At 48.8% G+C, this 115,343-nt stretch carries 103 protein-coding genes, 1 tRNA gene, 1 other RNA gene and 1 pseudogene (2 of these 106 running past the window's edge); 62 read left to right on the top strand and 44 right to left on the bottom strand.

Annotated features, from left to right (window positions below):
* Positions 1–127, bottom strand: partial view of a PPC domain-containing DNA-binding protein gene (locus tag RGV86_RS08510; protein WP_085461145.1) — the 5' end (the start) only. It extends 305 nt beyond the left edge of the window; the window shows 127 of its 432 coding nt (coding positions 1–127); it begins with the start codon at positions 125–127; its stop codon lies beyond the left edge, outside the window.
* Positions 128–498: 371 nt separating this feature from the next.
* Between RGV86_RS08510 and epd the strand changes: the two genes are divergently transcribed.
* The 7 genes from epd (at position 499) to srsR (ending at position 7,748) form a co-directional block, all read left to right on the top strand.
* Positions 499–1,518, top strand: a complete 1,020-nt coding sequence (epd, locus tag RGV86_RS08505; RefSeq protein WP_000218481.1) for an erythrose-4-phosphate dehydrogenase — start codon at positions 499–501, stop codon at positions 1,516–1,518.
* A gap of 49 nt (positions 1,519–1,567) precedes the next feature.
* Entirely contained in the window at positions 1,568–2,731 is a 1,164-nt protein-coding gene (gene pgk, locus RGV86_RS08500; RefSeq protein WP_000111269.1) for a phosphoglycerate kinase, read from the top strand.
* 214 nt (positions 2,732–2,945) lie between these two features.
* Positions 2,946–4,025, top strand: coding sequence for a class II fructose-bisphosphate aldolase (gene fbaA / locus RGV86_RS08495; protein ID WP_000034374.1), 1,080 nt, complete (start codon positions 2,946–2,948; stop codon positions 4,023–4,025).
* Between the two features lie 191 nt (positions 4,026–4,216).
* Entirely contained in the window at positions 4,217–5,077 is an 861-nt protein-coding gene (gene mscS, locus RGV86_RS08490; protein ID WP_000389806.1) for a small-conductance mechanosensitive channel MscS, read from the top strand.
* A 137-nt stretch (positions 5,078–5,214) separates the two neighbouring features.
* Positions 5,215–5,850, top strand: coding sequence for an arginine exporter ArgO (gene argO / locus RGV86_RS08485; protein ID WP_000493354.1), 636 nt, complete (start codon positions 5,215–5,217; stop codon positions 5,848–5,850).
* A gap of 92 nt (positions 5,851–5,942) precedes the next feature.
* Positions 5,943–6,683: an oxidative stress defense protein gene (locus RGV86_RS08480; protein ID WP_000669825.1), complete on the top strand. Its 741-nt coding sequence runs from the start codon at positions 5,943–5,945 to the stop codon at positions 6,681–6,683.
* Between the two features lie 168 nt (positions 6,684–6,851).
* A complete protein-coding gene (srsR, locus tag RGV86_RS08475; RefSeq protein WP_000350788.1) occupies positions 6,852–7,748 on the top strand; it encodes a LysR family transcriptional regulator SrsR in 897 nt (298 codons plus the stop codon).
* Here the strand turns inward: srsR and scpC are convergent.
* From scpC to argP, 5 genes are all read right to left on the bottom strand, one after another.
* Positions 7,745–9,223: a propionyl-CoA:succinate CoA transferase gene (gene scpC / locus RGV86_RS08470; RefSeq protein ID WP_001056014.1), complete on the bottom strand. Its 1,479-nt coding sequence runs from the start codon at positions 9,221–9,223 to the stop codon at positions 7,745–7,747. The two genes, srsR and scpC, sit on opposite strands and share 4 nt — an antisense overlap.
* Before the next feature lie 25 nt (positions 9,224–9,248).
* A complete protein-coding gene (gene scpB / locus RGV86_RS08465; RefSeq protein ID WP_000122066.1) occupies positions 9,249–10,034 on the bottom strand; it encodes a methylmalonyl-CoA decarboxylase in 786 nt (261 codons plus the stop codon).
* A gap of 10 nt (positions 10,035–10,044) precedes the next feature.
* Positions 10,045–11,040, bottom strand: a complete 996-nt coding sequence (gene meaB / locus RGV86_RS08460; protein ID WP_000606488.1) for a methylmalonyl Co-A mutase-associated GTPase MeaB — start codon at positions 11,038–11,040, stop codon at positions 10,045–10,047.
* Entirely contained in the window at positions 11,033–13,177 is a 2,145-nt protein-coding gene (gene scpA, locus RGV86_RS08455) for a methylmalonyl-CoA mutase (RefSeq protein WP_085461144.1), read from the bottom strand. Before scpA ends, meaB begins: the two co-directional genes overlap by 8 nt.
* A gap of 201 nt (positions 13,178–13,378) precedes the next feature.
* Positions 13,379–14,272 (bottom strand): DNA-binding transcriptional regulator ArgP, encoded by an 894-nt coding sequence (gene argP / locus RGV86_RS08450; protein WP_000828352.1) that lies wholly within the window; start codon positions 14,270–14,272, stop codon positions 13,379–13,381.
* A gap of 439 nt (positions 14,273–14,711) precedes the next feature.
* Between argP and rpiA the strand changes: the two genes are divergently transcribed.
* The 4 genes from rpiA to ibsC (RGV86_RS08430) all read left to right on the top strand — a co-directional run bounded on the left by rpiA (position 14,712) and on the right by ibsC (RGV86_RS08430) (position 17,553).
* The gene (rpiA, locus tag RGV86_RS08445; protein ID WP_024191163.1) at positions 14,712–15,371 is read left to right on the top strand and encodes a ribose-5-phosphate isomerase RpiA; all 660 of its coding nucleotides are present in this window, start codon (positions 14,712–14,714) and stop codon (positions 15,369–15,371) included.
* Between the two features lie 257 nt (positions 15,372–15,628).
* Positions 15,629–16,861: a phosphoglycerate dehydrogenase gene (gene serA, locus RGV86_RS08440; RefSeq protein ID WP_001151617.1), complete on the top strand. Its 1,233-nt coding sequence runs from the start codon at positions 15,629–15,631 to the stop codon at positions 16,859–16,861.
* Positions 16,862–17,100: 239 nt separating this feature from the next.
* Complete coding sequence (gene ibsC, locus RGV86_RS08435; protein WP_071525914.1) at positions 17,101–17,160, top strand: type I toxin-antitoxin system toxin IbsC; 60 nt, start codon at positions 17,101–17,103, stop codon at positions 17,158–17,160.
* A gap of 333 nt (positions 17,161–17,493) precedes the next feature.
* Complete coding sequence (gene ibsC / locus RGV86_RS08430; protein ID WP_071524576.1) at positions 17,494–17,553, top strand: type I toxin-antitoxin system toxin IbsC; 60 nt, start codon at positions 17,494–17,496, stop codon at positions 17,551–17,553.
* Positions 17,554–17,652: 99 nt separating this feature from the next.
* Here the strand turns inward: ibsC (RGV86_RS08430) and RGV86_RS08425 are convergent, their stop codons facing one another.
* The 3 genes from RGV86_RS08425 to zapA form a co-directional block, all read right to left on the bottom strand.
* Positions 17,653–18,255, bottom strand: a complete 603-nt coding sequence (locus RGV86_RS08425) for a 5-formyltetrahydrofolate cyclo-ligase (RefSeq protein WP_000192749.1) — start codon at positions 18,253–18,255, stop codon at positions 17,653–17,655.
* Between the two features lie 20 nt (positions 18,256–18,275).
* Positions 18,276–18,459: non-coding RNA, 6S RNA (ssrS, locus tag RGV86_RS08420), on the bottom strand.
* A 41-nt stretch (positions 18,460–18,500) separates the two neighbouring features.
* Positions 18,501–18,830, bottom strand: a complete 330-nt coding sequence (gene zapA, locus RGV86_RS08415; protein WP_001276008.1) for a cell division protein ZapA — start codon at positions 18,828–18,830, stop codon at positions 18,501–18,503.
* Positions 18,831–18,996: 166 nt separating this feature from the next.
* Here zapA and ygfB point away from each other — a divergent pair, with 166 nt between their 5' ends.
* The 4 genes from ygfB to ubiI are packed head-to-tail and all read left to right on the top strand — an operon-like array spanning position 18,997 to position 23,326.
* Entirely contained in the window at positions 18,997–19,575 is a 579-nt protein-coding gene (gene ygfB / locus RGV86_RS08410) for a UPF0149 family protein YgfB (RefSeq protein ID WP_001295378.1), read from the top strand.
* Positions 19,576–19,600: 25 nt separating this feature from the next.
* Positions 19,601–20,926 carry a Xaa-Pro aminopeptidase gene (gene pepP, locus RGV86_RS08405; RefSeq protein ID WP_085461142.1) on the top strand — a complete coding sequence of 442 codons (1,326 nt, stop codon included), beginning with the start codon at positions 19,601–19,603 and terminating at the stop codon, positions 20,924–20,926.
* A complete protein-coding gene (ubiH, locus tag RGV86_RS08400; protein ID WP_085461141.1) occupies positions 20,923–22,101 on the top strand; it encodes a 2-octaprenyl-6-methoxyphenyl hydroxylase in 1,179 nt (392 codons plus the stop codon). Before pepP ends, ubiH begins: the two co-directional genes overlap by 4 nt.
* A 22-nt stretch (positions 22,102–22,123) precedes the next feature.
* On the top strand, positions 22,124–23,326 hold the full coding sequence (ubiI, locus tag RGV86_RS08395) for an FAD-dependent 2-octaprenylphenol hydroxylase (protein ID WP_085461140.1): 1,203 nt from the start codon (positions 22,124–22,126) through the stop codon (positions 23,324–23,326).
* 74 nt (positions 23,327–23,400) lie between these two features.
* Here ubiI and RGV86_RS22445 read toward each other — a convergent pair.
* Positions 23,401–23,460 (bottom strand): annotated as a pseudogene (locus RGV86_RS22445) (hypothetical protein); the annotation flags it as partial.
* A 313-nt stretch (positions 23,461–23,773) separates the two neighbouring features.
* Here RGV86_RS22445 and gcvT point away from each other — a divergent pair.
* From gcvT to RGV86_RS08375, 4 genes are all read left to right on the top strand, one after another.
* Positions 23,774–24,868, top strand: a complete 1,095-nt coding sequence (gene gcvT, locus RGV86_RS08390; RefSeq protein ID WP_085461139.1) for a glycine cleavage system aminomethyltransferase GcvT — start codon at positions 23,774–23,776, stop codon at positions 24,866–24,868.
* Positions 24,869–24,891: 23 nt separating this feature from the next.
* A complete protein-coding gene (gene gcvH, locus RGV86_RS08385) occupies positions 24,892–25,281 on the top strand; it encodes a glycine cleavage system protein GcvH (RefSeq protein ID WP_002461349.1) in 390 nt (129 codons plus the stop codon).
* 117 nt (positions 25,282–25,398) lie between these two features.
* Positions 25,399–28,272: an aminomethyl-transferring glycine dehydrogenase gene (gene gcvP, locus RGV86_RS08380; protein WP_085461138.1), complete on the top strand. Its 2,874-nt coding sequence runs from the start codon at positions 25,399–25,401 to the stop codon at positions 28,270–28,272.
* A gap of 59 nt (positions 28,273–28,331) precedes the next feature.
* Positions 28,332–29,075, top strand: coding sequence for an SDR family oxidoreductase (locus RGV86_RS08375; protein ID WP_085461137.1), 744 nt, complete (start codon positions 28,332–28,334; stop codon positions 29,073–29,075).
* Between the two features lie 61 nt (positions 29,076–29,136).
* Here RGV86_RS08375 and bglA read toward each other — a convergent pair whose 3' ends face one another.
* Complete coding sequence (gene bglA / locus RGV86_RS08370; RefSeq protein ID WP_024165226.1) at positions 29,137–30,570, bottom strand: 6-phospho-beta-glucosidase BglA; 1,434 nt, start codon at positions 30,568–30,570, stop codon at positions 29,137–29,139.
* A gap of 44 nt (positions 30,571–30,614) precedes the next feature.
* Between bglA and yqfB the strand changes: the two genes are divergently transcribed.
* Both yqfB and trhA read left to right on the top strand, forming a co-directional pair.
* Positions 30,615–30,926: a N(4)-acetylcytidine aminohydrolase gene (gene yqfB, locus RGV86_RS08365; protein WP_001182940.1), complete on the top strand. Its 312-nt coding sequence runs from the start codon at positions 30,615–30,617 to the stop codon at positions 30,924–30,926.
* A 163-nt stretch (positions 30,927–31,089) separates the two neighbouring features.
* Complete coding sequence (gene trhA, locus RGV86_RS08360) at positions 31,090–31,749, top strand: PAQR family membrane homeostasis protein TrhA (RefSeq protein ID WP_000250277.1); 660 nt, start codon at positions 31,090–31,092, stop codon at positions 31,747–31,749.
* A 195-nt stretch (positions 31,750–31,944) separates the two neighbouring features.
* Here trhA and ygfZ read toward each other — a convergent pair whose 3' ends face one another.
* Positions 31,945–32,925 carry a tRNA-modifying protein YgfZ gene (gene ygfZ, locus RGV86_RS08355; RefSeq protein ID WP_085461136.1) on the bottom strand — a complete coding sequence of 327 codons (981 nt, stop codon included), beginning with the start codon at positions 32,923–32,925 and terminating at the stop codon, positions 31,945–31,947.
* A 32-nt stretch (positions 32,926–32,957) separates the two neighbouring features.
* Here ygfZ and RGV86_RS08350 point away from each other — a divergent pair, with 32 nt between their 5' ends.
* The 3 genes from RGV86_RS08350 to RGV86_RS08340 are packed head-to-tail and all read left to right on the top strand — an operon-like array spanning position 32,958 to position 33,832.
* On the top strand, positions 32,958–33,188 hold the full coding sequence (locus RGV86_RS08350; RefSeq protein ID WP_000181265.1) for a hypothetical protein: 231 nt from the start codon (positions 32,958–32,960) through the stop codon (positions 33,186–33,188).
* Positions 33,178–33,444 carry an FAD assembly factor SdhE gene (gene sdhE, locus RGV86_RS08345; protein WP_000354046.1) on the top strand — a complete coding sequence of 89 codons (267 nt, stop codon included), beginning with the start codon at positions 33,178–33,180 and terminating at the stop codon, positions 33,442–33,444. The genes RGV86_RS08350 and sdhE overlap by 11 nt, the downstream gene beginning before the upstream one ends.
* A complete protein-coding gene (locus RGV86_RS08340) occupies positions 33,425–33,832 on the top strand; it encodes a protein YgfX (RefSeq protein WP_085461134.1) in 408 nt (135 codons plus the stop codon). Before sdhE ends, RGV86_RS08340 begins: the two co-directional genes overlap by 20 nt.
* Positions 33,833–33,871: 39 nt before the next feature.
* On the opposite strand, the gene fldB is transcribed toward RGV86_RS08340, so the two are convergent.
* Positions 33,872–34,393 carry a flavodoxin FldB gene (gene fldB, locus RGV86_RS08335; protein WP_001055878.1) on the bottom strand — a complete coding sequence of 174 codons (522 nt, stop codon included), beginning with the start codon at positions 34,391–34,393 and terminating at the stop codon, positions 33,872–33,874.
* A 111-nt stretch (positions 34,394–34,504) separates the two neighbouring features.
* Between fldB and xerD the strand changes: the two genes are divergently transcribed.
* The 5 genes from xerD (at position 34,505) to lysS (ending at position 40,591) form a co-directional block, all read left to right on the top strand.
* Positions 34,505–35,401: a site-specific tyrosine recombinase XerD gene (gene xerD / locus RGV86_RS08330; protein WP_000806626.1), complete on the top strand. Its 897-nt coding sequence runs from the start codon at positions 34,505–34,507 to the stop codon at positions 35,399–35,401.
* A 24-nt stretch (positions 35,402–35,425) separates the two neighbouring features.
* A complete protein-coding gene (dsbC, locus tag RGV86_RS08325) occupies positions 35,426–36,136 on the top strand; it encodes a bifunctional protein-disulfide isomerase/oxidoreductase DsbC (protein WP_000715233.1) in 711 nt (236 codons plus the stop codon).
* Between the two features lie 5 nt (positions 36,137–36,141).
* Entirely contained in the window at positions 36,142–37,875 is a 1,734-nt protein-coding gene (recJ, locus tag RGV86_RS08320; protein WP_000813172.1) for a single-stranded-DNA-specific exonuclease RecJ, read from the top strand.
* A 90-nt stretch (positions 37,876–37,965) separates the two neighbouring features.
* Positions 37,966–39,064 (top strand): peptide chain release factor 2 gene (gene prfB, locus RGV86_RS08315; protein ID WP_001701073.1). Its coding sequence is split into 2 segments (ribosomal slippage): positions 37,966–38,040 and positions 38,042–39,064, totalling 1,098 coding nucleotides; the frame shifts between segments, so codons are not numbered across the junction.
* 9 nt (positions 39,065–39,073) lie between these two features.
* The gene (gene lysS / locus RGV86_RS08310; RefSeq protein ID WP_000003093.1) at positions 39,074–40,591 is read left to right on the top strand and encodes a lysine--tRNA ligase; all 1,518 of its coding nucleotides are present in this window, start codon (positions 39,074–39,076) and stop codon (positions 40,589–40,591) included.
* 43 nt (positions 40,592–40,634) lie between these two features.
* On the opposite strand, the gene idi is transcribed toward lysS, so the two are convergent.
* Positions 40,635–41,183, bottom strand: a complete 549-nt coding sequence (gene idi, locus RGV86_RS08305; protein ID WP_001192779.1) for an isopentenyl-diphosphate Delta-isomerase — start codon at positions 41,181–41,183, stop codon at positions 40,635–40,637.
* Positions 41,184–41,237: 54 nt separating this feature from the next.
* On the opposite strand from idi, the gene RGV86_RS08300 reads away from it, so the two are divergent.
* Positions 41,238–41,309: a hypothetical protein gene (locus tag RGV86_RS08300; RefSeq protein WP_123056740.1), complete on the top strand. Its 72-nt coding sequence runs from the start codon at positions 41,238–41,240 to the stop codon at positions 41,307–41,309.
* Here the strand turns inward: RGV86_RS08300 and yqfG are convergent.
* Both yqfG and uacT read right to left on the bottom strand, forming a co-directional pair.
* Positions 41,306–41,431, bottom strand: a complete 126-nt coding sequence (yqfG, locus tag RGV86_RS08295; RefSeq protein WP_016159664.1) for a protein YqfG — start codon at positions 41,429–41,431, stop codon at positions 41,306–41,308. The genes RGV86_RS08300 and yqfG overlap by 4 nt on opposite strands.
* A 1-nt stretch (position 41,432) precedes the next feature.
* On the bottom strand, positions 41,433–42,881 hold the full coding sequence (gene uacT / locus RGV86_RS08290) for a urate/proton symporter UacT (RefSeq protein WP_010347966.1): 1,449 nt from the start codon (positions 42,879–42,881) through the stop codon (positions 41,433–41,435).
* Between the two features lie 434 nt (positions 42,882–43,315).
* Here uacT and ygfT point away from each other — a divergent pair, with 434 nt between their 5' ends.
* On the top strand, positions 43,316–45,238 hold the full coding sequence (ygfT, locus tag RGV86_RS08285) for a formate-dependent uric acid utilization protein YgfT (RefSeq protein WP_085461133.1): 1,923 nt from the start codon (positions 43,316–43,318) through the stop codon (positions 45,236–45,238).
* Positions 45,235–45,723, top strand: coding sequence for a 4Fe-4S dicluster domain-containing protein (locus tag RGV86_RS08280; RefSeq protein ID WP_085461132.1), 489 nt, complete (start codon positions 45,235–45,237; stop codon positions 45,721–45,723). Before ygfT ends, RGV86_RS08280 begins: the two co-directional genes overlap by 4 nt.
* 35 nt (positions 45,724–45,758) lie before the next feature.
* On the opposite strand, the gene ghxQ is transcribed toward RGV86_RS08280, so the two are convergent.
* The 8 genes from ghxQ to mocA all read right to left on the bottom strand — a co-directional run bounded on the left by ghxQ (position 45,759) and on the right by mocA (position 59,246).
* A complete protein-coding gene (gene ghxQ / locus RGV86_RS08275; protein WP_085461131.1) occupies positions 45,759–47,126 on the bottom strand; it encodes a guanine/hypoxanthine transporter GhxQ in 1,368 nt (455 codons plus the stop codon).
* 25 nt (positions 47,127–47,151) lie between these two features.
* Entirely contained in the window at positions 47,152–48,468 is a 1,317-nt protein-coding gene (gene guaD / locus RGV86_RS08270; RefSeq protein ID WP_010347969.1) for a guanine deaminase, read from the bottom strand.
* A 17-nt stretch (positions 48,469–48,485) separates the two neighbouring features.
* Positions 48,486–49,886 (bottom strand): xanthine/proton symporter XanQ, encoded by a 1,401-nt coding sequence (xanQ, locus tag RGV86_RS08265; protein WP_001280173.1) that lies wholly within the window; start codon positions 49,884–49,886, stop codon positions 48,486–48,488.
* A gap of 332 nt (positions 49,887–50,218) precedes the next feature.
* Positions 50,219–53,089: a molybdopterin-dependent oxidoreductase Mo/Fe-S-binding subunit gene (locus tag RGV86_RS08260; protein WP_085461129.1), complete on the bottom strand. Its 2,871-nt coding sequence runs from the start codon at positions 53,087–53,089 to the stop codon at positions 50,219–50,221.
* Positions 53,086–53,865 (bottom strand): molybdopterin-dependent oxidoreductase FAD-binding subunit, encoded by a 780-nt coding sequence (gene ygfM / locus RGV86_RS08255; protein WP_000572432.1) that lies wholly within the window; start codon positions 53,863–53,865, stop codon positions 53,086–53,088. Before ygfM ends, RGV86_RS08260 begins: the two co-directional genes overlap by 4 nt.
* Before the next feature lie 50 nt (positions 53,866–53,915).
* Positions 53,916–55,244 carry a putative aminohydrolase SsnA gene (gene ssnA, locus RGV86_RS08250; RefSeq protein ID WP_085461128.1) on the bottom strand — a complete coding sequence of 443 codons (1,329 nt, stop codon included), beginning with the start codon at positions 55,242–55,244 and terminating at the stop codon, positions 53,916–53,918.
* 2 nt (positions 55,245–55,246) lie between these two features.
* Complete coding sequence (ygfK, locus tag RGV86_RS08245; RefSeq protein ID WP_085461127.1) at positions 55,247–58,345, bottom strand: putative selenate reductase subunit YgfK; 3,099 nt, start codon at positions 58,343–58,345, stop codon at positions 55,247–55,249.
* Between the two features lie 322 nt (positions 58,346–58,667).
* A complete protein-coding gene (gene mocA / locus RGV86_RS08240; protein WP_000094817.1) occupies positions 58,668–59,246 on the bottom strand; it encodes a molybdenum cofactor cytidylyltransferase in 579 nt (192 codons plus the stop codon).
* Between the two features lie 104 nt (positions 59,247–59,350).
* Here mocA and yqeC point away from each other — a divergent pair, with 104 nt between their 5' ends.
* Together yqeC and yqeB are read left to right on the top strand one after the other, a co-directional pair.
* Entirely contained in the window at positions 59,351–60,121 is a 771-nt protein-coding gene (gene yqeC / locus RGV86_RS08235) for a selenium cofactor biosynthesis protein YqeC (RefSeq protein ID WP_000835701.1), read from the top strand.
* 47 nt (positions 60,122–60,168) lie between these two features.
* Complete coding sequence (gene yqeB / locus RGV86_RS08230) at positions 60,169–61,794, top strand: selenium-dependent molybdenum cofactor biosynthesis protein YqeB (RefSeq protein ID WP_001020404.1); 1,626 nt, start codon at positions 60,169–60,171, stop codon at positions 61,792–61,794.
* A 176-nt stretch (positions 61,795–61,970) separates the two neighbouring features.
* On the opposite strand, the gene arcC is transcribed toward yqeB, so the two are convergent.
* From arcC to ygeW, 5 genes are read right to left on the bottom strand one after another with little or no spacing between them, the layout of a single operon-like run.
* Positions 61,971–62,903 carry a carbamate kinase gene (gene arcC / locus RGV86_RS08225; RefSeq protein WP_000037990.1) on the bottom strand — a complete coding sequence of 311 codons (933 nt, stop codon included), beginning with the start codon at positions 62,901–62,903 and terminating at the stop codon, positions 61,971–61,973.
* A gap of 47 nt (positions 62,904–62,950) precedes the next feature.
* Positions 62,951–64,336, bottom strand: a complete 1,386-nt coding sequence (hyuA, locus tag RGV86_RS08220) for a D-phenylhydantoinase (RefSeq protein ID WP_032226517.1) — start codon at positions 64,334–64,336, stop codon at positions 62,951–62,953.
* 52 nt (positions 64,337–64,388) lie between these two features.
* Entirely contained in the window at positions 64,389–65,600 is a 1,212-nt protein-coding gene (locus tag RGV86_RS08215) for a YgeY family selenium metabolism-linked hydrolase (protein ID WP_001107129.1), read from the bottom strand.
* A 56-nt stretch (positions 65,601–65,656) separates the two neighbouring features.
* Positions 65,657–66,853, bottom strand: coding sequence for a diaminopropionate ammonia-lyase (gene dpaL / locus RGV86_RS08210; RefSeq protein ID WP_000110494.1), 1,197 nt, complete (start codon positions 66,851–66,853; stop codon positions 65,657–65,659).
* A gap of 57 nt (positions 66,854–66,910) precedes the next feature.
* Positions 66,911–68,098 (bottom strand): knotted carbamoyltransferase YgeW, encoded by a 1,188-nt coding sequence (gene ygeW / locus RGV86_RS08205; protein WP_000859787.1) that lies wholly within the window; start codon positions 68,096–68,098, stop codon positions 66,911–66,913.
* 479 nt (positions 68,099–68,577) lie between these two features.
* On the opposite strand from ygeW, the gene RGV86_RS08200 reads away from it, so the two are divergent.
* Positions 68,578–70,356, top strand: coding sequence for a sigma-54 interaction domain-containing protein (locus RGV86_RS08200; protein WP_032226135.1), 1,779 nt, complete (start codon positions 68,578–68,580; stop codon positions 70,354–70,356).
* A 39-nt stretch (positions 70,357–70,395) separates the two neighbouring features.
* On the opposite strand, the gene xdhC is transcribed toward RGV86_RS08200, so the two are convergent.
* The 3 genes from xdhC to xdhA are packed head-to-tail and all read right to left on the bottom strand — an operon-like array spanning position 70,396 to position 74,058.
* Positions 70,396–70,875, bottom strand: a complete 480-nt coding sequence (xdhC, locus tag RGV86_RS08195) for a xanthine dehydrogenase iron sulfur-binding subunit XdhC (protein WP_001016617.1) — start codon at positions 70,873–70,875, stop codon at positions 70,396–70,398.
* Entirely contained in the window at positions 70,872–71,750 is an 879-nt protein-coding gene (gene xdhB / locus RGV86_RS08190) for a xanthine dehydrogenase FAD-binding subunit XdhB (RefSeq protein WP_000459212.1), read from the bottom strand. Before xdhB ends, xdhC begins: the two co-directional genes overlap by 4 nt.
* Positions 71,751–71,760: 10 nt before the next feature.
* Positions 71,761–74,058, bottom strand: coding sequence for a xanthine dehydrogenase molybdenum-binding subunit XdhA (xdhA, locus tag RGV86_RS08185; RefSeq protein WP_085461126.1), 2,298 nt, complete (start codon positions 74,056–74,058; stop codon positions 71,761–71,763).
* A 389-nt stretch (positions 74,059–74,447) separates the two neighbouring features.
* On the opposite strand from xdhA, the gene actS reads away from it, so the two are divergent.
* The 14 genes from actS to RGV86_RS08115 all read left to right on the top strand — a co-directional run bounded on the left by actS (position 74,448) and on the right by RGV86_RS08115 (position 86,320).
* On the top strand, positions 74,448–75,203 hold the full coding sequence (actS, locus tag RGV86_RS08180; protein WP_085461125.1) for an amidase activator ActS: 756 nt from the start codon (positions 74,448–74,450) through the stop codon (positions 75,201–75,203).
* Between the two features lie 78 nt (positions 75,204–75,281).
* Positions 75,282–75,355, top strand: a tRNA-Gly gene (locus RGV86_RS08175).
* Between the two features lie 542 nt (positions 75,356–75,897).
* Positions 75,898–76,197, top strand: coding sequence for a hypothetical protein (locus RGV86_RS08170; protein WP_001007918.1), 300 nt, complete (start codon positions 75,898–75,900; stop codon positions 76,195–76,197).
* Between the two features lie 2,985 nt (positions 76,198–79,182).
* Positions 79,183–79,371, top strand: coding sequence for a hypothetical protein (locus tag RGV86_RS08165; RefSeq protein WP_053888552.1), 189 nt, complete (start codon positions 79,183–79,185; stop codon positions 79,369–79,371).
* 19 nt (positions 79,372–79,390) lie between these two features.
* The gene (locus RGV86_RS08160; protein ID WP_000005056.1) at positions 79,391–79,558 is read left to right on the top strand and encodes a hypothetical protein; all 168 of its coding nucleotides are present in this window, start codon (positions 79,391–79,393) and stop codon (positions 79,556–79,558) included.
* A gap of 51 nt (positions 79,559–79,609) precedes the next feature.
* Entirely contained in the window at positions 79,610–80,302 is a 693-nt protein-coding gene (locus RGV86_RS08155) for a helix-turn-helix domain-containing protein (RefSeq protein WP_134872398.1), read from the top strand.
* Between the two features lie 427 nt (positions 80,303–80,729).
* Complete coding sequence (locus RGV86_RS08150; RefSeq protein WP_142438143.1) at positions 80,730–81,137, top strand: hypothetical protein; 408 nt, start codon at positions 80,730–80,732, stop codon at positions 81,135–81,137.
* A 1-nt stretch (position 81,138) separates the two neighbouring features.
* Positions 81,139–81,477 (top strand): hypothetical protein, encoded by a 339-nt coding sequence (locus tag RGV86_RS08145; RefSeq protein WP_001039295.1) that lies wholly within the window; start codon positions 81,139–81,141, stop codon positions 81,475–81,477.
* Positions 81,478–81,820: 343 nt separating this feature from the next.
* Positions 81,821–82,033, top strand: a complete 213-nt coding sequence (locus RGV86_RS08140) for a hypothetical protein (protein WP_000898166.1) — start codon at positions 81,821–81,823, stop codon at positions 82,031–82,033.
* Complete coding sequence (locus tag RGV86_RS08135) at positions 82,030–82,392, top strand: hypothetical protein (RefSeq protein ID WP_001570993.1); 363 nt, start codon at positions 82,030–82,032, stop codon at positions 82,390–82,392. The genes RGV86_RS08140 and RGV86_RS08135 overlap by 4 nt, the downstream gene beginning before the upstream one ends.
* An 18-nt stretch (positions 82,393–82,410) precedes the next feature.
* Positions 82,411–83,439, top strand: coding sequence for a major capsid protein (locus tag RGV86_RS08130; protein ID WP_309508387.1), 1,029 nt, complete (start codon positions 82,411–82,413; stop codon positions 83,437–83,439).
* An 85-nt stretch (positions 83,440–83,524) separates the two neighbouring features.
* Entirely contained in the window at positions 83,525–83,728 is a 204-nt protein-coding gene (locus tag RGV86_RS08125) for a hypothetical protein (protein ID WP_000452041.1), read from the top strand.
* A 14-nt stretch (positions 83,729–83,742) separates the two neighbouring features.
* Positions 83,743–85,572: a hypothetical protein gene (locus RGV86_RS08120; RefSeq protein WP_000890067.1), complete on the top strand. Its 1,830-nt coding sequence runs from the start codon at positions 83,743–83,745 to the stop codon at positions 85,570–85,572.
* 34 nt (positions 85,573–85,606) lie between these two features.
* Positions 85,607–86,320 (top strand): phage baseplate protein, encoded by a 714-nt coding sequence (locus tag RGV86_RS08115; RefSeq protein WP_000179445.1) that lies wholly within the window; start codon positions 85,607–85,609, stop codon positions 86,318–86,320.
* Between the two features lie 94 nt (positions 86,321–86,414).
* Here the strand turns inward: RGV86_RS08115 and RGV86_RS08110 are convergent, their stop codons facing one another.
* From RGV86_RS08110 to RGV86_RS08085, 6 genes are all read right to left on the bottom strand, one after another.
* Positions 86,415–87,635 (bottom strand): tyrosine-type recombinase/integrase, encoded by a 1,221-nt coding sequence (locus tag RGV86_RS08110; RefSeq protein WP_000023114.1) that lies wholly within the window; start codon positions 87,633–87,635, stop codon positions 86,415–86,417.
* A 288-nt stretch (positions 87,636–87,923) separates the two neighbouring features.
* On the bottom strand, positions 87,924–89,330 hold the full coding sequence (locus tag RGV86_RS08105; protein ID WP_085461118.1) for a winged helix-turn-helix domain-containing protein: 1,407 nt from the start codon (positions 89,328–89,330) through the stop codon (positions 87,924–87,926).
* 611 nt (positions 89,331–89,941) lie between these two features.
* Positions 89,942–90,424, bottom strand: a complete 483-nt coding sequence (locus tag RGV86_RS08100) for a YqeJ family protein (RefSeq protein ID WP_085461117.1) — start codon at positions 90,422–90,424, stop codon at positions 89,942–89,944.
* Positions 90,411–91,226, bottom strand: a complete 816-nt coding sequence (locus tag RGV86_RS08095; protein ID WP_085461116.1) for a winged helix-turn-helix domain-containing protein — start codon at positions 91,224–91,226, stop codon at positions 90,411–90,413. The genes RGV86_RS08100 and RGV86_RS08095 overlap by 14 nt, the downstream gene beginning before the upstream one ends.
* Positions 91,227–91,558: 332 nt before the next feature.
* Positions 91,559–92,191: a helix-turn-helix transcriptional regulator gene (locus tag RGV86_RS08090; RefSeq protein ID WP_010354900.1), complete on the bottom strand. Its 633-nt coding sequence runs from the start codon at positions 92,189–92,191 to the stop codon at positions 91,559–91,561.
* Positions 92,192–92,649: 458 nt separating this feature from the next.
* Entirely contained in the window at positions 92,650–93,879 is a 1,230-nt protein-coding gene (locus RGV86_RS08085; RefSeq protein ID WP_085461115.1) for an amino acid permease, read from the bottom strand.
* Positions 93,880–94,135: 256 nt separating this feature from the next.
* Here RGV86_RS08085 and RGV86_RS08080 point away from each other — a divergent pair, with 256 nt between their 5' ends.
* The 5 genes from RGV86_RS08080 to RGV86_RS08060 all read left to right on the top strand — a co-directional run bounded on the left by RGV86_RS08080 (position 94,136) and on the right by RGV86_RS08060 (position 99,784).
* Positions 94,136–95,317, top strand: coding sequence for an acetyl-CoA C-acetyltransferase (locus tag RGV86_RS08080; RefSeq protein ID WP_085461114.1), 1,182 nt, complete (start codon positions 94,136–94,138; stop codon positions 95,315–95,317).
* A 284-nt stretch (positions 95,318–95,601) separates the two neighbouring features.
* A complete protein-coding gene (gene kduI, locus RGV86_RS08075) occupies positions 95,602–96,438 on the top strand; it encodes a 5-dehydro-4-deoxy-D-glucuronate isomerase (protein ID WP_085461113.1) in 837 nt (278 codons plus the stop codon).
* A gap of 29 nt (positions 96,439–96,467) precedes the next feature.
* Complete coding sequence (gene kduD / locus RGV86_RS08070; RefSeq protein ID WP_000602499.1) at positions 96,468–97,229, top strand: 2-dehydro-3-deoxy-D-gluconate 5-dehydrogenase KduD; 762 nt, start codon at positions 96,468–96,470, stop codon at positions 97,227–97,229.
* 315 nt (positions 97,230–97,544) lie between these two features.
* Positions 97,545–98,963 (top strand): arabinose-proton symporter AraE, encoded by a 1,419-nt coding sequence (gene araE, locus RGV86_RS08065; RefSeq protein WP_000256429.1) that lies wholly within the window; start codon positions 97,545–97,547, stop codon positions 98,961–98,963.
* 128 nt (positions 98,964–99,091) lie between these two features.
* Positions 99,092–99,784, top strand: a complete 693-nt coding sequence (locus RGV86_RS08060) for an aspartate/glutamate racemase (RefSeq protein WP_000848678.1) — start codon at positions 99,092–99,094, stop codon at positions 99,782–99,784.
* A gap of 4 nt (positions 99,785–99,788) precedes the next feature.
* Here the strand turns inward: RGV86_RS08060 and lysR are convergent, their stop codons facing one another.
* A complete protein-coding gene (gene lysR / locus RGV86_RS08055; protein ID WP_000741845.1) occupies positions 99,789–100,706 on the bottom strand; it encodes a DNA-binding transcriptional regulator LysR in 918 nt (305 codons plus the stop codon).
* Positions 100,707–100,827: 121 nt separating this feature from the next.
* Here lysR and lysA point away from each other — a divergent pair, with 121 nt between their 5' ends.
* Positions 100,828–102,090: a diaminopimelate decarboxylase gene (lysA, locus tag RGV86_RS08050; protein ID WP_032226127.1), complete on the top strand. Its 1,263-nt coding sequence runs from the start codon at positions 100,828–100,830 to the stop codon at positions 102,088–102,090.
* Between the two features lie 6 nt (positions 102,091–102,096).
* On the opposite strand, the gene galR is transcribed toward lysA, so the two are convergent.
* A complete protein-coding gene (galR, locus tag RGV86_RS08045; RefSeq protein ID WP_000201036.1) occupies positions 102,097–103,128 on the bottom strand; it encodes an HTH-type transcriptional regulator GalR in 1,032 nt (343 codons plus the stop codon).
* 586 nt (positions 103,129–103,714) lie between these two features.
* Here galR and aas point away from each other — a divergent pair.
* Together aas and lplT are read left to right on the top strand one after the other, a co-directional pair.
* Positions 103,715–105,874, top strand: a complete 2,160-nt coding sequence (gene aas, locus RGV86_RS08040) for a bifunctional acyl-ACP--phospholipid O-acyltransferase/long-chain-fatty-acid--ACP ligase (protein WP_085461112.1) — start codon at positions 103,715–103,717, stop codon at positions 105,872–105,874.
* Complete coding sequence (gene lplT, locus RGV86_RS08035) at positions 105,867–107,060, top strand: lysophospholipid transporter LplT (protein WP_085461111.1); 1,194 nt, start codon at positions 105,867–105,869, stop codon at positions 107,058–107,060. The genes aas and lplT overlap by 8 nt, the downstream gene beginning before the upstream one ends.
* 32 nt (positions 107,061–107,092) lie before the next feature.
* Here lplT and RGV86_RS08030 read toward each other — a convergent pair whose 3' ends face one another.
* The 4 genes from RGV86_RS08030 to mutH all read right to left on the bottom strand — a co-directional run bounded on the left by RGV86_RS08030 (position 107,093) and on the right by mutH (position 110,068).
* Positions 107,093–108,133, bottom strand: a complete 1,041-nt coding sequence (locus RGV86_RS08030; RefSeq protein ID WP_309508388.1) for an NADP(H)-dependent aldo-keto reductase — start codon at positions 108,131–108,133, stop codon at positions 107,093–107,095.
* Positions 108,134–108,240: 107 nt separating this feature from the next.
* On the bottom strand, positions 108,241–108,459 hold the full coding sequence (gene ygdR / locus RGV86_RS08025; protein ID WP_000758660.1) for a lipoprotein YgdR: 219 nt from the start codon (positions 108,457–108,459) through the stop codon (positions 108,241–108,243).
* A 137-nt stretch (positions 108,460–108,596) separates the two neighbouring features.
* On the bottom strand, positions 108,597–109,310 hold the full coding sequence (locus RGV86_RS08020) for a TerC family protein (protein WP_000895631.1): 714 nt from the start codon (positions 109,308–109,310) through the stop codon (positions 108,597–108,599).
* A gap of 68 nt (positions 109,311–109,378) precedes the next feature.
* Complete coding sequence (gene mutH, locus RGV86_RS08015) at positions 109,379–110,068, bottom strand: DNA mismatch repair endonuclease MutH (RefSeq protein WP_000082203.1); 690 nt, start codon at positions 110,066–110,068, stop codon at positions 109,379–109,381.
* 185 nt (positions 110,069–110,253) lie between these two features.
* Here mutH and RGV86_RS08010 point away from each other — a divergent pair, with 185 nt between their 5' ends.
* The 5 genes from RGV86_RS08010 to thyA all read left to right on the top strand — a co-directional run.
* Positions 110,254–110,400: a hypothetical protein gene (locus tag RGV86_RS08010; RefSeq protein ID WP_286136532.1), complete on the top strand. Its 147-nt coding sequence runs from the start codon at positions 110,254–110,256 to the stop codon at positions 110,398–110,400.
* Between the two features lie 352 nt (positions 110,401–110,752).
* Complete coding sequence (gene rppH, locus RGV86_RS08005; protein ID WP_000564488.1) at positions 110,753–111,283, top strand: RNA pyrophosphohydrolase; 531 nt, start codon at positions 110,753–110,755, stop codon at positions 111,281–111,283.
* A gap of 12 nt (positions 111,284–111,295) precedes the next feature.
* Positions 111,296–113,542: a phosphoenolpyruvate--protein phosphotransferase gene (gene ptsP, locus RGV86_RS08000; RefSeq protein WP_000957932.1), complete on the top strand. Its 2,247-nt coding sequence runs from the start codon at positions 111,296–111,298 to the stop codon at positions 113,540–113,542.
* 150 nt (positions 113,543–113,692) lie between these two features.
* Positions 113,693–114,568: a prolipoprotein diacylglyceryl transferase gene (gene lgt, locus RGV86_RS07995; protein ID WP_000204651.1), complete on the top strand. Its 876-nt coding sequence runs from the start codon at positions 113,693–113,695 to the stop codon at positions 114,566–114,568.
* 6 nt (positions 114,569–114,574) lie between these two features.
* Positions 114,575–115,343, top strand: the 5' portion of a protein-coding gene (thyA, locus tag RGV86_RS07990) for a thymidylate synthase (RefSeq protein ID WP_000816232.1). It continues 26 nt past the right edge of the window; only the first 769 of its 795 coding nucleotides appear in the window; its start codon is at positions 114,575–114,577; its stop codon lies beyond the right edge, outside the window.

Here is a 115,343-nt window from a genome sequence, read left to right as displayed (position 1 = left end):
TCCACGCGGCGTGGAGTTGTTGTTGCTGCGCGAAGACGCGCAATTGGGAGAGAACTTCCTGCCCGGGGAGCAGGCGCAGCGCGTAAAAGCGTGCGGAGGAAGAATATGGGTAGGGCAATGTCATCATTGGAGTACTCCGAAACTCGGACGTATTGCGGATAATATCGACGCTGCATCAGTCATATTCTGATATAAGTCAGGGTTTGTGACGGCACAACGAAAAGATTTTGCTACGCTTATTCGTGATTCTGCAAAGTGGAATAAATTCCACAGGGGCGGGGCTGAAAACGTGACGTAAGTCAGATAATTGTCTTCTTTGACTGGACAATCATTCCTTTTATTCCACGTTTCGCTTATCCTAGCTGAAGCGTTTCAGTCGATTAAATGTTCGACAATTAACCAATCAGTCGCAGTTTGCGACAGGTAAGGTTTCCCCGGACGATTTGCTGGATTACTCTGTCTGGCAAATTTGCTCAGGGAAAACCTTGCAGGAGATCTATGACCGTACGCGTAGCGATAAATGGCTTCGGTCGCATCGGGCGTAATGTGGTTCGTGCTTTGTATGAATCCGGACGCCGGGCGGAAATTACCGTGGTGGCAATCAACGAACTGGCGGATGCTGCGGGCATGGCGCATTTGTTGAAATATGACACCAGTCATGGCCGTTTTGCATGGGAAGTACGTCAGGAACGCGATCAACTTTTTGTTGGTGATGACGCCATCCGCGTATTGCATGAACGTTCACTGCAATCGCTCCCCTGGCGTGAACTTGGCGTTGATGTAGTCCTCGACTGCACCGGCGTATATGGCTCCCGCGAGCATGGCGAAGCGCACATTGCCGCCGGGGCTAAAAAAGTGCTCTTTTCACATCCTGGCAGTAACGATCTCGACGCGACCGTTGTTTACGGCGTCAATCAGGATCAACTTCGTGCGGAACACCGCATCGTTTCTAACGCTTCCTGTACCACGAATTGCATAATTCCCGTCATCAAATTGTTAGATGATGCGTACGGTATTGAGTCCGGCACTGTGACCACAATTCACTCCGCCATGCACGATCAACAGGTTATTGATGCATACCATCCTGACCTGCGTCGCACCCGGGCAGCCAGCCAGTCGATCATTCCGGTCGATACTAAACTGGCCGCCGGTATCACACGATTTTTTCCGCAATTTAACGATCGCTTTGAAGCGATTGCGGTACGTGTGCCAACCATAAATGTGACGGCAATCGATTTAAGCGTGACGGTGAAGAAACCTGTAAAAGCCAATGAAGTCAACCTGTTGCTGCAAAAAGCAGCACAAGGTGCATTTCATGGTATAGTTGACTATACGGAATTGCCGTTGGTCTCTGTAGATTTTAACCACGATCCGCACAGTGCCATTGTCGATGGCACCCAAACCCGGGTCAGTGGTGCACACCTGATCAAAACGTTGGTCTGGTGCGATAACGAATGGGGCTTTGCTAACCGAATGCTCGACACGACGTTAGTTATGGCTACTGTTGCTTTCAGGTAAGACGCAAGCAGCGTCTGCAAAACTTTTAGAATCAACGAGAGGATTCACCATGTCTGTAATTAAGATGACCGATCTGGATCTTGCTGGGAAACGTGTATTTATCCGTGCGGATCTGAACGTACCAGTAAAAGACGGGAAAGTAACCAGCGACGCACGTATCCGTGCTTCTCTGCCGACCATCGAACTGGCTCTGAAACAAGGCGCTAAAGTGATGGTAACTTCCCACCTGGGTCGTCCTACCGAAGGCGAGTACAACGAAGAATTCTCTCTGCTGCCGGTTGTTAACTACCTGAAAGACAAACTGTCTAACCCGGTTCGTCTGGTTAAAGATTACCTCGACGGCGTTGATGTTGCTGAAGGTGAACTGGTTGTTCTGGAAAACGTTCGCTTCAACAAAGGCGAGAAGAAAGACGACGAAACCCTGTCCAAAAAATACGCTGCACTGTGCGACGTATTCGTAATGGACGCATTCGGTACTGCTCACCGCGCGCAAGCTTCTACTCACGGTATCGGTAAATTCGCTGACGTTGCGTGCGCAGGTCCGCTGCTGGCGGCTGAATTGGACGCGCTGGGTAAAGCACTGAAAGAACCAGCTCGCCCGATGGTGGCTATCGTTGGTGGTTCCAAAGTTTCTACCAAACTGACCGTTCTGGACTCCCTGTCTAAAATCGCTGACCAGCTGATCGTTGGTGGTGGTATCGCTAACACCTTTATCGCGGCACAAGGCCACGATGTGGGTAAATCCCTGTATGAAGCTGACCTGGTTGACGAAGCTAAACGTCTGCTGACCACCTGCAACATCCCGGTTCCGTCTGATGTTCGCGTAGCAACTGAGTTCTCTGAAACTGCTCCAGCTACTCTGAAATCTGTTAACGACGTGAAAGCTGACGAGCAGATCCTGGATATCGGCGACGCTTCTGCGCAAGAACTGGCTGAAATCCTGAAGAATGCGAAAACCATTCTTTGGAACGGCCCGGTTGGCGTGTTCGAATTCCCGAACTTCCGCAAAGGTACTGAAATCGTGGCTAACGCTATCGCAGACAGCGAAGCGTTCTCCATTGCTGGTGGCGGCGACACTCTGGCAGCAATCGACCTGTTCGGCATCGCTGACAAAATCTCCTACATCTCCACTGGCGGCGGCGCATTCCTCGAATTCGTGGAAGGTAAAGTACTGCCTGCAGTAGCGATGCTCGAAGAGCGCGCTAAGAAGTAAAAAATCACAGGGCAGGGAAACCTGCCCTTGTTTCAGCGCGCTTTTAGAGCACGCATTTTTTCATACTCTAAATAATTCGAGTTGCAGGAAGGCGACAAGAGAGTGAATCCCCAGGAGCTTACATAAGTAAGTGACTGGGGTGAGCGAACGCAGACGCAGCACATGCAACTTGAAGTATGACGAGTATAAGGCCCGACGATACAGGACAAGAGACATGTCTAAGATTTTTGATTTCGTAAAACCTGGCGTAATCACTGGTGATGACGTACAGAAAGTTTTCCAGGTAGCAAAAGAAAACAACTTCGCACTGCCAGCAGTAAACTGCGTCGGTACTGACTCCATCAACGCCGTACTGGAAACCGCTGCTAAAGTTAAAGCGCCGGTTATCGTTCAGTTCTCCAACGGTGGTGCTTCCTTTATCGCTGGTAAAGGCGTGAAATCTGACGTTCCGCAGGGTGCTGCTATCCTGGGCGCGATCTCTGGTGCGCATCACGTTCACCAGATGGCTGAACATTATGGTGTTCCGGTTATTCTGCATACCGACCACTGCGCGAAGAAACTGCTGCCGTGGATCGACGGTCTGCTGGACGCGGGTGAAAAACACTTCGCTGCTACCGGCAAGCCGCTGTTCTCTTCCCACATGATCGACCTGTCTGAAGAATCTCTGCAAGAGAACATCGAAATCTGCTCTAAATACCTGGAGCGCATGTCCAAAATCGGCATGACTCTGGAAATCGAACTGGGTTGCACCGGTGGTGAAGAAGATGGCGTGGACAACAGCCACATGGACGCTTCTGCACTGTACACCCAGCCAGAAGACGTTGATTACGCATACACCGAGCTGAGCAAAATCAGCCCGCGTTTCACCATCGCAGCGTCCTTTGGTAACGTACACGGCGTTTACAAGCCGGGTAACGTGGTTCTGACTCCGACTATCCTGCGCGACTCTCAGGAATATGTTTCTAAGAAACACAACCTGCCGCACAACAGCCTGAACTTCGTATTCCACGGCGGTTCCGGTTCTACTGCTCAGGAAATCAAAGACTCCGTAAGCTACGGCGTAGTGAAAATGAACATCGATACCGATACCCAATGGGCAACCTGGGAAGGTGTTCTGAACTACTACAAAGAAAACGAAGCTTACCTGCAGGGTCAGCTGGGCAACCCGAAAGGCGAAGATCAGCCGAACAAGAAATACTACGATCCGCGCGTATGGCTGCGTGCCGGTCAGACTTCGATGATCGCTCGTCTGGAAAAAGCATTCAAGGAACTGAACGCGATCGACGTTCTGTAAGATATTCCTTTCTGCTTATCTCAAGACCCGCTCTGCGGGTCTTTTTTTTCGCCAAAAGCAAGGTGATGGACAGGAGAAATCTGTGATCTATTTGGCAAAATTATGCTTTATTGTTTACCCTTGTCAGACTGCCCGTCATAAGGCAGCGGAGTGTATTTCTCCATTTTGAGTCAGTTAAAAAGGAATATTGAATGGAAGATTTGAATGTTGTCGATAGCATACACGGTGCAGGTTCGTGGTTGGTGAACAACCAGGCGCTGTTGCTGAGTTATGCTGTAAACATCGTGGCGGCTCTCGCGATCATCATCATTGGTTTGATTATCGCGCGGATGATCTCCAACGCGGTGAATCGCCTGATGATCTCCCGTAACATAGATGCCACCGTTGCTGATTTTATCTCTGCATTAGCCCGATATGCGATTATTGCTTTTACGCTGATCGCAGCGTTAGGTCGTGTGGGGGTACAAACTGCATCGGTTATCGCCGTGCTGGGTGCCGCAGGTTTAGCTGTAGGTTTGGCGTTGCAGGGTTCTCTGTCTAACCTGGCCGCTGGTGTGTTGCTGGTACTGTTCCGTCCGTTCCGTGCCGGTGAATATGTCGACCTCGGCGGTGTTGCCGGTACAGTGCAGAGTGTGCAGATTTTCTCTACGACTATGCGCACCGCAGACGGTAAAATTATCGTTATTCCGAACGGTAAAATTATTGCCGGTAATATTATTAACTTCTCTCGCGAGCCTGCGCGCCGTAACGAATTTATCATTGGTGTGGCGTATGATTCCGATATCGATCAGGTGAAGCAGATCCTGACCGATATTATCCAGTCTGACGATCGCATTTTAAAAGATCGCGAAATGACCGTGCGTCTGAACGAGCTTGGCGCATCCTCGATTAATTTCGTGGTCCGCGTCTGGAGTAACAGCGGCGATCTGCAAAACGTTTACTGGGATGTGCTGGAGCGTATTAAACGCGAGTTTGATGCCGCTGGTATCAGCTTCCCGTATCCGCAAATGGATGTGAATTTTAAGCGGGTGAAAGAGGACAAAGCTGCATAATCAACGCTGAGGCCAGATAATTTATCTGGCCTCTCTCTTATTAGTTATTCTGATTGCCAATTAATAATATCAATTTCCACTAATAACATTCCCGCGCTATAGTCTCTGCATCAGATACTTAATTCGGAATATCCAACGTGTTTTCTTATTACTTTCAAGGTCTTGCGCTTGGGGCGGCTATGATCCTGCCGCTCGGTCCACAAAATGCTTTTGTGATGAATCAGGGTATTCGCCGCCAGTACCACATTATGATTGCCTTACTTTGTGCAATCAGCGATTTGGTTCTGATTTGCGCCGGGATTTTTGGCGGTAGCGCGTTACTGATGCAGTCACCGTGGTTGCTGGCGCTGGTCACCTGGGGCGGCGTTGCCTTCTTGCTGTGGTATGGTTTTGGCGCTTTTAAAACGGCGATGAGCAGTAATATTGAGCTGGTTAGTGCTGAAGTCATGAAACAGGGACGCTGGAAAATTATTGCCACCATGCTGGCAGTGACCTGGCTGAATCCCCATGTTTATCTGGATACCTTTGTGGTATTGGGGAGCCTCGGCGGGCAGCTCGATGTTGAACCAAAACGCTGGTTTGCGCTTGGGACGATTAGCGCCTCTTTCTTGTGGTTCTTTGGTCTGGCTCTTCTCGCAGCCTGGTTGGCACCGCGTCTGCGTACCGCCAAAGCGCAGCGTATTATTAACATTATTGTTGGTGGCGTAATGTGGTTTATCGCCCTACAGCTGGCGAGAGATGGTATTGCCCATGCACAAGCCTTGTTCAGTTAGGCGCTATCTGATGGAAAATAAAAACAGAGACGCTAAGCTTGCCTACAGAGGTTTTGAATTTTGGGCAAGTAAATAAACACGGAGAGACTAACGTGAAGTTCAAAGTTATCGCCCTGGCGGCATTGATGGGTTTCAGCGGGATGGCAGTACAGGCCAATGAACTACCGGATGGTCCGCACATTGTCACTTCAGGAACGGCAAGCGTAGATGCGGTGCCAGACATTGCCACTCTTGCTATTGAAGTTAATGTGGCCGCGAAGGATGCTGCTACCGCCAAAAAACAAGCGGATGAGCGCGTGGCGCAATATATCTCTTTCCTTGAACTCAATCAGATCGCGAAAAAAGATATCAGTTCTGCGAATTTACGTACCCAGCCAGATTACGATTACCAGGATGGCAAAAGTATTCTGAAAGGCTACCGGGCAGTGAGAACGGTAGAGGTAACAGTTCGTCAGTTAGACAAGCTGAATTCTTTGCTGGATGGCGCGCTGAAGGCTGGTCTTAATGAAATTCGTTCTGTTTCGCTGGGAGTAGCGCAACCGGATGCCTATAAAGATAAAGCGCGTAAGGCCGCGATTGATAACGCGATTCATCAGGCGCAGGAGTTGGCGAATGGCTTTAATCGCAAACTGGGACCGGTGTATAGCGTGCGCTACCATGTTTCCAACTATCAGCCCAGCCCGATGGTTCGGATGATGAAAGCTGATGCCGCGCCGGTTTCTACTCAGGAAACTTACGAGCAGGCCGCTATTCAGTTTGATGACCAGGTGGATGTGGTCTTCCAGTTAGAACCCGTTGATCAGCAACCGGCAAAAACACCTACCGCACAATAATACATTTAGCCCGACTCATTTGTCGGGCTAATGTCTTCACCTTATATCGTCTCCTTTTTCTGTAATTTTCTGTAAAACCATGATGCAATTACCTATCTTTGCTCGCGATATCATCAAAGATTGAATAACTGAAACGGTTAAGCGGACAGTGATGTTTGGGGAGAGGGTATGGATATTTTTATTTCAAAAAAGATGCGCAATTTTATTTTATTAGCGCAAACCAATAATATTGCCAGGGCAGCAGAAAAAATACATATGACGGCTTCACCGTTTGGCAAAAGTATTGCCGCGCTGGAGGAACAAATTGGTTATACGCTGTTTACCCGTAAAGATAACAACATTAGTCTCAATAAAGCCGGACAGGAACTTTATCAAAAACTATTTCCGGTTTACCAACGACTTTCTGCTATTGATAATGAAATTCATAATTCCGGGCGTCATTCTCATGAAATTGTCATTGGCATCGATAATACTTATCCGACGATTATTTTTGATCAGCTAATCAGTCTTGGTGATAAATATGAAGGGGTGACTGCCCAGCCGGTTGAGTTTAGCGAAAATGGGGTTATCGATAATCTCTTCTACCGCCAGTTTGATTTTATTATCTCTCCGCAGCATGTATCCGCCCGTGTTAAGGGGCTGGAAAATCTAACTATCAGCGAGCTGTCGCCGCTGCGACTGGGGTTTCTTGTTTCCCGCCGTTTTGAAGAACGTCAGGAGCAGGAGTTATTACAGGAGTTACCGTGGTTACAGATGCGCTTTCAGAACCGCGCTAACTATGAAGCGATGATTGATGCGAACATGCGCCCTTGTGGGATCAATCCAACAATCATTTATCGCCCCTACAGTTTTATGGCCAAAATCAGCGCCGTTGAGCGCGGACATTTTCTGACAGTCATTCCACATTTTGCCTGGCGACTGGTGAATCCGGCAACGCTGAAATATTTCGATGCGCCGCATACGCCAATGTATATGCAGGAATACCTCTATTCACTGAAAAATCATCGCTATACCGCCACGATACTACAGCAAATTGCTGAAGATCGTGATGGTACGAGCAATTAACCCAACATTGAACCCGTTTCGATCAAGTTACGATGCAGATCGAAAACGTGGCTAAGATCGTGGTGAATATGCCCTCCTGGGGCATTTTCCAGATAGCGATGCAAATAGTCACGGTACATGGGATGGGCGCAATTATCGATGATAGCGCGTGCGCGTTGAAGTGGAGAGAGGCCGCGCAGGTCGGCGATCCCTTGTTCAGTGATGATCACTTTCACGCTGTGCTCGCTGTGATCAACATGACTACACATCGGCACGATGGTTGATATTTTTCCTTCTTTGGCGATCGACGGCGCCATAAAGATTGACAGATAAGCATTGCGTTCAAAATCACCGCTGCCGCCGATACCGTTCATTAAATTAACTCCGGCAACATGCGTTGAGTTGGCGTGCCCGTAAATATCAAACTCCAGGCCGACGTTCAGAGCGATAACACCAAGGCGGCGGATAATTTCCGGGTTATTGGAAATCTCCTGCGGACGTAACACAATCCGACAGGAGAAATAGTCCATATTGTCATAAATCTTGCGCAGTGAATCGGCGGAGATAGTCAGACTGGAGGCGCTGGCTCCGGTGATTTTTCCGGTTTCCAGAAGATGAACTACTGATTCCTGTAGCACTTCCGAATACATCATAAACGGTGGAATATCCGGGTTATCCCCGAGACGCGCCATTACCGCATTATTGATGTTGCCTACCCCACTTTGCAGTGGCAGAAATTCCGGCGGAATGCGCCCCTGTGCCATTTCACGTAATAAGAAGGTAACCACATTGTCGGCGATCTGTTGGCACATGGGATTTTGCTTATCCAGCAGCTTACCTGCATCAGGTAAGTTGGTTTCCACGACCGCAACAATCTTTTTCGGATCAATTTGCACATAACGAGTACCGACGCGATCCATCGCATGGAAGATCGAAACGCTATTGCGTCGCGGTGGTGCGCCAGGAATCACAATATCCGCCAGTTCCGCAACGCGCGGATCATGATAGTGATTGAGTTCAATGATTACTTTCTTGGCCCGCAGTAACCAGGTCGGAGCGTTACCGATCCCACTGGTTAACCAGACACGTCCATCCGGCTCGATGGCTGAGGCTTCAATTACCGCAACATCAATGTCGCCGAAGAAGCCGTAGTTAACCATTTGCGCGACTTCGCTCAAGTGTAGATCAACAAAACTGACTGCCCCCTGATTGATCTTTTGGCGTAACCCAGATGATGTTTGATACGGAGCGCGCCATGAAACGGCGTTAGCTTCAGAGAGCACGTCATCGGCGGCGGCGCTAATTGACGCGCCGGTTAGCAGGCGAATCTGGTACGGTTTTTTCGCCTCATGTTGTTCGTTGGCACGATGAGCAATAGCGACAGGTAGAGCTTTAGGTGAACCCGCAGGGGTAAAGCCGCTGAATGCTACCATATCATTGTGCTGGATAATTTCCGCCGCTTCATCGGCGGTCATCCTTGCCCAGATCATATTCATCTTTTACTCCTTCATTCGCTGAGCATTAATGACCGACGAAATTAGGTTTACGTTTTTCCAGGAAAGCATTCATACCTTCCTGATAATCCTCGCTGTCATAAACCGCTCGGCGCATCCCCTGAATACGTTCAAATTCGTCTGAATTCATCGTGTGCGCCTCGCCCAGTACGCGCAGTTCTTCCTTGATTACCGCGATCGCCAGCGGTGCTTTTTCGGAAATGTGGTGCGCCATTTGCAGGGTGAAATCTTCCAGCTCGCTGATGTCAACAACGTGGTTGAGAATGCCAACAGCCAGCGCGCGTTGGGCGGTGACTGGCGAAGCGGTAAAAATCAGTTCTTTGACGATGTGGAAGCCCGCGTCGCGGGTCAGGTTGTGGATGCCCACCAGGTTATACGGTACGCCAAGGTTAACTGGGGTCATTGAGAAGGTCGACGTGCTGGCAGCGATGATCAGATCGGAACTCATGATCATTTCAAAAGCACCTCCCCAGACGCTACCTTCGACCATCGAAATGATCGGTTTGGGGCATTTTTGGATCATACGGGTAATTTGCCGTAGCGGATCATCGTAAGAGAGAGGATCGCGACCGCCTGATGGCAGTTCATGGATGTCGTGGCCTGCGGAGAAGACTTTGGAACCACTCGGAGCACGCAGAATGATACAACGAATTTCCGGTCGGTTGAGATCGCTTAGTGCCTGGATCAGGTCGTCAATAAAGACTTTACTCAATGCATTGAGTTTGCGGCCATAGTTAAACTCAATGACCGCAACTTTGTTGATGATAATGACATTAACATACTGATAAGACATAAAAATTCCTTTATTCAAAATATTGAGTCTGGATAAATTCACTGAGCTGCCGCAAGCCAGTGCGCGGCGAGAGAGTATTGTTTTTGACTGCTAATAGCGTCTGGCGGTAATAACGATCGAAATCTTCATTCGCGAACAGGTGGTGCAGCACTTCTTCTTCGGTTTGTTTACGCAGCCATTCCACCGATTGTTGTTGCCGCATTTGTTGCAAACGACCGCTGGCGGTAAGTGCGGTTTTGAAATCGATAATTGCGCGCCAAATCTCATCGATACCGCATTTTTCCAGCGCGCTACAGGTGAGAACCTGCGGCTGCCATTCGTCATATTTGCGACGCAGAATATGCAGAGCGCCCTCGTACATGTGGCGGGCAATGGCGACATTCGCGTGGTTATCGCCATCGTCTTTGTTAATGACAATCAGATCTGCCATCTCCATCAGTCCCTTTTTAATGCCCTGGAGATCATCACCACCACCGGCGATTTGTAGTGAGATAAAACAGTCCACCATGCGGGCGACTTCGGTTTCCGACTGCCCGACGCCGACGGTTTCAACGATCACCACGTCATAACCTGCCGCCTCGCATAACAGCATTAACTCCCGCGCCCGCTGGCTGGCGCCGCCCAGATGACCGGATGACGGAACCGGGCGAATAAATGCCGCATCGGCACGCGCCAGTTCGGTCATCCGAGTCTTATCGCCAAGAATGCTGCCACCGGTCACTGGGCTGCTGGGATCGACGGCAATCACCGCGACTTTCAGCCCCTGGCGAATCAGCAACATACCGAAGGCTTCAAGAAAGGTACTTTTCCCCGCGCCAGGTGTACCGGTAACGCCCAGTCGCAGGGCATTACCACAAAACGGCATGATGGCGTCGAGCAACTGAGTGCTTAGTTCCAGATGACGTGGATGACGGCTTTCTACCAGCGTCATCGCCTGGGCGAGTGTGGCACGCTCACCCTGACGTAAGCGCCGAATGTTGTCTGCCAGCGTGGCTTCGTTAATCATGACGCTGGCTAATCCGATTCAGTACATCACGTACGCTGTCGAGCATGGGCGTACCCGGACCATAAATCGCCGCCACGCCGCGTTCTTGCAGGAAGGCATAATCCTGCGGTGGAATAACGCCGCCAGCAACTACGCAAATATCTTCGCGTCCCCATTTTTTGAGGGCTTCTACCAGTTCCGGGATCAGCGTTTTATGCCCGGCAGCGAGTGAGGACGCGCCCACCACATGAACGTCGTTTTCTACCGCCAGGCGGGAGATCTCTTCTGGTGTCGAGAACATCGGACTTAAATCAACGTCAAATCCAAGATCGGAATAGGCGCTGGCAATGACTTTGGCCCCGCGATCGTGCCCATCCTGCCCCATTTTGGCGATCAGGATGCGCGGGCGACGGCCGTTATCCGCGAGGAACTGTTCCGTTTGCGCAACAATGGCATCAAATTCGCAAGCTGATTTTTCCGACTGATGATAGCTTTGCGCAATCACGCCGGTAACACACTGGCTCGGCACCAGATAACGGTCAAAAGCGGCTTCCAGCGCATCGGAGATTTCACCCAATGTCGCGCGAACGCGTGCCGCATTAATAGCAGCAGCCAGCAGGTTTCCGTTTTGCAGTGCCGCATTAATCAGAGCATTCAGTGCGGCGGTTACGGCAGCATCATCGCGGGTGGCGCGAATGCGCTCCAGTGAAGCAATCTGCTCGTTACGTACCATCACGTTGTCTATCTCAAGGACATCGGTTTCGTCTTCGTGATCCAGCTTGTACTTGTTAACGCCAACAATCACGCGTTTGCCCTGATCGATCAGTGACTGCTCACGCGCAGACGCTTCTTCGATCATGCGTTTTGGCAAACCCGCTTCGATCGCTTTCGCCATACCCCCGGCTTCGTCGATCTGAGCGATGATGGATCGAGCCTGTTTGACGATCTGATCGGTCAACGACTCAACGTAATAAGAGCCGGCCAGCGGATCGACGGTGCGGCAGATTTCTGACTCTTCCTGAATGATTATCTGAGTATTACGGGCTATACGTGCCGAGAAGTCGGTTGGCAGTCCAAGTGCCTCATCAAAAGCGTTGGTATGCAGTGATTGTGTACCACCAAGTGTGGCGCCCAACGCTTCAATGGTGGTGCGGATAACGTTGTTATAGGGATCTTGCTCGGTGAGACTCCAGCCTGAGGTCTGACAGTGGGTGCGCAGTGCCAGTGATTTCGGATCTTTGGCTCCAAATCCACTTACCGCCTCACTCCAGAGATAACGTGCGGCGCGCAGCATGGCGACGTTCATGAAAAGATCCATACCGATGCCAAAGAAGAACGACAGGCGCGGGGCAAAGTCGTCAATTTTCAGGCCAGCAGAAAGTGCAGCTTTGATGTACTCAATTCCATCAGCGAGAGTAAACGCCACCTGCTGCACGCAGTTGGCTCCCGCTTCGCCCATGTGGTAACCGCTAATACTGATGGTATTAAAGCGCGGCATATTGCCGGAACACCAGGCGATGATGTCAGCGATAATACGCATCGACGGTTTTGGCGGATAAATGTAAGTATTGCGGCAGAGGTACTCTTTCAGAATGTCGTTCTGGATGGTGCCTGTGAGTTTATCGGGTGTAACGCCTTGCTCTTCAGCGGCCACAATATAAAACGCCAGTACTGGCAGGACTGCCCCGTTCATAGTCATCGAAACCGACATTTGATCCAGCGGGATCTGGTCGAATAGCACCTTCATATCTTCAACGGTGTCGATAGCGACGCCTGCTTTACCGACGTCGCCTGAAACGCGCGGATTGTCAGAGTCGTAACCACGGTGGGTGGCGAGGTCAAAAGCAACGGAAAGACCCTTTTGCCCGGCAGCGAGGTTACGGCGATAAAAGGCGTTAGATTCTTTTGCCGTGGAGAAACCGGCATACTGACGAATAGTCCACGGTTGAGCGGTATACATGGTGGCACGTGGACCACGAACGTAGGGCGGCAAGCCTGGAAGGGTGCCGGTTACTTCCAGATTGTCGAGATCGGCTTCGGTATACAGCGGCTTGATGGCTATCCCTTCCGCCGTTTGCCGTACCAGTGAGTCGACGTTTTCCTCCCGACGGCTCAATTCCTTGTTGGCAAGTTGTTGCCATTCCTGCACGTTAGACATTATTTGCTCCATAAAACGCAATCAAATTGGTGGGATGCGCTTACGGTGAGCTTTTTACACGGGGTTGTCGCCAGCAAAAAAAATGCATTGGGACGTCGTTTTTTGCCGCGTGAGATTTGTCTGTTTCGTGACGTTGTTCAAAGAAGATAAAAAGAAAAAAGGAAAATGCCTGATATGTGCTATCAGGCATTAAGTGATTGATTAATCCTGACGAAGTACTTTGTGACCATAGTCTAGTAAAGCATCAGTGACTTTACGCATCATGCGGCTTTCTGGGGCAAAGCGGTGCCAGTAGAGCATTCGCCGTTGAAACAGCCCTGGCGTAAGGTCGATCAGCTCGCCGCTCGCCAGTTCTTTCTCAATTTGCAGGTGTGGGATCATACAGCAGGTTGTTCCCTGGCGAGCGAGTTGAACGAAGGCTTCAGACGAGTTAACGATATGGCACGGTACGCTACCTGGCGGCAGATCGAAGTTTTGCTGCAAAAATGCCTGGTGCATATCGTCAAGATGGTCAAACGCCACCACCGGTGCCTTGAGCAGCGCGGAGCGGCTTACTCCGTTAGGGAAGTATTTCTCAGCAAATGGTCTGGAGCTGACGAACAGATAGTCAAGCGCGCCAAGTTTATCGACAAGACAACTGGGCAGCGCCTGATGTTGAATACTCACCGCGCCAACTACTTCACCGCGACGCAGGCGTTCCTGGGTGCGGGTTTCATCTTCCACCTGCAAGTTCAGACGAATAGGCGAATCAGCCAGCACCGGAGCCAGCGCCGGTAGCAGCCAGGTTGCCAGACTGTCAGCGTTGACCGCCAGTGAAAGCAGCAGCGGGGTTGAACCGGTTTGTTCATCCCCCAGCCACTCTTCTTCCAGCAATTCCACCTGGCGAAGCAGTGCCAGCAGTTTTTGCCCTTGTTCTGTAGGTCGCGGCGGGACAGTACGCACTAATAACGGCTGCCCGAACATATTTTCCAGCTGCTTAATGCGCTGTGAGACGGCTGATTGCGTAATGCACAATTTCTGTGCCGCGCGCTCAAATCCTCGTTCACGTATTACCGCATCCAGTGCCTGTAATGTTCTGTAGTCCGGGCGTTTCATTGCTTTAACCTGCTCCTCAAATTTTCTTATGCCGAACTATGACATAATTTTGCTTTGGGTACAGAGCATTTAACGTATACAAAAGCAGCCATAATGGAAATTTTGACTGACAATACCGTGTTTTTTTAGTCTTTGTAGAGCGTAAAGGCAACATTCTGTGGGCGAGTTACTGGCACTGGATGTGATTTTTATTGGTAATATTATCAATTAATTGTATTACAGAGCTTCACCTTTATCGGCGTAGTTTCAGATATGCAGACTGGGGGATAGAAGGGTAATCCTGATGCCTCCTGATACCCAGATTTGCCGGGGTGAAAGAGGATGCCCGCCATTGCCTGTTATTTCATGGATGAGTTATCCGCACGACTTGCTGACGGGGTCTGAATCGCTTTTTTTGTATATAATGCGTCTGAAATTTCATACCACAGGCGAAACGATCATGACGCAGGATGAATTGAAAAAAGCAGTAGGATGGGCGGCACTTCAGTATGTTCAGCCCGGAACCATTGTTGGTGTTGGTACAGGTTCCACCGCCGCACACTTTATTGATGCACTCGGCACGATGAAAGGTCAGATTGAAGGGGCAGTTTCCAGCTCGGATGCATCCACTGAAAAACTAAAAAGCCTTGGCATTCATGTGTTTGACCTCAATGAAGTTGACAGCCTCGGCATCTACGTTGACGGTGCAGATGAAATCAACGGCCATATGCAGATGATCAAAGGCGGCGGCGCGGCGCTGACGCGTGAAAAAATCATTGCCTCGGTTGCAGAGAAATTTATCTGCATCGCGGACGCCTCCAAGCAGGTCGATATTCTGGGCAAATTCCCGTTGCCGGTGGAAGTGATTCCGATGGCGCGTAGTGCAGTGGCTCGTCAACTGGTGAAACTTGGCGGTCGTCCGGAATATCGTCAGGGCGTGGTGACTGATAACGGCAACGTGATCCTCGACGTCCACGGTATGGAAATCCTTGATCCGGTGGCGATGGAAAATGCGATTAACGCGATTCCGGGTGTGGTTACTGTTGGTCTGTTTGCCAACCGTGGCGCGGACGTCGCGCTGATTGGCACGCCTGACGGCGTTAAAACCATTGTGAAATGATCTGACGGGGGAGTTCGTCCCCCGTTAAAAATTTTTTGCATTGTTAAATTTGGTGACATCTATCACGTTTTTAACTCACTTTTGCCTAACACGCTAAAGAACGTCTCATCTTCAGCATTTTCTTCTGTTAATCAACCTCTCGTGATATTTCCTCAACATCGCGACGCAAACGTTCATATTGCCGCAATATTATTTTTTGATATGTTGAAAGGCGGATGTAAATCCACACACAACATTTCAAAGACAGGATTGGGTAAATGGCAAAGGTATCGCTGGAGAAAGACAAGATTAAGTTTCTGCTGGTAGAAGGCGTGCACCAAAAGGCGCTGGAAAGTCTTCGCGCGGCAGGTTACACCAACATCGAATTTCATAAAGGCGCGCTGGATGATGAACAATTAAAAGAATCCATCCGCGATGCCCACTTCATCGGCCTGCGATCCCGAACCCATCTGACCGAAGAAGTGATCAATGCCGCAGAAAAGCTGGTCGCTATTGGCTGTTTTTGCATAGGCACAAACCAGGTTGATTTAAATGCTGCGGCAAAACGCGGGATTCCGGTATTTAACGCACCGTTTTCGAATACGCGTTCTGTCGCTGAGCTGGTGATTGGTGAACTTCTGCTGCTATTGCGCGGAGTGCCGGAAGCCAACGCCAAAGCGCACCGTGGCGTGTGGAACAAACTGGCGGCGGGGTCTTTTGAAGCGCGCGGCAAAAAGCTGGGTATCATTGGTTATGGTCATATCGGTACGCAGCTTGGCATTCTGGCGGAGTCGCTGGGGATGTATGTTTACTTCTATGATATTGAAAACAAACTGCCGCTGGGTAACGCGACGCAGGTGCAACATCTTTCCGACTTGCTGAATATGAGCGACGTGGTGAGCCTGCATGTGCCTGAAAACCCGTCTACCAAAAACATGATGGGCGCGAAAGAGATCTCACTGATGAAGCCCGGCTCGCTGCTGATTAACGCTTCGCGCGGTACTGTGGTCGATATTCCGGCGCTGTGTGACGCACTGGCGAGCAAACATCTGGCTGGCGCGGCAATCGATGTATTCCCAACAGAACCAGCGACCAACAGCGATCCGTTTACTTCTCCGCTGTGCGAATTCGACAACGTCCTGCTGACGCCGCACATTGGCGGTTCGACTCAGGAAGCGCAGGAGAATATCGGCCTGGAAGTTGCGGGTAAATTGATCAAGTACTCTGACAATGGCTCCACGCTCTCTGCGGTGAACTTCCCGGAAGTCTCGCTGCCGCTGCACGGTGGCCGCCGTCTGATGCACATCCACGAAAACCGTCCGGGCGTGCTGACTGCGCTGAACAAAATTTTTGCCGAGCAGGGCGTTAACATCGCCGCGCAGTATCTGCAAACGTCTGCTCAGATGGGCTACGTAGTTATTGATATTGAAGCAGATGAAGACGTTGCTGAAAAAGCATTACAGGCAATGAAAGCGATTCCGGGCACCATTCGCGCCCGTCTGCTGTACTGATTTCCCTTCTCTGACAAACAACGGGCAGGTCGCTGACTTGCCCGTTTTTTTATCCCTTTTCCCGCGCTTATCACTGCATTTGCAGTGTGCTGCAATCGCCTTTGCGAGTCTGCTCGAAGAAATAAATCAAAGCCAGATCAATGCGTTGCCTTTATTCGAAGAGGATTTACGATGGCGGGACAGCACAGGGCTGTAACGGTAAAGCCCTCACCGAAGCGAGGGCTTGAAGGAGAAGGGTTATGATGCGACTTGTCATCATACTGATTGTACTGTTACTCATAAGTTTCCCAGCTTATTAACAGTCAGTCTCAGGGGAGGAGCAATCCTCCCTTACCCTTACTCACTAAATTAGGTTAAAGAATCAACGATGTCAATCAGGGCGATGCGGGGTGCATCGCCCTGAACCGATCTTTTGGATAGCCACTTCATCGCCCGCGTTAACTGCCGTAATTAATCCCTTATCCCTGCAATGTATGTCTGCCTTACATGACGTTTTACGAGTGCGCTCGAAGAAAAGATTTAAAGCCAGATCAAAGCGTTGTGGTTATTTAAAGAGAGTTTACGATGGCAGGGCAGCATGGGGCTGTAACGGTAAAGCCCTCACCGAAGCGAGGGCTTAAAGGAGAAGGGTTATGATGCGACTTGTCATCATACTGATTGTACTGTTACTGATAAGTTTCGGAGCTTATTAACAGTCAGTCACAGGGAGGAGTAATCCTCCCTTACCCTTACTCACTAAATTAGGTCAAAGAATCAACGATGTCAATCAGGGCGATGCAGGTGTATCGCCCTCACCACTCCCAGACTTTCGACGGTGTAACCACCGCAGGCAGTGGGATATCCCACTCTTCAACCGGCAGTTTTTCTACTAACTGGCAATCATGCGCATAACCTACCGGCTGCATTTTGTAGTGCTGCCAGTTTTGCAATGTCCGATCATAAAAACCGCCGCCCATTCCCAGGCGTTGACCGTACTCATCAAAGGCTACCAGCGGCGTGACCAGCACATCTAACCGGGAAAGGGGAAGCACATCGCGCACGTCCAGTTTCGGCTCGTGGATCTTCAATCTGTTCATCACCAATTCGCTTTGCGGATGGTAATTCAGGAACAGTAAGTTACCAGCACTAAAAGGGTGTAAAACTGGAAGATACACGCGCTTACCGGCACGCCACAGTTGTTCTATGAGCGGTTGGGTGTCGAGCTCGCCATCAAAAGAGAGGAATACAGCGACCGTATGCGCCATCACCACCGGGGGATAAGTCATCATCCGGGTAGCGGCTTGTTGACCCATTTCTTGCTGTTGTTCCGGCGTTAACGCACGACGACGTTGCCGAATCATTTTACGGATTTCTTGTCGGGATAATGTCAGTGGGAGTTCTGGTAGTTGCGTCATGGCTGGTGCCAGGTAAGAAGGGAATCTCCGAGATGCCGCCGCAGGCTGTAACCCTTGAACCCTTGGTTCAAGGTGAATGTGTCGTCGCAGTTTTAAGGCTTCTCGGACGAACCGAGCATGCTCACCAACCACGGAGCGCCACATTCTTGTGGTATGAAATATCGGCTCAGGGGACTGGCCCGCTTGCGAACATCTCAGAGAAATTTTGTCTTCACGGTTACTCTACCACAGTAAACCGAAAAGTGTCATTCAAAGTTTTGGTTCGTTTTTTCGGTGATGCGACCTTGTTCAAGTAACGCTTGTTCTATGGTCTGTTGCAGCATCCGAATACGCTGTTCCATACTTGCCGCGTAGTCACGAGTCTTCGCTTTTTCTTGCGCTAACTCATAGCTGATATTCAATGCAGCAATGAAGACCAACTGTTCAGTATTTGTGACTCTAGTGCGTTCTTTCAGATCTTGCAACCGCTGATTCAGATCGTCTGCGGCCTGATTCAACGCATCCCTTTGGTCAGGCGGGCAGTTCACACGCAGTGAACGGCCAAAAATTTGGATATCGACGGGTTGTGCAGACATGCCACCTTCCTGCTGATTGACTGCGCTTCCTTCGTCTTCAGACTCATGGTCTGCGAAGGGGCGAACTATAGCTACCCTGATGAGAAGAGACAAGCCCTTTTCTGGTTCACCAGGGTCCAAAGTGGTAGCATATCATGAATCTTCCTCCCTTTGATGACGAATGCTTATGTCTATACAGAACGAAATGCCTGGTTACAACGAAATGAACCAGTATCTGAACCAACAAGGGACGGGTCTGACCCCTGCTGAGATGCACGGTTTAATCAGCGGGATGATTTGCGGTGGCAATGATGACAGTTCATGGTTGCCGCTGCTTCACGACCTGACGAACGAAGGCATGGCTTTCGGTCATGAGCTGGCACAGGCATTGCGCAAAATGCACTCAGCCACCAGCGATGCCCTGCAGGATGACGGCTTCCTTTTTCAGCTTTATCTGCCTGATGGCGATGATGTCAGCGTTTTCGATCGCGCTGATGCGCTGGCAGGCTGGGTAAATCACTTCCTGCTTGGTCTTGGCGTGACTCAGCCGAAGCTGGATAAAGTGACTGGCGAAACCGGTGAAGCCATCGACGATCTGCGTAACATCGCGCAACTGGGATATGACGAAGACGAAGATCAGGAAGAGCTGGAAATGTCGCTTGAAGAGATCATCGAGTACGTCCGTGTTGCCGCGCTGTTATGCCACGACACCTTTACTCATCCGCAACCGACCGCGCCAGAAGTACAAAAACCGACTCTACACTAAAAACAAAAAACGTAAGGAGAGTGTTATGAGTGATATATCCCCGCAAGAATTTCAGCGTCGCCGTCAGGCTCTGGTGGAGCAAATGCAACCCGGCAGCGCCGCGCTGATTTTTGCCGCCCCGGAAGTGACCCGTAGCGCCGACAGCGAATATCCGTATCGTCAAAACAGTGACTTCTGGTACTTCACCGGCTTTAACGAACCGGAAGCGGTGCTGGTGCTGATTAAAAGCGATGACACTCATAACCACAGCGTTCTGTTTAACCGTGTGCGCGATCTGACGGCGGAGATCTGGTTTGGTCGTCGCTTAGGTCAGGATGCCGCGCCAGAGAAACTGGGCGTTGACCGTGCACTGGCGTTCAGCGAAATCAATCAGCAACTTTATCAACTGCTTAATGGCCTGGATGTGGTTTATCACGCTCAGGGCGAATATACCTATGCTGATGAAATCGTGAACAGCGCGCTGGAAAAACTGCGTAAAGGCTCGCGGCAAAATCTCACCGCGCCAGCAACGATGATCGACTGGCGTCCCATTGTTCATGAAATGCGCCTGTTCAAATCGCCGGAAGAGATTGCCGTACTTCGCCGCGCGGGTGAAATCACCGCACTGGCGCATACACGGGCGATGGAAAAATGTCGTCCGGGAATGTTCGAGTACCATCTGGAAGGCGAAATTCACCACGAATTTAACCGCCACGGCGCGCGCTATCCTTCCTATAACACCATTGTCGGCAGCGGTGAAAACGGCTGCATTCTGCACTACACCGAAAACGAGTGTGAACTGCGTGACGGTGATCTGGTGTTGATTGACGCGGGCTGTGAATACAAAGGCTACGCTGGCGATATTACCCGCACCTTCCCGGTCAACGGCAAATTCACTCAGGCTCAGCGTGAAATCTACGACATTGTGCTGGAGTCTCTCGAAACCAGCTTGCGCTTGTATCGTCCGGGAACTTCCATTCAGGAAGTCACCGGGGAAGTGGTGCGTATCATGATTAGCGGCCTGGTAAAACTGGGCATCCTGAAAGGTGATGTTGATGAACTGATCGCTCAAAACGCACATCGTCCTTTCTTTATGCATGGCCTTAGCCATTGGTTAGGGCTGGATGTCCATGACGTAGGTGTTTATGGCCAGGATCGCTCGCGCATTCTTGAACCGGGCATGGTACTGACCGTAGAGCCAGGGCTGTATATCGCGCCGGATGCGGATGTGCCAGAACAATATCGCGGTATCGGCATTCGTATTGAAGACGACATTGTGATTACCGAAACTGGCAACGAAAACCTCACCGCCAGCGTGGTGAAAAAGCCGGAAGAAATCGAAGCGTTGATGGCAGCTGCGAGAAAGCAATGAGCGTAATCATCGTCGGTGGCGGCATGGCTGGCGCGACGCTGGCGCTGGCTATTTCCCGGTTAAGTCACGGGGCGCTGCCGGTACATTTGATTGAAGCGACTGCGCCAGAGTCACATGCCCATCCGGGCTTTGATGGCCGGGCTATTGCGCTGGCGGCGGGCACCTGCCAGCAACTGGCACGTATCGGCGTCTGGCAATCTTTGGCTGATTGCGCAACCGCCATCACTACCGTGCATGTCAGCGATCGCGGTCATGCCGGATTCGTCACCCTCGCCGCAGAAGATTATCAACTGGCGGCGCTGGGGCAGGTTGTCGAGTTGCACAATGTCGGACAACGACTGTTTGCGCTGTTGCGCAAAGCGCCTGGCGTAACGCTGCACTGTCCGGATCGCGTTGCTAACGTTGCTCGTACTCAGAGTAACGTTGAGGTGAAACTGAAGAGTGGTGAGACGCTGACGGGGCGTGTGCTGGTAGCCGCTGACGGCACCCATTCAGCGTTAGCCACCGCGTGCGGCGTTGACTGGCAGCAGGAGCCTTACGAGCAACTGGCGGTGATTGCCAACGTTGCGACCTCCGTTGCGCACGAAGGACGCGCTTTTGAACGCTTCACGAAACATGGCCCGTTGGCGATGTTGCCGATGTCTGACGGACGCTGTTCGCTGGTCTGGTGTCATCCACTGGAACGGCGCGAAGAGGTACTGGCGTGGAGTGATGATGAGTTCTGCCGTGAACTCCAGTCTGCGTTTGGCTGGCGACTGGGGCAAATTACTCATGCCGGAAAACGCAGTGCTTATCCGCTGGCGTTAACCCGCGCCGCCAAACCTATTACCCACCGCACCGTGCTGGTGGGCAATGCGGCGCAAACCCTGCACCCGATTGCCGGGCAAGGATTTAATCTCGGTATGCGTGATGTCATGAGCCTTGCTGAAACTCTGACTCAGGCGCAGGAACGCGGAGAGGATATCGGTGATTACGGCATTTTGTGCCGTTACCATCAGCGTCGGCAGAGCGATCGCGAAGCGACTATTGGTGTAACAGACAGCCTTGTTCATATTTTTGCCAACCGCTGGGCGCCGCTGGTTGTTGGGCGCAACATCGGGCTGATGGCAATGGAATTATTCACTCCGGCACGTGATGTGCTGGCGCAGCGCACCCTTGGTTGGGTCGCGCGTTGAAGGCGGTTTTAAGGAATAAACAATGCAAAGTGTTGATGTAGCCATTGTTGGCGGCGGCATGGTGGGGCTGGCGGTTGCCTGCGGCTTACAGGGTAGCGGCTTACGTGTTGCCGTACTGGAACAGCGCGTACCTGAACCTCTGGCGGCGGATGCACCACCACAATTGCGCGTTTCGGCTATCAATGCCGCCAGCGAAAAATTACTTACCCGTCTTGGCGTCTGGCAGGACATTCTCTCCCGTAGAGCCAGTTGCTATCACGGCATGGAAGTGTGGGACAAAGACAGCTTTGGTCACATCTCGTTTGACGATCAGAGCATGGGCTATAGCCATCTTGGGCATATTGTTGAAAATTCAGTTATTCACTATGCGCTGTGGAACAAAGTGCAGCAGTCGTCAGATATCACCCTGCTAGCCCCCGCAGAATTACAGCAGGTCGCCTGGGGAGAGAACGAAACCTTCCTGACGCTGAAAGATGGCAGCATGTTAACGGCGCGTCTGGTAATTGGTGCGGACGGCGCTAATTCCTGGTTGCGCAACAAAGCCGATATTCCGCTGACTTTCTGGGATTATCAGCATCACGCGCTGGTGGCGACCATTCGCACGGAAGAACCGCATGGTGCGGTGGCGCGGCAGGTTTTCCACGGCGAAGGGATTCTGGCCTTTTTACCGCTTAGCGATCCGCATCTTTGCTCGATTGTCTGGTCACTGTCGCCAGAGGAAGCGCAGAGGATGCAGCAGGCAGGGGAAGACGAATTTAATCGCGCGTTAAATATCGCTTTTGATAATCGCCTGGGCTTATGCAGGGTTGAGAGCGAGCGTCAGGTGTTCCCGCTGACGGGGCGTTATGCGCGCCAGTTTGCCGCGCACCGTCTGGCGCTGGTGGGCGACGCCGCGCATACCATTCATCCGCTGGCGGGGCAGGGCGTTAATCTCGGCTTTATGGATGCCGCAGAACTGATTGCTGAACTGAAACGGTTGCATCGCCAGGGCAAAGACATCGGACAGTATATTTACCTGCGTCGCTATGAGCGTAGCCGCAAGCACAGTGCGGCGCTGATGCTGGCTGGTATGCAAGGCTTTCGCGATCTGTTTTCCGGGGGCAATCCGGCGAAAAAACTGCTGCGTGATATTGGCCTGAAACTGGCCGATACGCTTCCTGGCGTTAAACCACAACTGATCCGTCAGGCTATGGGATTAAATGATTTGCCTGAATGGCTGCGTTAAAAAATTTCTCCTCAACTGTTTATTTGATACCCATCACACTTTCTTCTCCCGGTTTTTTCGCCGGGAGATTTTGCTCATTTGAAATAAACTAATTTCACCATCAATTTCGCATTATATTTTCTAATGTTACGATTTTTTTATTGAGTGATTTTTGGCATATTTTCAGTTCTTAATATTGGTTTATCCAAATCGCATTCCTGAAAGCATCATATTTGTATAAAAATAAAATAAATTTTTGGTTTTTTATTCTGTTGAGATTTTTGTGTTTTTTAACCATAAGCTAATGTGATGATCAATTTTACCTTATGGTTAACAGTCTGTTTCGGTGGTAAGTTCAGGCAAAAGAGAACGATTGCGTTGGGGACCGGGAGTGGCTCCGATGCTGGGTTTCGTGGTGATAATTTCACCATGAAAAGTTGTCAGCCCCGCTTATTCAATGAGGACAAGATGGCACAACAGACTCCTTTGTACGAACAACACACGCTTTGCGGCGCTCGCATGGTGGATTTCCACGGCTGGATGATGCCGCTGCATTACGGTTCGCAAATCGACGAACATCATGCGGTACGTACCGATGCCGGAATGTTTGATGTGTCGCATATGACCATCGTCGATCTTCGCGGCAGCCGCACCAGGGAGTTTCTGCGTTATCTATTGGCGAACGATGTGGCGAAACTCACCAAAAGCGGTAAAGCCCTCTACTCCGGGATGTTGAATGCCTCTGGTGGTGTGATAGATGATCTCATCGTCTACTACTTTACTGAAGATTTCTTCCGCCTCGTTGTTAACTCCGCTACCCGCGAAAAAGACCTCTCCTGGATTACCCAACACGCTGAACCTTTCGGCATCGACATTACCGTTCGTGATGACCTTTCCATGATCGCCGTACAAGGGCCTAATGCTCAGGCAAAAGCTGCCACACTGTTTAATGACGCCCAGCGTCAGGCGGTGGAAGGGATGAAACCGTTCTTTGGCGTGCAGGCGGGCGATCTGTTTATTGCCACCACCGGTTACACCGGTGAAGCGGGTTATGAAATTGCGCTGCCCAATGAAAAAGCGGCCGATTTCTGGCGCGCGCTAGTGGAAGCGGGTGTTAAACCCTGTGGCCTGGGCGCGCGTGACACACTGCGTCTGGAAGCGGGTATGAATCTTTATGGTCAGGAGATGGACGAAACTATTTCTCCTTTAGCCGCCAATATGGGCTGGACTATCGCCTGGGAACCGGCAGATCGTGACTTCATCGGTCGTGAAGCTCTGGAAGTGCAGCGTGAGCATGGCACAGAAAAACTGGTTGGTCTGGTGATGACCGAAAAAGGCGTGCTGCGTAATGAACTGCCGGTACGTTTTACTGACGCGCAGGGCAACCAGCATGAAGGCATTATCACCAGCGGTACTTTCTCCCCGACGCTGGGTTACAGCATTGCGCTGGCGCGCGTGCCGGAAGGTATTGGTGAAACAGCGATTGTGCAAATTCGCAACCGTGAAATGCCGGTTAAAGTGACGAAACCTGTTTTTGTGCGTAACGGCAAAGCCGTCGCGTGATTTACTTTTTTGGAGATTGATTGATGAGCAACGTACCAGCAGAACTGAAATACAGCAAAGAACACGAATGGCTGCGTAAAGAAGCCGACGGCACTTACACCGTTGGCATCACCGAACACGCTCAGGAGCTGTTAGGCGATATGGTGTTTGTTGACCTGCCGGAAGTGGGCGCAACGGTTAGCGCGGGCGATGACTGCGCGGTTGCCGAATCAGTAAAAGCGGCGTCAGACATTTATGCGCCAGTAAGCGGTGAAATCGTGGCGGTAAACGACGCACTGAGCGATTCCCCGGAACTGGTGAACAGCGAACCGTATGCAGGCGGTTGGATCTTTAAAATCAAAGCCAGCGATGAAAGCGAACTGGATTCACTGCTGGATGCGACCGCATACGAAGCATTGTTAGAAGACGAGTAACGGCTTTATTCCTCTTCTGCGGGAGAGGATCAGGGTGAGGAAATTTACGCCTCACCCTCACTCTCTTCGCAAGGAGAGAGGTTCACAATTCACTGCACGTTTCAGGAACCATCGCTCATGACACAGACGTTAAGCCAGCTTGAAAACAGCGGCGCTTTTATTGAACGCCATATCGGACCGGACGCCGCGCAACAGCAAGAAATGCTGAATGCCGTTGGTGCACAATCGTTAAACGCGCTGACCGGCCAGATTGTGCCGAAAGATATTCAGCTTGCGACTCCGCCGCAGGTTGGCGCACCGGCGACCGAATACGCCGCACTGGCAGAACTCAAGGCTATTGCCAGTCGCAATAAACGCTTCACGTCTTACATCGGCATGGGTTACACCGCCGTGCAGTTACCGCCGGTTATCCTGCGTAACATGCTGGAAAATCCGGGCTGGTATACCGCGTATACCCCGTATCAACCTGAAGTTTCTCAGGGGCGCCTTGAAGCACTACTCAACTTCCAGCAGGTAACGCTGGATCTGACCGGGCTGGATATGGCTTCGGCGTCTCTGCTGGACGAAGCTACCGCTGCCGCCGAAGCAATGGCGATGGCTAAACGCGTCAGCAAACTGAAAAATGCCAATCGCTTCTTCGTTGCTTCTGACGTTCATCCGCAAACGCTGGATGTGGTTCGCACCCGTGCAGCAACCTTTGGTTTTGAAATCATTGTCGATGACGCGCAAAAAGTGCTCGATCATCAGGAAGTCTTCGGCGTGCTGTTACAGCAGGTCGGTACTACTGGTGAAATTCACGACTACACTGCGCTCATCAGCGAACTGAAATCACGCAAAATTGTGGTCAGCGTTGCCGCCGATATTATGGCGCTGGTGCTGTTAACCGCGCCGGGTAAACAGGGCGCGGATATTGTCTTTGGTTCGGCGCAACGCTTTGGCGTACCGATGGGCTACGGTGGCCCACACGCAGCATTCTTTGCGGCGAAAGATGAATACAAACGCTCCATGCCGGGGCGCATTATCGGCGTATCGAAAGATGCGGCTGGTAATACTGCGCTACGCATGGCAATGCAGACTCGCGAACAACATATTCGTCGCGAGAAAGCGAACTCCAACATTTGTACTTCCCAGGTTCTGCTGGCAAACATCGCCAGTCTGTATGCCGTTTATCACGGTCCGGTTGGTCTGAAACGTATCGCTAACCGTATTCATCGTCTGACCGATATTCTGGCTGCGGGGCTGCAACAAAAAGGTCTGAAGCTGCGCCATGTGCACTATTTCGACACCCTTTGTGTGGAAGTGGCAGACAAAGCGGGTGTACTGACGCGTGCCGAAGCGGCTGAAATCAACCTGCGTAGCGATATCCTGAACGCGGTTGGGATCACCCTTGATGAAACCACCACGCGTGAAAACGTGATGCAGCTTTTCAGCGTGCTGCTGGGCGATAACCACGGACTGGACATCGACACGCTGGACAAAGACGTGGCTCACGACAGCCGCTCTATTCAGCCTGCGATGCTGCGCGACGACGAAATCCTCACCCATCCGGTGTTTAATCGCTACCACAGCGAAACCGAAATGATGCGCTATATGCACTCGCTGGAGCGTAAAGATCTGGCGCTGAATCAGGCGATGATCCCGCTGGGTTCCTGCACCATGAAACTGAACGCCGCCGCTGAGATGATCCCGATCACCTGGCCGGAATTTGCTGAACTGCACCCGTTCTGCCCGCCAGAACAGGCCGAAGGTTATCAGCAGATGATCGCACAACTGGCTGAGTGGCTGGTGAAACTGACCGACTACGACGCCGTCTGTATGCAGCCGAACTCTGGCGCACAGGGCGAATATGCGGGTCTGCTGGCGATTCGTCATTATCACGAAAGCCGCAACGAAGGGTATCGCGATATCTGCCTGATCCCGGCATCTGCCCACGGCACTAACCCCGCTTCCGCGCATATGGCGGGGATGCAAGTGGTGGTTGTGGCGTGTGATAAAAACGGCAATATCGATTTGGCTGACCTGCGCGCGAAAGCGGAACAGGCGGGCGATAATCTCTCCTGCATCATGGTGACCTATCCTTCCACTCACGGTGTGTATGAAGAAACGATCCGTGAAGTGTGTGAAGTTGTACACCAGTTCGGCGGTCAGGTTTACCTTGATGGCGCGAACATGAACGCCCAGGTTGGCATCACCTCGCCGGGGTTTATTGGCGCGGACGTTTCGCACCTCAACCTGCATAAAACCTTCTGCATTCCGCACGGCGGTGGCGGCCCAGGTATGGGACCGATCGGCGTGAAAGCGCATCTGGCGCCGTTTGTACCGGGTCATAGCGTGGTGCAAATCGAAGGCATGTTAACCCGTCAGGGCGCGGTTTCTGCGGCACCGTTCGGTAGCGCATCCATTCTGCCAATCAGCTGGATGTACATTCGCATGATGGGCGCAGAAGGGCTGAAAAAAGCAAGCCAGGTGGCAATCCTCAACGCTAACTATATTGCCAGCCGCCTGCAGGATGCTTTCCCGGTGCTGTATACCGGTCGCGACGGTCGCGTGGCGCACGAATGTATTCTCGATATTCGTCCGCTGAAAGAAGAAACCGGCATCAGCGAACTGGATATTGCCAAGCGCCTGATCGACTACGGTTTCCACGCGCCGACGATGTCGTTCCCGGTGGCGGGGACGCTGATGGTTGAACCGACCGAATCTGAAAGCAAAGTGGAACTGGATCGCTTTATCGACGCGATGCTGGCTATCCGCGCAGAAATTGACCAGGTGAAAGCCGGTGTCTGGCCGCTGGAAGATAACCCGCTGGTGAACGCGCCGCACATTCAGAGCGAACTGGTTGCCGAGTGGACGCATCCGTACAGCCGCGAAGTTGCGGTATTCCCGGCAGGCGTGGCAGACAAATACTGGCCGACGGTGAAACGTCTGGATGATGTTTACGGAGACCGTAACCTGTTCTGCTCCTGCGTACCGATTAGCGAATACCAGTAATTCACTGATTCGACTATCTTCTAAAGGCGCTTCGGCGCCTTTATTTTTGGGGAAAACAAATGGCTATAGCACTTGTGACCGGTGGTAGTCGCGGCATTGGGCGGGCAATTGCGCTGCTGCTGGCAAAAGAAGGGTATACGGTGGCGGTTAATTATCAGCAAAACCTCCACGCGGCGCAGGAAGTGGTGAACTTAATAACGCAAGCCGGTGGCAAGGCATTTGTGCTCCAGGCGGATATCAGCGACGAAAATCAGGTCATCGCAATGTTTACAGCAATCGATCAGCGTGATGAACCGTTAGCCGCGCTGGTCAATAACGCAGGAATATTGTTTACCCAATGCACAGTGGAAAATCTCACCGCAGAGCGAATCAACCAAGTACTTTCCACCAACGTGACGGGTTATTTTCTCTGCTGCCGCGAGGCGGTAAAACGCATGGCGCTGAAAAACGGCGGCAGTGGCGGCGCTATCGTCAATGTTTCTTCGGTAGCAGCCAGGCTGGGATCACCCGGAGAATACGTTGATTATGCGGCATCGAAAGGGGCGATTGATACGTTAACCACCGGATTATCGCTGGAAGTCGCCGCGCAGGGAATTCGCGTTAACGGCGTGCGGCCTGGGTTTATTTATACCGAAATGCACGCCAGCGGTGGCGAACCTGGACGCGTCGATCGCGTTAAGTCGAACATCCCCATGCAGCGCGGCGGACAGGCGGAAGAGGTCGCGCAGGCCATTGTCTGGCTGTTAAGCGATAAAGCCTCTTATGTCACGGGAAGTTTTATCGATTTGGCTGGTGGGAAATAAAGCAGGAGAGTTGTCTGACCGGATGCAACGCAACAAGCATTGCATCCGGTACTTCATCTACTTAAAGTTTCTCGCCGTTGCTGGCAATCACTTCTTTGTACCAGTTAAAGCTCTTCTTACGTGAACGCGACATATCACCAGTACCGTCGTCATGTTTATTCACATAGATAAAACCGTAGCGTTTGCTGTACTGCCCGGTGGTGAACGATACACAGTCGATGCAGCCCCACGGCGTGTAGCCCATCAGATCCACACCATCGTAAGTCACCGCTTTTTTCATCTCGTCAATATGGGCGCGCAGGTAGTCAATGCGGTAGTCGTCGTTGATGCTGCCATCTTCTTCCACTTTGTCGTAAGCGCCAAAACCGTTTTCGACAATAAACAGCGGCTTCTGGTAACGCTCATACAATTCGCAAAGCGCGTAACGCAGACCTACCGGATCAATCTGCCAGCCCCAGTCAGACGCTTTAACATACGGGTTCGGTACGCTGCCTTCGAAACCAGAAATTGCATCGCCGGTGCCGCCTTCGGCCTTCACCGCGTTGGTCATGTAATAGCTGAAGCCAAGATAATCGCAGGTGCCTTCGCGCAGCACATCCAGATCGCCGTCTTCCATTTTGATGTTAAATCCGCGACGTTCCCACTCGTTCAATACATAAGAAGGGTAATAGCCGCGTAGCTGGACATCGGTAAAGACGTAACGTTCGCGCATCGACTCCTGGGCAAACATTACATCGTCCGGGTTACAGGAGTAAGGATAGAGCGGCACCATCGCCAGCATACAGCCGACTTTCATCTCCGGGTTAATGCGACGCGCAGCTTTCACTGCCAGGGCGCTGGCGACAAACTGGTGATGCAGCACCTGATACATCGTCTCTTCCGGGTTTTCATGTTCGGTATACACCACGCCGGAGCAGCAGTAACCGAACAGCGGCGCACGCCAGTTACGCTGGTTGTTAATTTCGTTGAAGGTCATCCAGTATTTGACTTTGTGCTTATAGCGTTCAAATACCACTTCCGCGAAACGGACAAAGAAATCAACCACTTTACGGTTGGTCCAGCTACCGTATTGCTGCACCAGATGCAGCGGCATTTCAAAGTGGGATAGGGTGATCACCGGTTCGATATTGTATTTCAGCAGTTCATCGAACATATCGTCGTAAAACTTCAGCCCTTCTTCGTTTGGCTGAGCTTCATCGCCTTTGGGGAAAATGCGCGTCCAGGCGATGGAAGTACGAAAACATTTGAAGCCCATTTCTGCGAAGAGCTTGATGTCTTCCTTGTAGTGACCGTAAAAATCTACCGCTTCATGGTTCGGATAGTATTTACCCGGCAAGACTTCTTTGGTGATTTCGCGCGGCACGCCGTGTGCGCCACCGGTCAGTACGTCACAAATACTCGGCCCTTTGCCGCCTTTGTTCCAGCCGCCTTCGACCTGATGAGCGGCAACTGCGCCGCCCCATAAGAAATCTTTCGGTAAGGTGAGTTTTTTCACTATCATAGGCTCCAGATGAGTCAATTCTTACAGGAAATAGTACCATGCAGCCAAACGACATCACTTTTTTTCAACGATTCCAGGATGACATTCTGGCTGGGCGTAAAACCATCACAATCCGTGACGAGTCTGAATCGCACTTTAAAGCTGGCGATGTGCTTCGTGTCGGGCGCTTTGAAGATGACGGCTATTTTTGCACCATTGAAGTCACTGCAACCTCAACGGTGACGCTGGATACTCTCACAGAAAAACACGCACAACAGGAAAATATGACCCTGGCTGAATTGAAAAAGGTCATTGCCGACATCTATCCCGATCAGACACAGTTTTATGTGATTGAATTTAAATGTCTTTAAATTGAACTCACGCCTGTTAGTTGAAATTTTGCATTTAATTTCATGATTTTTCGGAGATTAATCTCAAATCAGAATTTATTTTAGCTAACAGGTGTTCACTGGAACTATTCTCAGTTACGCTGGAGATGTATACACGTGCGTGTACGTTTCTCCGGAGTAAGTTATGGTTCAGAAGCCTCTCATTAAGCAGGGATATTCGCTGGCAGAGGAAATTGCCAACAGCGTCAGTCACGGTATTGGACTGGTGTTTGGTATCGTCGGGTTGGTATTGCTACTGGTTCAGGCGGTGGATCTCAATGCCAGCGCCACGGCGATAACCAGTTACAGCCTCTATGGCGGCAGTATGATCCTGCTGTTCCTCGCTTCGACGCTTTATCATGCCATTCCTCATCAACGGGCAAAAATGTGGCTGAAGAAATTTGACCACTGCGCCATTTATCTGTTGATTGCCGGAACCTACACGCCGTTTTTGCTGGTGGGGCTGGATTCTCCGTTAGCGCGCGGGCTGATGATTGTTATCTGGAGCCTGGCATTGCTGGGGATTCTGTTCAAACTGACCATCGCGCACCGATTTAAAATCTTATCTCTGGTGACCTATCTGGCGATGGGCTGGCTGTCGCTGGTGGTGATTTATGAAATGGCAGTTAAGCTCGCGGCGGGCAGCGTTACCTTACTGGCGGTCGGTGGCGTGGTTTACTCGCTTGGCGTGGTTTTCTACGTCTGCAAACGCATTCCCTACAACCACGCCATCTGGCACGGCTTTGTGCTCGGCGGTAGCGTGTGCCATTTTCTGGCGATCTATTTGTATATTGGGCAGGCGTAATTGGTATGCCTTTGTAGGAATGAAAAGACACACCAGCGTCGCATCAGGCATCAGAGCGCAACTGCCGGATGCGGCGTGAACGCCTTATCCGGCCTACGGGCTACGTCCCTGTTGTGATAAAGGCACCAAATCCCAGGCCTGATAAGGCGCGGTAGCGTCGCATCAGGCAATAGATTCCCGAAGCGATACAGAAATTTACTCTTCCAGCGAATACGGCAGCGGCTCGATATGCAATGTATTCGCATCGTCACGAACGCGGAAAACGCTGTCCGGTTCCATGTCGTTATTCATGACGACCTGCACTACGACCTGCCCATCTTCCAGTTTGACCGCCGCCAGCACGGTTCCGGTACGACGCCAGTTTTCGCCCATTTTCAGTTCTAAATCTTCACCAGCTTCCGGCAGCCGGCTGGCGCTACCTGCCAGCAACCAGAGCGCGCGTTTGTTGGCACCACGGAATTTTGCTCGCGCTACCATCTCTTGCCCGGTATAGCAGCCTTTCTTAAAGCTGATGCCGCCCAGCGCCTGGAGGTTGGTCGCCTGGGGGATAAACTGCCCGCTGTTAGGCGCATCAATCACCGGGAAACCCGCTTCAATGTTTAATGCCAGCCACTGTTGGCTATTATTCAGTTCCGCTTCGCCGCGAAGCTTGTCGGTCAGCACACTGGCGGTAGTTTCATCGGTCACGATCAGAAAACGTTCTGCTGGGTGTTCAAACCAAAGCAGTGTCGTCACACCTTCTCTGACCGCCTGTTTTTCCTTCGAAGGCAGTTCGCTAAAGAGATTTGCCAGCGCGGCGCGAGCCTGAAAACCGGCAACACCGAGAAGCACACGCTCGTCGTCTGGCGCGATGGTCACTTTAGAAAATACCGCATATTTTTTCAGTTCAGTCAGTTGCGATTCACGCACGCTGCGCCGTTCAATCCATGCGAAACCGTCGCCATCGTGGAACAGACGCAAATTGCTCCACATCTTACCTTTAGCATCGCAATGTGCGGCGAGCAGGTGCTGATCTTCTGTCATCTGGCTGACATCTGCTGTCACCTGACCCTGCATATATTTTTCGCTGTCCGCGCCAGTAATGGTGGCCAGCGCCCAGTCATCAAGCGTCATCAGCGTCAACGGTAAACGGGCAGAAGCCGTAGGCTGACGGGGAGGAAAAGGTGTAAAAGCCATAATGGAGTCCTGTTTTACAAACGGCGTAATTAATGACTAATGGTAAAAGAGCTATGGGGCATTGCAAGTGCTTTCACTACGCGATCTGTGCCTTCAGTCAGGCTTTGCGAGGTGACTTCCAAAAAAATGAAGCCTTTGAATTGTTGTGGATTAATTTCGCGATCGTGATTGTGTTTACCGATATTCCCGCAAAAGAAGTCGAAAAACACGTTACAATAGCCAGGTACTGGATTTTCGTGAGACAGGAAGAAGATGGACATTAACAACAAAGCCCGCATTCATTGGGCATGCCGCCGTGGTATGCGCGAACTCGATATTTCAATCATGCCGTTTTTCGAACATGAGTACGACAGCTTAAGCGATGACGAAAAACGCATCTTTATTCGTCTGCTGGAATGTGACGATCCCGATTTGTTCAACTGGCTGATGAATCACGGTAAACCGGCCGATGCAGAACTGGAAATGATGGTCCGACTCATCCAGACACGGAACCGGGAACGTGGTCCTGTGGCAATCTGATTTGCGCGTCTCCTGGCGCGCGCAGTGGCTTTCCTTGCTGATTCATGGGCTGGTTGCCGCTGTTATTTTGCTCATGCCCTGGCCGCTTAGTTACACCCCGTTATGGCTGGTGTTGCTTTCGCTGGTGGTGTTTGATTGCGTCCGCAGCCAGCGGCGCATTAATGCTCGCCAGGGAGAGATTCGTCTGCTGATGGATGGGCGTTTGCGCTGGCAGGGGCAGGAGTGGAGCATCGTCAAAGCGCCGTGGATGATTAAAAGCGGCATGATGTTGCGTCTACGTTCTGATAGCGGCAAACGTCAGCATCTGTGGCTGGCAGCAGACAGCATGGATGAAGCCGAATGGCGGGATTTGCGGCGGATTTTGTTACAGCAGGAGACGCAAAGATAATGGCGACGGCAAAGCGAGTGCGCTATGCCGTCAGTAATCTCAGGCGTAATGCTCTGCCATTTCGTTGAGGATTTGCTCACACCAGCTCTGAATACGCTCGTCGCTAAGGTCATACTGGTTAGTTTCGTCCAGCGCCAGACCCACGAACAGTTGTCCGTCAGCAATCACCGGTTTCGGGCTGGTAAACTCATATCCTTCCGTTGGCCAGTAGCCGACGAACTTCACGCCTTTGGTCGAGAGTTTGTCATGCAGCATACCGAGTGCATCGAGGAACCACTCACCATATCCCAGTTGATCGCCTAATCCATATAGCGCAACAATTTTACCTTTGAGATTCAGGTCGTCGAGCTGATCCCAGACGGCTTCCCAGTCTTCCTGGATTTCGCCAAAATCCCAGGTCGGGATACCCAGAATGAGCACATCGTACTGCTCCATTAATTTCGGGGAGTCGTCCTTGAGGTTATGTAAGGTCACCAGTTCTGGGCCGATAATATCGCGGATTTTTTCTGCCGCCATTTCGGTGTAACAGGTGCTGGAACCGTAAAAAAGACCCATATTCATAACGTAAGCTTCTCGATTCTGCTGTGGCTTTTGCGGCTAGTGTATCAGAATCGCTTTAGTCACGGCACAATAAGGCATAATGGATCAAACGAGTAACGATAAGGGGCGCAAGTGAAACAGGATCTGGCATGCATCGAGCAGTTTCTTGATGCCCTGTGGCTGGAGAAAAATCTGGCAGAAAATACGTTGAACGCATATCGTCGCGATCTGTCAATGATGGTGGAGTGGTTGCATCATCGTGGATTGACGCTGGCAACGGCGCAAAGCGGCGACTTACAGGCATTACTGGCAGAACGGCTGGAAGGCGGGTATAAAGCCACCAGTTCCGCTCGTTTGCTGAGTGCGGTGCGCCGATTGTTCCAGTATCTTTATCGCGAAAAGTTTCGTGAAGACGATCCCAGTGCGCATCTTGCTTCGCCGAAATTACCCCAGCGTCTACCGAAAGATTTAAGTGAAGCGCAAGTCGAAAGGTTATTGCAGGCACCGTTGGTTGATCAGCCTCTGGAGCTACGCGACAAAGCGATGCTCGAAGTGCTGTATGCTACCGGATTGCGTGTCTCTGAACTTGTAGGGTTGACGATGAGCGATATCAGCTTGCGTCAGGGCGTGGTGCGGGTAATCGGTAAAGGCAATAAAGAACGCCTGGTGCCGTTAGGTGAAGAGGCAGTCTACTGGCTGGAAACCTATCTGGAACACGGGCGACCGTGGTTGCTAAACGGTGTGTCGATTGATGTACTGTTTCCCAGCCAGCGTGCGCAGCAGATGACGAGACAAACCTTCTGGCATCGCATTAAACATTATGCCGTGCTGGCGGGGATCGACAGCGAAAAGCTGTCACCGCATGTGTTGCGTCACGCTTTTGCCACTCATTTATTAAATCATGGTGCGGATTTACGCGTGGTACAGATGCTACTGGGCCACAGCGATCTTTCCACCACGCAAATTTATACGCATGTCGCTACTGAGCGTCTGCGGCAACTTCATCAACAGCATCACCCTCGGGCGTGATAGCTGAAAAGAACGGGATGACTTATGAAGAAAGGTTTTATGTTGTTTACTTTGTTGACGGCGTTTTCTGGCTTTGCTCAGGCTGATGACACGGCAATTCAACAAACGCTAGCCAAAATGGGCATTAAAAGCAGCGATATTCAGCCAGCACCCGTGGCAGGCATGAAGACAGTTCTGACTAACAGCGGTGTGTTGTACATCACCGATGATGGTAAACACATCATTCAGGGGCCAATGTATGACGTTAGCGGCGCGGCACCGATCAACGTCACCAACCAGATGCTGTTAAAGCAACTGAATGCGCTGGAAAAAGAGATGATTATCTACAAAGCGCCGCAAGAAAAGCACGTCATCACCGTGTTTACCGACATTACCTGCGGTTACTGCCACAAAATGCATGAGCAGATGGCTGACTACAACGCGCTGGGGATCACCGTGCGTTATCTCGCGTTCCCGCGCCAGGGGCTGGAGAGCCAGGCTGAACAACAAATGAAAGCCATCTGGTGTGCAAAAGATAAAAACAAAGCGTTTGATGATGTGATGGCAGGTAAAGCTGCCACTCCGGCAAGTTGCGATATTGATATTGCCGACCATTACGCACTTGGCGTACAGCTTGGCGTTAGCGGTACTCCGGCAGTTGTGCTGAGCAATGGCACACTTGTTCCGGGTTACCAGCCGCCGAAAGCGATGAAAGAATTCCTCGACGAACATCAAAAAATGACCAGCGGTAAATAATTCGCGTGAAACAACAGATACAACTTCGTCGTCGTGAAGTCGACGAAACGGCAGACTTGCCCGCTGACTTGCCCCCCTTGCTGCGGCGTTTATACGCCAGTCGGGGCGTGCGCAGCGCGCAGGAACTGGAGCGCAGCGTTAAAGGTATGCTGCCCTGGCAGCAACTGAGCGGTGTCGAAAAGGCCGTTGAGATCCTTTACAACGCTTTTCGCGAAGGAACGCGGATTATTGTGGTCGGGGATTTCGATGCCGACGGTGCCACCAGCACAGCTCTTAGCGTGCTGGCGATGCGTTCTCTCGGCTGTGACAACATCGACTACCTTGTACCGAACCGTTTCGAAGACGGTTACGGCTTAAGTCCTGAAGTGGTCGATCAAGCTCATGCGCGTGGTGCGCAGTTGATTGTAACGGTTGATAACGGCATTTCTTCTCACGCAGGAGTTGAACATGCTCGCTCGTTGGGCATTCCGGTTATTGTTACCGATCATCATTTGCCTGGCGAAACTTTACCTGCGGCGGAAGCCATTATTAATCCTAATCTGCGTGACTGCGAGTTCCCGTCGAAATCGCTGGCAGGCGTTGGCGTAGCGTTTTATCTGATGCTGGCGTTACGCACCTTTTTGCGCGATCGGGGGTGGTTCGATGAGCGTGGTATCGCAATACCGAATCTGGCGGAATTGCTGGATCTGGTGGCGCTGGGTACGGTGGCGGACGTAGTGCCGCTGGACGCCAATAATCGCATTCTGACCTGGCAGGGGATGAGTCGCATTCGTGCCGGGAAATGCCGCCCGGGGATTAAAGCCCTGCTGGAAGTGGCAAACCGCGATGCACAAAAACTCGCTGCCAGCGATTTAGGTTTTGCGCTGGGGCCGCGTCTCAATGCCGCCGGACGACTGGATGATATGTCCGTTGGCGTGGCACTGTTACTTTGCGACAACATCGGCGAAGCGCGCGTTCTGGCTAATGAGCTTGATGCACTAAACCAGACGCGAAAAGAGATTGAACAGGGAATGCAGGTCGAAGCACTGACCTTGTGCGAGCAACTGGAGCGTAGCCGCGATACGCTGCCTGGCGGGCTGGCAATGTATCACCCTGAATGGCATCAGGGCGTCGTTGGTATTCTGGCTTCGCGCATCAAAGAGCGTTTTCATCGTCCGGTTATCGCCTTTGCGCCTGCGGGCGACGGTACGCTGAAAGGTTCTGGTCGCTCCATCCAGGGATTGCATATGCGTGATGCGCTGGAGCGGTTAGACACGCTCTACCCTGGCATGATGCTCAAGTTTGGCGGTCATGCGATGGCGGCAGGATTGTCGCTGGAAGAGGACAAATTCGAACTCTTTCAGCAACGCTTTGGCGAACTGGTTACCGAGTGGCTGGATCCGGCATTATTACAGGGTGAAGTAGTTTCCGACGGCCCGTTAAGTGCAGCGGAGATGACCATGGAAGTTGCGCAACTGCTGCGTGATGCCGGTCCGTGGGGGCAGATGTTCCCGGAACCGCTGTTTGACGGTCATTTTCGCCTGCTGCAACAGCGGTTGGTGGGAGAGCGCCATCTGAAGGTTATGGTTGAACCGGTCGGCGGCGGCCCGCTGCTGGATGGTATTGCTTTTAATGTCGATACCGCCCTCTGGCCGGATAACGGCGTTCGTGAAGTACAACTGGCCTACAAGCTGGATATCAACGAGTTTCGCGGCAACCGCAGTCTACAGATTATCATCGATAATATCTGGCCACTTTAGCATCGTCCTCACTATAAAAAAGAGTGTGGATTGGGTACAATCCCGCTCTTATCACCGCATTTTGACTAGCTCAATAAAAGAAATCAGACCATGTTTGAAATTAATCCGGTAAATAATCGCATTCAGGACCTCACGGAACGCTCCGACGTTCTTAGGGGGTATCTTTGACTACGACGCCAAGAAAGAGCGTCTGGAAGAAGTAAACGCCGAGCTGGAACAGCCGGATGTCTGGAACGAACCCGAACGCGCACAGGCGCTGGGTAAAGAGCGTTCCTCCCTCGAGGCTGTTGTCGATACCCTCGACCAAATGAAACAAGGGCTGGAAGATGTTTCCGGTCTGCTGGAACTGGCTGTAGAAGCTGACGACGAAGAAACCTTTAACGAAGCCGTTGCTGAACTCGACGCACTGGAAGAAAAACTGGCGCAGCTTGAGTTCCGCCGCATGTTCTCCGGCGAATATGACAGCGCCGACTGCTACCTTGATATCCAGGCTGGTTCCGGCGGTACGGAAGCGCAGGACTGGGCAAGTATGCTTGAGCGTATGTATCTGCGCTGGGCAGAATCGCGCGGTTTCAAAACTGAAATTATCGAAGAGTCGGAAGGTGAAGTAGCGGGTATCAAATCCGTGACTATCAAGATCTCCGGCGATTACGCTTATGGTTGGCTGCGCACAGAAACCGGTGTTCACCGTCTGGTGCGTAAAAGCCCGTTTGACTCCGGCGGTCGTCGCCACACGTCGTTTAGTTCCGCGTTTGTTTACCCAGAAGTGGATGACGATATTGATATCGAAATCAACCCAGCGGATCTGCGCATTGATGTCTATCGCGCGTCCGGTGCGGGCGGTCAGCACGTTAACCGTACCGAATCTGCGGTGCGTATTACTCACATCCCGACCGGGATTGTGACCCAGTGCCAGAACGACCGTTCCCAGCACAAGAACAAAGACCAGGCCATGAAGCAGATGAAAGCAAAACTTTATGAGCTGGAGATGCAGAAGAAGAATGCTGAGAAACAGGCGATGGAAGACAATAAATCTGACATCGGCTGGGGCAGCCAGATTCGTTCTTATGTCCTTGATGACTCCCGCATTAAAGATCTGCGCACCGGGGTTGAAACCCGCAACACGCAGGCAGTGCTGGATGGCAGCCTGGATCAATTTATCGAAGCAAGTTTGAAAGCTGGGTTATAAGGAACCAACATGTCTGAACAACACGTACAAGGCACTGACGCGGTAACCGATCTTAACAATGAACTGAAAACTCGTCGCGAAAAGCTGGCGAACCTGCGCGAGCAGGGGATTGCCTTTCCGAATGATTTTCGTCGCGACCATACTTCTGACCAACTGCATACAGACTTCGACGGTAAAGAGAACGAAGAGCTGGAAGAGTTGAACATCGAAGTTGCTGTAGCTGGTCGCATGATGACTCGCCGAATTATGGGTAAAGCCTCTTTCGTTACCCTGCAGGACGTCGGTGGTCGCATTCAGCTGTATGTAGCTCGTGATGATCTGCCGGAAGGCGTTTATAACGATCAATTTAAGAAATGGGATCTTGGCGATATTATCGGCGCAAAAGGTAAGCTGTTTAAAACCAAAACCGGCGAGCTGTCTATCCACTGCACCGAGCTGCGTCTGCTGACCAAAGCACTGCGCCCGCTGCCAGACAAATTCCACGGCTTGCAAGATCAGGAAGCGCGTTATCGTCAGCGTTATCTGGATCTCATCTCTAACGATGATTCCCGCAACACCTTTAAAGTGCGTTCACAGATCCTCTCTGGCATTCGCCAGTTCATGGTGAATCGCGGCTTTATGGAAGTTGAAACCCCGATGATGCAGGTGATCCCGGGCGGTGCGGCAGCACGTCCGTTTATTACCCATCACAACGCGCTGGATCTCGACATGTACCTGCGTATTGCGCCGGAACTGTACCTCAAGCGTCTGGTGGTTGGCGGTTTTGAACGCGTGTTCGAAATCAACCGTAACTTCCGTAACGAAGGTATCTCCGTGCGCCATAACCCAGAGTTCACCATGATGGAACTCTATATGGCTTACGCGGATTACAAAGATCTGATCGAACTGACCGAATCGCTGTTCCGCACTCTGGCTCAGGATATTCTCGGTAAGACTGAAGTAACCTACGGTGATGTGGTACTGGACTTCGGTAAGCCGTTCGAAAAACTGACCATGCGTGAAGCGATTAAGAAATATCGCCCGGAAACCGACATGGCAGACCTGGATAACTTTGACTCTGCGAAAGCGATTGCTGAATCTCTCGGCATTCACGTTGAGAAGAGCTGGGGGCTGGGTCGTATTGTGACCGAGATCTTTGACGAAGTGGCAGAAGCGAATCTGATTCAGCCGACCTTCATTACTGAATACCCGGCTGAAGTTTCTCCGCTGGCGCGTCGTAACGACGTCAACCCGGAAATCACCGATCGCTTTGAATTCTTTATTGGCGGTCGTGAGATTGGTAACGGCTTTAGCGAACTGAACGATGCAGAAGATCAGGCGCAGCGTTTCCTGGATCAGGTTGCGGCGAAAGACGCAGGCGACGATGAAGCAATGTTCTACGATGAAGATTACGTTACTGCACTGGAACATGGTCTGCCGCCGACAGCAGGTCTGGGAATTGGTATCGACCGTATGGTTATGCTTTTCACCAACAGCCATACTATCCGCGACGTTATTCTGTTCCCGGCGATGCGTCCGGTAAAATAAGTATTACGCGTAAGCACATAACCCCGGCAACCGTCGGGGTTTTTTATTTAAGCTGTGTAAATGCAGACAATTGTTTTCTGGCTTCGCTATTGGCTGCCTGCATCACCATCCACGGGCTGAATGCCCACGGCGTGGCATCAATACCGCGTAATACATCTGCTAAATCACACCATTGATAATCCATCACTTCATCATTGTTGGGCTGTAACTCGCTGATCACGCGTGCGGCAAATACCGGGCACACTTCATTTTCGACAATGCCACTCGGATCGGTGACGCGGTAGTGAAAGTCAGGATAGACCGGTTCTGGTGATGTTATTTCCACACCCAGTTCAAAGCGGCAACGGCGGATCACCGCGTCTTCGTTGCTTTCTCCCAATTGTGGATGCCCACAAACCGAGTTTGTCCACACACCCGGCCATGCTTTTTTGCTCAGTGCGCGGCGGGTAACTAATAATTGCCCTTTGGCATTAAACAGCCAACTGGAGAACGCGAGATGTAAGGGGGTATTTGCCGTGTGTGCAGCATATTTTTCCAGTGTACCCGAAGGGACTCCCTGTGCATTCAGTAAAATGACGTGTTCCGTTTGCATAATTTCTCACATGTAATTCTAATCACTCGTCATTATAGATAACAGAAGTGTTAAATGATTAACCAAGTGAGCGTTTATCGACAACCGCCCGTTTTGAGCGGATGCCGACAGAGAAAGACCATTTAAAAAAGCAACATCATATATTTGAAGCGGCTTTCAATAGCCATTGCAACGCAGTCAGAAATGACAGGAATGGAGATCATTAAGAGTAATAACAGACTGAATATAGCGCGCATTAAAAGATTCATATTATTCTCCATGCTCATTTTTCTTCAGCTTGCGCATCAGAAGCCACATACGTACTGTCCTGACTTTTAGATCTTTATCAGAGACGGATTCCTTTACCAGGTCAGCATGATGCTGATAGCCATTAAAGAAGACGTTCAGCACAACGGCGCTAAGGGTTGCGAGCATAATGCCGCTATGCAGCAACGGTTGCAGTACGGCCGGTAATTTAGAAAAAAAATCGTGAGAAAGCGTCGGAGTCATGCCAACGCCGAGACTGATTGCCACAATATAGAGGTTGTAACGGTTGGTGGTGTAGTTACAGCGCGACAGAATCCGAATCCCTGTAGCCAGCACCATGCCGAACATCACCAGCCCCGCGCCGCCCAGCACAAATTGCGGAATGGAAGCCACCAGCACCGCCATTTTGGGCACCATGCCGAACAGAATTAAAATAATCCCCGAAGAAATACACACCCAGCGGCTATGAACGCGCGTCACGCTGACCAGACCGACGTTTTGTGAAAAAGATGTATGCGGAAAACTGTTAAACGTTCCGCCGATCATGGTTCCTACGCCATCCACGCGCAGCCCGCGAATAATGTCGTGCGAAGAGAGCTTACGACCGACTATTTCACCCAGTGCCAGGAACATCCCCATCGACTCAATAAATACGATGATGAGTACTGCGGTCATGGTCAAAATAGAAACGGGGTCGAAAATCGGCATACCAAACGACATCGGCGTAACAATCGCAAACCACGAAGCATCATGCAGCCCGGATAAATTGACTTCATTCATCATCCACGAAAGTAAAAAGCCAAATACAATCCCCAGTAATACGGCGACATTGGACATAAATCCTTTTGCATAGCGAGTAATAAGCAAGATGAAAATTAAGACTGCGAAGGAGATTCCTAAATAAACGGGATTACCATATTGCGGATTTCCTTTACCTCCCGCAGCCCAATCAATGCCCACCTGAATAATACTCAGCCCGATAGAGGTAATAACCACACCGGTAACCAGCGGTGGGAACAAAGGCATTAAGCGACCAATAAGCGGCGCTAATAATGTGGTGATAAATCCTGCTGCGATGGTTGCGCCAAAAATCCCCAGCAGGCCGATATCCGGGTTCATCCCGATAGCTATCATTGGCGTTACAGCAGCAAAGGTCACCGACATAATAACGGGCAGGCGAATCCCCATAAAACGACCGATGCCAATGCATTGCAAAAGTGTGACGATACCGCAGCAAAAGAGGTCGGAGCTAATAAGCATCGCGATCGCCTCTTTGGTAAGGCCGAGTCTGTCACCAATCATCAGTGGAACAGCGACTGCACCTGCATACATCACAAGTACGTGTTGCAGACCGAGTATGATCAACTTTCCTGGTGATAATATGCGGTCAACCTCATCGGTGGGGCGGTCTTGCCCTGAAGATGAGGGAAGTTGGGAATCTATGGCGCTCATCAGTCATTCTCCTTTCGCTCGCCAGAGTTAAAAGCAACCGTTTACGTTAATAAAACTGTTTAATTACATGCTCGTGGGATGCCAGTTTTAACGAGGAAGGGAAGTTAGAGACAGGAATTGCGGAGGCAATCACATAATCGTGGTTAAACCGAGAAAATGAGAAAAGAATCAGATAATGGAATTATCTTTAATTTTCTCATATTGATATGTCTTTAATCATTCTGGCATATCGCACTCTCGCATTTAATGTTTTTGAGTTGGATTACTCTGTTTTCAGCAACGATGTTTAATTAATGAAAGCGGCACAGATTGAGGGGTAATAATTTGACCTCAGTCGCAAAATATCATTAAAGCGGACACGTTTTATAATATATGCCCGTTTATTGCATTGCGACATTTGAGAAGACATAACTCATCAAATGAAAGGGATGCAAATGAATAAGTTTATCGCTGCTGAAGCTGCGGAATGTATAGGCTGTCATGCCTGTGAAATTGCCTGTGCGGCGGCACACAACCAAGAAAACTGGCCGCAGAGCCACAGTGACTTTAAACCCCGTATTCACGTTGTTGGGAAAGGCCTGCACGCGAATCCAGTGGCCTGTCATCATTGCAATAATGCCCCCTGCGTTACGGTTTGCCCGGTAAATGCTCTGACTTTCCAGCCTGATAGCGTACAACTGGACGAGCAAAAGTGTATTGGTTGTAAAAGATGCGCAATCGCTTGCCCCTTTGGCGTAATCGAGATGGTCGGTTCTATTGCGCAGAAATGCGACCTTTGTAACCAGCGCAGTTCCGGCGTTCAAGCCTGTATTGAGGTCTGCCCAACGCAGGCATTACGCCTGATGGATGATAAAGAGTTACAGCAGATAAAGATGACCCGCCAGCGCAAAACGGCAGAAGGAAAGGTGTCATCAGATGCTCAGTCATCTCGCCGTGCAGCGTTGCTCCCCGTTAACCCGCGTAAAGGTGCAGATAAAATTTCAGCGAGTGAGCGGAAAACCCACTTTGGCGAAATCTATTGTGGACTGGATCCGCAACAAGCGACTTATGAGAGTGACCGCTGTGTTTATTGTGCCGAAAAAGCCAACTGCAACTGGCATTGCCCGCTGCATAACGCCATTCCGGATTACATCCGTCTGGTACAGGAAGGGAAGATTATTGAAGCGGCAGAACTCTGCCACCAGACCAGCTCCTTACCAGAAATCTGCGGCAGGGTATGTCCACAGGACCGTCTTTGTGAAGGTGCATGTACTTTGAAAGATCACTCTGGCGCAGTCTCTATCGGTAATCTGGAACGCTACATCACCGATACCGCGCTGGCGATGGGCTGGCGTCCCGATGTCAGCCAGGTCGTTCCGCGTATGGAAAGAGTGGCGGTGATTGGCGCAGGGCCAGCAGGGCTGGGGTGTGCCGATATTCTGGTGCGCGCTGGCGTTCATGTTGATGTCTTTGATCGCCATCCAGAAATTGGCGGCATGTTGACCTTTGGTATTCCTCCTTTCAAGCTCGATAAAGCGGTGTTAAGCCAGCGGCGGGAGATATTCACCGCGATGGGGATCGACTTTCATCTCAACTGTGAAATTGGCCGTGATATCTCTTTCAACGAATTAACGGCGGAATATGATGCCGTTTTCCTCGGCGTGGGGACTTACGGGATGATGCGAGCGGATCTGCCGCATGAAGATGCGCCCGGTGTCATTCAGGCGCTACCGTTCCTGACCGCCCATACCCGCCAGTTGATGGGGCTGCCAGAGTCTGCAGAGTATCCGCTGACGGATGTAGAAGGTAAGCGAGTTGTCGTATTGGGGGGCGGCGATACAACAATGGATTGCCTGCGCACATCCATTCGCCTGAAGGCCGCCAGTGTGACCTGTGCTTATCGGCGTGATGAAGTCAGTATGCCCGGCTCGCGAAAAGAGGTGGTTAATGCGCGAGAAGAAGGCGTTGAGTTTCAGTTCAATGTTCAGCCGCAATATATCGCTCTTGATGATGACGGGCGCTTAAAAGCAGTGGGTTTGATTCGTACCGCAATGGGTGAGCCGGAACCTGATGGTCGCCGTCGTCCACGTCCGGTGGCGGGATCTGAGTTTGAACTGCCCGCCGATGTGCTGATTATGGCCTTTGGGTTCCAGGCACATGCCATGCCGTGGTTGCAGGGCAGTGGCGTTAAGCTCGATAAATGGGGGCTGATTCAAACCGGCGACGTCGGGTATTTACCCACCCAGACGCATCTGAGAAAAGTCTTTGCTGGTGGTGATGCTGTTCATGGCGCGGATCTGGTCGTCACTGCAATGGCCGCAGGAAGACAGGCAGCACACGATATGTTAGCCATGTTTAATACGAAGGCATCGCGATGAAATCGTTAATTATCGTTAATTCAACTGACTGTATTGGTTGTCGTACTTGCGAAGTGGCTTGCGTGGTCGCCCATCCGTTAGAACAGGAGTTGAATGCTAGTTTCTTTCTCCCACGTTTAAAAGTGCAGCGTCTGAACAACATTAGTGCGCCGGTGATGTGCCATCAATGCGAAAACGCCCCTTGTGTTGGTGCTTGCCCTGTGGGGGCGCTGACGATAGGCGAGCAGGTGGTGCAGGCCAATTCTGCCCGTTGTATTGGCTGTCAGAGTTGCGTCAGTGCGTGCCCGTTTGGGATGATCACTGTTCAGTCGTTGCCCGGTCATACTCGTCAACTCATCGTGAAATGTGATCTTTGCGAACAGCGGCAAGAGGGACCTGCGTGCGTTGAGTCCTGCCCAACGCAGGCGTTGCAGTTGATGACTGAGAGAGAACTCAGGCAAGTCCGCCAGCAGCGTCTTGCTGCCAGCGGTGAGAATCCTCTCTGAAAGAAATCTCCGCGCTGAAAGGCGCGGGGAGTCTATTAGATTGCCCAACCACCTGCGTAAAACGCGACCAGTGCGGCGGTAATGATAACCGTACCAATATTCAGCTTTTGCCATTCGCGTGCAAAGACGCGGCCTACGACCAGTGTCACAAAGCCCAGCATAATACCGGTGACGATATTACAGGTCAGAACGATGAAAACCGCACATACCAGGCCTGCCATCGCATCAATAAAGTCATTGAAATCGAGCTTCGAGACGTTACTTAACATCAGCAAACCTACGTACATCAGAGCGGGTGCAGTGGCGTAACCAGGGATCAAAAATGACAGAGGTGATAAGAACAGAATCAGCAGGAATAACGCCCCCACTACGGTTGCGGTCAACCCTGTTTTACCCCCGGCGGCGGTTCCTGCCGCTGATTCGATATAAACCGCTGCGGGCGCTGCGCCCACCAGACCGGAGAATATTGAACTTACTGAGTCACTGGTCAGGGCTTTGCCGCCGTTGATGATCTGGTTGTCTTTATCCAACAAATTCGCCTGACCGGCGACGGCACGGATGGTGCCAGTAGCGTCGAACACTGCGGTCATCACCAATGCCAGTACACTCGGAAGTACAGTTGGCTGGAGTGCGCCCATAATATCGAGGCTGAAAATCAGAGACTTACCATCTTCGCCAGTCAGGCTTGGCATCGCCACCAGACCGTGGTATTTCACCGCTGGGTCAAAGATTAAGCCGATGATCGAAATTGCAATAATCACCAACAAGATCCCGCCGGGTACGCGACACTTCTCCAGACCGAAGATGACCGCCAGCCCCAGCAAGCTCATCATCACCGGGAAGGAGGTAAACGCACCGAGCGCCACTGGCAAGCCTTCAATCGGGTTTTTGATAACCATACCCACACCGTTAGCAGCAATCAGCAGCAGAAACAGCCCGATACCGATACCTGTACCGTGAGCGATACCCATCGGCAAATTACGTAAGATCCAGGTACGCACACCGGTTACGGAAATGGCGGTGAAGATGACGCCCATCAGAAATACCGCGCCCAGTGCGACAGGAACGCTAATTTGTTGCCCGAGTACCAGACTGAATGCGGTAAACGCCGTCAAGGAAATGGCGCAACCAATCGCCATTGGCAGGTTAGCCCATAACCCCATCAGCAGAGAGCCGAAGCCTGCGACCAGACAGGTGGCAACGAAGACCGCTGCGGGAGGAAAACCTGCTTTACCCAGCATTCCCGGCACTACGATAACGGAGTAAACCATAGCGAGGAATGTAGTCAGACCCGCCAGTACCTCCTGGCGAACGCTGCTGCCTCTGGCGGTAATTTTAAAATAATTATCCAGCGCGCCCTGTGGCTTTGGTGCGTCCGGTGTTTGTAGGATGTCTCCAGACATAATGATGTCCTCACGAGGTTTATTATTAGTTACGTTCGTACACCAGACGACCATCAACGTAGGTGCGATAGATAGAACGGTCATCGCCCAACGTCATCATCACGAACAATTTGTCGACTAAAGAAACAGAGTTGTCATAGCGCAATTGCTGCAGTGGCGTGGCGGTAGGCTCCATCACCACGAAATCAGCCTCTTTGCCTGGTATAAAATTGCCGATCAGATCGTCAAGTCCCAGAGATTTCGCGCCACCGAGCGTGGCAAGGTAAAACGCTTCATATGCTGAGAGACGATAGCCCTGTAACTGCAACACTTTGTAGGCTTCGTTCAGTGTTTGCAGCATGTTGAAGGTGGTTCCGGCACCAATGTCAGTCCCCATGCCGACTTTGACTTTCTTATTCCATGCTTTTTTCAAGTTGAATAAGCCGCTACCGAGATAAAGGTTGGAGGTTGGACAAAACGCGATGCTGGATTTAGTTTCGCTGAGACGATCCCACTCTTTTTCTTCCAGATGGACGCAGTGAGCAAAGACGCAGTTTTTACCGGTCAGGCCATACTGGTGATAAACATCCAGATAACCATCATGTTCAGGATAAAGTTCTTTCACCCAGGCAATTTCATCTTTGTTTTCACACAGATGGGTATGTATCCACGTATCAGGAAACTCTTCTTTCAGGCGTTGCGCCATTGCCATCTGTTCGGGAGATGAAGTCGGTGCGAAGCGCGGTGTAATGGCGTACAACAGACGTCCATTTTTGTGCCAGCGTTCGATCAGTTCTTTGCTTTGGTGATAACTGCTTTCTGCGGTATCAAGCAGATAATCCGGCGCATTGCGATCCATCATCACCTTGCCGGCAATCATACGCATATTGATATGACTGGCGGCTTCAAACAGCGCATCAACGGATTGCGGATGAACAGTCCCAAACACCAGCGCCGTAGTTGTGCCGTTGCGCAATAACTGCTTGATGAAAAACGCCGACATTTCGCGGGCGTATTCTAAATCCTCATAACGACGCTCTGTGGGGAATGTGTGTTTATTCAACCATTCCAGCAACTGCTCACCGTAGGCACCGACCATTTCACTTTGCGGATAATGGATATGTGTATCGACAAAGCCCGGAACTATCAGTTTGCCTCGATAATCACGGACGCGAATAGTGTCAGGAATTTGATGCTTTCCGTCTTCCCATTTGCCAAACCATTCCACTTTCCCTTGTTTAATGAGTAGTAAACCATCCTCAATAAAACGCAGTGCAGAGGCGATTTCTTCCGGGTTATCGACTGTACGGGTGACATCAATAAAACTGCCTCGTACTGCTTTTAACGTGTGTTCTCCTGACATCATTGACTCCTTTACTTTTAATCCATCTCTTCCGCTGAGGTAATACCAGGCAGAACGTTTTCCTGTCGGTAGCCACCAGGGAGAATAATATTTAATAAAATCGCAGTTAACCCGCCTGCACAAATAGGGTTTTCAACTAATACATAAATAGAGGCAGGCAATATTTTAAAAATTTCGGGATCGTAGGAAACACCAAGACCTAAACCTAATGAGGTGGCGACGATAAGTGTTTCACGGCGTTTTAAGCCATTGGTGATAATGATGCGGATACCGGCAATGGCAATCATGGAAAACATTAACGTCATTGCACCCCCCAGAACTGCCGAGGGGATAGTGGTGAAGAAGCCGCCGATCATCGGAAATAACCCGAGGATAACCAACATAACCGCGATGGTTCGCCCGATATAACGTGAGGCGACGCCGGTCATCTGAATAACACCGTTATTTTGCGCAAAGGTGGTTAATGGTAATGAACCGACTGCGGAGGCGATAACAGAGACCAGACCATCTGCCAGCACGCCACCTTTCAGCCGTGACTGATATTCGTCTCCCTGAATAGGACGGCGGGAAACCATTGCCGTGGCGGTGATATCGCCTACTGCCTCCAGCACGCTAAGTAGATAAATCGTGCCGACCACCAGGAACTGATGGAAGCTGAAACTAAACCCGTATTTGAACGGATGTGGGATAGTGATTAACGGCAGGTTGCGCATACTGCTGAAATCCACCATGCCAAGGCATAACGACGCGATATAGCCGACGCAAAGCCCAATGGCGATCCCGCCCATGCGTAGCAACGGACTACGGCAGCAGTTAAAGCCGATCACCACAATCAAAACCAATAAACCAACGCCGAGATGTTCGTAATTGCCGAACGTACCGCTGCTTTTGGCTGCAAATCCACCGCCAAAATCGATAATGCCGACTTTAATCAGGCTTAAGCCGATCATCAGCACCACAATGCCGCTGACGGTGGGGGTGATAACCCGACGTAGATAAGGCAGGATAAAAGAAGAACCGACAACCAGAAATGCGCCAACGAAGGAAACGCCAAGCAGCGACGACATGATTAATTCTTCGTGGAAACCGTCGCTTTTCATGCTGCTGCCCAGCGCAATCATGACGGTAACAAATGAAAAATTGACTGACTGAATGGAGAGTAAACCGGAACCTACGATGCCATAACGGTTTACCTGTAACCATGTTCCAATGCCGGAGGCGATCATTGCCATTGAAACCAGATAGGCGGTCGTTTCTGCGGAAAGTTGTAAGGCCGCACCCACAATTAATGCGGGAGTCACCATCGGAACGAAAATTGCCAACAGATGGGTAATTGCGCCAACAATAGCCTGATGAAAGGGAGGGCGATCCTCCAGTTCAAATATAAGGTCGGAACCTGCATGGTTTATATCAGACATCCCTTCACTCCTTTTAAAGTAAATTTGATCATCTGAATCAGTAAAATAAATACCCACGAATTTGGGGCGCAGGACGCCTTGAGAACGGCTTATCTCATTTTCGCAGTTACTATTTAGTCATCGTTCAAATAGAGAAACAGGCCGCCGAAGCGGTAACAGATTGTTGATAAATCGCGCTTTGTTCATGCCGGATGCGGCGTGAACGCCTTATCCGCCTACCAAATCATGCTAACTCAATATATTGCAGTCGACATGTAGGCCTGATAAGCGCAGCGCATCAGGCAATTTCGCATTTGTCAGCAATCCAGGCCGCCGAAGCGGCCATTTATTACTTATATTTTTTCCAGCGCGGTGAGTATTTTCTCCGGAGTGAAATGCCATTCGCGTAACCAGATGCCGCAGGCATCGTGAATTGCAGTAGCAATTGCTGGTGCTGCGCCATTTACGCCAATTTCCGAGATGGACTTCGCCCCGAACGGGCCGACTTTATCGTCGCTCGGCACCAGTACGGCACGGAAATCACGTGGGATGTCGCCAATTTTCGGTGCGCCGTAACTGCGTAAATCGCGGGTTAACGGGTGACCTTCGGCGTCATAAATGATTTCTTCGCTCATACTGTGCCCGATAGCACGCAGGGTGGCGCCGTAGATTTGTCCCAACGCTAACTCCGGATTGACCGGCGTACCGCAATCCAGCAGGGCGTAGAATTTGTCCAGGCGGATTTCACCGGTACGCATGTTGACGGCAACTTCAGCAAAGTTTGCACCATACGGGAAGGCGAAATCAGGCGTGATATAACTGGCTGTTCCCACCAGCGAACCAAAGCCAGTACCGGTTTCGCCTTTATGGGCAATATCCCCGAAACTCACTTCGCCTTTCTTACCGCGCACGACGCCCGGCGTTGCCAGTTGAACATCTTCCAGTGGCTCACCCAACATTTGTGCACCGTGGAACAGGATTTTCTCCCGCAGATTTTCCGCAGCCATACGCGCCGCGTTGCCTGAGAAACAAGTACCGGACGAGGCATACGCGCCTTTATCAAACAGCGCATGGTCGGTGTCACCGGAGATAACATGCACGTCCTGCGGCGGGCAGTGCAGCACTTCTGCCGCCAGTTTGGTCACCACAGTATCCAGGCCGGTTCCGATATCCGCACCACCGGAGTGAACGATAAAGGTGCCATCAGATTCCAGTTTGATCATGCAGTTAGCCTGATCGATATCCGGGATACCCGATTTTTGCATGATAATGGCAACGCCACGACCGATGCGCCAGTCACCATTTTGCGGTTTCGGTGAAGACCATTGGATCATCTCGCGACCCTGACGCAGGATCTCTTCCAGTGCGCAGCTGGCGGCGGAAGGAACGGAGGTCGGCGCTTTACCTTCACCGATTGCACCGAGAATTTTCAGCTCTTGCCCTTCGTGTACCCGGTTACGTTCGATAATTTCCAGTTGGTCGATCTGTAACTGTTCAGCCAGTTCCGCTAATGCCATGGTGATCGCGAAGTTACCTTTCGGTGCGCCATAACCCTGATAAGCACCATTTGGACAAATGTTGCTGTAGTAGGTGGTGACCTGGAAATCGACGTTATCGCACGGATATAACGGCAGCGACAGAGCCGGCCCGTTACACGGTACGGTGAGTGAATGGTTGCCGTAAGGACCTGTGTTGGCGCGGAAATCCATCTTCACTGCCGTCAGGCGACCATCTTTTTTCGCCCCCAGTTTGACGGTGACTTTCGCGACGTGACGAGAAGTGTTAGCAATAAACTCTTCTTCACGGGTGTAGCGGAACAGCACCGGACGCCCGGTCACGCAGGTTGCCCAGGCGCACACTTCTTCCAGCAGGATGTCCTGTTTGGAACCAAAACCGCCGCCTACGCGTTCTTTAATGACATGAACTTTATGTTGTTTCATACCTACAAGGCGCGCAACCTGGCGGCGTAAGTGCCACGGTACTTGAGTGGAGGCGTGAATAACCAGCCGATCGCCATCCATGCGGGTAAAGCAGATATGTGTTTCAGTCGGGCATTGCTGCGCCTGAGTTGAGTTATAGGTTCGCTCAATGATCACATCGGCATCGGCGAAGCCTTTATCCATATCGCCAATATGACCATGAATACTGGCGGCGATATTTTTGCGTGGGCGAGAACCGATAGGGAAGTTAATGATCATATGCTCGCCGCGCTGGGCTGCATGACTGTTGTCATCTTCCAGAGTATCTGGCGCACCAGCGACATACACCACCGGTTCATCGTGCACGACAGGTGCATCTTCCGCCATTGCTTCGTCGATCGACATTACCGGTTTAAGCACTTCATATTCAACGTCGATGAGCTTCAGTGCTTCGAGCGCAATTTCTTCACTTTCAGCAACGACTGCAGCAACGCGATCGCCGACATGACGCATTTTCTTGCCGAACATGCGGCGGTCAAGTGGTGACGGTTCCGGCGCGCTCTGACCACCAGGTGTGTAGTAGATGTCCGGGCAATTCAGGTGAGTAATAACGTGAACAACGCCCGGTAAAGCCTCGGCTTTGCTGACATCCAGATGGGTAATCAGTGCGTGAGCGTGTGGGCTACGTAACATTTTAATGACGCAGGCGTCAGCCGTTACGCGGTCTTCAACATAGCAGGGTTTCGCCTGCACCATTTTCGCTGCATCAGTTTTAGGATAGTGCTTACCAATGACTTCAAGGTCGTCGCGGAAAGTCGGGGCGATATCAATCGTGGCCTGTGGGTTATTTTTACGTGCAACCGCCAGTTCAACGACCTGGTAGTATTGCTGCCAGCCTGCATCGCGGCTGAACAGACCAGAAAGCGCGTCGTCGATCTCTTCGCGGGTAGGTGCAGCGATGCGATCGAGAAGATCGGTGATAATCAGCGCCGCAGCCGGATCGTTATAACCGGACTGTACAACACCGACATCAACCATTGCCTGTTGAACCAGACTTAACTCGTTCCATTTGCCCAGCGATTCTGCGGTACGAATGTCTGCTTTTTCTAACTGTGCGGCAATAAGCAGGGATGCGTTGACGATATTACCGTTAAAGATAATTGCGTCAGAACCGGCAAAACCGAAACCATCATCACTGTTGCGTACAGAGTGCATTCCCATGTTAAACAACAGCTTTTGCACGTTTTCGCCAGGATTAACGGTTAATGCCTGGGGCGCGCCATTTAAAGTAAAGTGGATAATCATACGGCTTCCTCCCCAGCCTGTTGGCAGTCGGCATACAGGTCGGCTACCAGAACTCCTGTGATATAGCGTTTATAGGCCACGCTGCCCCGCAAATCTTCCTGCGGGAAAATGGCGTTGGCGACGGCCTGTTCCAGTGCATTACCTTCCAGATTTTGTTTTTCGACATCGTGCAAACGCAGTGCTTTACTGGCGACGCCATCCAGCGCAATTCGCATACCGTCGTGGTCGGTTAATGCAACGGCCGCAGTCACCACCGTTAACCCAGCCTGGGAACGGCTAATTTTGCGAGTCGCGCAGGTGCGATACGGATCTTTAATGATGATTTCTGTCAGCAGACGATCACATGGGCAGGACAGGTAGTCCTCAATTGACAGCGTTTCGCCGTTGCCAAAAACCAGTTCAGCATCCAGTGCCAGCAGGACGGGAAGCAGCACCGACTCTTCCTGCCGGGCGGCGATTTCGCCACCAATGGTCGACTGATTACGAACATGGCGTGAGTAAACAAAACCGAGGGCTTCACGCAGTGCTGCAGGAATAAATCGCGCATCACGCAGTGGCTGCAAGCGAGACATTGCGCCAATCCGCAGTGCACCGTTATCCCAGTCAACCCAGTCCAGTTCCAGATCCTGTAAGGAAATGGCAATCTTTTTATCGGTACGGGTTGGTGTAGCGTTGAGTTTGCTGCCCCCGGCGAACCAGACGGCTTCATCCTGGAAGCGGCGCTTCAGTTCCAGCGCCTGTTCGACAGAGTCGGGTCTGAAAAATTGTTCAATCATCTTCTTTCCTTATTTAACCCTCTTCCTTGAAGGAAGAGGGTATCTGTCATTTATGCCAGCGCATCCATCCGACGCCACATACCGGCTGCGGCTTTTCTGGCTTGCGCATAAATGGAATCGCAATCGAAGTTAAACTGACGGTCTTCATAGACCATCACACCGTTGACCATCACGCTGTGAACGCTGCCTGAACCCATGCCGAAAGCGATATGACCGGCGATATTGTCCGCCAGCAACGGCGTTGGCGAGGTGTAATCGCAAATGGTTAAATCGGCTTTATAACCTGCTTCCAGCAGGCCGAATTTCGCACCAAAGTTGCGACTCATTAGTTCATTGCCGTTAGTCAGGGCTTTGGCAAAACTGTCAGGCCACAGCGGACCACCAGCGTCACGATGTTTAAAGAAGGCGAATTTCATCTCTTCAAACATGTCTGAACCGATACCGTCGGTTCCCAGTGCCAGATTGCGGATATCGCTAAGATGATGGTTGTAACCAACATGGTTATTCATGTTGGAGCGGGCGTTATGTACCAGGAACGCGCCATGCTGATTAAGCAGGGCGATATCCTCTTTCGACAGATACAGGCCGTGGGCGACCAGCGTTTTGCTGTCGATAAGATCGAATTGCGCCAGTCGTGCCAGCAGATCTTTGCCGTACCAGTGGTGACTGTGAGAAACGTCGTAAAGGTCTTCAGCAGCGTGAATGTGTAAACCACGCCCGGTGGCTTTTACGGCTTCGCGCAGCATTTCCAGACCGGCATCCGGCACGGTAAACGGCGCGTGAGCACCAATATGCGCTTCCACCAGATATGGCTCGGTAGCTACTTTCTTTGCGTCGTCAATCTGACGGGCGAAACGGATGTTTTCTTCTACACCTTCCTGTAACTCTGTGATGCCGTTGTTACGGTCAGTGGTTTCAAAACAGGTCATCGCACGCAGGCCAACTTTTAAAAATGCGTTGCGCAGCGTCGAGAGCGACCCGCCGATATAAGCCGGGGACGCATGGTGATCGATAACCGACGTGCATCCGCTCTTGATTGCTTCGAGTGAACAAATCAGCCCGCTGTAATAGAGCGACTCTTCATCAAGGGCACGATCGAGCCGCCACCAAAGATTTTTCAGCGTTGAGATGAAATCCGGGCAGGGAGCGATGTTCGCCATAATTCCGCGCGAAAGTCCCGAGTAAAAATGGTTGTGTGAGCAGACAATCCCAGGCATCACAATCCGGCCATGCATCTCTTTGTAGCTGGCGTCAGGATAACGCTGCGTCAGAGCATCGCCGATCGCGACAATCACATCATTTTCGATGGCGATATCGACGCCTTCCTGCACTTTTGCCGGGTGTAACTGTACTGCGGTGACATTCTTCAGAATCAACATGATTACACCTCCACGCGGCTCAGCAGATAATGATGATGCTGGTGGACATGGCTAATGATGCGGCACATATCGTTCAGCTCTGGCGGTACGTTGTCGAACTGACCTTCGCTATTGATATTCAGCACCCAGCTTTGGTTATTCAGACGTACACGCACACGATCATCTTCCACCAGGAAGCCTGGGTTGCTGCTGTTATCAAAGTCTTGCGACAGACTAAAGACGGTGATTTTGTCTTTGTACGGTTTACCGTTCCACGGGCAGAACTGAGCGCAGTTGCCGCATTCGTTACAGTAAGCGTCGAGGTGCAGCGTCTGGAAACGGTTCTGGAAGCCAGGGACGGCAATTGAGACGTTGGCGCGGTTCGGGCAGACATCCACACACTTGCTGCAAACGTAGTTACATTCAAGGCAGCGAGCGGCTTCCTGGGCGACAAACGCGTCACGATCGTCACTGTTCACCAGGGTGACAGAGATATCGCCTTTACGTTGGTAGATTTCCGCCGGGTTAACGTTGTTCCAGTATTTATCGCTCTGGTGGGAGCGGATATTTTCTCGACTAAGGATGGCATCGGTGGCTCGTCGAGCCGTTCCGACAGCCGCGACAATAGAGGACGGACCGCGCTGTACGTCACCAATCATAAAGACGTCAGTCAGACGAGTTTCGCCGTTATGGTCGACATCAGGCCAGCCGTTTTTGTCCAGCGGCACGCCCATTGCGTTCAGGGCTTCGGTATCCTGCTGTTCGCCAATGGCGGTGATCAGGCTGTCTACGTGCAGCGTTACTGTTTCGCTGGTTTCAACCGGACGGCGACGGCCTTTCTCATCGGGTTCGCCAAGCGACATGACGCGCAACGTTAAGGTGCCATCCGCATCGAAACGTTCTGGGTTATTGAGGAAACGGAACTCTACGCCATCGTGTCGTGCTTCTTCATACTCTTCGCGCCATGCTGGCATCTCTTGTAGTGAACGACGGTAAACGACAGTCGCTTTTTCAACGCCCGGAACGCGTAACGCCGCACGGGCGCAGTCCATTGCGGTGTTACCCGCACCGACAATCACCACATGTTTACCCAAGTTGAGCACTGCGCCTTTGTTGTACTCGCGCAGGAAGGGGAGCGATTTCCAGACATTCTGGTTGTTGCCCGCCAGCTTCACACCGCTGTTTTTATCGGTGCCGGTGGCAATCAGAACATAGTGGAAGCCCTGATTTTTTAACTGTTCGACGGTCAGATCCGGTGAACAGCCATACTCAAATTTCACGCCGTGGTCGGCAACAAAATCGATATCGTGCTGAATCAACTCAGCAGGAATACGGAACTGTGGAATGATATTTTTCACCACGCCGCCGGCGTTAGCTTCGCGTTCAAATAGCGTCACCGGATGGCCCGCTCTGGCAAGGAAGTAGCCTGCTGCCAGACCCGCCGGACCTGCGCCAATGACGGCAACCGGATGGCGAGAACCGGAACCCGCTGGTTTGTGCCAGCGTTGCTTATATTCATCCCAGCCTTTTTCCAGGGCGACTTTTTTCAGTTCGCGGATATTCAGCGCACTGTCGTAATCCAGGCGGGTACAGTTGTACTGGCACTGGTGATCGCAAATGTGACCAGTAATGGCGGGCAGGGCATTACGTTGGTAGATGAGTTCCAGCGCGTCGGCATAGCGATGTTCGCCAAGCAGACGAATGTATTCCGGAATATCCTGTTTGATGGCGCAGGCAGTGACACAGGGTGCAACGTAGCAGTCGGTCAGCGGCAGGTCTTCTGCCACTTCTATACGCTCTTCTGGCTTCCAGTGTTTCTGGGTGTACTCCATGGTCAGCGCATCTGCGGCCAGCTTGCTCAGTCGTTCCACGTCAACGTGGTCAAGTCCCCAGGCGTCGGAGCCTTCCAGCTCGCGCATACAGGCACTTAAACGCAAATAGCCGCCGGGTTTCAGTAAGTCGGTTGCCATGGTGATAGGGCGAATGCCAGTATCGAAAATATCGCGGATAGTCAGCTGGCTGGCACCACCGGAATAAGAAATTGGCAGTTTGCCGTCAAAGGCACGGGACAGAACTGCCGCGACATTGATAGAGAGCGGGAACAGTGCACGGCCGGACATATACATCTCTTCACCAGGCAGTGCGCCTTTGTTATTGATGGTGCCGAGAGTGTTAGTCAGTTTGACGCCAAAGCCGAGTGATTTTTCTTTTGCCAGCGCCATCAGGCGTTCCAGCATTTCCAGCGCCTGCGTTAGCTTGAGGTCGTGATCAAATGACTCTTCTTTTAAGCCGATGTAATCGAACCCACATCCATCAAGAATCTCACGAACACGCGCGTACCCCAGTAAGGTCGGGTTGAGTTTCACAAAGGTGTTCAGCTCTTTTTCTTCCAGCATGTAGCGGCAAATGGCTTCGATTTCATGCGGAGGGCAGCCGTGCATGGTGGAGAGGGTAACGCCTTGTACCATGCTGGTGGGGATACGGGCTGCTAAGGCCTGCAAGCTTTCACGTTTTTCCTGCAATCCGTGGCGGGCTAAAAATGCGTCATCGTGGAGGAGTTTATTCAGCGTATCGCGGTATTGAGCTAATTTCGGATGGTCAGATGCGTCCATCATATTGTCGATGAACTGCTGCATCGGCGGCTGCTTAATGCCTTCGAGGTTGTAACCGACGCTCATATTAAAGATAAACGATTTACCAGAATCAGAAGGCTGGAACATGGCTTCGAGAAGATGCAGGGCAAACCAGGCTTTGAGGTATTCATCCCAGGCTTTAAGCAGGGTAAATTCGGTTGACCATTCGGTGTTAAAGCATTCGTCTTCGGCATCGATACAGGGCTTTTCCAGCTCCAGGCGGTCAAGAATTTGGACGGTTTTTAGTTCGATAAAGCGTCCGCCAGTCAGCCAGGAAGTGACGATATTTTGCGCGAGTTGCGTGTGCGGACCAGCGGCAGGGCCGACGGGGGTGGCACAGGTTTCACCGAAGACGCTAACAGTTTTACCTTTTACGGGTGAGTAAAACTGTTGCTCAGGAATACCAAAGATTGAGCGTTGTTGTTGGTATTCATCAAATATGCGCGTCAAAAGTTCCTCAAACGGAATGGGACGCATAATATCCCCCATAACCCTCTCCTTAGCTTATACAGATATCATTGAGTGACCGGTATTGATAAATCCGGTGGTTTAAGGAGACAGAGCAACAATCGCACCACTATTGCCAGGTTGGCTCGGAAATATAAAAAAATGTGAGGCGCCTCGAAACTTAATGGTTTTTTGTGAATGATCTCACAGGTGCTAAATGAGAATTAAAATCACTACCGAGAGTTATTATTGCCAGGGGTTTTATCATTTTTTCTCATTTCTCAAAATCAGTGGCTCCTTATCATTATGATAAAAGGATACTGAGTGGAATGAATATTTGAACGCAATCGTTTAACCTGATTTTCTAAAATTCAGTATGCCACTTTTGCGCATTAATAAAGTCCTCGGGGGTATCAATATCTAAAATTATTTCTTCATCTTCTATTTCGACGGAATAATGTTCACCCATTTGCAATGCCTGACGCATATTGGTCACGTTGGGACGTTGGATAGCCTGCATCAGACTCGATTTTGAGATTAAAATGGGATGGCCAGGGATACCATTGTGGAGTGGGAGAATTGCACCGTTGTTGCGTAACCTCCAGATTTTATTAAATATATTGGCATTAAGACTTGGCATGTCACCATGAGTAATAAAGCAATGTTCAGTTTGCACTTCGGGAGCCGCAGCCTTCACCGAGGTCAGTAAGCCCTGCTCATAATCTGGATTATAAATAAGAGTAATATTGCCAGTGTTCTCGTAGCGATGGTGCAGTTCATTAGCGCGAAAACCCGTAACTAAAATAATTCGACTACAAAACTGCAACGCGTTTTTGATACTTGCATCAAGAATTGTTTCCTGTTGCCAGGGTAACATCATTTTCCATTGTCCCATTCTTGATGATAATCCAGCAGCGGTAATTATACAGTCGATAGATGACATAGTGATTCCATTATTTATATCGGTTAATAACGCCTGAAAATTGCGTTACTTCCTGGTTAATGAATTTGAGGGCTAATTTATCCCAGAGAGGTCTATGAAGACTCGTGAAAAGTATAATTGACCCATCAGCATTATTCATTGATTTAGGCGTGCAGAACGCTCCGGCAGTCATTTCTGTTGTTGGTGCAGGGGGGAAAACCAGTCTGCTTTTTTGGCTGGCAGAGTTACTTCAGTCTAGTGGCAGGCGCGTGTTAATCACGACGACGACACATATGTTTATACCAACGTCTCACTGGCCCGTGGTTTTCTGTCGCGATCCCGCCATGCTTCCTCATGCGTCTCTCACATCCCCCATTGCATTTTGTTTTCACCGCTTCAAAGCGAAACAGGGAAAAGCGCAGGGATTTACGCCAGATACCATTGATGTACTGGCGCAACGACCAGAATGTGACGTAATTCTCATTGAGGCAGATGGCTCGCGTGGAATGCCGTTAAAAGCGCCAGATGAGCACGAACCTTGCATACCTAAAAGCAGTTGCTGCGTGATTGCTGTGATGGGAGGGCATATTTTGGGCACTAAAGTTGGTGCTGAAAATGTCCATCGCTGGTCGCAGTTCGCTGAGATTACAGGGTTAACACCTGATGCAACCTTGCAGCTGAGCGATCTCGTTGCGCTGGTTCGCCATCCGCAGGGGGCGTTTAAAAACGTACCGCAAGGCTGTCGGCGAATCTGGTTCATTAACCGTTTTTCTCAATGTGAGAATGCGATTGCGCAAAACGAGCTACTCAAACCGCTGCAACAACACGACGTAGAGGCAATCTGGCTGGGCGATATACAAGAAGATCCTGCAATCGCGCGCAGATTTGTGAATTAGCAGCTCGGACATTCCGGGTTACTGAAAGGATATCCATTGAGGTTGGTATGAATATTTTCACAGAGGCTGCAAAACTTGAAGAGCAAAATTGTCCGTTTGCGATGGCGCAAATTGTTGATAGCCGAGGCTCGACTCCCCGCCATTCTGCACAAATGTTAGTGCGCGCCGATGGTTCTATCGTCGGTACAATTGGTGGTGGAATGGTTGAGCGGAAGGTGATTGAAGAGTCGCTTCAGGCATTGCAGGAACGTAAGCCGCGATTATTCCATGGACGTATGGCTCGTAACGGTGTGGATGCTGTCGGGTCAGATTGTGGAGGTGCAATGTCCGTGTTTATCAGCGTCCATGGTATGCGTCCTCGTCTGGTGTTGATTGGTGCGGGGCATGTCAACCGGGCGATAGCCCAGAGTGCGGCGCTATTAGGGTTTGATATCGCCGTTGCCGATATTTATCGCGAAAGCCTCAATCCTGAACTTTTCCCGCCGTCAACTACGCTTCTCCATGCCGATTCGTTTGGCGCGGCAGTAGAAGCAATGGAGATTCGTCCTGATAATTTTGTCCTGATTGCCACGAATAATCAGGATCGTGAAGCCCTCGATAAACTCATTGAACAGCCCATTGCATGGCTGGGTTTGCTGGCAAGTCGCCGCAAGGTGCAGCTTTTCCTGCGTCAATTGCGTGAGAAAGGCGTGGCTGAAGAACATATTGCCCGTTTACACGCGCCGGTTGGTTACAACATTGGTGCGGAAACGCCGCAGGAGATCGCCATCAGCGTGCTGGCAGAAATATTACAGGTGAAAAATAACGCGCCGGGTGGGCTGATGATGAAACCTACGCATCCTTCCGGACACCAACTGGTGGTAATTCGCGGCGCGGGAGATATCGCCAGTGGTGTGGCGTTACGCTTGTATCATGCGGGGTTCAAAGTGATCATGCTGGAAGTGGAAAAGCCAACGGTGATTCGTTGTACCGTGGCGTTTGCCCAGGCCGTGTTCGACGGCGAAATGACGGTCGAAGGCGTCACAGCCCGCCTGGCAACCAGCTCTGCGGAAGCGATGAAACTTACCGAACGTGGATTCATCCCGGTGATGGTAGATCCTGCCTGTTCACTGCTTGATGAACTGAAACCGCTTTGCGTTGTGGACGCTATTCTTGCGAAACAGAATTTGGGTACGCGTGCAGATATGGCACCGGTGACGATCGCGCTTGGGCCGGGGTTTACCGCAGGGAAAGATTGCCATGCGGTAATTGAAACGAATCGCGGGCACTGGCTCGGTCAGGTGATTTACTCCGGTTGTGCACAGGAGAATACCGGTGTTCCCGGTAATATCATGGGGCACACCACCCGACGTGTGATCCGTGCTCCGGCGGCAGGCATTATGCGATCCAATGTGAAATTAGGCGATCTGGTGAAAGAGGGCGATGTGATTGCCTGGATTGGTGAGCATGAAATTAAAGCGCCGTTGACGGGGATGGTGCGTGGCTTGTTGAACGACGGACTGGCGGTGGTCGGTGGTTTTAAAATCGGTGATATCGATCCTCGTGGCGAAACGGCCGATTTCACCAGTGTTTCAGATAAAGCCAGGGCGATTGGCGGCGGTGTCCTTGAGGCGTTAATGATGTTGATGCATCAGGGTGTTAAAGCGACAGAAGAAGTGCTGGAAGTGGCTTAAATGAAAACGGCCGGATGGTATTACCCGCCCGGCCTGAGACTGATGACAAAGTCCAAAAAGAGTTCGGACAGTCCCCTCGCCCCTTCGGAGAGAGGGGGAAAACCGTGCCAACATTGGCGATTGAGCCAGTTTGTCAGCAATATCTGGTCGGATGGCGTCGCCATCCGACCTTTAAATTACTGACAAATCACCGTTCCGGTTTTGCCTTCAATCCCTTCTTTCGCTTTGCTCAATACGGTAATCAGTGCTTCACGACCAGCGCGAGAGCGAGCAAACGAGGCGGCAGCTTCTACTTTCGGCAGCATAGAACCTTTCGCAAAATGACCTTCTTCGATAAAGCGTTCTGCATCGGCCAATGACAGGCGGTCGAGCCACTGCTCATTCTCTTTACCGAAGTTAATGGCCACTTTTTCTACCGCAGTCAGAATGATCAGCATATCGGCATCAATCATTTCTGCTAAACGGGCGCTGGCCCAGTCTTTATCAATAACCGCGCTGGCACCACGCAGATGGTTACCTTCACGAATAACAGGAATACCACCACCGCCAACGGTGATCACCACCTGACCTGCATCTACCAGAGCTTTAACCGTTTCTTTTTCAATGATATCAACCGGTTTTGGCGAGGCAACAACACGGCGATAGCCGCGACCAGCATCTTCTTTCAGAGTGTAACCCTGTTTTGTCAGTTGCTCTGCTTCCTGCTCGGTAAAGAACGAACCGATCGGCTTGGTCGGGTTGAGGAATGCCGGATCGTTAGCATCGACTTCGACCTGGGTAACCAGCGTTGCTACAGGTTTATTAATACCACGAGAAAGCAGCTCTTCCCTTAAGGCGTTTTGTAGATCGTATCCAATGTATCCCTGGCTTAAGGCGACACAGACAGACATTGGCAGCATTGGCGAGTGTGCTTCCGTTTTTGCGGCAGCTTCGAATGCCTGGTTAATCATGCCTACCTGCGGCCCATTACCATGAGTGACGATAACTTCATGTCCTTGGGCAATTAAATCAACAATTGCCTGAGACGTAATTTTTACCGCTTTCATTTGTCCGGCCAGATCGTCGCCCAGCGCATTCCCGCCGAGGGCGAGAACAATTTTCTTACTCATTTTTCCTCACTCATCATTCTTAATTGTGTATAGATCCCTGGTAGTGGTTAGAGCACGGGAGGGACAAACGGTTTGCGTCGCAGGAAACGACCGCGTCCGGCTTTGCCTGTGAAGGCTCCGTCGCAGAAAATCGTTTCACCACGGGATAGCGTTCTGACAATTGCGCCCTGACAGGTAATGCCCTCCCAGGGCGAATAGTCGGCGTTGTCGTGGAGATGGCGATGTTGAATTTGTTGGCTCTGACGTGGGTCGATAATCACCACGTCGCCATCGGAACCGGGCGCTAATAATCCTTTTTGCGGCCACAGGCCAAACAGCCTGGCGGGCATCGCGCTGGTTAACTCAACAAAACGTTCCGGTGTGATACGTCCGGTCATTACGCCGCTGGAGAACAGCAATTGCATACGATTTTCCACACCGGGCAAGCCATTTGGGCAGCGACTGAAATCGCCTTTAGAAATTTGCTGGCGTTGAGCCATCGAGAAGGTGCAATGATCGGTCGCCACCACGTCAATCGCACCATCGCTGATGCCACACCACAGTTTGTCCTGCTCGCGAACATTGCGCAGCGGTGGGCTAAGGATAAATTTCATTCCGTCTTCTGTATCGTAACTGCGTTCGTCCAGCAGAAGATATTGCGGACAAGTTTCAACCCAGACAGGCTGGTGATTCGCGCGGGCAAGGCGCAGGTAATCCAGACCTAAGCCGTTAGACAGATGGACGATATAGAGTGGGGCGTTGCCGGCAAGTTGCGCCAGATTAATCATGCGGGCGATAGCTTCAGCTTCGCATTCCAGAGGTCGACTCAAGGCGTGATAGCGCGGCGCGGTTAACCCGGCGGCAATAAATTCCGCCCGCTTGCTGGCGATAGCTGCGTCATTTTCCGGGTGCACAGTGGTCAGGGCGCCAGACTCATGCAAGCGGCGTAATGCTTGCAACACTTCATCATCGTTGAGTTTATATTGATAGGTTAAATAGAGTTTAAAACTGCTCAGCCCTTCCTCGACCATCATCGGGATTTCGTCGAGGATGGCGTGATTAATGTGCTGGATCACACCGTGAAAGCTGTAGTCGATGACCGCCTTATGGGCGGCATAACCACGATAAACTTCCAGTTGATGGCGTAACCGGCAGCCATTTGGGCCAAATCCCATATGGTCAATAATGGTTGTTGTACCGCCACACGCGGCTGCGCGAGTACCGGTAAAAAAATCATCACAACTGCGCGCAATGCCGACATCAATATTAAAATGCGTATGGACATCCACGCCGCCAGGGAAAACGTAACAGCCAGTGGCATCAATGTCTTCATAAGGGAGCTGCGGCGAAATATTGGTGCCCAACTGGCGAACAATCCCGCTTTCAATCAACAAATCCTGCTTTGCTTGTCCATCTGCGTTCACGACAGTGCCGTTTTTGATCAATACGCGCATAGCAAACTCCAAAAACCCTCCGGCGAACCGGAGGGGAATAAGTTAAGAATAATTATTCGGTTGCCAGCCAGCTTAACGGGATTGCAGCGTACATAGCAGCACAGGTCACCAGGTGTGATTTCCAGGTTTTTTCGTTTGGCGCGTGCGCTTCAGGTTCTTTACCTGGGCCAAAGCCGATCACCGGAATGCCGTGACGACCCATGATGGATACGCCGTTAGTTGAGAAGGTCCACTTATCAACGACCGGCGCTTTGCCAAACAGACCTTCGTAGGCATTCACCAGGGCTTTAACAGTGAAGTGATCTTCTTCCACTTTCCAGGTCGGGAAGTAGCATTCGGTTGGGTAGACCAGGCCAGTCCAGGACGGACGGTCATAGTTGTACATAGAAACGACAGCATTCGCTTTTTGAACTGCTGGCAGGGCGCGGATTTCGTCCAGCGCGCCTTCCCAGGTTTCACCCCAGGTCAGACGACGGTCAATAGAAACTGCGCAGCTGTCTGCTACAGCGCAACGGCTTGGGGAGGTAAAGAAAATTTCAGAAACGGTCAGCGTACCTTTGCCGAGGAATTCGTCATAACCCAGACGTTGGGACAGTTCTTGTAATTCGCCAAGAATCGGTCCCATTTTGAAAATGGCGTTATCACCGCGTTCTGGCGCAGAACCGTGACAGCTAACGCCCTGAACATCAATACGAATTTCCATACGACCGCGCTGACCACGGTATACCTGGCAATCAGTCGGTTCAGTACTGACCACAAATTCCGGGCGAATGCCAGATTGTTCAATAATGTACTGCCAGCACAGACCGTCGCAGTCTTCTTCCTGCACCGTACCGGTAACCAGCAGGGTATATTCATCTTCCAGACCGAGGTCTTTTATGATTTTACCGGCATATACCATAGACGCCATGCCGCCTTCCTGGTCGGAAGTACCGCGACCACCGATCAGCTCATCAGTTTCCATACCTTCGTACGGGTCGAATTCCCAGTTTTTGATGTTGCCAATGCCGACGGTGTCGATGTGAGCATCCATCGCAACCAGACGCGGGCCGTGGCCGATATAACCGAGAACGTTGCCCATCGGGTCGATTTCAACTTTATCGAAACCAACTTTTTCCATCTCTTCTTTAATACGATGCACTACGCGTTTTTCGTCACAGCTTTCACTGGGAATCGCAACCATGTCGCGCAGGAAGCGAGTCATGTCTGCCTGGTAATCCTTTGCTTTTTCAAGAATCAGTTTGAATGGAATATTCTTAGCCATTATTTTTCTCCAGTTTTTTACTCCCCGTTGTGCGGGGAGCTGTTCCAATAGTGTGATTAAGGTGCTACAGAGTGTTTGCCTTCCCAGACAACTTCGCGGTAGTGCTTCACGTCGGTGTCGCCTTCAGTGCTGATAACCAGCACCACGGCATCTTTGTTCAGCGCCAGTTTTTCCATCAGGCTTTGTCGTTGCGGGTGATAATGAACCGCCGCGAGAACGCCCAAACCGACAGCGCCAGATTCACCGGAGATGATGCGAGGATCGTTGCCATACGGATTACCCAGCACGCGCATACCTAATGCGGCAACGCTGTCCTGGCAGGAGATGAATTGAGTGGCGCAGTTACGTAGGATTTCCCAGCCCAGCGGGTTAGGTTCGCCGCAGGCCAGGCCCGCCATGATCGTCGCCATATCGCCGCCAACGTTGACGATGTCGCCTTTGACGCCAGAGCGATAAATACAGTCAGCTTTGTCCGGTTCAACAATAATGCTGTGCAGATTTTGCGGGCTGTAGACATCGACCAGATAACCCAACACACCACCAGCCATCGCGCCGACGCCGGCTTGCAGCAGAACGTGCGTTGGGGTTACGCCCATTTCACGCATTTGCTCGACGGCTTCATCTGCCAGCGTGGCATAGCCCTGCATGATCCAGGTTGGGATTTTGGTGTAGCCTTCCCAGGCGGTATCCTGCACCACCTCCCAGCCGTGCTGCTGTGCGTGTTGCATGGTCAGGCGAACGGTGTCGTCATAGTTCATGTCTGTGACGATGCACTCGGCACCGAGGTTCAGAATGGCGTCAACGCGTTCCTGAGCGGAGCCTTTCGGCATGTAAATCACCGCATTCTGCCCAAGTTGCTGCGCTGCCCATGCGACACCGCGACCGTGGTTGCCGTCGGTGGTGGTCGCAAAGGTCATTTTTTCGCCGATAGCATTTTTCAGGTGTTCAAATGACAGCGTTTCGATATCAAGATGATATTTTTCGCACAGTAACTGAGCGATGGCATACGCACCGCCGAGCATCTTGAAGGCGTTCAGACCGAATCGTTTTGATTCGTCCTTAACGAGAATTTTCTTCACACCAAAAAGGTTTGCGAGATCGTCCAGCGCACAAAGCGGTGTTGGGCGATAGCCAGCAATCTTCTGATGGAACTGGCGCGCCAGTTTTGCCTGGCTTTGCGAAAAGAGCGGTGATGTTTCGCCGTTGAAAAATTTGTTATCGGCGATATCAATCTTCAATGAGAAAACGGACATATCCTATCCTTTTGGCCTCTGTAAATAGAGAGCCGATCTGTCGATCGGCCCGAGGGGTTATTTCACGCGTTCTTGCGCTTCTTTCAGCAGTTGTTCGAGCAGTGCACCCGGTTTGGCGTATTTACGGGACAGGATCATCGCGGCGATGATATAAGGCTTCCAGCTGGCTTCTTTGTAGGTCGCGATACGGTATTTTTCGAATACACCTTCAGTGACTTCACCTTCTTTACAGGATACGCCGCTGATATCGGCCGGCAGGCAGTGCATATACAGGGCTTCGCCATCACGGGTCAGCTCCATCATCTCTTCAGTACAATGCCAGTCTTTGTGTTGCGCGTTCTGCGCCAGGCACTGTTTTTCCAGAGCTTTAAGGCCTTCGTGATCGTTAGCGCGCAGCAGTTCAGTACGCTCTTCCATCACTTTATAAGGTGCCCATGACTTCGGATAAACGATGTCTGCATCTTTAAACGCTTCTTCCATGCTGGTGACCTGACGGAAGCTGCCGCCGGATGCTTTAGCATTGTTTTTCGCCACTTCAACGACATCCGGGATCAGGTCGTAACCTTCCGGATGAGCCAGGGTGACATCCATACCGAAGCGGGTCATCAGACCGATGATGCCTTGCGGTACAGAGAGCGGTTTGCCATAGCTTGGTGAATAGGCCCAGGTCATGGCGATTTTTTTACCTTTCAGGTTTTCCAGCGAACCAAAGTGTTCACGCAACCATGCCAGGTCAGCCATCGACTGCGTTGGGTGGTCGATATCGCATTGCAGGTTCACTAAAGCCGGACGCTGCGGCAGCACGCCCTGTTTGTAACCGTCATCAAGTGCAGCGCCAACTTCACGCATATAGGCGTTACCTGCACCCAGATACATATCGTCACGAATACCGATAGCGTCGGCGCAGAAAGAGATCATATTAGCGGTTTCGCGAACGGTTTCGCCGTGAGCTATTTGTGATTTACCTTCATCAAGGTCTTGCTGTGCCAGACCGAGCAGGTTAAGCGCGGAAGCATAAGAGAAGCGGGTACGAGTAGAGTTGTCGCGGAATACGGAAATACCTAATCCACTATTAAAGACTTTGGTCGAGATGTTTTCAGCACGCAGTGCTTTTAACGCTGCGGCAACGTCCAGTACTTGTTTCAGTTCATCTGGCGTCTGTTCCCACGTTAACAAAAAATCTTTCTCGTGAAGGTGAGAGGTCAGCGAATTGATATCCTTAATCAGCTCATTAACAGTTTTCATCATAAAGTCCCGATAGTGGAATGACAGGCAAAGTGGTTTATTTCACTGTGACTTGCCAAAGTGATTGGTGTTTTCACAGCTATACCTGGGACTAACAATAAGTGTGCCAGAATTATCCACGCGGCTGCGAAAGAGTAATTTGACGGATAATATGTGGGGCTGATCACAAATTAACATTGCACTATAGAGCATAAAAATATACGGAAACGATTGGCTTTTTTTCTGCCGTTATTTATTTGCTGCTAAGTATCATAAATAAGATATAAGGGAGAGGAGAATTGTCGTCAGTTTGATAAATGCAGTCCTGTAATTCTCATATTGATATAGAAATGTGATATCACTTCCATAATTTCATTAGAAAGTGATAAAAATCCTATGTTTTTAGCAAAGCTATATTTGTCTGAGTTAATATCGTCATGACCTGTGAACCATCAACGTCTTCAATGATCGACTTTTAAGTGATTCTGGAAGGTAAAGCTATGGAGCTTGTTACTACGCAGTCAGTATTGATGCAAATTCAACCAACAATTCAGCGTTTTGCCAGAATGCTAGCCAGCGTTTTGCAGCTTGAGGTTGAGATCGTTGATGAAAACTTGTGTCGCGTCGCTGGAACTGGCGCATATGGGAAATTTCTTGGTCGCCAGCTAAGTGGTAATTCACGCTTGCTCCGCTATGTCCTGGAAACCAAAACCGAAAAGGTTGTGACACAGTCTCGCTTCGATCCCCTTTGTGAAGGTTGTGACAGTAAAGAAAATTGTCGTGAAAAGGCATTCCTGGGCACGCCCGTTATTCTGCAGGATCGTTGTGTCGGAGTGATAAGTTTGATTGCTGTTACTCATGAGCAACAAGAACATATCAGTGATAATTTACGCGAATTTTCAGATTACGTTCGCCATATATCTACTATTTTTGTCTCGAAACTTCTGGAAGATCAGGGGCCAGGAGATAATATAAGTAAAATATTCGCTACCATGATCGATAATATGGATCAGGGAGTGTTAGTTATTGATGAAGACAATCGTATTCAGTTTGTTAACCAGACTGCATTAAAAACTCTTGGTGTTGCTCAAAATAATATGGTTGGGAAACCTATTCGTTTCAGACCATTAACATTTGAGAGTAATTTTACTCATGGACATATGCAACATATCGTTTCGTGGGATGATAAAAGTGAATTAATCATTGGTCAGTTGCATAACATCCAGGGGCGACAGTTATTTTTGATGGCGTTTCACCAGTCACATACCAGTTTTTCTGTGGCGAACGTTTCTGATGAACCGCATATAGAACAATTAGTGGGTGAATGCCGGGTTATGCGGCAATTAAAACGGCTCATTAGCCGTATCGCGCCCAGCCCATCCAGCGTAATGGTGGTCGGGGAAAGTGGCACCGGTAAAGAAGTTGTCGCTCGTGCAATCCATAAGTTGAGTGGAAGACGGAATAAACCCTTTATTGCTATCAACTGTGCCGCGATCCCGGAGCAGCTTCTGGAAAGTGAGCTGTTCGGTTATGTCAAAGGCGCTTTTACGGGGGCTTCTGCCAACGGAAAAACAGGGCTGATTCAGGCGGCGAATACGGGCACGCTGTTTCTCGATGAAATTGGCGATATGCCATTAATGTTGCAGGCAAAATTGTTACGAGCTATTGAGGCGCGTGAAATTCTGCCGATTGGTGCCAGCAGCCCAATACAGGTCGACATTCGCATCATTTCTGCAACTAACCAGAATTTGGCTCAGTTTATTGCTGAAGGTAAGTTTCGTGAGGATCTCTTCTATCGCCTGAATGTTATTCCGATAACGTTGCCGCCTTTGCGTGAACGTCAGGAAGATATTGAACTGCTGGTGCATTACTTTTTACATCTGCATACCCGTCGTCTGGGGTCGGTTTATCCTGGCATTGCTCCTGATGTTGTTGAGTTGCTGCGTAAGCATTATTGGCCTGGAAACCTGCGAGAGCTAAGCAATTTGATGGAATATCTGGTCAACGTTGTTCCTTCAGGTGAAGTCATTGACAGCACACTCCTGCCGCCCAATCTGGTAAATAACGGCGTGACAGAGCAAAGTGAGAGCCCAGAAGCCAGCGAAGCACATTTGGCACTTGATGATGCTGGTGGTACGGCGCTGGAGGAGATGGAAAAACAGATGATCCGCGAGGCGCTTTCACGTCATAACAGCAAGAAGCAAGTCGCTGATGAACTGGGCATCGGCATTGCTACGCTCTATCGTAAGATTAAAAAATATGAATTGTTAAGCGCGTAACCGCCGTAAATCCGGCCTGCATTCAGGCCGGATTTCGTTTTACTTCGTTTCCTCGCAGTCCAGCACTGTATTCACAATCATCTGATAACCGGTGCAGCGACAAAGATTTCCCGCCAGGCCGCGACGAATTTCCGTAATAGTTAATGGTTTCTCGCGTGGTTTTGCCAGCATTGCCGTGGTGGCCATAATCAACCCGGGCGTACAAAAGCCACACTGTACCGCGCCTGATTTCGCATAAGCCTGTTGTACATGAGAAAGTTTGCCGCCTTTTGCTTCGCCTTCCAGTGTGCGGATCTCTTTTCCTTCAGCCCAGGTGGCAAGGTATAAGCAGCTATCTATCGCGGTGCCATCAACCAGCACAGTACACGCGCCGCATTCTCCAACGCAGCATCCTTGTTTGACGCTAAGTAATCCTTGTTCACGGAGCAGTTCTGAAAGCGGCATACCCGGCGCGGCGCGGAGCTGAAAAGGCATTCCGTTAATGACGCATTCAATGGTAATTGTTTCGCTGTGGTTCATTGCAGTTTTCCCCCTGCCGCAGCGACGGCTTCGCTAATGACTTTTTTGGTCATCGTCTGGATAAGATGCAGACGAAACTCTTTACTCGCACGCCATGAGGAACGCGGGGCGACGTCTTGCAGGACAGACTCGCTGATGGCTTCCAGCGTTTGCAGGTTCAGTGGCGCGTTTTGTGCAGCCTGTTCAGCATGTTGGCAGCGAATCGGCGTTGGAGCGGCAACACCAAATGCCAGGCGTAATTCACTGAAACTTCCATTATCCAGCCGACAATGTGCGGCGCAGCCAATCGTTGAAATATCCATCGCGTCGCGCATGGCATATTTAAAATGCGCGCTACCAGCATGTTCTTTCGGTTGCGGCGGAAAATGAAAGGCGACAAGGATTTCGTCATGCTCAAGAGATACTTTGCCCGGCCCGGTGTGAAAGCCATTTATCGGGACAAAACGAACTCCTCGCGGTGAGTGGATCTCCAGCTTCGCCTCATAAATCAGCGTTGGCGTGGCGGAATCTGCGCTAGTGGCACCGTTGCAAATATTTCCACCGTAGGTAGCGACATTACGGATCTGTGGCCCGGCAATTGACGAAGCCGCAGCACATAACGCCGGAAGATGACGCTGGGTTAACGGATCTTCAATGAGCTGAGTAAATGTCGTCGCGGAGCCGATTCGCAGCGCGCCGTCTTCCTCCAGCGTAATCCCCCGAAGCTCCGCCAGATTGTGGATATCAACAATATGGCGATAACGGTCATTGTGATGGTGGAGCTGAATCAGTACGTCAGTGCCACCGGCGAGCAGTTTTGCCTGCGGATTGTGGGTCAGCAGGTTGATGGCATCGGCAATGGTGGTCGCGCGATGGTAAGAAGCAAAATCAAACATGATGTTATCCTCAAATCAATCCTGCCAGATGGAACTCTTCGTATAACCGTTTTGGCGTCAGCGGCAGTGTATTGATTGCAACACCGGTAGCCATCTTCACCGCGTTACGAATAGCTGCGGCAACAGGAATGATCGGAGGCTCACCCAGTGACTTATGTCCGTATGCGGATTGCGGTTCATTGATTTCGACGAACGCGCTTTCCAGTTGTGGCAGATCTGGCATGGTCGGCATTTTGTAATCCAGCAGATTTGGGTTACGTACCACACCGCTTTTCGCGTCGATGATCATCTCTTCAAATAGCGCCCAGCCAATGCCCATTCCCATCCCGCCGTGTACCTGGCCTTCTGCCAGCAGCGGATTAAGAATATGCCCCGAATCATGAACATTGAGGATGCGGTTGATAGTGACTTTGCACAGCGCGATATCGACCGTCAGATCAACAAAGGTACAGCCAAACGCTGGTGGGTTCGTGGTGGTTTTGATGGAGCTTTCTGCAGAAAGCTGTCCGCCACGCTCGGGATGATAAAACGCATCCATTGCCAGATCTTTTAATGACAACAATGGCTCTTCCGGTCTTTCAACCAGCACGATATGGCCTTTTATCAAGGTTAGATTCATCGCTGACTGATGTAGCATGACTGCGGCGTGAGCGATGATTTTCTCTTTCAATAGCAACGCCGCACTGCGCAACGCTGGCGCGGCAACATAGCTCTGCCGTGACGCAAACGCACCGGGGTCGAAGGGTGTAACGTCGGTGTCTTGTGTCGAAATTACGCGGACATCGCTGACCGGGACACCCACAGTTTCCGCCACCATTTGCGAGAACACGGTGTCGGCACCCTGACCGATTTCCGTCGCACCGCTTTGCACGTTGATGGTTCCATCCTGATTCATCAACAGGCGTGCGCCAGCGATTTCTACACCAACAGGCCAGGTGTTAGAGGTGTAGCTAAAACAGGCAACACCAACGCCTCGCCGTAAATTGCCTTGCTGGTTCTGACACTCTGCACGGCGTTTTTCCCATTCAAAGATTTCTCGTCCTTTTTCCAGACACTCTGGTAATCCGGCGCTGTAAATACGCTTGCCCGTGAGTGGATTTGCATCGCCTTCACGAGCGGCATTACGTAAACGAATTTCTACTGGGTCTAGTTCCAGCGCGGTAGCGGCGTCATCCAGCATTGATTCGACAGCAAAAACGACTTGCGGTGCACCATAACCGCGCATCGCGCCAGCCGAGGGCAGATTGGTATAGCAGGTCTTTGAACTGTAAGCGTAAGCACAACGAGGATAAAGGTAAGCGACTTTATTACCGCCTGCGGAAGCGATGGAGTGACCGTGAGAGGCGTAAGCGCCGGTGTTGGACAGAACATCCAGACTATAACCTTTCAACGTACCATCACGGTTCACGCCCATTTGCCCATCAATGGTAAAGGCGTGGCGGGTTCGGGTTGCGAGAAAACACTCTTCACGGCTAAGGGAAACTTTCACCGGAATACCACCGAGCTTGCTGGTCAGGAATGCCGCCATGGGCTCTTCCAGCACATCCTGTTTATTACCAAAACCGCCACCGACAAACGGTTTGATGACTCGCACACATGACCAGGGAATATCCAGCGCCTGACCGACAACACGGCGAACAATGTGCGGGATCTGCGTACTGGAGACGATGGTAATTCGCGAGTCATCCTCCATCCATGCCAGTGAGGTCACACTTTCCATATGGCAATGCTGAATGACCGGTGTCTGATAATGCCCCTCGATCTGGTAATCTGCCGCATCGATTGTTTGCTGGACATTGCCTGTCGACATCATGCTTTGTTTAAGTAAATTGCCGCCGTTATGGATTGGTGCTGCGTCTTCTGCCAGTGCCGCTTCTGGCGTGGTGATAACGGGTAATTCTTGCCACTCAATGCTGACTAGTTGCGCCGCTTTTTCTGCCGTGAGCTCATCGCGGGCTACGACGATGGCAACAGCATCACCATGATGACGAACATGGCGGGTTAACAGTGCGCGATCGGCGGTATCGCGTTTATTTTCGTCAAGCGTCCATGCATGTCCTGCCGTCGCGAATGGGATATTCGGTACATCTTCCCAGGTAAAAATCGCCAGTACGCCCGGCAGGCTTCTGGCTTTTTCATCGTTAATATTTACGGCATAACCATGTGCGATAGGGCTACGTACATATTTTGCGTAACACATGCCTGCCATAACATAATCATCTGTATATCGTGCCCGCCCGGTAACCTTAGCAATGGCATCTACGCGCATACATGATTCACCTGTAGCGGTTGCTTCCCGCGCTTCCATAGAAATCCCCTTGATTTGAACATTTGGTTCTTATGGCAATGATTTAGTCTTTGCAGGCAAGAATTACGCCAGAAACGACTATAAACATGGTGGGAGGAGGGAAGTGTGATGTTGTTAATAAAACGCTAGGGATGATGCGTTTTTATCAGCAAAGAAAGAGAGGGCAGTGTATCAATATGAGTGTGATAAAAATCATTGTGATAAATGAATATTAGGCGACACTCAGGGGGCTCTCTTTTTCGTTATGACGATGTGCAAATGGGGGATCGCTATCCTAATGGATTCATTCACAATTCTTGATTTGTACATCCATTTTCCGAGCAATGGATTGGGTATCTGACAGGTGGCTGCTATGATATAGCGTCTTGTTTTTTGAGCGAGGAAAGATTTTGAGCGCAGGACGCCCGAATAAAAAAACGCTGGGTATCGTGATGCTGTTATCGGCAGGGCTGCTTCTGGCGGGCTGTTCTGGTAGCAAATCATCAGACACAGGAACGTATTCCGGCTCCGTTTACACCGTGAAACGGGGGGATACGCTTTATCGTATTTCACGCACCACGGGAACAAGCGTAAAAGAACTTGCCCGACTCAACGGCATTTCTCCACCCTATACCATCGAAGTTGGTCAAAAGTTGAAGCTTGGTGGGGCGAAAAGTAACCGCAGTTCGCGAAAATATACAGCCAAATCAACGACGAAAACAGCGTCAGTCACTCCACCGCCAGTGGTTCCGAAATCTTCATGGCCACCCGTCGGACAACGCTGCTGGATATGGCCAGCGAGTGGAAAAGTTATCATGCCTTACTCAATGGCGGATGGCGGCAATAAAGGGATTGATATTGCTGCAGCGCGCGGGACACCAATATATGCAGCTGGCGCCGGCAAGGTTGTGTATGTCGGTAACCAATTACGTGGCTACGGTAATCTCATCATGATTAAACACAGTGAAGATTACATCACTGCCTACGCTCATAACGACACGATGCTGGTAAACAATGGGCAAAATGTTAAGGCTGGGCAAAAGATAGCGACGATGGGCAGTACGGATGCTGAATCCGTGCGGTTACATTTCCAGATTCGTTACCGTGCTACGGCGATTGATCCTTTGCGCTACTTGCCGCCACAGGGCAGCAAACCAAAGTGCTGATGGTGAATTAATCAGCAGTCAGTAGCAAGGCACTTGCTAAGAAGAGCGTAAGGTTTATAATGCCTTACGCATCTCAAAGCGGGCGTAGTTCAATGGTAGAACGAGAGCTTCCCAAGCTCTATACGAGGGTTCGATTCCCTTCGCCCGCTCCAGAATCTCCCCAAGTGGAGAAGACTAAAAAAGTCTTCTCTGTCAGCAAGTTAAATAGTTACCTATTTAATTTGCTTAGGAGTTCTACCACTGTGATCCGCCCTTGTAGCTGTTACGTTGAGTTACACGGGAAGATGGCAGTATAACCAACGTGGCGGCAGTTGCACACCTCACACCGCGATAGTCAAACGTGAAGGAAAAGCCTACCCAGGCATTGTAATGTCATCGACGGCGGCGCTTGCGACGACCTCAGCGCGGGATAAACAGGCGAATGATGGGAAGAGTGTTTTTAAGTGTATATGTGGATTTAAAGCCCCACCTCTTCATAAAACCGTAACTGCATCGCGAAAGAGTGCAGCTCTACCCCGGCTCGTGCATCCGATAATGTACACCTGACTTACTGATCGCTACCGCTGAAAAGATGATGATACGCCTCCGGCGCTTTTGTTGATGTACCCATCACGGCGCTTTATGGCTCCTATTGTCTAAAAATAATCCTCCTGGTATTTTAAGCATCTAAGACAGTTTGAATGATGGGGGATGTATGGCGATATCAGCAAAGAAAGCCGCCTACAAAGAAAAGAAAGCAAAAGCCGCAGAACTAGCCAAACTACGCCGCCAGCAAAAAGCAGCATTAACCAGAATGATAAAGAAGGCTAGAGAAGACGGCACATTTGACAGCTTGCCAGACGATATCAAAGCAAAGTGCCTTAAACACGAAGCAAAGCGGGAAAAGGCAGCATACTTCTATAACCAGTGGAAAGAGAAGCAAGCATACGCCGCACGTCGTGAAGAGGTGGCGGGTATTGATGAATTATCCCTGCAACACTTCAAATCAATTTAAATACTCCCTGATTCTCTAAAACGCAACAGGACGCATTCTAACGCTGTTTTCATTGCTTGGTATAGGGATGTATAGGTGATGTGTGTTTAATGCGTCTGTGAGCTTGTTTTGTGCCTTATTTTGCATTTTCATAATGCAGAAGAGAACACGGAAAACCTTAAAATTAATTATTGGGGTATTTAAGGCTATTTTCAGGTTATTTAAGGGTATTAAACTTGATTTAATTGTTTAAAATATAAACAGATAGTTCTGTATATTATTGATTTATAAGGTTATTTTTAAATAAAGGTAAATAAAAAATAAATAGCCATAAATAGCTATAAATACATCTAAATACCTATATCCCTTCCCTTATGGCTAGATTGCGAGAGGTGCTTAACGCGATTTTCAGCGCCCCCCGATCTGGAAAATCCAGAATCCCCAAATATCAGCAAGGAATTTTCTTGCGTAATCAACATCGTTTTTACCTATTAAATCATTACACAGAAAGCCTTTCTGTAATGTCTCTCACTAAACTTTCACTAAACACGAGAATGATCGGTTTTATGTCGGATCAGATGCTAGAAACAGCACCACGTCTCACAAGGGCTGTAAGCGATGAAACCAGTGTTTATGCGGGTACAGGTCAAAATATAGGCCAAAATCCATTTAACATAATAAACGTAATATGCACTAAGGAACACATAGAACGCCTTGAATTGATGTATCAGGGGAAAAGTGATGGATTTTTTACGTAGGAGCACGAAAGGGCTTCTATTGACTTTTGTATGCTATGAAATATAATTAAAGGTTTTTTGTTTTTAACGTGTGATGTAGTGGATTACACAGGGGAATAGATTAAATGGTGTTCTGTTTATACAGGTTTATTTGTTAGATCAACAATTTGGCATTTCTAAACAGATGTTTGAACGTTGCCAAATGCCTTGACAACACAAGAAAAGGGCTTGCTATGCCACGCATTACACGAAATAAGGCTGTAAAAACAAAATAAATTTTAAAATTTGCACAAACGAGAAAACTCGTTCAGAAACAAGCAGAACAATTTTTAGCCAACAATTTCTGATGGTGCTCTGTACGCCGCATTACACAAGGCTTTGCGAAAGTGATGTAAAAGTGAAGAAAGTAAGAATTGCTCTTTTAAGCTACTTTTTCATTGAATTTTTAGTATGGAATTACACAGGAATAAGTTAGGGATATTCTATGATTTACACAGGGAATATAGGGGGATTATGGCACACACATAGAAAGACATTACACAGAGTGCTATGTGACAAATGGATGTAACGAGAGGTTACATTCAGCTATCTGAAATGCTCTTTGTAAGAAAGTTGGTAGTAACGATATGTTACATAGACTAATTATTGAATGTAACGATATTACACATCGGAAGATGATTGAATGTAACGGTAGCTCACAGTGAACTAGGGGTAGGTCATAGTGAACTACCCCCACAGAATTCTGTTACCCCTATCAATATTGATACCCCTATTAACTTTGATATGACTACCCCTATCAAGTCTGATACCCGATAAGTATAAATAACACCTAGGAAATGATTTCCGATCTATTTAGGAAGTAACCTAGGAAGTGGTTTCCTACCTACCTAGGAAATGAGTTCCACCAATACTATAATTAAATAATATAAATAATATTCTTTATACTATATAGCTCACTGTGAACTAGGGGGGTAGGTCATAGTGAGCTAGGGGGTAGGTCATAGTGAGCTAGGGGGTAGGTCACTGTGAACTACAATAAGACTATTAATAAAACTATATTAGATTATTAATTAGATCATAATAATAATATTCTTTATATCTATATATATGATCTTTTTGCCTTCCGGCGTTAGCTTCACTCTCTGGCAAGCAGCCTTACTCCGCTACCTTTCGGGCTTCGTGGCTGGCCCGTTCCGCTCACACCGAAAGCAAAGCGTTACTTTCTTCGTGTAACTATCGTTGGCGATAACGCCCACGAAGAAATACTATTGCGCTGTGCGCAGAAGAGTAATCACCTAACCAATCATACTGATTGCTTATGTGTTAACTCTCTCTAACTCTTAATTACCCTCCTACATTTAATAACTCTGTTATTCTCTGTAGTTGTGTAATTACTCGAAGAGAGAGCGGCTAAAGCTCAATTACACTCTGCTTTCCTCGTGTAATTTCACTAAGCCTCAATACAATTCCACTTCCTTGCATTCTGTAGTCGTGTAATTGTTTTCGGTGGAAAAGCCAGAGGCGACACCGAAAGAGAATTCTGATCTTATTAATCTTATCTATCTTAGTTAATCTTCTTACTTATCTTACTTTATCTACTTTATTATTAATAATAGCTTTATAAGCTCTGTGTAGCTCTTTGACGCAAGAAACAGAGTTCAGGAAGGGAATCACCTTAGAAAAGTGTTCTTTGCGTCATAATGTGTTTTATGAAGGATTCAGAGGTGTTTCATAACAGGAATGTATAGAGGATATTTTAATTAATTAAAAATAAGGGGTCTAAATGCTTCTCTAACAGCATTAAGCAGGGTAGGGAATGGAAACGCATTGCCTACACATAATAAACTCACTACAGGGCTTTACAGAGCGTTTTATAAAGTGACTCTCTATCTTATATCTACCATTACCTTTTCATATACCTAACAAATACAAAATAAGCCCCTTAAATAAGCCTCTGGCGAGCTAAACAGCCATTAGATAAGGGAATGTATTGCTTTTATCAAAATCTCGTTAGAACGCGTTTTAGAGCGTTTTAGCGGATAATGAAGAATAGCACTACACAGAAGAGCACGAATTGCTAAGAAAAAATGTAAGTGCATGAAAAAGATCAGATTTTTTGTGAAAAGGTATTGACAAATGTTTCTTTATATGTAATAATAGGTATTAGAGGGACAGAAAAACATTCTTCTCTAAATAATCAAAATCAATGCACTTTGAAGCCGTCAGGCTTGCAAGGTGTTTTTCTTTTAACTGAATAAGGAGTTTTTTTATGAAATGGTTTACACCTGAGCACGTCATCCAGGCATTTAAAAAAGGTGAGCTGACACGCCATCAAGTAGTAATGAATCGTAATATGGCAAGGAGTCGAGGTTATCCAGAGCGTGAAAAATGTTTCGATGCAGCACTAAAAATTATTGATGAACTAAGAAAAAATGAAAAAGAATCTGAAACAGAGTAAAGAATAGAAGGAGAAAACTATGAGCGAAACTAAGAAACCAATTCCGCGCACTTACCTACACGTTGACCCTGAAATCTTCAAGGTTTTATTTGCTGAAGCCAAGAAAAGGCAAATTATGGTCAGTGATTTGATGTTAGAAATCATTACTGAAGCAGCAGAGAACATCAAACAAAAAAAGGGTAAGTGATCCTCATTCACTTTAGTAGCGCATTAAGCGTGATTTATAAGGAGATTTTTAATGATTAATCAACTAACTTTTACAAAACACTATGACACGTTTGATAATGTATCAAAGATTTATTCTGATAAATTCCCTCAAGGAAAAGATTTAGATCTATTACATATTGTGCTTTATTTTCGATTCCTTAGTTATCAGGAAAACAACCTTAATTGTTATGAAAGTCACGAAACATTAGCTAAGATTTTTAAGTCTTCATCGTCAACAATTAAACGTAAGATAAACGATCTTAAAGAGATGGGATTATTAGAAACATCCCCACATCCTGATCCGTATATTTCATCTTTGATTTACAATGCTCTCCCTCTCACAGATGCACATATTACTCCCCCAGGAGAATCATCACTCTCTGATCTTTCTGAGGCAGAAGAAGCACAGGAACAACCTAAAGGCCATAAACAGCCTTCTTTTGATGTTCTTGATGATGATTGGGATACGCCTTTACCCTGGGAGACGGAAGAAACACCTGTTTCATCAAATGAAAAAGTAGCTAATGATAATGAGGAGGATGTGTTAGAGAATTTTGCATCTCTTATTATCACGCAGAAGAATACCAGAACAGGAGGGGCATCATTTATAGAATTTGCAAATTCACTAGCTTATAGACACGGGCTAAAACGACCAAATGGTATTGAGGCATATTTTGCTAAGAAACATCCCAAAGTATATGAAGACTTTGATATTCCATTTTAATAAGTAAGGAGGACTATTGATACAGTATTTAATAAAAAGCAAAGTAGACAGAATTCAGTGTAACGACACCGGAAAACGCATCTACGAAACACTTGCTTACCTCTATAAAGGAAAGCCAACACCGCTAAAATATAGCGATGTGTTACATCGAGCAGGGTGCTCTGAAGATGGTTTAAAATTCTGGCTGAAACAGCTATCAAACTTCGGTGTTATAGAGATTAAAGAATTATCTTTCTCTACATTCAATCTCAAAAGATTAGATAAAGAAATAGACTTCATCTATTCCACTCTCTAAAATCTCTCTATGTAATTAAAATATAAAAGGAAAACATTATTATGATAGTAGCTATGTATTGGTTATTGTTCTTTCTCACGTTAGAAGCATATTTCGGGGTGTTTTCCTTTAAAAGAAAAGGAAAAGTAAATAATGGCAAAAAGAAAAAACAACGTTGTTAAGAAAATCGGTGATTCAGCTTCTCTTCTAAGTAAACCTAAATCTATTCTAAGACGTAAAGACTTTAAAGAGCTAGTTACGCTCTCCAAGCAAAATAGCGCCCCTGGCGAATGGAAAACAGAGATCATAGAACATTCTCCCTCTGTGCCTTGTGGAGATGAATTTAACGCATTACAAGAAATCTTATCTTCAACACCTGGCGTATTCTGGAAACCTAGAAAAAGAAAAGAGTATATCGTTGATAGCTCTGATCTACGCAAATACCAGATTTTAGGATTTGAAGATTATAACCACTACGTTGGTTATCTCGCCACCAATGGCCTAAATAATTTAGTTCCTGAATTCCAAATTTTAGATAATGCTGATTATGGAGACTTTTAATATGAACAAAAACACGTATGACACAATTTACTCACTAATTAATTATTATGAGGATGATTACCTCCTGCCTTTAAACCGCGCTGAACTTGAAGCATATAAAGAAAATACGCCAGCGGCACTTAATGAGGCGTTTAAACACTGGGATTTAGCTGTGAATGCCTTCTCGCACCTCTCTAAGCGTGTAGAGATGCTCTGTAAGAGTGAGAACGCATATCTGACAGCGGATCAGATATGGGAGCTATCAAACTGGATAGAAGATATTGAATCGGACGTTCGCTATGTAGGGGATGGCCTTGTTGAACTCGCACAACGCTTAGGCGCTGCTATTACAGAAGAATAAAAAAAGCAACAAAAAAGTTGTAAAATATCTTGACATTTCATATATTGTATGTTAATATAATTATATAGGGTGATTATTTTTCCTTTATTGGTTCGATATTAAAAATTCTTCTTGTCGTTAAAGGGGAGTAAAATCTCCGCTCCCCGCTTCTCCTCCTCCTTAAGTGTCATTATTACCTCTTTTTTCCTTTGTTATGCATACATCTTGGAGTATGCATAACATAGGGTAATTACATAGGTACAAGTTAATAAAAGGCGGCTTTAAATGCTGCCTTTTATTTTGCCCGTTATGCAACTTAAAAGTTGTATTTCTTACTTTAAACAAGGTAACAAGGTTTATATAAATGTTGTTCTTAAATGATAAAGAGCAAATCATCAAGTATCGAGATGAAATGCTGAAAATTAATCCACAAATTACCGAAATGGTAGCTAAATACGCTGGGTGTTCTGTAGAAGAAGTAGAAAGATGTGTTGAAAAATATTTTTCTCCTTCTTCTCCGTCTACACCTTCCCTTAATGAACTAATCAAATTAAAAGCTAAGGAGATTACTAAATGATTATTGATTTAGACACTCTGTTTCCAGTTCGAAAGACTTTCACAGATATTGTAAGTTATTGTACTGATCCGTTTGCCTCTGTAGAAAGCAAGGTTTTTGCTTCTCTTCCTGCTGATGTTGAATGCGGCGACTTGATCACCAGCACGGGCGCTAAATATGAATCAGGAGATGATATTTATGTTGTTATGAGTGAATTTGTAACGGCTGGAGAAAACAAGCCTGTAGATGTGCTACGTAGCAATGCTGGGCTTGTCTGCATCAAAGCTGATGCGCTGAATGCTGTAAGTGAAGCAGCAAAAACAGCCTTAATTAAAAAAGGCTTCCAGCTTGAAGGCTTCCATTCTGTTTTCACTTCTTAATAAAAGGAATAATAATAAATGATTCTAGGTAATGATTACGTTGATTTAGCCCCGCTTTTCCAGGCACACAGCACTAGAAACTATCTGCTTTCTACCCTTGATTTTACGGATTCTGTAGGGGTTACATCTCATAAAGTAGCTGTTTCCCAGCTTGTCGAAAGCAACGAATCTCTCTTTAACAAAGAGACAAGCCGTTTTAGTTCTGAACACAATGTTACTAAGCGAGAACAAGGTAAAGAATGGCTGATTGAAATCCCGTATTTTCTTCGTGAAGATGTGATCCGTCCTTCTGATGTTCAAGGCAAACGTAAACCTGGCACTGAGTTTCAGGAAACACTCACTGATATCTACGCGGAATATGTTGCTAAACACAATGTTGCATTCCAGCGTACTAAAGAGAGCGTGCTGGCTGCTTCCCTGTTTAGTGGTCGCACCTACACCCCTAAAACTGATGATGTTCTTATCGAGTGGGGCAAGCTGTTTAACGTATCAGCTATGAAAGCCACTGTGAACGCTTCCAGCACTGACACCACGAAGATTTTTAAAGAATTTGATCAGATTGCTACTGACATTATCGAAAAAGCACAAAGCCAGGCGGCTGCTGTAGAGCGTATTGTTGTTTTCTGTAAGCCGGAAGCCTTCTCTGCAATTCGATTCTCTGCGGGTATGGCAAACGCATTCCAGTATGTAAGCCCACTGGAAGAGGGGAATGTTGTGTACCAGCGTCGTGACCTGCTGCCAGGGGTGACAGCGTTCACTATCCCAGGAACTAACATTGATGTTATTAAACTGGTAGATCCGCTACACCTTGCACATATGACCGCTGACGCTGTAGCCGTGCCTAAATTCGCTAAAGGCTCTAACGTCTACCAGGCCATCTATGGGGCGGCTTCCAGCACCTTTGAACTGATCAATGCCGCTCCTGCTGAGGTTTACAGCTACAGCTATGAATCTTCTCGTGGTGATGCTGTTAACGTTGTTACAGAGAATAGCCAGATGGTTGTAAACCACGGTGTAGGCTTCTCCGTTCAAATCACTGTTAAATAATATTTAACGTGTAATAGAGGCGTGGCGTGTATTCACGCTTCGCCTTTTTTTTATTTATTTTTAAATTTTGAGAGGTGATTAAAATATGGAAGTGATTCTGAAATCAAAAAATGGTGTCCACGTACATTTAGATGCTAATGATTCTAGAGGCTTGTTAAATCTGAAATATCTATGTTCTCTCTTAGATGTTCCATATGAAGGAGTAAAAGCCCGTATGTTCAGACTAAACGAGAGTATTGATCAGGCTCTACACCATTTCTTAAGTAAAGAAGGTGGTAAAAATGATTAATAAGGGGATTTTAAATGTTAGAAATTAACACTTCTAAAATTAAGAACACAGTTACATTTAGTGTAGATAAAGACAGCTTGAAAAAAGCGAAAGACTCTATTACAGGCTTAAAGGAATTCGCAGAAAATATCAAGCCTGCTAAATTAAGATTTGATACTGTCACTAAAGGCTATAAGAAAGCACAAAGTGAAGTAGATAAGATTGCTCAACAGAAAGCGAAAAACGAAAAACAGAATCAAAGAGCACAAGCTGCCGCAGCAAGAGCACAGGCAAGGCAACAGCAACAAATAGCAGCACGTAAGGAGAAAGCTGAACTAAAGCTTTTAGACGTTGGATCAAGCATTAGTGCAATGCACCGTCTTTCTGTAGCTGAACAATACAAAGCTATTGCACAGGCTAGAGAGATAGCAAAACAATATGAGCAAGGGGCTATCTCGCTTGCACGTATGAATAGCCAGATGAAACGCTTACAACAGCAACAACGTAAGATTAATGGCAACAGAAAAGCTCAATTAGCCCCCGTTAAGGGAGGATCAGGGAATTCCGCCACTATGGGCGCTCTGTTATTTGGAGGCGCTACGGCGGCTGCTGGCGTGATGGCTGTAAGTAAAACCGCCGAGTTTGTTAGTAAAAGTTTCGCTAACGCAGAGACACAAGGAGAATTAATCCAACGTGCAAGGCTTGGCGGTGTAGACGTTAACCAGATGTATAACATTACAGAATGGGCGTATAAAAACGGCGTTGACTCTATGATGGGTGATCAAGGGGCTAGAAAATACCTGGATCAGATGAAAGATGTTAGGGAACGTGCTACCAAATCTTATGACGAGGCTGAATATGTAGTTGATAAGAAAACAGGGAAAGGCATATGGAAAGGCGGTGATAACGGTATTAATGAACTTCTAAACATCGGTGTTATTAACAAAAGCGACCTTAAAAAATTTGCTGATAATCCAGCCGGATTAATTTCTAAGGCTGTTAATGGAATGATGAAAAAAGGGTTTTCAGATTCTCAAATTGGACAACGTTTAGAAGACCTGGGCGATGATTTGATGCTTACGTCAAAATATTGGCAACGTTCCGTTAAAGATGTACAAGAAAGTATTAATCAGCAAAAAGCCTCTGGAAAATGGCTAACAGAAACACAGCAAGACTCTATCGTTAAATTCAGAGAACTAAACAGACAGCTTTCGCAGCTTTCTGATGCAAGACAAGTAGCATTTGTAGACGGGTTTATGAAATCTCTCGATCCAAAAGTAACGGAAGAGTTTTTGAAAAACCTTTCTAATCTCACTCCGTATTTTACGAAGCTGGGAGAAGCTACAGGAAGTCTCTTTGAAGCTATTATGAAGATTGTAAACTGGTTTAATCGTAATGATGATAAGACAGAGGCTATTCAGAAAAATTTAGGTGATGCACCGCCATTAAGCAATGAAGGAATGAAACAGAATCTTTCTAATCTCGTTCCTGACCAATATAAAGGCGCTGGCACTGCAACAACTACACCTGATAATAGTCATTCTCTCTTTAACACGATTAAGGGATTGCTTTTCGATGATAAATCTTCTGTGTCAGATGTAAAAATGTCAGTCAATGAAGCACCGATAACCAATCTCAAACAGGGTGCTTTAAATAATCTTGCAATGACAACTCCGGCTTATAATTTATCTCCTGTGTTTAATCTGAATCCTACATTTGAAGTGGTAACAGAGGTTCCGCTTACTATTAATTCGGACACATCCAGATTAAGCGATTATGTGGATTTTACAGCGAGAGCAAGTCGGGATAGCTTCTTGAAATCATTAACATTAACCAGCTTATCAGGGCAATCCAACGGCGGGTAATTCCCGCCATAACATTACAAGGAAAATTATTATTATGGCGACCGCCGGGATTTTAACCATACGTGCAGCAAATACTCCAGAACAACACGTTCAGGCTGTTTACAAAGCAGAACAAGATATAAACTCTACAAAAAACGAAAATAGCAAAGCTAATAAAGCAAAAGGGGAGAATGGATTTGCTATTGTTACCAGTGGGCTGGCATCTTCTGGTAATGACGTTTATGAAAATTATATGGCACTGGCCTTTGACAGTGTAGACGATGTGAACGTAAAACGTCAAGCAGATGTTACTAGCTATCCTGTAGAAAATGGTGCTACTGTGTCTGATCACGTTCAAATTAAAAACAATAAGTTTTCTCTTAAAGGGCGTATCTCTGAAACACCGATTAAAAGCGATCCTGGCTTGTTAAAGAGTGCAGGGGTGAACGGGAACAGAAGATCATTAGCTATCGACTACCTGAATCAGATTATGGACAGTAGACAGCCTTTTCTTCTTGTTACAGAAAATAAAACTTTTGAGAACGTTGTTTTAACAGGCATCGAATACACAGAAGAGGCAAGCGAATCCCTGGTATTTGATTTGGAATTTGAACAGATCAGATTAGTTTCTTATGCCACAGTAAATACTGTAGCTCTCAAAACACAGGCATCTAAAAATATAGGGGTTCGTACGAAAAAACGTGTTAACACTGAAGATCAAAGTAGTGAAGGTGAAGACACTATTACTCCTGCCTTTAAACAGGAATAGCCGTAAACGCCTCTAAAACGCTCTGTAACGATGTAATTATAAAAGAGGCTACCAATCTATGTTGAAGCCTCTTTATTGCGTCTATGGCGTTGTTTTACGCCTTAAAATCAATATTTAATTCATATCTTACCAACTCTACATATTCAGCTAATTCCTGAATACTTGCCCCTTGCGAGTAAGTGCGAAAGGCTTCTGTTTTAGCTTTCTGTTCTGTGTGTCCGGTAATGGCTCCGATCCTAGTTTCCTGTACTCCTGCACGATCAAGACAGGTGATAAACATCCCGCGCAGGCTGTGGAAGCATTGACGCTCTGTAGCTGTAGGTAAGACACTACGACGTAAACGTGAGAACGCTTGACTATAAAACGGCCCCTTTTTACCGTCGATTCTCTTTATCTTATTAGCTTGAGGAAACAGATATTCACCGTAGCTATGCTTTAAGTATTCATCAACTATAACCGATAGTTTCGAATGTATCGGAACGTGTCTGATCCCTGCCTTAGTCTTACTCTTGCTGATATAAAAACAGCGTATTCCTTCCACTGTTACAACCTCTGACTTTTTCAGGCTGGCTAGTTCGTCTAATCTGCATCCTGAAAACAAGCCCATTAAAATAATATTTCTGATCTCCGGCTCCGCTGCATCAAGTAGCTTTTGCATCTGTTCCGGTGTAAACGGTTGATAGCTCTCAATTGTGCGTCTAGCTTCCAAATTGTGACCGTGAAAGGGGTTATCAGATGGTATTCCGTCATAGCGCCGTTTACCAAACTCATAAAGTGATCCTAAACACGTAAGCCAGTTTTGACGAGATTGATCGGCGGCTCCTCGTTGCTTCTGGTCATCTAAAAACACTGTTACAAGCCGTCTGCCTATCTTCTCAATATGAATATCATCTTTCTGAATACTTTCTAAAAATAGCTCAACGGCTCTAGCTAGTTTCTGTAGTGTTGAGTAAGATCGGCGATCTTTATAGCTTTCTGTGTATTCATCACGTAATAAACACAATGTAGGGGTTGCATAACCACGTTTTACGGCTCTTTGTGTGTTTTTATTAGCCCTTGCCTCTGAATGTAATGATTCAATAGCTTGTTGTAATCTCTTTTCAGGGCTATCCGGGTTATGTTTCCGCTTTAGTTCCTCCCATTCTAGTAACAGATGGTTTCTGAATCTTCTAGCTTCGTTAAGATCTCGTGTAGATGTAGTCTTTCGCCACATCCGATACGGGTAAAGGTGGCGTAGGTATTTAGGAACAAAAATCTGAAACATCCAGATTCCGTCCTTTCGTTGGTAAAGATAAGCCTGGCCCTTGATTGACACGATAATGATCCTCTATTATCACGCAATCAGTTACATAAGCTGATCTCAATAGTGTTATCTGACAGCAGGTTATAAGGGGTTTTCTTCGATTCCCTTCGCCCGCTCCAGTTTTTATATCCTCATTTATTTTTCTTTTTTATCGAAACGTTCCATTCTTTTAATGTACTCACATCAGGTATGGCTGAATCAAATAACAACAATCAAAGATAAGTAGAACTTGAGTGCTCCTCGACATCGGCAGTCATAAACGAGTTTGCATTCGTTATACCAGTCGAGGATTATCACGACTCAAGCTACTGCATATTGACTGTTAAAATCGATACTATTGTTCGTTTTTGTCAATTGCTTTAACTTTTGGATGTTATTAATAATAACCAAATGACATTCGTTCTCTGTTCCTTGATAAACGTGTGTACATTTTTTATTCTGCGTTGCAGAAATATATGCATTAATACATTTTTTTATTACTACAGCTTTATGTATATTAGGCTCAAGTAACAGTGCTTGATCTATACAAGCAATTGCATCATCAATTCTATCGTTATATATATTTACCAGTGTTCGATAATAGTATAAGGCGGCGATATCTAATATTTGTGTCTGCGCATGTTCAAAAAAAATACGTGATGTCGTTGCTTGTCCGGAAAGGCCGGTTATCAATCCCATGATCCCTAAAATCTTTCCATCACAAATAGTTTTATCTGACACCTTATCTATAAATGCTAATGCTTTTTGAGTTGCATCTTTATGCTCGTTCATACCATGAAGAGCCAGGGATATATAGCATTCAGCCAACAGGCAATGACACTCATTTATTAGAGACGGAATATTGTATTTTTTTTTCAGGTGTTCAAATATTGTTATTGCTTTGACAATACTTTCAGGTGTGAACTCATTCAGTGCGTTTTTTCCGTTAGACATTTCTTTTGATAAAATATTGTCATTAAAAGAATCGCGTTGACTGATCATTTCCTGCGCGGCTTTAGGTTTCTTCATAGCCAGATTCAAGTTACTGATTATAAATTGTGATACTTTTTGTATATCATCCGCTTGCAGATGTGTGCTGGCAACAAGATAAAAGCTTTTTGCATCGATCACCTCTACATATAAGCTATTTGATGCTCCATGTTGGCTAATTCTTCCAGTTATAAAATAATCTGGTTTGAATCTGGCCAGAAAAGCTGTTTGAGATTTATTATCTATACAATACTGGGTTGCCGCCAGTGGGTATATGTAAAGGTCATCATCTTTTTGGTTTGAAATAAGTTGTACAAGATCCTGATTTAGTTTTAATGGATCATGATGACTGTGGGATGTTATAAATGGAAATAAAGCAACAGCACTACCTGCTTTATTATTTTGGTTCCCTTTTATCTTGAAAACTTGCCCACTGAATCGATACCCTTTTCTGTATATGGTTTCTATACAGCGAGTATAGCCGATGCGTTCAAAAATACATCTTAATGAATATATACACCGTGTAAGGGATTCGTCACTTACAATTACATTTTTCCACACGGACTCGATGATCATATCTTTTGATACAACGTTGCCAGATGATTCAAGCAATACAAATAATACGCCAAGCTCTTTCGGAGGTATGTAAGACTGCTCATTCCCTTTTGTAAGAATACCATCTTCTGTAAGTATTATTCCATCAGAAAAATGATATGAAAACTTAATTTCTAAATCCATTAGCTAACCCCTGTAAAATTTATGGTTATTTGCGTCCTGAATGAGTAATAAATATAACTAATATTCATATATGTTTTATTAAACTGTATATGATTTTGTATATATAAAATTCCATGACTGTTTGAATTAATTTATCCAGGATTGTTTCGAATGTAACCTGAAATATCCTTAATTAATGCTTTTTAATCATGTTTATACATAACTTGTTGAAAGACAACAATAAACTTACATGTCTTTCATTCCTTAACTGAGTGCTGATTTTGATTTAAGATAAGAGAAAATACCCAAGTGATAGCTATGTATCGAGTTCGAACCTTGTTTGTGAACGTTATAGTAACAATAGCTTTCTCTGCAGTTTATTATGTATAAAATATATATTTGTTGCTTTTTACACAATCATGTATATCACTTCTACAATGGAGTATTCTCGCTGAGGATATTTCTTCAAATTAATACCGGCAATGTATTAATTTGAAGAGTGAGCATTATACTGAGAGAAGGGGGATGCATTGCTAATATTTTTAGAGAGTGGAAGGTTGCTGTATAGATGGCATAGTTATAAAATTATAGAAATATTACATGTGTTATTTTTATTTCAATCGTATCAGGGGTTATCTTGCACAGTACATGATGGCTCTGTTACTAATGTTAAAAAGAAAACCGCGATTACCTTGTGTTTGTATATTATAGCTTATCATTTTTCCTGAAAAGACATAGAAGTCAGGAAGAAGTAGTGCCAGTTTATCATCCTCAACTTGATCAATAATATCGAATTTATTTATTTTATTGGAGGTGAGATGCAAGGTGTTATAATTTTCAGTCCATGTGTATTCAATATCACGTCGAATTGCTTTATAAGCCTTTGTATTTTGTTTCCATGTGCCGCTCAGTGCAACAATACCTGTCTTTTTGTTTTGGTTATACATAAAGTCAAGGGTGAGATTGGCTTGTCCCTGGTCATTAAAAATAACCCAGTTAGCTGTACATTTTTCATTGTATGCGATTTTCTCTTTAGAATAATTATAGGTAATAAAAAACACAAATCCACTAATAAAACATAAAATAAGTATCAGGCTTTTTTTATAACGAGTCACGATTAACCCCACGATAAGACAAAGTTAAACAGCCTGTAACTTCGTTATTTCTATAGCTTTTTTTGCAGGCCATAACAATCAAACCCGGAAACGACCTGGCAAGGGGAAAATATAACCATGGATATTTTTTGCAGTCAATTCCTGTCTCTAATATATGGTTTTTATATTTATCGAAATCTTTCAGACCATCGATGCTATCTTCTGTAACATTAAAATGACAACCATTTATTTCTGCAACAGTCCGGTAATCTCTAAAGAATGGTTTGGGTTGGTTATTATTCCATAGTAAAAATGCGGTAAGCAAACCCACACCAAATGCACTTAACATTGGTAAATAAAATTTAGAGCGCGAGAGTATGTTCCTGACATGATTATCTGTAGCAGCATTTATCTCTTTAACCTCATCTGTAACGTTCAAATTGAGGGGAGAGTTATGCTTTTGAACATCTATTGAAGAGGGTGGGGTATGATTTTCTATGTTGATATCGTTATTGAGCTTGAACCCTTTTCTCGGCACGGTTGCAATAAGCGAATGAGTCGTATCACCAACCGCGCGAAACCCACGCCTGATAATCGATATGTTTTGGTATAACGTGTTGACCGGTACACGCATACCTTCTTCTTCCCAGACTCTGGAGAAAAAGTCCTGCTGGGCGACCACATCTGGAAAAGCTTCGAGTAGCAACGATAAACACCTGCTTGCGGGCGTTGTCAGAACAACGTTCAACTCGGCGTCATGTACCGAAATTAATTTCTTGTGTTCCGGCCAGAACTCAATATTATTGTTAATAATCCAGTACATAGGTCAATAAAACACAGCATTAAGAAAATTGAAATGAGATAGTTTGGTAAGTATATTAGTATTTACCTAATAAATATATATTAATTTTATATTCACTACGACAATTATAATTGCAATATATTAATGCAACTTAAAACACCATGTGTATTAACATATTTAACGCTTATAACGTCTACTTCCCGGGCTTTTTCGCTCATGAATTTTTGAAATGGCACACAAAATTCACATAATTAAACTAAAAATTAACAAGCGGAATTGGAAGCTCATCTTATAAAACACGGGCATCATTATAAATGCCCGTATATACAATTATTATTGTCGATAGTTACGTTTCAATGCTGAACTGAGTTCGAACGTATAAATAATTCGTTTATTTTACCACCCATCCTTTTTTCAATTCTTTGCTTGTAGGCGTAGATGCTGCGGATATCCATGTCGAGAGTGTCTGCAATTTGATATGGATTATAGCCAGATACCATATGCCCCATTATGGTGAACTCCATTTGAGTCAATGTATTGCCTCTGGTAAATGACAGGTAACGACCAATAAACAGCTGCCTGATCTTCTCGTTAGCAACATCCAGTCCATCATCATTATATATAATAGCTGATATTGCGGGATTGTGTTTTCTCCAGTAATTAGCAAGAGATTGCATATTCCTGTCGCTTATCAACACAATTCCCATTTCCGTACTTGCAAGATACTCAATCCAGTCTTTATCCAGAAAAAGACGTAAAAAACTTACTGAAAAATCTACAAAAATATATCCACTTAATCGAGCATTGTGATTTTTACTTAATATGCCTTCAACCACACCACGATTAAAATACGAACTATCTTCGGGCCACATACAAAAACAGGCGTTTGCACAATACTGCAAGCGCGGTGACTTTTCTGGCATTATTTGGCAATGCATTGAGCAACTATTGCATGTAAGACTTTTATATCTACTACAAAGTCTCATGTTAATAACCTCCCTATTCATAGATAATCGCATAATTTCATTGGTTATTGATGATGTCAATACGCTCTGATTTAATAAGCTTTTAATGGGGATTTGCGTTTAATCTGTATTTGATATTATTCTCAATAAGATATTTAAGAATACATCATTAAGTTTTAAATATGGCTGGATTTCACTCGGTTAACCATGTTGGGCTTATTGCAAATCAGATAAGTGCCTAACGCATTAGGAATATCTATACTGCAAATTGTTTTCGAATAACCAGACGATATCGTGTAAATCTAAGTGATGCATCTTAAATAGTCTTATTTAAGATGTTCAGATTTTTACTGAGGATAACAGCTTGATATTGTTTGTTTATGCTATAGATGGTCAGGAGGGTGATTAATGGTGGAGAGGCATTGTAAGAACTGGAATGGTTCAAAATAAGGACTATTTTGAACCATTCACATCAGCGATTAACTAAAGAACATTACCGATACGCACAGGATACCCACGATCAACGTAATTAGATTTCCGATGGAACGCCAGGGTTTAAGGGCAGGAATGAGATACGTAGACAGTGTTGGCATGATAAAAAGAATCATGGCAATGAGCGGACCACTGATCGCGTAAATCATCGAAATTGCGTTAGGGTTGATGCAGCAGACAATGAAAGTAATCAGCGATACCAACATAATTGACAGCGCGCGGTTAAATGCTCGGCTTTTTTTAACTCCCGCCTGCTGTAACGTGGTTTTGACTAATTCCGTCGCACCTTCAATAACGCCAAAGTAGGTGCCTAAAAATGATTTAGACATGGCAACTACCGCGACAATAATCCCGGAAATTGACAACCACGCAGGGGCATTTGGCAGCATAGATAGTGCCGATAAAATGGTGACGCCTTCCTCTTTTGCCGCCTCAATATATGAAGATGGAATTGATAACAGGCAGCTAAAGACGAAGAACAGCACGCTCACGCAGATGATGAGATAAGCGACCTTCATAATTTTTTTGCATTTATCCATAGCGTGTTCGCCGTATTTTTCTCGTCTGTCGATAGCAAACGTAGAAATAATCGGAGTATGGCTAAAGGCGAAAACCATCACGGGAATCGATATCCATATCTGGTGAAGGGTATTCTGATTGAACTCTACCTGGGTTGTTAATAAAGAAGGCTGCCAGCTACCGACCAGGTAGATGGAAAGAAATAAGAAGTAGGCAATCAGCGGGAAAACCAAAAATCCCATTACCCGAATTGTGGCGTGACGCCCCATCAGAAAAATAAGATTCAGGATTAACACAACGCCAAGACTCACCAGCATACGGATGCGTAGATCAATGACCATATGCTTCGCCAGCTGTTCAGTGAGTGAGTTGGTGATTGCCACTGCGTATATCAACACCACGACAAAAAAGGCAATGAAGTACAGAGTGGTAATCAGATTACCGATCTTTTTGCCATAGTAGTGAGTTACCGCGCCAGTGATCCCTTCGCCTGCCGATGTTTTTGAAGAAAGGATGAACTGGCATAAGGCTTTATGTGGCCAATATGTTAAAGGCCAGGCGACCAGTGCAGTAATAAACAGAACCACCGCTCCTGCTGAACCTAATTGAATAGGAAGGAAGAGCGTGCCTGCGCCAACGGCTGTGCCGTAGAGTGCGAAGCTCCAGAGAGTTTCTTCTTTTGACCAAATTTTAGACATTATTTGAACGTATCATCTACAAATTAAACAAAATGGAGGGCAATTTACCATAAACCAGGCCAGTCATGGGAGATTAACGCTATATCAACCTCTGGATTGGTGTGTAAGTAGATGCAAACCTTGCGTGCCAGCCAGATATCACCCTTCCTCCTTCCGGTAAATTTCCTTTGTGATAAAAATCACTTTTTTTAAACATTTTGGATAATTGGAATTAACAATCATTTACTATTGCGCTGTTAATTGGTGCGAGGTTGTGATGAAAGATGTTGTGATTGTCGGTGCGTTACGAACACCTATCGGCTGCTTTCGTGGAGCGTTGGCTGGTCATTCTGCGGTGGAACTAGGCAGCCTGGTCGTGAAAGCATTATTAGAGCGCACCGGCGTTGCTGCACATGCGGTGGATGAAGTGATTCTTGGACAGGTTCTTACTGCCGGGGCAGGGCAGAATCCAGCACGGCAATCGGCCATTAAAGGTGGTCTTCCCAACAGCGTTTCGGCAATTACCATTAATGATGTTTGTGGTTCCGGGCTAAAAGCTCTGCATCTTGCTACTCAGGCGATTCAGTGTGGTGAGGCTGATATTGTTATTGCCGGTGGTCAGGAAAATATGAGTCGTGCGCCACATGTTTTGACTGATAGCCGCACCGGAGCACAGCTTGGCGATAGCCAATTGGTTGATAGCCTGGTGCATGATGGCTTGTGGGATGCATTCAATGATTACCATATTGGTGTCACTGCCGAAAATCTGGCGCGCGAATATGGTATCAGTCGTCAATTACAAGATGCCTACGCACTTAGCTCACAACAGAAAGCGCGGGCGGCCATTGATGCCGGACGATTCAAAGATGAGATCGTCCCGGTCAGAACGCAAAGCAATGGGCAGTTACTGATTGTTGATACCGATGAGCAGCCGCGTACCGATGCCAGTGCCGAAGGGCTGGCTAGTTTAAATCCGTCCTTTGATAGTCTCGGTTCTGTTACCGCAGGAAATGCCTCATCCATCAATGATGGCGCGGCTGCGGTAATGATGATGAGCGAAGCCAAAGCACATGCGTTGAATTTACCCGTACTGGCACGTATTCGCGCCTTTGCCAGCGTTGGTGTTGATCCTGCGCTGATGGGCATTGCTCCTGTGTATGCGACTCGCCGTTGCCTGGAGCGTGTAGGCTGGCAGTTGGCTGATGTCGATCTTATTGAGGCTAATGAAGCATTTGCCGCGCAGGCGCTTTCTGTTGGCAAGATGCTTGAATGGGATGAACGCCGGGTCAATGTCAATGGCGGCGCGATTGCATTGGGTCATCCGATTGGCGCCTCTGGCTGTCGCATTTTGGTTTCTTTGGTTCATGAAATGGTGAAACGCAACGCTCGTAAAGGATTGGCTACACTCTGTATTGGTGGTGGTCAGGGCGTGGCATTAACTATTGAGCGTGACGATTAGATCTGTATTTCTTCCTTATCCGTTAAACCTCTACCGCCATCAAGCTGCTTTATAATGATGGCTGGCACGTCTATGCATGTCCCATATAGAACCTGACTTTTTCCTTTCCCCTGCTTATTCGTGATCGATACTACACTTTTTACAATCGTCATCTTAAAAATGAAACAATGTTTTATTTTTAATTGAAAAGAGCACATCACGGGCTTATCATCCTTCAATAGAAAAACAAAACGATGTTTCACAATCGTTCTGATTTCACACTTCAATGATTATCGGAGGTTGATGTGGACGTAAGACAAAGCATCCATAGCGCGCACGCGAAAACACTGGATACCCAAGGGCTGCGCAATGAATTTTTGGTTGAAAAGGTATTCGTCGCGGATGAGTACACCATGGTTTACAGCCACATTGACCGTATTATTGTTGGCGGCATTATGCCGGTAACTAAAACGGTTTCCGTTGGCGGGGAGGTTGGTAAGCAACTGGGCGTAAGCTACTTCCTTGAACGTCGCGAGCTAGGGGTTATCAATATTGGCGGAACCGGTACGATTACCGTCGATGGTCAATGCTACGAAATCGGTCACCGCGACGCCCTCTATGTTGGTAAAGGTGCAAAAGAAGTTGTTTTTGCCAGCATTGATAGTGCCACTCCGGCGAAGTTTTATTACAACTGCGCACCTGCTCACACGACGTATCCCACGAAAAAAGTCGCGCCATCTGAAGTGTCTCCGGTTACGCTGGGCGATAATCTCACCAGTAACCGCCGCACGATTAACAAATACTTTGTGCCGGATGTGCTGGAAACCTGCCAGTTGAGTATGGGGCTGACAGAACTGGCACCGGGAAACCTGTGGAATACCATGCCGTGCCACACCCACGAGCGCCGGATGGAAGTTTACTTCTATTTCAACATGGACGATGACGCCTGCGTTTTCCACATGATGGGGCAGCCGCAAGAAACGCGTCACATTGTGATGCATAACGAACAGGCGGTGATTTCCCCAAGCTGGTCTATCCATTCAGGTGTAGGAACCAGGGCTTATACCTTTATCTGGGGCATGGTCGGTGAAAACCAGGTCTTTGATGATATGGACCACGTTGCCATTAAAGATCTGCGCTAGTCGCGGATATAAATTAATAAGGTATTATCATGATTTTAAATGCATTTTCTCTTGAAGGTAAAGTTGCAGTTGTCACCGGTTGTGACACTGGGCTGGGGCAGGGAATGGCGTTGGGTCTGGCGCAAGCGGGCTGTGACATTGTGGGTATCAACATTGTTGAGCCAACTGAGACCATTGAACAGGTCACTGCGCTGGGGCGCCGTTTTTTAAGTCTGACCGCCGATCTGCGTAAGATTGATGGTATTCCAGCACTGCTGGATCGTGCGGTGGCTGAATTTGGGCATATTGATATCCTGGTGAATAACGCCGGATTAATTCGCCGCGAAGATGCTCTCGATTTCAGCGAAAAAGACTGGGACGATGTGATGAATCTGAATATCAAAAGCGTGTTCTTCATGTCCCAGGCGGCGGCGAAGCACTTTATCGCGCAGGGTAATGGCGGCAAGATTATTAATATCGCGTCAATGCTTTCATTCCAGGGCGGGATCCGTGTGCCCTCATATACCGCATCAAAAAGCGGCGTGATGGGTGTGACGCGCCTGATGGCGAACGAATGGGCAAAACACAACATCAACGTTAATGCGATTGCTCCGGGTTATATGGCGACCAACAATACTCAGCAACTGCGGGCTGATGAACAGCGTAGTGCGGAAATTTTGGATCGCATTCCTGCGGGGCGTTGGGGGTTGCCGAGCGATCTGATGGGGCCGGTGGTGTTTCTGGCATCCAGTGCTTCTGACTATGTTAATGGCTACACCATTGCCGTGGATGGCGGCTGGTTAGCACGTTAATTCATCTTGCTTACATTTATGACCCTGTCACATTGGCAGGGTTTTTTATTTCTGATAATCAACATAATCCATATCATGGCTATTAAATAATCCATATTAATTATCAATTGATGAGTTTTGTTAGTTTTAACTGCTTTAAAATTAGTTGCTTAATTATAATGTCATTAATTTTACTTAATTTTAAAAGTGTAATGTCCATCACATAACTGCATGTGGCAGCAATTTAATCCATATTTATGCTATTTCCGACCTGACACCTGAGTTAATTGTTCACGTATTTTTTCACTATGTCTTACTCTGTGCTGGCAGGAAAAAATGGTTACTATCAATACGGAATCTGCTTTAACGCCGCGCCCTCTGCGTGATACGCGGCGTATGAATATGTTTGTTTCGGTAGCTGCTGCGGTCGCGGGATTGTTATTCGGTCTTGATATCGGGGTTATCGCAGGTGCATTACCGTTTATCACCGATCACTTTGTGCTGACCAGTCGTTTGCAGGAATGGGTGGTCAGTAGCATGATGCTTGGCGCAGCAATCGGTGCGCTGTTTAACGGCTGGCTGTCGTTCCGTTTGGGACGTAAATACAGCCTGATGGCTGGTGCTGTGCTGTTCGTATTGGGCTCAATAGGATCAGCGTTTGCCACCAGTGTCGAAATGTTAATCGCGGCCCGTGTGGTTCTGGGGATTGCGGTGGGGATTGCCTCTTACACTGCGCCACTGTATCTCTCTGAAATGGCGAGTGAAAACGTGCGTGGCAAGATGATCAGTATGTACCAGTTAATGGTCACGCTTGGCATCGTTCTGGCGTTTTTATCCGACACGGCATTCAGCTATAGCGGTAACTGGCGTGCGATGTTAGGTGTTCTTGCCTTACCGGCAGTTCTGTTGATTATTCTGGTGGTATTTCTGCCGAATAGCCCGCGCTGGCTGGCGGAAAAGGGGCGTCATATTGAGGCGGAAGAAGTGCTGCGTATGCTGCGCGATACGTCGGAAAAAGCGCGAGAAGAACTCAATGAAATTCGTGAAAGCCTGAAATTAAAACAGGGCGGTTGGGCGCTGTTTAAGATCAACCGTAATGTCCGTCGAGCAGTGTTCCTCGGTATGTTGTTGCAGGCGATGCAGCAGTTTACTGGTATGAACATCATCATGTACTACGCGCCGCGCATCTTCAAAATGGCGGGCTTTACGACCACAGAGCAACAGATGATAGCGACTCTGGTGGTGGGGCTGACATTTATGTTCGCCACCTTTATTGCTGTCTTTACGGTAGATAAAGCGGGGCGTAAACCGGCACTGAAAATTGGTTTTAGCGTGATGGCGCTGGGCACGTTGGTGTTGGGCTATTGCCTGATGCAGTTTGATAACGGTACGGCTTCCAGTGGTTTGTCCTGGCTCTCTGTTGGCATGACGATGATGTGTATTGCCGGTTATGCGATGAGCGCCGCGCCAGTGGTGTGGATCCTGTGCTCCGAAATTCAGCCGCTGAAATGCCGCGATTTTGGTATTACCTGTTCGACCACTATGAACTGGGTGTCGAACATGATTATCGGCGCGACCTTCCTGACTCTGCTCGATAGCATCGGCGCGGCAGGTACGTTCTGGCTCTACACTGCGCTGAACATTGCGTTTGTTGGCATCACCTTCTGGCTTATTCCGGAAACCAAGAATGTCACGCTGGAACATATCGAACGTAGACTGATGGCTGGTGAGAAATTGAGAAATATCGGTGTCTGATTTCACAGGCCGGATGTGCTGTACATCCGGCCTTTTTTTCGCTAATAGAGATCTGGCACCAGGCCGTTGAGGCGTTTGTTTCGTTCCTTAATCAGCTCTGTTGCGGTAACTCACATCAGGAGAGAGGAATGAAAACAATTGGTTTGCTGGGAGGAATGAGCTGGGAATCCACCATTCCTTACTATCGCCTGATAAATGAAGGCATTAAACAGCGACTTGGCGGGCTTCACTCTGCGCAAGTGCTGCTACATAGCGTCGATTTTCATGAAATAGAAGAGTGCCAACGTCGCGGTGAGTGGGACAAAACAGGAGAGATTCTTGCCAGTGCGGCGCTTGGATTACAGCGGGCAGGAGCAGAAGGCATTGTGTTATGTACCAATACGATGCACAAAGTAGCAGATGTCATCGAGTCTCGTTGCTCACTGCCTTTCTTACATATTGCGGATGCCACCGGGCGTGCCATCACCCGTGTTGGAATGACGCGCGTGGCGCTGCTGGGAACGCGCTACACCATGGAACAGGATTTTTATCGTGGACGGCTGGCAGAGCAATTTTCTATCGATTGTTTGGTGCCTGAAGCGGATGAGCGGGCGAAAATTAATCAGATTATTTTTGAAGAGCTGTGTCTGGGGCAATTTACCGAAACGTCACGCGCTTATTATGCGCAAGTCATTACTCGTCTCGCAGAACAGGGGGCGCAGGGCGTCATTTTTGGCTGTACTGAAATTGGTTTACTGGTGCCAGAAGAGCGCAGTGTCCTGCCCGTGTTCGATACCACCGCTCTTCATGCCGAGGATGCCGTCGCTTTTATGCTGTCGTAATTCGCTACAAAATAGCGTTAAGTGAGGCAACCAGATTCGGTAAACCTGCCTGTAAGTGCTCACTAAATGCCTGCACCAGTGCTGATGACGGACGGTGCAGGGGGCGAATCAGGCTAACGGTGAACGGAACTGCAATACTAAATCGCCGCACCACTAAACCGCTTGCCGCATAATCCAGTGCGGTGAGCGGGTTAACCACGGAAACTCCCGCCCCCGCCCGTACCATCGCGCAGACTGACGCGGCGCTATGGGTTTCCACAATCATGCGGCGTTTAACCTGATGTTCATTAAATAGTTGATCCAACAACTGGCGATAGCTATCAGTACGGGAAAGGCTGATGTAATTCTCACCCTGAAAATCTTCCGGCGTTAATACCTCTTTTGCCGCCAGCGAATGCCCCTGTGGTAAAACACAGACTTCATCTAAAGACAGTAATTCAGTACGTTCCGTACCCGCAGGCGTATGCAGCGTCTCGGTGAGGCCTAAATCATGGCGCTGGGCTGAGAGCCACTCTTCAAGTAGCGGCGATTCCTGCGGCACAATGTTTAAGCTGACTTCAGGATAGCGGGCCAGAAACGGTTGCATCAGTGGCGGCAAAAAAGACTGCGAAAAGACCGGCAAGCAGGCAATAGACAGTTCGCCCTGTCGAAATTCGCGCAAACTTTCTGCGGCACTGACAATGCGATCCAGGCCGTACCAGGATCGCTGCACCTCTTCAAACAACCGCAGCCCTTGCACGGTAGGATGTAATCGTCCGCGTACGCGCTCAAACAATTTCATCCCAATTACTTTTTCAAAGCGCGCCAGTTCGCGGCTGACGGTGGGTTGTGAAGTATGTAGCAGTTGTGCTGCTTCAGTCAGGCTTCCGGCGGTCATTACCGCATGAAAAATTTCAATATGACGTAAGTTAACGGCGGCCATCTGCTTAATCTCATTCTCCGGTAATCCATATCATTTTTGCATAGACCTGGCATAAATCGATATTTTTTATTCTTTTTATGATGTGGCGTAATCATAAAAAAGCACTTATTCGGAGTTTGTTATGCCACATTCACTGTTCAGCACCGATACCGATCTCACCGCCGAAAATCTGCTGCGCTTGCCCGCAGAATTTGGCTGCCCGGTTTGGGTCTACGATGCACAAATCATTCGTCGGCAGATTGCGGCTCTGAAGCAGTTTGATGTGGTGCGCTTTGCGCAGAAAGCCTGTTCCAATATTCATATTTTGCGCTTAATGCGTGAGCAAGGCGTGAAAGTAGATTCCGTCTCGTTGGGCGAAATCGAGCGCGCGCTGGCGGCGGGTTACAATCCACAAACGCATCCCGATGACATCGTCTTTACCGCTGATGTTATCGACCAGGCGACGCTCGAGCGTGTCAGTGAATTGCAAATTCCGGTGAATGCGGGTTCTGTCGATATGCTCGACCAACTAGGCCAGGTTTCGCCAGGTCATCGGGTATGGCTGCGCGTTAACCCGGGGTTTGGTCATGGGCATAGCCAAAAAACCAATACCGGCGGCGAAAACAGCAAGCACGGTATCTGGTACACCGATCTTCCCGCCGCACTGGAAGTGATACAGCGGCATCAATTGCAGCTGGTCGGCATTCACATGCACATTGGTTCCGGTGTTGACTATGCACATCTGGAACAGGTGTGTGGTGCGATGGTGCGGCAGGTTATCGACTTTGGTCAGGATTTACAGGCGATTTCTGCTGGCGGTGGGCTTTCTGTGCCTTATCAGCAGGGAGAAGAAGCGGTTGATACCGAACATTATTATGGCCTGTGGAATGCGGCACGTGAGCAGATTGCTCATCATCTGGGTCACCCTGTGAAACTGGAAATTGAACCAGGTCGTTTCCTGGTGGCGCAGTCTGGTGTGTTGATTACCCAGGTGCGAAGCGTCAAACAGATGGGGAGCCGCCACTTTGTGCTGGTTGACGCCGGATTTAACGATCTGATGCGCCCGGCAATGTACGGCAGTTACCATCACATTAGCGCACTGGCGGCTGATGGTCATTCCCTTGAGCACGCACCAATGGTGGAAACCGTTGTCGCCGGGCCGCTATGTGAATCGGGGGATGTTTTTACCCAGCAGGAGGGGGGGAATGTCGAAACCCGTGCTTTGCCGGAAGTGAAGGCGGGGGATTATCTGGTACTGCATGATACTGGCGCATATGGTGCGTCAATGTCATCAAACTACAATAGTCGCCCACTGCTGCCAGAAGTTCTGTTTGATAATGGTCAGGCGCGGTTGATTCGCCGTCGCCAGACCATTGAAGAATTACTGGCGCTTGAGTTGCTTTAATCGCGGCTAGTTGCTGGAGGCGTTATGACTTGCCTCCAGTGACGGTGTTGAAACTGAATGGCGACGTACCAGCGTTGGACTAAAGACGTTGGTAATTTCAGGAAGCGGGTGATTGTTCGCCAGTGCCAAAGCCAGTTCGGCAGCCTGAGTCGCCATCGTTACAATTGGATAGCGTACTGTCGTCAAACGCGGACGAACATAGCGCGATACCAGCACATCATCAAAGCCAATCAATGAAATCTCACCCGGTACATCAATACCATTATCATTGAGTACACCCATCGCGCCCGCCGCCATTGAGTCGTTATAACAGGCCACGGCAGTGAAATTTCGCCCCCTTCCCAGCAGTTCAGTCATTGCCTGTTCGCCGCCGCTTTCATCCGGTTCGCCAAAAGTTACCAGCCGATCATTGGCCGGAATACCGCTTTCGGCAAGGGCATCGTAATAACCCTGCAGACGATCTTCGGCGTCAGAAATAGAGTGGTTAGAGCAGAGATAACCAATGCGAGTATGGCCTTGTTGAATCAAATGACGCGTCGCCAGCCAGGCGCCATAACGATCGTCCAGTGCGATGCAACGATTCTCAAACCCCGGAAGGATCCGGTTGATCAGCACCATGCCGGGCATTTGTTTCATCAATGCTGTCAAATCGGCATCGGGAATCATTTTGGCATGAACGACCAGTGCGGCGCAGCGATGACGGATCAACTGCTCAATGGCCTGACGTTCTTTTTGCTCGTTGTGGTAACCATTACCAATCAATAAAAAATTACCCGTGTGATAAGCCACCTGTTCAACCGCTTTCACCATTGCGCCGAAAAAAGGATCGGAGACATCACCAACAATCAACCCAACGGTTTCGGTGGCCTGTTGTGCCAGCGCCCGGGCGTTGGCGTTCGGGTGATAGCTAAGAGACTCCATTGCACTATGTACAGCCAGCCGGGAAGCTTCGCTGGCTTTGGGAGAATTATTAATGACGCGGGAAACTGTGGCGACTGAAACGCCTGCCAGTCGGGCTACATCCTTTATGGTCGCCATGAAAATACCTTTGTGGGTAAACGCTTACATTCTGTCAGTGTTACGGAAAACGTCCGTTGGTTCAAGGGGCGTGGTACTTTCAGCGCGGGGATTGTGAGCGAAACGCAAATAAGTAAGACAAAAAAAGAGATTGCAAACCTTTGGTTACACTTTGCGAAACGCTGTTGCGATTGACCGCTGGTGGCGTTTGGCTTCAGATTGATAAAGTGGTGATCCCAGAGGTATTGATAGGTGAAGTCAACTTCGGGTTGATCACATGAATTACACCAACCTGCGCAGATGCGCAGGTTTTTTTTGTCTGTCATCAATCTGTAACAGTAACCGATAATTTACACACCTGGTTGCATTTCCCTTCACTCCTTTGCGTTTTCTCGCTGGCGAACAGTCTGTGTGCAGACCACAATCAAGATCCCAGAGGTATTGATTGGTGAGATTATTCGGTACGCTCTTCGTACCCTGTCTCTTGCACCAGCCTGCGCGGATGCGCAGGTTTTTTTTCGCCCCCATTTTACTGTCGCTCGTGTTCTCCTTCTGGTGTAATCTCGCACCATTCGCTTTTACTGAAGATTGAGCAAAGGGAGTTGGAATGCTTTTTAGCTTTTTTCGTAATTTGTGCCGTGTCCTGTACCGTGTTCGCGTGACAGGCGACACCAAGGCACTGAAGGGCGAGCGTGTTCTTATCACGCCCAATCACGTCTCATTTATTGATGGCATATTGCTGGCGCTGTTTTTACCCGTTCGCCCTGTTTTTGCCGTTTACACCTCTATCAGCCAGCAGTGGTATATGCGTTGGCTGAAATCATTTATCGACTTCGTTCCTCTCGACCCGACGCAACCCATGGCAATTAAACATTTGGTACGTCTGGTTGAACAGGGGCGACCGGTGGTTATTTTCCCTGAAGGACGAATTACGACAACCGGCTCGCTGATGAAAATCTACGATGGCGCGGGTTTTGTCGCTGCGAAGTCAGGTGCGACAGTCATTCCAGTGCGTATTGAAGGGGCGGAACTTACGCACTTCAGCCGCCTGAAAGGTCTGGTTAAACGTCGCTTGTTCCCGCAAATTCATCTGCATATTTTGCCACCAACGCAAGTGCAGATGCCGGATGCGCCGCGTGCCCGTGACCGTCGCAAAATCGCTGGCGAAATGCTGCATCAAATAATGATGGAAGCGCGTATGGCGGTGCGCCCGCGTGAGATGCTGTACGAATCTTTACTGAGCGCAATGTACCGCTTCGGAGCCGGGAAGAAATGTGTCGAAGACGTCAACTTTACCCCAGACTCCTATCGCAAATTGCTTACTAAAACGCTGTTTGTTGGACGCATTCTTGAAAAATACAGTGTTGAAGGCGAACGCATCGGCTTAATGCTGCCCAATGCGGGCATCAGTGCGGCAGTGATTTTCGGGGCTATCGCTCGTCGTCGTATTCCGGCCATGATGAACTACACTGCCGGGGTAAAAGGGCTGACCAGCGCCATTACGGCGGCTGAAATAAAAACCATCTTCACTTCCCGTCAGTTTCTCGATAAAGGCAAACTCTGGCATCTGCCGGAACAGCTTACTCAGGTGCGTTGGGTTTATCTGGAAGATTTAAAAGCGGACGTCACCACTGCCGACAAAGTGTGGATCTTCGCGCATTTGCTGGTGCCGCGCCTGGCACAGGTAAAACAGCAGCCAGAAGAAGAGGCGCTGATCCTCTTTACCTCCGGTTCTGAAGGCCATCCGAAAGGCGTGGTCCATAGCCATAAAAGTATTCTGGCGAACGTCGAGCAGATTAAAACTATTGCCGACTTCACCACCAATGACCGCTTTATGTCGGCATTGCCACTGTTCCACTCTTTTGGTCTGACTGTTGGCCTGTTTACGCCACTGCTGACGGGGGCGGAAGTGTTCCTTTATCCAAGTCCGCTGCACTACCGCATTGTGCCGGAACTGGTGTACGACCGCAGTTGTACCGTGCTTTTTGGCACCTCGACCTTCCTCGGTCACTACGCGCGCTTTGCCAACCCGTATGACTTCTATCGTCTACGCTATGTGGTGGCAGGTGCGGAGAAATTGCAAGAAAGCACCAAACAGCTTTGGCAGGATAAATTTGGCCTGCGCATTCTTGAAGGTTACGGTGTGACGGAATGTGCGCCGGTGGTGTCCATCAACGTACCGATGGCGGCGAAACCAGGTACGGTAGGGCGTATTTTGCCTGGTATGGATGCTCGACTGCTGGCGGTTCCGGGTATCGAAGACGGTGGTCGCCTGCAACTAAAAGGGCCGAACATTATGAACGGCTACCTGCGCGTGGAGAAACCGGGCGTGCTGGAAGTGCCCACCGCCGAGAATGTTCGCGGCGAGATGGAGCGCGGCTGGTATGACACGGGTGATATCGTGCGTTTCGACGAACAGGGCTTTGTGCAGATTCAGGGGCGCGCGAAACGCTTTGCCAAAATTGCAGGCGAAATGGTGTCGCTGGAAATGGTGGAACAACTGGCCATTGGCGTTTCTCCAGACAAGATGCATGCCACTGCGATTAAGAGCGATGCCAGCAAAGGTGAGGCGCTGGTGCTTTTCACCACGGACAGTGAACTGGCGCGCGATAAACTGCAACAGTATGCCCGCGAGCACGGCGTGCCGGAACTTGCCGTACCGCGCGACATTCGCTATCTGAAACAGATGCCATTACTGGGCAGCGGTAAACCTGACTTTGTCACGTTGAAAAGCTGGGTAGACGAAGCGGAACAACACGATGAGTGAGTCAGTGCACACTAACACTTCGCTGTGGTCGAAGGGGATGAAAGCAGTTATCGTCGCGCAGTTTCTTTCTGCGTTTGGTGATAACGCGCTGCTGTTTGCTACTCTGGCGTTACTGAAAGCGCAGTTCTATCCGGAGTGGAGTCAGCCTGTCCTGCAAATGGTGTTTGTAGGTGCTTACATTCTTTTTGCGCCGTTTGTCGGGCAGGTGGCGGATAGCTTTGCCAAAGGCCGGGTAATGATGTTTGCTAACGGCCTTAAGCTGTTGGGCGCTGCCAGTATCTGCTTTGGCATCAATCCCTTTCTCGGCTATACGCTGGTGGGAATTGGTGCGGCAGCGTATTCACCGGCGAAATACGGGATTCTTGGTGAATTAACCACGGGTAGTAAGTTAGTGAAAGCTAACGGTTTAATGGAAGCCTCCACCATTGCGGCGATTTTGCTCGGTTCCGTAGCCGGTGGTGTACTGGCAGACTGGCATATTCTGGTCGCCCTGGCGGCATGTGCGCTGGCCTACGGCGGGGCGGTCGTCGCCAATATCTATATTCCAAAACTGGCGGCGGCGCGTCCGGGGCAGTCGTGGAATCTCATCAATATGACCCGCAGTTTCCTGAATGCCTGCACCTCGCTGTGGCGCAATGGAGAAACGCGTTTTTCGCTGGTAGGCACCAGTTTGTTCTGGGGAGCGGGCGTCACGCTGCGTTTCCTGCTGGCGCTATGGGTGCCGGTGGCGCTGGGCATTACCGATAACGCTACGCCGACCTATCTCAACGCCATGGTGGCGATTGGCATCGTGGTTGGCGCAGGTGCGGCAGCGAAGCTGGTCACGCTGGAAACCGTTTCACGCTGTATGCCTGCCGGGATTTTAATTGGCGTGGTAGTGCTGATTTTCTCCCTGCAACATGAGCTGCTGCCAGCCTATGCCTTGCTGATGCTGATTGGCGTACTTGGCGGCTTTTTTGTCGTTCCGCTCAATGCGTTGTTACAGGAGCGGGGTAAAAAAAGCGTCGGGGCGGGGAATGCGATTGCAGTACAGAACCTGGGCGAAAACAGTGCCATGTTGCTGATGTTGGGGATTTATTCACTGGCGGTCATGGTAGGCATCCCGGTCGTGCCCATTGGCATTGGCTTCGGTACGCTGTTTGCGCTGGCAATAACGGCGCTGTGGGTCTGGCAACGCCGTCATTAATATTTAACGCCGGTTTTAACCGGCGTTAATCCTTAAGGTGCCGGATAAGTATAAACCTGATGCACCGCTTCAATTTCAGCCAATACGTCTTCGCTTAACTCCAGATGCAAACTTTCGATGTTGGTTTTCAACTGTTCCATCGTCGTTGCGCCCAGCAGCGTGCTGGCAACAAACGGTTGGCGGCGTACAAAAGCGAGCGCCATCTGAGCAGGATCCAGGCCATGACGTCTGGCAATATCAACATACGCCGCGACGGCTTTTTGCGTTTGTTCACCACTATAACGGGTGAACCGACTAAAGAGCGTATTACGCGCACCAGCCGGTTTTGCACCATTGAGATATTTACCGGTCAGCGTGCCGAAACCCAGGCACGAATAGGCCAGCAACTCGACGCCTTCATACTGGCTGACTTCCGCCAGACCCACTTCAAAGCTGCGGTTTAACAGACTATAGGGGTTCTGAATAGTGACGATGCGCGGCAGATCGTGTTTGTCCGCCAGATGTAGATAACGCATTACGCCAAATGCGGTTTCATTCGACACGCCGATATAACGAATTTTCCCTGCGCGTTGGTATTCTGCCAGTGCATCCAGCGTATCCAGCAGCGAAACCGCAGGCGCGGAATCCGTCCAACTATAACCGAGTTTGCCGAAGCAGTTGGTCGGGCGCTGCGGCCAGTGTACCTGATAAAGATCGAGGTAATCAGTCTGTAGGCGTTTGAGGCTGTCATGCAGAGCTTCGCGGATATTCTTCCTGTCCAGCGCCTGATCCGGGCGAATTCCCTTGTCATTATTGCGCGACGGTCCGCTCACTTTGGAGGCGATAATTAACTTTTCGCGGTTGCCATGTTTTGCCAGCCAGTTACCTACATAGGTTTCAGCCAATCCCTGCGTTTCGGGGCGCGGCGGTACAGGGTACATCTCGGCAACGTCAATAAGATTAATGCCCTGAGCGACGGCATAGTCGAGTTGTGCGTGGGCGTCGGCTTCGCTGTTCTGTTCACCAAACGTCATCGTGCCAAGCCCCAGCGTGCTGACTTCCAGCGAGCTGTGGGGTATACGGTGATATTGCATAGCCGTTTCCTTTTTATAATCACGACATAAGGAATATAAAAATGGCAGAGGGAAGGGAAAAGGGAAAGCGAAAAATCTTAAGGTCAGCCGGATGCTGACCTTATTTTTTAACGTTCAATAATTTGCGAGACATCATCGCGGTTAATTTGCATCGCGTTACCTTGTTGATCGTGATAACTCACAAGCCCGGTATCATCGTCAATTTCCGGTTTTCCATCAGTCAGGATCATTCGACCATCTTTAGTGGCCATCACATAATCACTACTACAACCGGAAACAGCAAATGCCAGTCCGACTGCGGAAATTAATACTGCCCATTTTTTCATCCGGTTATCCTCATTAAGCCCATCAATGATAATAGTCTGTTTATAATCTGACGTTATACATCTTGAAAGCAGGAAAGTCTTAAACTGTGAGAATAAAGGGAAGACGTTCGCTCTCCCACTGGAGAGCGAACGGAATATCAGAGCGGATTCTTTTTATTGCGAATCAGGTTGAGGCTTTCTACTGCAATGGAGAAGAACATTGCGAAGTAGATGTAACCTTTCGGTACGTGGATATCGAAACTTTCCAGTATCAGGGTAAAGCCCACCAGAATCAGGAAAGAGAGCGCCAGCATTTTTACCGAAGGGTGGCGTTCAACAAAATCACCAATCGAACGCGCGGCGAACATCATCACACCTACTGCAATGACGACGGCCGCCATCATAATAAACAGATGATCCGACAGACCCACGGCGGTAATCACTGAATCGAGGCTGAAAATAATATCCAGCAGCATAATCTGTACGATAGCACCGAGGAATGATGAAACGCGTGTTTTCAGCCCTTCTTCTTCACCTTCGATAGATTCGTGGATCTCCTTACTGGCTTTCCAGATAAGGAACAGACCACCCAGCAGCAGAATCAAATCACGAGCGGAAATTTCCTGACTGAAAATTGTAAAAAGCGGATTCGTCAGGCGCGTAACCCAGGCAATCGACGCCAGCAGCGCCAGACGCATAACCATGGCTCCAGCCAGTCCCAGACGCCGCGCGTGACCACGCTGTGCGGTGGGCAACTTTGCGACCACCAGAGAAAGGAAAATAATATTATCGATCCCAAGAACGATCTCCAGCAGCGTCAGCGTACCGAGCGCAAGCCAGGCGTTAGGATCGGTTATCCATGCAAATAACATCTAAAAAGCCCTGCCAAAAAAATGAAGCGGTAATTATATGCCCGGAATGCAGCAGGTCAAAGCGATGGCTACTGGATCAAAAAATGACGGGCCAGCAGTGCGCTGGTGAACTTCTTCTTCAGATAAAATCCGCGCGGCAATGTCAGAATTCGTTCGCCCCGGGCGCCAATGGCTTCGGTGAGAGCTTTCGCATTCGCCGCTTTCGGTCGTATTTGCAAATATTCCCCGTGACGAGCGGTGATTCGCTCAACCTGACCGAGGACAATCATATCCATCAATTCTTCCCAGTCTTCGCGTAGCTGGCGGTCTTCCTCTTCGTTCGGACTCCACAACAACGGTGCTCCTACGCGACGCTGCGCCAGCGGGATGCTGCGCTCGCCTTCAACCGGTATCCATAACACCCGTTTAAGTTTGTGGCGGACGTGACTGGTTTCCCAGGTCACACCGCTATTGCCGGTTAATGGTGCAACACAAACGAATGTCGTTTCCAGCGGACGACCAAGACTATCCACAGGGATAGTTTTGAGTTCCACGCCTAATGCGGCAAAATCTTGTTCAGGTTTACTCCCTGCGCTGGCGCCAAGCCAGATCTCCAGTAACACACCGATCCAACCTTTATCGCGTTTTAAATTCTCCGGCGCAACCAACCCGGCAAGTGCTGCCAGTTCACCCAGGGTGTAGCCAGAAAGTTGCTGTGCTTGTGCTAATAACTGCGCTTCAGTTTCGGGAGGAGAGGACAATGGGCGAGGTTGAGACATGGCATTACACCTTGGTTAAAAAATAAGCAGCTATTTTGTACCGAATATTCAGAGTGTAACTTTTTCCACAAGCGTTATTCAATTCTATGATTTATCTTGTTTTTTAATCCACAGGTGACGGTGTTGCGCAACGTCCTGGTGGGTTTTCCAATTCTGGTCACTGAAAATAAACAGGATCTTACACCATGTTATCCACAGAAAGCTGGGATAACTGTGAAAAACCCTCACTACTGTTTCCATCTACAGCCTTGACGTGCGACGAAACTCTAATTTTTAGTGGTGCGGTGCTTAACTTAGTGGCACATTCTGTGGATAAATACGACGTTGGTTGATCTTTCGCCAACGCGTAAATGAGTGGTGTGACATGTGTCACGAATTTCTCTGTTTTATCAATATTTATGTGTTTAATATATTGATTAATAACGAATATTTTAAAGTGTATTTTAGCGACTGATTCAGAATGCTCTGGGTTTTCCCGTGGTAATTCCGTAGTTCTTCACAACTCTATCCACAGAAAAGGTGAATAAAAACGGCTATCCACCCCGTCCTCTGTTTATAACTCTGCACTTAACTGTGAGTTATTCAATTGTTATTAGTGTGTAATGCCCTGCAGAGAGTGGTTTACCGTCTTCCTGGAGTATGAAACAATCATTCGTATATAAAGCTTTATTTTGAGGTAGTCCGGTGATTGATGACGATGGCTACCGCCCAAACGTAGGTATCGTGATTTGTAATCGTCAGGGGCAAGTGATGTGGGCCCGGCGATTTGGTCAGCACTCCTGGCAATTTCCGCAAGGCGGAATTAATCCCGGAGAATCCGCAGAACAGGCGATGTACCGTGAATTGTTTGAAGAAGTAGGATTAAGCCGTAAAGACGTTCGAATCCTTGCTTCAACGCGTAACTGGTTGCGCTACAAATTACCGAAACGTTTGGTGCGTTGGGACACGAAGCCGGTTTGTATCGGCCAAAAACAAAAATGGTTTCTCTTGCAGCTGGTGAGCGGCGATGCGGAAATCAATATGCAAACCAGCAGTACACCAGAGTTTGACGGCTGGCGATGGGTAAGTTACTGGTATCCGGTCAGACAGGTGGTGTCATTTAAACGTGATGTCTACCGTAGGGTAATGAAAGAGTTCGCAAGTGTTGTGATGGCGCTGCAAGAAAATACGCCTAAACCACAAAACGTATCTGCTTATCGACGTAAAAGAGGTTAAGTCACGCCCATTATGCTCACTCGCCTGCGTGAAATAGTCGAAAAGGTAGCCAGCGCACCACGCCTGAATGAGGCGTTAAATATTCTGGTTACCGACATCTGTCTTGCGATGGATACCGAGGTCTGTTCGGTCTACCTGGCCGATCACGACCGACGTTGTTACTACCTGATGGCGACCCGAGGATTAAAAAAGCCACGTGGTCGCACCGTAACGCTCGCGTTTGATGAAGGGATCGTCGGCCTGGTTGGCAGGCTGGCGGAACCGATAAACCTTGCGGATGCGCAAAAACACCCCAGCTTCAAATATATCCCCTCCGTAAAAGAAGAACGTTTCCGCGCGTTTTTAGGCGTGCCAATTATTCAACGTCGCCAGTTACTTGGTGTACTGGTGGTACAGCAACGAGAGTTGCGGCAGTACAACGAAAGTGAAGAATCTTTTCTGGTGACGCTTGCCACCCAGATGGCAGCTATTCTTTCTCAGTCGCAGTTGACTGCCTTGTTTGGGCAATATCGCCAGACGCGAATCCGCGCATTACCGGCAGCGCCCGGCGTGGCGATTGCTGAAGGCTGGCAGGATGCCACGTTACCCTTAATGGAACAGGTATATCAGGCATCAACGCTGGATCCGGCTCTGGAACGCGAGCGACTGACCGGGGCGCTGGAAGAAGCGGCTAACGAGTTTCGTCGCTACAGCAAACGCTTTGCTGCCGGTGCACAAAAAGAAACAGCGGCTATTTTCGATCTTTACTCACACCTGCTTTCTGACACGCGTCTGCGTCGCGAATTATTTGACGAGGTGGATAAAGGCTCAGTTGCAGAGTGGGCGGTGAAAACGGTCATTGAAAAATTCGCCGAACAGTTTGCTGCGCTAAGTGATAGCTATCTCAAAGAGCGAGCCGGTGATTTACGTGCGCTGGGCCAGCGATTGTTGTTTCACCTTGATGATGCCAACCAGGGGGCGAACGCCTGGCCGGAACGTTTCATTCTGGTGGCAGATGAACTGTCAGCGACAACCCTTGCAGAGCTGCCTCAGGATCGCTTAGTCGGCGTTGTCGTGCGCGATGGCGCAGCCAACTCCCATGCTGCGATTATGGTACGTGCGCTGGGGATCCCTACCGTGATGGGCGCGGACATTCAGCCTTCGGTGCTGCATCGTCGCACACTGATCGTTGATGGTTATCGCGGTGAATTGCTGGTCGACCCGGAGCCGGTACTGCTGCAAGAATATCAGCGGCTGATTAGCGAAGAGATTGAGCTTAGTCGTCTGGCAGAAGATGACGTCAATTTACCTGCGCAGTTAAAAAGCGGCGAGCGCATAAAAGTTATGCTCAATGCGGGATTAAGCCCGGAACATGAAGAAAAACTGGGCAGTCGCATTGATGGTATCGGTCTTTATCGCACCGAAATCCCTTTCATGCTGCAAAGTGGTTTCCCGTCGGAAGAAGAACAGGTGGCGCAGTATCAGGGGATGCTGCAAATGTTCAATGATAAACCCGTCACCCTGCGTACGCTGGATGTCGGTGCTGACAAACAATTGCCCTACATGCCGATCAGCGAAGAGAATCCATGCCTGGGGTGGCGTGGGATTCGCATTACGCTCGATCAGCCGGAGATCTTTTTGATCCAGGTGCGGGCGATGTTGCGCGCCAATGCTGCAACGGGCAACCTGCACATTCTGTTGCCAATGGTCACAAGCCTGGATGAAGTTGACGAAGCACGCCGCCTGATTGAACGTGCCGGACGTGAAGTCGAGGAGATGATCGGTTACGCAATTCCCAAACCACGCATCGGTATCATGCTGGAAGTACCTTCAATGGTATTTATGCTGCCGCATCTGGCAAACCGGATCGATTTTATCTCTGTTGGCACCAACGACCTGACTCAATACATCCTGGCCGTTGATCGCAACAACACCAGAGTAGCGAACATTTATGACAGTCTTCATCCTGGAATGTTACGTGCTCTGGCGATGATCGCCCGTGAGGCGGAAACGCAGGGAATCGATCTGCGTTTATGCGGTGAAATGGCGGGCGATCCCATGTGCGTGGCAATCCTCATTGGGCTGGGGTATCGCCATCTGTCTATGAACGGACGTTCTGTCGCGCGCGTAAAATACCTGCTGCGGCGCATTGATTTTGCCGAAGCAGAAAATCTTGCGCAGCGCAGTCTGGAAGCGCAACTGGCGACCGAAGTTCGTCATCAGGTAGCGGCATTTATGGAGCGTCGCGGTATGGGCGGGCTGATTCGCGGGGGGTTATAGCGCGGATCATATACATATCTTTTAACGGTATCCGGCAACCAGCCAGGTTCCCTTGTGCTATTATTCGCACCTTTGGAGCGCCTGAAACCTGCGGCGCGCATTTCAATCGCTGTTCTCTTTCAGCGAAATAACAAGAACTTGTGGTGACAGATGACCAGTAGCTATCTGCATTTTCCGGAATTTGATCCGGTCATTTTCTCAATAGGACCCGTGGCGCTTCACTGGTACGGCCTGATGTATCTGGTGGGTTTCATTTTTGCAATGTGGCTGGCTGGGCGTCGGGCTAGCCGTCCAGGCAGCGGCTGGACCAAAAATGAAGTTGAAAACTTACTCTATGCGGGCTTCCTCGGCGTCTTCCTTGGCGGACGTATTGGTTATGTTCTGTTCTACAACTTCCCGCAGTTTATGGCCGATCCGCTGTATCTGTTCCGTGTCTGGGACGGCGGCATGTCCTTCCACGGCGGTCTGATTGGCGTGATTGTGGTGATGATTATCTTCGCCCGCCGCACCAAACGTTCCTTCTTCCAGGTCTCTGATTTTATCGCACCGCTCATTCCATTTGGCCTTGGAGCCGGGCGTCTGGGCAACTTTATTAACGGTGAATTATGGGGGCGCGTTGACCCGAACTTCCCGTTTGCCATGCTGTTCCCTGGCTCCCGTACCGAAGACATTCTGTTGCTGCAAAACAACCCACAGTGGCAATCCATTTTCGACACCTACGGCGTACTACCGCGCCACCCGTCGCAACTTTACGAGATGCTGCTGGAAGGTGTGGTGCTGTTTATTATCCTCAACCTGTATATCCGTAAACCGCGCCCCATGGGGGCTGTCTCAGGCTTGTTCCTGATTGGCTATGGCGCGTTTCGCATCATTGTTGAGTTTTTCCGCCAGCCCGATGCGCAGTTCACCGGTGCATGGGTGCAGTACATCAGCATGGGGCAAATTCTTTCCATCCCGATGATTGTCGCGGGTGTTTTCATGATGGTCTGGGCATATCGTCGCAGCCCACAGCAACACGTTTCCTGAGGAACCATGAAACAGTATTTAGAACTGATGCAAAAAGTGCTCGACGAAGGCACACAGAAAAACGACCGTACCGGAACCGGAACGCTTTCCATTTTTGGTCATCAGATGCGTTTTAACCTGCAGGATGGATTCCCGTTAGTGACAACCAAACGTTGCCACCTGCGTTCCATTATCCATGAACTGCTGTGGTTCCTGCAGGGCGACACTAACATTGCTTACCTGCACGAAAACAATGTCACCATTTGGGACGAGTGGGCCGATGAAAACGGCGATCTCGGTCCGGTTTATGGTAAACAGTGGCGCGCCTGGCCAACGCCAGATGGTCGTCATATTGACCAGATCACTACGGTACTGAACCAGCTGAAAAACGATCCGGATTCCCGCCGTATTATTGTTTCGGCGTGGAACGTAGGCGAACTGGATAAAATGGCGCTGGCGCCGTGCCATGCGTTCTTCCAGTTCTATGTGGCAGACGGCAAACTCTCTTGCCAGCTTTATCAGCGTTCCTGTGACGTCTTCCTCGGCCTGCCGTTTAACATTGCCAGCTACGCGTTACTGGTGCATATGATGGCGCAGCAGTGCGATCTGGAAGTGGGTGATTTTGTCTGGACCGGTGGCGATACGCACCTGTACAGCAATCATATGGATCAAACCCATTTGCAATTAAGTCGTGAACCGCGTCCGCTGCCGAAGCTGATTATCAAACGTAAACCTGAATCCATCTTCGACTACCGTTTCGAAGACTTTGAGATTGAAGGCTACGATCCGCATCCGG

It is taken from the genome of Escherichia ruysiae, from assembly GCF_031323975.1.
GTDB lineage: Bacteria > Pseudomonadota > Gammaproteobacteria > Enterobacterales > Enterobacteriaceae > Escherichia > Escherichia ruysiae.
This window is presented reverse-complemented; position numbering and strand designations above follow the sequence as displayed.

Excerpts from the sequence above, each read along its gene's own strand:
- RGV86_RS08140 (WP_000898166.1), top strand. The coding sequence starts at position 81,821 with ATGTTGTTCTTAAATGATAAAGAGCAAATCATCAAGTATCGAGATGAA.
- hyuA (WP_032226517.1), bottom strand. The coding sequence starts at position 64,336 with ATGCGCGTATTGATCAAAAACGGCACTGTCGTGAACGCAGATGGACAA.
- RGV86_RS08130 (WP_309508387.1), top strand. The coding sequence starts at position 82,411 with ATGATTCTAGGTAATGATTACGTTGATTTAGCCCCGCTTTTCCAGGCA.
- RGV86_RS08165 (WP_053888552.1), top strand. The coding sequence starts at position 79,183 with ATGAAATGGTTTACACCTGAGCACGTCATCCAGGCATTTAAAAAAGGT.
- RGV86_RS08200 (WP_032226135.1), top strand. The coding sequence starts at position 68,578 with ATGGAGCTTGTTACTACGCAGTCAGTATTGATGCAAATTCAACCAACA.
- RGV86_RS08280 (WP_085461132.1), top strand. The coding sequence starts at position 45,235 with ATGAAATCGTTAATTATCGTTAATTCAACTGACTGTATTGGTTGTCGT.
- ptsP (WP_000957932.1), top strand. The coding sequence starts at position 111,296 with ATGCTCACTCGCCTGCGTGAAATAGTCGAAAAGGTAGCCAGCGCACCA.
- gcvH (WP_002461349.1), top strand. The coding sequence starts at position 24,892 with ATGAGCAACGTACCAGCAGAACTGAAATACAGCAAAGAACACGAATGG.
- mocA (WP_000094817.1), bottom strand. The coding sequence starts at position 59,246 with ATGTCATCTATCGACTGTATAATTACCGCTGCTGGATTATCATCAAGA.
- rpiA (WP_024191163.1), top strand. The coding sequence starts at position 14,712 with ATGACGCAGGATGAATTGAAAAAAGCAGTAGGATGGGCGGCACTTCAG.
- RGV86_RS08030 (WP_309508388.1), bottom strand. The coding sequence starts at position 108,133 with ATGCAATATCACCGTATACCCCACAGCTCGCTGGAAGTCAGCACGCTG.
- ygfT (WP_085461133.1), top strand. The coding sequence starts at position 43,316 with ATGAATAAGTTTATCGCTGCTGAAGCTGCGGAATGTATAGGCTGTCAT.
- yqfB (WP_001182940.1), top strand. The coding sequence starts at position 30,615 with ATGCAGCCAAACGACATCACTTTTTTTCAACGATTCCAGGATGACATT.
- lysA (WP_032226127.1), top strand. The coding sequence starts at position 100,828 with ATGCCACATTCACTGTTCAGCACCGATACCGATCTCACCGCCGAAAAT.
- lysR (WP_000741845.1), bottom strand. The coding sequence starts at position 100,706 with ATGGCCGCCGTTAACTTACGTCATATTGAAATTTTTCATGCGGTAATG.
- zapA (WP_001276008.1), bottom strand. The coding sequence starts at position 18,830 with ATGTCTGCACAACCCGTCGATATCCAAATTTTTGGCCGTTCACTGCGT.
- meaB (WP_000606488.1), bottom strand. The coding sequence starts at position 11,040 with ATGATTAACGAAGCCACGCTGGCAGACAACATTCGGCGCTTACGTCAG.
- RGV86_RS08020 (WP_000895631.1), bottom strand. The coding sequence starts at position 109,310 with ATGTTATTTGCATGGATAACCGATCCTAACGCCTGGCTTGCGCTCGGT.
- RGV86_RS08080 (WP_085461114.1), top strand. The coding sequence starts at position 94,136 with ATGAAAGATGTTGTGATTGTCGGTGCGTTACGAACACCTATCGGCTGC.
- mutH (WP_000082203.1), bottom strand. The coding sequence starts at position 110,068 with ATGTCTCAACCTCGCCCATTGTCCTCTCCTCCCGAAACTGAAGCGCAG.
- dpaL (WP_000110494.1), bottom strand. The coding sequence starts at position 66,853 with ATGTCCGTTTTCTCATTGAAGATTGATATCGCCGATAACAAATTTTTC.
- RGV86_RS08090 (WP_010354900.1), bottom strand. The coding sequence starts at position 92,191 with ATGAGACTTTGTAGTAGATATAAAAGTCTTACATGCAATAGTTGCTCA.
- mscS (WP_000389806.1), top strand. The coding sequence starts at position 4,217 with ATGGAAGATTTGAATGTTGTCGATAGCATACACGGTGCAGGTTCGTGG.
- ygdR (WP_000758660.1), bottom strand. The coding sequence starts at position 108,459 with ATGAAAAAATGGGCAGTATTAATTTCCGCAGTCGGACTGGCATTTGCT.
- lplT (WP_085461111.1), top strand. The coding sequence starts at position 105,867 with ATGAGTGAGTCAGTGCACACTAACACTTCGCTGTGGTCGAAGGGGATG.
- xdhB (WP_000459212.1), bottom strand. The coding sequence starts at position 71,750 with ATGTTTGATTTTGCTTCTTACCATCGCGCGACCACCATTGCCGATGCC.
- ygfM (WP_000572432.1), bottom strand. The coding sequence starts at position 53,865 with ATGATTGAACAATTTTTCAGACCCGACTCTGTCGAACAGGCGCTGGAA.
- arcC (WP_000037990.1), bottom strand. The coding sequence starts at position 62,903 with ATGAGTAAGAAAATTGTTCTCGCCCTCGGCGGGAATGCGCTGGGCGAC.
- ygfB (WP_001295378.1), top strand. The coding sequence starts at position 18,997 with ATGTCTATACAGAACGAAATGCCTGGTTACAACGAAATGAACCAGTAT.
- RGV86_RS08145 (WP_001039295.1), top strand. The coding sequence starts at position 81,139 with ATGAACAAAAACACGTATGACACAATTTACTCACTAATTAATTATTAT.
- yqfG (WP_016159664.1), bottom strand. The coding sequence starts at position 41,431 with ATGAATCTTTTAATGCGCGCTATATTCAGTCTGTTATTACTCTTAATG.
- ubiH (WP_085461141.1), top strand. The coding sequence starts at position 20,923 with ATGAGCGTAATCATCGTCGGTGGCGGCATGGCTGGCGCGACGCTGGCG.
- RGV86_RS08105 (WP_085461118.1), bottom strand. The coding sequence starts at position 89,330 with ATGGATTTAGAAATTAAGTTTTCATATCATTTTTCTGATGGAATAATA.
- RGV86_RS08375 (WP_085461137.1), top strand. The coding sequence starts at position 28,332 with ATGGCTATAGCACTTGTGACCGGTGGTAGTCGCGGCATTGGGCGGGCA.
- RGV86_RS08150 (WP_142438143.1), top strand. The coding sequence starts at position 80,730 with ATGGCAAAAAGAAAAAACAACGTTGTTAAGAAAATCGGTGATTCAGCT.
- kduD (WP_000602499.1), top strand. The coding sequence starts at position 96,468 with ATGATTTTAAATGCATTTTCTCTTGAAGGTAAAGTTGCAGTTGTCACC.
- yqeB (WP_001020404.1), top strand. The coding sequence starts at position 60,169 with ATGAATATTTTCACAGAGGCTGCAAAACTTGAAGAGCAAAATTGTCCG.
- ygfZ (WP_085461136.1), bottom strand. The coding sequence starts at position 32,925 with ATGGCTTTTACACCTTTTCCTCCCCGTCAGCCTACGGCTTCTGCCCGT.
- RGV86_RS08425 (WP_000192749.1), bottom strand. The coding sequence starts at position 18,255 with ATGACGCAACTACCAGAACTCCCACTGACATTATCCCGACAAGAAATC.
- RGV86_RS08115 (WP_000179445.1), top strand. The coding sequence starts at position 85,607 with ATGGCGACCGCCGGGATTTTAACCATACGTGCAGCAAATACTCCAGAA.
- ghxQ (WP_085461131.1), bottom strand. The coding sequence starts at position 47,126 with ATGTCTGGAGACATCCTACAAACACCGGACGCACCAAAGCCACAGGGC.
- aas (WP_085461112.1), top strand. The coding sequence starts at position 103,715 with ATGCTTTTTAGCTTTTTTCGTAATTTGTGCCGTGTCCTGTACCGTGTT.
- scpC (WP_001056014.1), bottom strand. The coding sequence starts at position 9,223 with ATGAATATGATCTGGGCAAGGATGACCGCCGATGAAGCGGCGGAAATT.
- guaD (WP_010347969.1), bottom strand. The coding sequence starts at position 48,468 with ATGTCAGGAGAACACACGTTAAAAGCAGTACGAGGCAGTTTTATTGAT.
- galR (WP_000201036.1), bottom strand. The coding sequence starts at position 103,128 with ATGGCGACCATAAAGGATGTAGCCCGACTGGCAGGCGTTTCAGTCGCC.
- RGV86_RS08095 (WP_085461116.1), bottom strand. The coding sequence starts at position 91,226 with ATGTACTGGATTATTAACAATAATATTGAGTTCTGGCCGGAACACAAG.
- ssnA (WP_085461128.1), bottom strand. The coding sequence starts at position 55,244 with ATGTTGATTCTGAAGAATGTCACCGCAGTACAGTTACACCCGGCAAAA.
- fldB (WP_001055878.1), bottom strand. The coding sequence starts at position 34,393 with ATGAATATGGGTCTTTTTTACGGTTCCAGCACCTGTTACACCGAAATG.
- RGV86_RS08135 (WP_001570993.1), top strand. The coding sequence starts at position 82,030 with ATGATTATTGATTTAGACACTCTGTTTCCAGTTCGAAAGACTTTCACA.
- RGV86_RS08085 (WP_085461115.1), bottom strand. The coding sequence starts at position 93,879 with ATGTCTAAAATTTGGTCAAAAGAAGAAACTCTCTGGAGCTTCGCACTC.
- gcvT (WP_085461139.1), top strand. The coding sequence starts at position 23,774 with ATGGCACAACAGACTCCTTTGTACGAACAACACACGCTTTGCGGCGCT.
- RGV86_RS08350 (WP_000181265.1), top strand. The coding sequence starts at position 32,958 with ATGACTAATGGTAAAAGAGCTATGGGGCATTGCAAGTGCTTTCACTAC.
- RGV86_RS08010 (WP_286136532.1), top strand. The coding sequence starts at position 110,254 with ATGTTATCCACAGAAAGCTGGGATAACTGTGAAAAACCCTCACTACTG.
- RGV86_RS08060 (WP_000848678.1), top strand. The coding sequence starts at position 99,092 with ATGAAAACAATTGGTTTGCTGGGAGGAATGAGCTGGGAATCCACCATT.
- ygeW (WP_000859787.1), bottom strand. The coding sequence starts at position 68,098 with ATGAAAACTGTTAATGAGCTGATTAAGGATATCAATTCGCTGACCTCT.
- xdhA (WP_085461126.1), bottom strand. The coding sequence starts at position 74,058 with ATGGAAGCGCGGGAAGCAACCGCTACAGGTGAATCATGTATGCGCGTA.
- xanQ (WP_001280173.1), bottom strand. The coding sequence starts at position 49,886 with ATGTCTGATATAAACCATGCAGGTTCCGACCTTATATTTGAACTGGAG.
- xdhC (WP_001016617.1), bottom strand. The coding sequence starts at position 70,875 with ATGAACCACAGCGAAACAATTACCATTGAATGCGTCATTAACGGAATG.
- pgk (WP_000111269.1), top strand. The coding sequence starts at position 1,568 with ATGTCTGTAATTAAGATGACCGATCTGGATCTTGCTGGGAAACGTGTA.
- lysS (WP_000003093.1), top strand. The coding sequence starts at position 39,074 with ATGTCTGAACAACACGTACAAGGCACTGACGCGGTAACCGATCTTAAC.
- dsbC (WP_000715233.1), top strand. The coding sequence starts at position 35,426 with ATGAAGAAAGGTTTTATGTTGTTTACTTTGTTGACGGCGTTTTCTGGC.
- pepP (WP_085461142.1), top strand. The coding sequence starts at position 19,601 with ATGAGTGATATATCCCCGCAAGAATTTCAGCGTCGCCGTCAGGCTCTG.
- araE (WP_000256429.1), top strand. The coding sequence starts at position 97,545 with ATGGTTACTATCAATACGGAATCTGCTTTAACGCCGCGCCCTCTGCGT.
- epd (WP_000218481.1), top strand. The coding sequence starts at position 499 with ATGACCGTACGCGTAGCGATAAATGGCTTCGGTCGCATCGGGCGTAAT.
- scpA (WP_085461144.1), bottom strand. The coding sequence starts at position 13,177 with ATGTCTAACGTGCAGGAATGGCAACAACTTGCCAACAAGGAATTGAGC.
- gcvP (WP_085461138.1), top strand. The coding sequence starts at position 25,399 with ATGACACAGACGTTAAGCCAGCTTGAAAACAGCGGCGCTTTTATTGAA.
- RGV86_RS08125 (WP_000452041.1), top strand. The coding sequence starts at position 83,525 with ATGGAAGTGATTCTGAAATCAAAAAATGGTGTCCACGTACATTTAGAT.
- lgt (WP_000204651.1), top strand. The coding sequence starts at position 113,693 with ATGACCAGTAGCTATCTGCATTTTCCGGAATTTGATCCGGTCATTTTC.
- fbaA (WP_000034374.1), top strand. The coding sequence starts at position 2,946 with ATGTCTAAGATTTTTGATTTCGTAAAACCTGGCGTAATCACTGGTGAT.
- RGV86_RS08170 (WP_001007918.1), top strand. The coding sequence starts at position 75,898 with ATGGCGATATCAGCAAAGAAAGCCGCCTACAAAGAAAAGAAAGCAAAA.
- trhA (WP_000250277.1), top strand. The coding sequence starts at position 31,090 with ATGGTTCAGAAGCCTCTCATTAAGCAGGGATATTCGCTGGCAGAGGAA.
- scpB (WP_000122066.1), bottom strand. The coding sequence starts at position 10,034 with ATGTCTTATCAGTATGTTAATGTCATTATCATCAACAAAGTTGCGGTC.
- ygfK (WP_085461127.1), bottom strand. The coding sequence starts at position 58,345 with ATGGGGGATATTATGCGTCCCATTCCGTTTGAGGAACTTTTGACGCGC.
- ubiI (WP_085461140.1), top strand. The coding sequence starts at position 22,124 with ATGCAAAGTGTTGATGTAGCCATTGTTGGCGGCGGCATGGTGGGGCTG.
- RGV86_RS08260 (WP_085461129.1), bottom strand. The coding sequence starts at position 53,089 with ATGATTATCCACTTTACTTTAAATGGCGCGCCCCAGGCATTAACCGTT.
- uacT (WP_010347966.1), bottom strand. The coding sequence starts at position 42,881 with ATGAGCGCCATAGATTCCCAACTTCCCTCATCTTCAGGGCAAGACCGC.
- RGV86_RS08215 (WP_001107129.1), bottom strand. The coding sequence starts at position 65,600 with ATGGCTAAGAATATTCCATTCAAACTGATTCTTGAAAAAGCAAAGGAT.
- idi (WP_001192779.1), bottom strand. The coding sequence starts at position 41,183 with ATGCAAACGGAACACGTCATTTTACTGAATGCACAGGGAGTCCCTTCG.
- argP (WP_000828352.1), bottom strand. The coding sequence starts at position 14,272 with ATGAAACGCCCGGACTACAGAACATTACAGGCACTGGATGCGGTAATA.
- serA (WP_001151617.1), top strand. The coding sequence starts at position 15,629 with ATGGCAAAGGTATCGCTGGAGAAAGACAAGATTAAGTTTCTGCTGGTA.
- sdhE (WP_000354046.1), top strand. The coding sequence starts at position 33,178 with ATGGACATTAACAACAAAGCCCGCATTCATTGGGCATGCCGCCGTGGT.
- srsR (WP_000350788.1), top strand. The coding sequence starts at position 6,852 with ATGGATATTTTTATTTCAAAAAAGATGCGCAATTTTATTTTATTAGCG.
- RGV86_RS08160 (WP_000005056.1), top strand. The coding sequence starts at position 79,391 with ATGAGCGAAACTAAGAAACCAATTCCGCGCACTTACCTACACGTTGAC.
- RGV86_RS08155 (WP_134872398.1), top strand. The coding sequence starts at position 79,610 with ATGATTAATCAACTAACTTTTACAAAACACTATGACACGTTTGATAAT.
- RGV86_RS08120 (WP_000890067.1), top strand. The coding sequence starts at position 83,743 with ATGTTAGAAATTAACACTTCTAAAATTAAGAACACAGTTACATTTAGT.